We start from the raw sequence: 109,643 nt of genomic DNA, 5'->3' as shown, positions 1-109,643 counted from the left end.
GGGTGGCGCCGACACCGAGGCCGGTGTACCCGGCCGCGTAGGCGAGCCTGCCGTCGAAGGCCGTCCCGAAGAACGCGCAGAAGCGGCTGCACGTGTCGATGACGCCGCCCCAGGAGTTGGTGAAGCGGACGCCTTCGAGCTGCGGGAACGTCTCGAAGAAGTGCCGGGCGAGGGTCTCGAACGTGGCGGGGCGGTTCTCCAGTTCGCGCCGCATCCCGTTGCCGTAGTGGTACACGGCGTCGTAGCCGCCCCACAGGATCCGGTCGTCGGCGGTGAGCCGGTAGTAGTGGAACTGGTTGGCGCTGTCGCCGACGCCCTGCCGGTGCCGCCAGCCGATGGCCGCGCGCTGCGCGGGAGTGAGCGGTTCCGTCATCAGCGCGTAGTCGTACACGGGAACGACGTAGTTGCGCAGCCGCCTCACCAGCGGCGGGAACGCGCCGGTGCCGAGGACGACCCGCCGGGCGGCGACCGCCGCACCGTTGTGGACGGTCAGCCGGAGGCCGCCCCCGCCCGGATTCAGGCCCGTGACGCGGGCGTTCTCGAAGATGCGGACGCCGAGGGAGCGGCACGCGCCGGCGAGCCCCCACGCCAGCTTCGCTGGGTGCACCATCGCGGCCGAGTCCGGGTTCCACAGCCCGGCGCGGTAGGTCGGCGAGTCGACCTCGGCGCGGACGGCGTCCCGGTCGAGGAGGACGGGCTCCCAGCCGAGCCCGGCCGCCGTCTCCGCCGCCTCCGCGAGGCCCGGGACCTGCCATTCCTCGGTGGCGACGTCCATCTCGCCGGTGGGCTCCCACTCGGCGTCGATCCCGTACTTCGCGAGGGTGTCGCCGATGGCGCGGAGGTTGCCGCGGCCGAGGCGTTCGAGGGCCGCCATGTCGTCCGGCCAGCGTCCGGCGCCGTTCTCCAGGCCGTGGGTGAGGCTGGCGGCGCAGAACCCTCCGTTGCGTCCCGACGCGGCGGCGCCGATCCGGCCCGCCTCCAGCACGACCACGTCCAGGGACGGGTCGCGCTCCTTGGCGAGCAGGGCCGTCCACAGGCCGCTGTAGCCGCCGCCGACGACCGCGAGGTCGCACGCCCGCGTCCCCTCCGGCGGCGGACCGGCGGCGGGGCGGGCCCCGTCCTGGAGCCAGAACGGCACGGGCTCGGCCTCGGCGAGCGCCTTCCGGACGTCCATCTCAGCGCGCCGCGCGGATGTTGCGCCGCGCGGCGACGACCGCGATGACGATGCCGACCGCGAAGATGAGCGTCCCCATCACGTTGACCTGCGGCGGCGTTCCCGTCCGGGTCGAGCCGTAGATCCACAGCGGGAACGTGACGGTGGCGCCGCTGGTGAAGTTGGTGATGACGAAGTCGTCGATGGACAGCACGAACGCCAGCAGCGCCCCCGCCAGCACGCCTGGCATGATCATCGGCAGGGTGACGAGGCGGAACCGCGTCCACGGGCCGGCGCCGAGGTCCTGCGCCGCCTCCTCCACCGCCGGGTCGAGGCCGACGACGCGGGCCCGGACGGTGACGGCGACGAACGCGATGGAGAACATCACGTGCGCCACGAGGATCGTCAGGTAGCCGCGCGGCAGGTTGAACGTGACGAACATCGACAGCAGCGACGCGCCCATCACGATCTCCGGGCAGGAGATCGCCATGAACAGCACGAGGTTCGTCGAGCCCTTGCCGCGGAACCGGTACCGGCCGAGCGCGAGGCCCGCGAACGTCCCGAGCACCGTGGTGATCAGCGTGCTGAGCAGCGCGATCGTCAGGGAGTTGACGACCGCGGTGGTGAGGTCGCCCTTGTCGAACAGGTGCCGGTACCACTTGAGCGTGAAGCCCTGCCACTCGAAGTTCTGCTTGCTGCGGGTGTCGTTGAACCCGAACAGGATCATGATCGCGATGGGCAGGATCAGCCAGGCGATCAGCACGAGGGTGTAGGCGTGCAGCCCGGAGACCTTCCGCTTCGGACGGGCCGGGGGCCGCTCCGCCGGGGCCTCGGTGGTGGTGAGGGTCGTCATCGTCCCGCCGCCTCCAGAACGTCCTCGGTGCCGAGGGTCCGCGCGTAGGCGAAGATCCCGACGAGCAGGATCGCCATCAGCGAGAACGACAGCGCCGACGCCATCGGGTAGGCGCTGTTGTTGAAGTACTCGGTCTGGATCACGTTGCCGATCATGGTGTTCTGCGGGCCGCCGAGGACCTCGGCGTTGACGTAGTCCGACGACACCGGCACGAACGTCATGATGACGCCGGCGAAGACGCCGGGCAGCGACAGCGGCAGGATCACCCGCGTGAACGCCTGCAGGCGGCTCGCGTACAGGTCGTAGGCCGCCTCGACCACCCGGTGGTCGATCCGCTCCAGCGCCACGTAGATCGGCAGCACCATGAACGGCAGGAAGTTGTAGGTGAGCCCGGACACGACCGCGACGCCCGTGTCGAGGATGTGGAAGTCGTCGGGGAGGACCGTGCCGCGCAGCGGCCCGAGGATCGGCCCGTTGTCGGTCAGGACCAGCTTCCAGGACACCGTCCGCAGGATGAACGACACGAAGTACGGCAGCAGGATCAGGAAGAGGTACGTCGACTTGTGCCGTCCGCCGCGGAACGCGATCCAGTACGCGGCCGGGTAGGCGATCACGATGCACGCGACCGTCGCCAGGAACCCGTACCAGAGCGACCGGACGAACTTGTCGCCGTAGGTGTCGATCCCGTCGAGGTAGTTCTGCCAGTGGAACGTCTGCCGGAACCCGTCGATGAGGTTCCCCGTCTGCAGCGACAGGGACACCATCAGCACCATCGGGACGAGGAAGAACGCCGCCATCCACAGCCCGCTCGGCAGGATCATGAGGTACGGCGTGAGCCGCCCCCGTCCCCGCGCCATCACGACCCCTTGGAGATGGGCTCGAAGATCTTCTGGTAGTCGGCCTCCTCGGCCTGGGTGAGCCGCCGGTAGTGCCGCAGCTTCGCCAGGTCGTTCTCGGACGGGAAGATCAGCGGGCTGGTGCTCAGCCGGGTCAGGTCCTTCTTGTCCGATCCCGTGGCCTGCGCCGCCTTCTGCTCCAGGATCGCCCGCGTGGACGGGATCGGCGGCATGTAGTTGATGAACTCGGTCAGCGGGGCGTTGTTCTCCGGGACGTACAGCCAGTCCATGAGGGTCAGCGCGTCCACCGGGTTCGCGGCGGTCTTCGGGATGCAGATGTTGTCGGTCCAGATCGTGCCGCCCTCCTCGGGCACCACGAACTTCACGTCCGGGCTGGTGAGGCTGTAGACGTCACCGGACCACGCCATCGTCATCCACACGTCGCCCTTGCTGACGGCGTCGACGTAGTCCTGGCTGTAGTACTTGCGGACGATGCCCTTGTCGCGCTGCTCGCGGAGCTTCGCGGCGGCCTTCTCCCAGTCGGCCTTCGTCGACTTCTCCGGGTCGATGCCGAGCAGGAACATCCCGAAGTTGCCGAGCTCCTGCGAGTCGCCCATCATGCCGACCTTGCCCTTGTACTTCGCGTCGAAGAGCTGGGCGATGCCGGTGATCTCCTCGTCGACGTACTTGGTGTTGTACGCGATGCCCGTCACGCCCGACTCGTACGGGATCGTGTGGGCGTTGCCGGGGTCGTAGGACGGGTTCTTGAACGACGCCCCCGCGTTCTTCTGGAAGTTCGGCAGCTTCGACAGGTCGAGCGGCGCCAAATAGCCGAGCTGGCGGGACTGCTCCAGCTGGATCCCGTTCGTCATGACCATCAGGTCGAAGCCGATGGACTGGCCGGCCGACAGCGGCGCCTGGATCTTGCCGAACCACGGGCCCATCTCCTGGATGACCTCCTTGTAGGTCACCTTGATGCCCGTCTCCTTCTCGAACGCCTTGATCGTCGAGTGGTCGTCCTGCATGTAGCCCGGCCAGTTCGCCCAGTCGAGCCTGCCGTTCTTGGCCTTGCCCGCCCAGTACTGCTGGACGTCGGTCCGGCTGACCTTCTCCTTGCCGCCCTGCCCCTGCACGCCGCAGGCCGACAGGGCGAGGCCCGCGCCGGCCGCGCCCATCAGCCGCAGGACGTCCCGGCGCGCCATGGCGGACCGTGCCAGGCGCGGGCGGGTGAGTCCGCGCAGGAAGGCGGGGTCGATGTTGCTCACTGGGGGGCTCCTATGGCGTAAGAGTGGCGCGGGTCCCACGACAGCCAGACGCTGTCGCCGCGGGCGGCGATGTCGTCGGCGGACGTGGCGTTCTGCAGGAACACGACCACGTCGGCGCCGGCGGACGTGGTGATGTTGTAGTTCGTCGACGTCCCGAGGTACACGACCTCGGTCACGGTGCCGCGGACGCCGCACAGGTCGTCCGCCGGCCGCTCCAGCGCGATGCCGATCTTCTCGGGCCGGACGGTCAGCTCCAGCCGCTCCCCCGCCGCGATCTTCCGGCCGCCGCCGACCGGGACCTCGATCCGCCCGTCCGGGCCGTAGGAGATCACCGCGGCGCCTCCCCCGGCCTCGGTGACCTCCCCGCCCAGCAGGTTGGACGTCCCGATGAACCCGGCCACGAACCGCGTCGCCGGATGCTCGTAGATCTCCCGCGGCGTCCCGAGCTGCTCGACCCGCCCGTCGTTCATGACCGCGATGCGGTCCGACATGGTCAGGGCCTCGCCCTGGTCGTGCGTCACGTACACGAACGTGATGCCGACCTCGCGCTGGATGCGCTTCAGCTCGACCTGCATCGCCTGCCGCAGCTTCAGGTCGAGCGCGCCGAGCGGCTCGTCCAGCAGCAGGGCGCGCGGCCGGTTCACCAGCGCGCGGGCCAGCGCGACCCGCTGCTGCTGGCCGCCGGACAACTCGGCGGGACGGCGCCTCTCCCGTCCCGCCAAGTCGACGATGTCCAGCATGTCCCCGACCCGCGACGTGATGTCCGCCTTCGGGACGCCGCGCCGGCGCAGGCCGAACGCGACGTTCTCGAAGACGCTCATGTGCGGGAACAGCGCGTACGACTGGAACACCATGTTCACGTCGCGCCGGTTGGCGGGCACGTCGGTGACGTCCTGCCCGTGGAGGCTGACCCTGCCCGCCGTCGGCTCCTCGAACCCGGCGATCACCCGCATGGTCGTCGTCTTGCCGCAGCCGGACGGGCCGAGCAGCGAGAAGAACTCGCCCTGCGCGATCTCCAGGTCGATGCCGCGGACCGCGGCCACGGTCTCGCCATGGGCGTGGTACGCCTTCTCCACTCCCGTGAGCTCGATGGCGGGAACTGCGCGACCCGGGTCATCGCGCGCCGGGGCCTGCTGGGTCTCGGTCATGGCGGGGTCTTCCTTCACGGGCTCGTTCGGCGGTGCTCAGCCGCCGATGTAGTGCATGACGTGCTTGACGCGGGTGTAGTCCTCGATGCCGTACATCGACATGTCCTTGCCGTAGCCGGAATGCTTGAAGCCGCCGTGCGGCATCTCCGACACGAACGGGATGTGGGTGTTGACCCACACGGCGCCGAAGTCCAGGGCCTTGCTCATCCGCATGGCGCGACCGTGGTTCTGCGTCCACACGCTCGCGGCGAGGCCGTACTTGACGCCGTTGGCCCACGCGACGGCCTGCTGCTCGTCCGAGAAGCCCTGCACGGTGATGACCGGGCCGAACACCTCGTTCTGCACCAACTCGTCGTCCTGCTTCAGCCCGCCGACGACGGTGGGCGCGAAGAAGTAGCCGCGGTCGCCGACGCGCTCGCCGCCGGTGAGGACCTCCGCGTGGCCGGGCGCCCGCTCGATGAAGCCGCGGATCCGGTCGAGCTGGCCCTCGCTGTTCACCGGCCCGTAGTAGGCGCCGGTGTCGCTCGGCGGGCCGACCGCGGTCCCCTTGGCGGCCTCGACGAGCGCCTCGGTGAACTCTTCCCGCAGCCGTTCGGCGACGAGCACGCGGGTGGCGGCCGTGCAGTCCTGGCCCGCGTTGAAGTACCCGGCCTCGGCGATGCCGGTCGCCGCCGCCGCGACGTCCGCGTCGTCGAACACCACGACGGGCGCCTTGCCGCCGAGTTCCAGGTGGACGCGCTTGAGGTCCTTGGCGGCCGCCGCGGCGACCTCCATGCCGGCCCGCACGCTGCCCGTGATCGACACCATCTGCGGCGTCGGATGCTCCACCAGCGCGCGGCCCGTGTCCCGGTCGCCGCAGATGACGTTGAAGACGCCCGGGGGCAGGAACTCCGCGGCGATCTCGGCCAGCATGAGCGTGCTCGCCGGCGTCGTCTCGGACGGCTTGAGCACGACGGTGTTGCCCGCCGACAGCGCCGGGCCGAACTTCCAGACGGCCATCATCATCGGGTAGTTCCAGGGCGTCACCTGCGCGCACACCCCGATCGGCTCCCGCCGGACCGAGGACGTGTGGTCCGCCATGTACTCGCCGGTCGCCTTGCCTTCGAGAACCCGTGAGGCCCCGGCGAAGAAGCGGAGATTGTCCACCATGGGGGGCATCTCCTCGTCCAGGGTCAGCTGGACCGGCTTGCCGGTGTCGCGGACCTCGGCCCTGACGAGCTCCTCGGCCCGCGCCTCGACCGCGTCCGCGAACCGCAGCATCGCGAGGCTCCGCTCCGCCGGCGTGGCGTCGCGCCAGGCGGGGAACGCGTCGGCCGCCGCGCGGAACGCGGCGTCGACGTCCGCGGCGCCGGACACGGGCGCCTCCGCGTACGTCTCGCCGGTGCTGGGGTCGGCCACCTCCAGCGTCCGCCCGTCCTTGGCGTCCACGTACTCGCCGCCGATAAAGTTGCGCAGCCGCTCGCCGCTCATCCTCAGGTCCCTCCTGGGCAACGCCGCCCGTTGTGTCCTGTTGGCCCGACCCTTACAGAGGTTTCAGCCCAACACAAGTGATTCCGTTGTTACGATCGAATTTCACGACTAATTCACTTGATGCAGACGCCTCACACCCTCGATGCCGCAGCTAGGAGACAGTGATGGAACGCGCACCCCGCGTCCAGCTCGACGAGACCGCGAAGCACATCATCGAGCAGCTCCAGCAGGACGGCCGCCGCTCCTACGCCGCCATCGGCAAGGCCGTCGGCCTGTCGGAGGCCGCCGTCCGCCAGCGCGTCCAGAAGCTCCTCGACACCGGCGTCATGCAGATCGTCGGCGTCACCGACCCGCTCATGCTCGGCTTCTCCCGGCAGATGATGATCGGCGTCAAGTGCGAGGGCGACCTGGAGAAGATCGCCGACGAGCTGGCCGGCCTGCCCGAGATCGACTACGTGGTGATCACCGCAGGCTCGTTCGACATCCTCCTGGAACTCGTCTGCGAGGACGACGAACGCCTGCTCGAACTGCTCGGCCGCATCCGCGCCGTCCCGGGAGTCGTGTCCACGGAAAGCTTCGTCTACCTCAAACTGCGTAAACAGACCTACTCCTGGGGAACGCGCTGAATGCTCCACACAGATTCTCGTTCTCAGTGGGGATGTTCTGGCAACACCTCCCGGCGTACTTTTAGATGCCGTAAGGAAGGAGACCGGCCATGCCCGAGTCGGTCCGCCAGGACCTTCCCGCCACCGAGCACATCGCCTTCCGCACCTCCGCCGACCAGTTCCTCGTGATCCGCGAGGCGGCGGAGCTGATCGGCTGGACGGTCAACGACTACGTCCTGTCCGCCGCCCTGGACCGCGCCGAACGCGACCTGTACGAGCACGCCGCCGCCCAGGAACCGCCCCCCGATCCCACCGCGGCGACCCCCTACGTCGCCCTCGTGACGGCCATGACGAGCTGACCGCCTCACGCGCCGAGCGCACCGGCCAGGCGCTCGGCGTACGCGGCCGCCTCGGCGTCCGACTCGTACTTCTGCCGCGGCCAGAAGAACCCGCGCAGCCCGTCCTTGCGGTTGCGCGGCACGACATGGAGGTGCAGGTGCGGCACACTCTGACTGACCCGGTTGTTCATGGCCACGAACGACCCCGCCGCACCGAGCACCGACTCCATCACGCCCGCGAGCCGCTGCGCATGCCCGAAGAACGGCCCCAAAAGCTCTCCGGGCAAATCCGTGAGCGTTTCGACGTGCACACGCGGGACCAGCAGCGTATGCCCTTTGAACAAAGGCCGCGCGTCAAGAAACCCAAGAGCGTCCGGCACGTCCAACACGACATGCGCACTGCGCTCTCCACGGACAATCTCACAAAACACACAGCCATCACCCATCCCCCTATCCTCCCTCACCCCCACCACCCCAAAAAAGCCCCACCACACCCCCCAAGCCGCCACCCGAACCTCCCCGAACCTGGCCGCCCCCACCCGGGCCGGGCCGCCCCCACCCGGGCCGGGCCGGACCCACCTGGGCCGGGCCGAGCCAGTTCGGGCCGGGCCAGATCCCGGCCGGGCCGGGCCGGGTTCCGGCCGGGCCACGTTCGGGCCGAGCGGTGCGCCACTTCGACAACCGTGTCGACGCGCACCTCGCCGAGGTGCGCCTCGACGACCGCGACCCCCGGGCCGGGCCGGACCAGGTTCGGGCCGGGCCAGGTCCCGGCCGGGCCAGGTCCCGGCCGGGCCGGGCCCTGGCCCTGGCCCTGGGCAGGTTCGGGCCTGGCTCGATCGAGGCGCCCCGGGTAGCGCAGCGGGTCAGGGGCGGTGGCGGGCGGCCGCGATGTAGAGGGCGCCGACTGCCCCGGACCAGAGGAGCAGGCGGAGAGCGACCGCGGGAAAGGCGGAGGTGAAGGCGTCGGGTCCGTCGTGGGCCGCGCGCAGCCACTCGATCATCGGCACGGACAGCCAGGCGAGCGGCCCGATGCCGAGCAGGAGGAGGGCAAGGACCCCGCCCAGGAGCGTGAGCAGGGAGACGCCGGGGTCGGGGATGAGGGCCCGGCTCGTCCAGGCGCCGAGCAGCGTCCCCGGGACGGCGACGAGGACGTTCAGGCCGCAGCCGGCCAGGATCGCCGAGCCGGGAGAGCCCGCCTGGACGGCCTGCGCGAGCGGAATGACCAATGCCAGGAAGCCCAGGCAGAGGTTCGTCGCGTACGCCGCCAGAAGCCCCGCCCAGATGGGAACGGACGGGCGGCGGACGGCGGTGGCCGTCAGTGCGCGCTGCTCGTCCGGCTGCGTATCGAGCAGGGCACGCGCCGCCCAGGCCCACACGGGGAACATGACGGCAGCCACGTCGGCGAACGTCCTGACCGCAAGGTCCGAGGCGTCCGGCCCGCCCGGCCCCTGACCGAGGACCAGGGCCACGAACAGCGCGACGACGATGAACGGCTGCAGGACGCGCAGCGAGCGGACGTAGCCCTCGATCTGGAACCGGACGAGCGCGATCACCGTCCCGGCCTCCGCACCCGGTAGCCGTCCGCGCGCAGCCCGGCCTCCACTGCGTCGGCTTCGTCTCCCGGCACCTCGACCTCCAGGACCGTCCAGTCGGCGGTCCCGGCGGAGGCGAGGCGGGTGACCCCGGCATCGGCCACCCGGAGCCGGGCGATGCCCGGCAGTGCCTCGACGCAGCGCTGGTGATCGCTGACGACCACGGTGGCGCCCCCGTCCGCGAGCTCGGAGATCAGGCCGGGCAGCGCATCGCGGATGGCGGCGTCCAGCCCCGCGAACGGCTCGTCCAGGATCAGGAGCTCCGGGTCGCCCATGAGGGCTTGCGCGAGCCCGACCTTCTGCGCGCTGCCCTTCGAGAGTTCGGGCAGCCGCACATCGAGAAGGTGGTCGAAGCGCAGCCGCTCGGCCCAGGCGCCTACCGCGTCTCCGGGCACCCGCCGTACGGCGGCCATATGCGCCAGGTACGCGCGGACGCTGAAAGGCTGGTCCGCGGGGAACCGCTCGGGCGCGTACCCCACCCGCCCCGGACGGCCCTCGACGACGCCTTCGCGGGGCCTGCGCAGACCGGCGATCACCCGGAGCAGAGTGGACTTCCCCGCGCCGTTGTGCCCCGTCACCTCGGTGACGCTGCCCGCCGCGAAGGACAGCGTGACATCCCTGAACACCCAGGGATCCTTCCGCCGGTAACGGAAGGCGACATGCTCCAGCCGCATGAGACCCACACGCTAGAGCCACCCTCGTAAGGCCCGCGTTAACCGCTCTCCGGACGCGGGGCGGTGTGCCTTTCAGGGGCGGGCCGCAGCCGGAGCGAGGTGGACGGCCGGCGCCGCTGCCGCCGCGGATCAGGCGGCTTGGAGGGTGAGCCAAGTTTCCTCCAAGGGGGTGTTCTGGCGGTTGCAGAAGTAGACGCGTCCCGGGTCGCCCCAGTACCAGCCGAGGCGGGGGTCGGAGTCGAGTTGCAGGAGGAGGCGCCAGTCTTCTGCCGCGCGATGCTCGTCGGGGGTGAGGGCCGGGGGTTTCGGGGAGTCCAGGGTGCGGCCCATGGAGGCGTACAGGCAGTCGGGGCCGACCGGGCGCTGCACGAGGGCCGGCCAGCCGCCCAGCTGGTGCGCGGGCGCGTTGTCGGGCCAGGTGTGCCGCGTCCAGGCGGCGTGGAGCTGCGCGTAGACGGGCAGGATGCCGCTGTAGATCGTCTCCAGCCGCTGGACGGCCGGCTCCTGGGCCGAGGGCATGGACAGGAACGGGGCGGCGCTCAGTGCGGTCTCGGGGTAGGGGGTCGCGCCGGGGGGCGGCGCCGCCGTCTGGAGGGCGCCGGTGAAGACGCGCCAGCCGTCCCGCTGCGCGGCCTCGTCGCCCCAGGGACGCGGGGTGTCGGACGCGTAGTAGAACGCGGCCGTCGCGGAGGCCGGCAGGCCGGGGATCTTGCCGAACGGCGCGAAGCCGGAGAAGTCGATCGCGCCGAGGAAGTCGAGGGGGCGGCCGTTCCACTCCGGCCACGGTTCGTCCGGCGGGAGGAGCGGCGCGCCGCCGAGACGGAGGGGGACCCCGTCACCCGCACACAGCCGCAGCGCCGGCCGCGCCAGGGGCAGCAGGACGGCCGTGACCTCCGGGGCGAGGAAGGCGTCGAGCAGGAGGCGGAGCCGGCGGAACTGCGCGATGAAATAGTCCATGCGCGTAGCGTTACGCGGGCGGGGGGCGGTGCGCAGCGTCCGGGGAAATTGTGGATAACTTCGGGTCAGCGTTCCAGGGCGCCCGCGAGCTGCACCAGGAACCGGTCGACCTCCTGCTCGTCGTACCCGGGCCCCAGCCGGACGACGCGAAAGGCGCACTCCCGTACATCCCGGGCGGTCACCGGCGGGGCGGCGCCGCGCAGGCCGGCGACCACCCGGTCGAGGAACGCGTCCACGTCCCGGACGTCGTAGCCCGAGCGCATCCGGGCGCCGGAGAACCGGGCGTTCTGGATCCAGTTGATCAGCCAGGCCGGCTGCGCGCGCGACCGCCCGGGACGCTCCCCGATCGGCGCCCTGGCCTGGAGCTCCCTGATGCACTCGCGCAGCAGTTCGTCCACCGCGCGGTTGTCGTAGCCGCGCAGGACGACGTCGAAGCGGGTGCCGCGCACCTCGTCCGGCGAGATCGGCGGCCCGCCGTCCAGCGCCTGCGAGACGCGTCGCAGCAGGGCGTCGACCTGGTTTCGGTCATAGCCGCGCAAGACCACCGGCAACCGCGCACCCGTCCTCACCGGTACCGTGCTCCTCCGTCAGCGCCCGCGGGACGCCGGGGGAACGCCCGCGCGGCGCGCTCAGTCCCTGGTGGACGCGGCCAGCTGCCCGCAGGCCCCGTCGATCTCCCTGCCCCGGGTGTCGCGCACCGTGACCGGGACCCCGTGGGCCTCCAGGCGCCGGACGAACTCGCGCTCGTCCTCGGGCCGCGAGGCGGTCCACTTGGAACCCGGCGTCGGATTCAACGGGATCAGATTGACGTGTACGAGATTCCCGCGCAAGAGCCTGCCGAGAAGATCGGCCCGCCAGGCCTGGTCGTTGACGTCCTTGATGAGGGCGTACTCGATCGAGACGCGGCGGCCGCTGCGGTCGGCGTAGGCCCACGCCGCGTCCAGCACCTCGGACACCTTCCACCGGTTGTTGATGGGGACGAGGTCGTCCCGCAGTTCGTCATCGGGCGCGTGCAGGGACACCGCCAACCGGACGGACATGTCCTCCGCCGCGAGCTTCTCGATGGCCGGGACGAGCCCGACCGTCGAAACGGTCACCGAGCGCTGGGAGATCCCCAGCCCGGCGGGCGCGGGATCGGTGATACGGCGTACGGCGCCTATGACGGCCTTGTAGTTGGCCAAGGGCTCGCCCATGCCCATGAAGACGATGTTGGAGACCCGGCCGGGACCGCCCGGGATGCGCCCCCGGGCGAGGGTGCGCGCGCCCGCGGCGACCTGCTCGACTATCTCGGCGGTCGAGAGATTGCGGGTGAGCCCTGCCTGACCGGTCGCGCAGAAGGGGCAGTTCATGCCGCAGCCCGCCTGGGACGAGACGCACATCGTGGCCCGGTCCGGATAGCGCATCAGGACCGACTCGAACAGGACGCCGTCGAACGCCTTCCAGACCGTCTTGAGCGTCGTCCCGCCGTCGCAGTCCAGTTCGCGGACCGGGGTCAGCAGCGACGGCAGCAGCTCGGAGACCAGGCGCTCGCGCACGGCGGCGGGCAGATCGGTCATCTTGCCGGGATCGTCCACCAACCGGGCGAAGTAGTGCCGCGACAGCTGATCGGCGCGGAACGGCTTCTCGCCCAGCTCGGCGACCGCCTCGCGGCGCTCGGCCGGGGTCAGGTCGGCGAGATGCCTCGGCGGCTTGCCACGCCTCGGGGCGGCGAAGACGAGCTTCGCCGGGGTCTTCTTGGGCGCGGCGCCGGTGGGGGCAGGCTGGGTGGTAGACATGGTCCTCCCAGTGTCGCAAACACTGGCCCGTGCATTGTCCGTCTGCGGACGGACGTTGTTCCGCGTGGGACGACATTCCTGCACATGACCTTGTCTGCGACTAAGGTCTCGATCATGTCGGTTTTGCGTAGGGGCGGCGCCTCCTCCAGGGGGGCTGCGGCCAAGGTCGTCCACGCCGCGGCGAGCCCGTACGGCAGTCGGCGGCTCGTCGTCGAGACCGACGACGACGTCACCGTGGCCTACCTGAAGGACGCGCGGGACTCGGTGGTCGGGGCGGCGTGGGTGGCCAACCACAAGAAGGCTCCGCAGGAACTCGACCAGTCCCGGTTGGACGCGGGCCATGCGCCCCTTCTGCCCGAGTCCCATGTGCGCCACCCCTCGGGACGCAAGGCCCTGGACGCGGAAGCCCTGGAAGTCGTGTGGTTCGAGGAAGGCGACGGCGTCGCCGTCCTGGAGGCCGGCGACCCCCTCATCGTGATCCCCGGCTGGTCCGACATGGGACGCGGCATCCCCGGATACGCGCGCGACGCCGCGCTCCAGAGCCCGTTCGCGTTCCCCCTGGACGAGGAGATCGAGGACTTCGGGCCACGCATCGACCAGGCGCGCGAGCACTGGAAGCGATGTCGCGCCGACGGTTCCTGGGCCGAGTTCCAGCAGGCGGTACTCGGCCACCTCCTGCAACGGCTCGGCCCGAGTGGTCACTACTGGCACGACGTAGGACGGCAACTAGCGAACGGCAGGGCCGGCGTGGCCCCGACAGTAGGCGTATCGGAACGTCCCGCAAGGGGGGGCCGCGATTTCACCGTGCTGAGCACGATCGGGATGAGCCGCCAACGCATGCCCACGGTCGAGTTGTACGAAGACGACGTCGCCCCATACGGACGGATCGAACTCGCCGTCGCCAGCACCATCCCCAGCCAGAAGGCCGGAAGCATCTTCCCCTGGCTGGCGCAGTACCCATGGCGGTCGGTCACCTGGTTCGCGCCCGGGGACGTCGTCAAGTGGTACCACGAGGCCCGCACGTTCCCGCTGAGCAGCGGCGAGTCGCCATGGCAAGGCGTCTTGCTCCTGGACGATCCGAGCCGTCTGGCGGGCCCTGAGGCTCCGGCGCTGACCGGGCTCACCCTCAACGGCGACGCCGTCCGCTGGCTGTGGCTCGTGCCCATCACGGGCGAGGAGCACCGCTACGCCAAGAGCGAGGGTTCGGACGCGCTCGTACGCCGCCTCGCCCAGCAGGGCCGTTCCTGGGTCATCTCCTAGGGCCCTGGGGGGCATCGCCTAGGACGCCCCCAGCGGCGTCCTAGCTCGGGAGGAACAGCTCCAGGAGAAGCCACACGACAGGGGCCGTCGCGACCAGGGAGTCGAGGCGGTCCATCACGCCGCCGTGGCCGGGAAGGAGCGTTCCCATGTCCTTGATGCCGAGATCGCGCTTGACCATCGACTCGACGAGGTCGCCGGCCGTCGCGGTGACCACGGCGGCGAGCCCGATGATCACGCCCTGCCAGATCTGCCCGCCGTCCAGCAGCCACCAGACCAGCCACCCGCCGACGGCCATGCACGTGAGCGCCGACCCGGTGACGCCCTCCCAGGTCTTCTTGGGGCTGATCGTGGGCGCCAGCTTGTGCTTGCCCAGGAACGAACCGGCGAAATAGCCGCCGATGTCGCTCGCGACGGTCGTGGCGATGAAGATGACGATGCGGTGGTCGCCGTCGTCCGGGCGCATGAGCAGCGCGACGATCCCGCCCATCAGCACCAGGTAGCCCGCCACGAACGACCCGGCGGCGACGTCCCGCACGTATCCGGCGGCGCCTTCCATCATCCGTGTCATCAGCACGGCCAGCACCGTCAGGGACACCGCGGCCACCGTCGCCGTGGGCCCCCAGACGTAGGCCACGACGGGGGTGCCGACCATTCCCGTCGCGACCGGGATGAACGGGACGCGGATGTCGCGGCTCTTGAACGCCTCGGTCAGCTCGCGCATGCCGAGGAAGAGGAACACGATCATCACGGCCAGGAAGATCTCCTTGACCGTGTAGAGCGACACCAGCACCAGCGCCCCGAGCCCGGCGCCGACACCGACGGCGAGGGGCAGGTTGCGTCCGGTCCTGCTCTCCCGCTTCCCTTCGGAGGCCCTGGAAGCAGCTCCAGGGGACGCGTCGGAAGGCGTCCCGGAAGAGGGTTCTCGGGGCGCTCCAGAAGACGTCACAGCGGTGGCGCCGACGGGCGGCACGTCCGCCGAGGGGGCGTCCTCAGGGGGACCGTCCTGTTCGGAGGGCGAGTCCAATGCTTCTCCGGGGGGCGGGCCGGCCATGTCGACCTCCGGCTCATCCGGGAACCCCGAAGGCTCCCCGGCGTCGTCGAGTTCCATCAGACCTCGAGCAGTTCGGCCTTCTTGTGCTCGAGCAGCTCGTCGATCTGCGCCACGTAGCGGTGCGTCGTGTCGTCGAGTTCCTTCTCGGCACGCCGCACCTCGTCCTCGCCCGCCTCGCCGTCCTTGGCGAGCTTGTCGAGGGCGTCCTTGGCGCGGCGCCGGATGTTGCGGATGGAGACCCGGCTCTCCTCCGCCTTCGTCCCGGCGACCTTGATGAACTCCTTGCGGCGCTCCTCCGACAGCTCGGGGAACACGACCCGGATCACGTTGCCGTCGTTGGTGGGGTTCACGCCGAGGTCGCTGTCGCGGATCGCCCTCTCCACGGCCTGCATCGAGGACTTGTCGAAGACCTGGACGACGACCATCCGCGGCTCCGGCAGCGTGAACGACGCGAGCTGGTTGACCGGCGTCGGCGTGCCGTAGTACTCGGCAGTGATCTTGTTGAACATCGAGGGGTTGACCCGGCCGGTGCGGATGGCCTGGAAGTCCTCCTTGGCGACCGCGACCGCCTTCTCCATCTTCTCCTCGGCTTCGAAGAGGGTCTCGTCGATCACTGTGACTCCCATGTCATCTGGTCGGCCCTGGTCCTGCGGTTGCCCGGCGAGCCGGGCGCCGTCGCGGGCTGCGGTCAGCCCTGTGCCGGACTGACCAGCGTGCCGATCTTCTCACCCCGGACGGCCCGGACGATGTTGCCCTGCCCCATGAGGTCGAAGACCACGATGGGGAGAACGTTGTCCATGCAGAGACTGATGGCCGTGGCGTCCATGACCTTCAGGCCCCGCTGTAGAACTTCACCGTAATCCAAACGGTCGAACTTGACCGCGTCTGGATTCTTTCGTGGATCGGCGTCGTACACACCGTCCACTTGGGTTGCCTTCAGTACCGCCTCTGCGCCGATCTCCAGTGCCCGCTGGGCGGCGGTCGTGTCGGTGGAGAAGAACGGCTGTCCGAGGCCCGCGCCGAAGATGACGACACGGCCCTTCTCAAGGTGCCGCATGGCGCGCCTAGGGATGTAGGGCTCGGCCACCTGGCTCATCGTGATGGCGGTCTGCACGCGGGTGTCCAGACCCAGTTTCTCCAGGAAGTCCTGGAGGGCGAGGCAGTTGATGACGGTGCCGATCATCCCCATGTAGTCGGCGCGGCCGCGGTCCATGCCGCGTTCGGCCATGACGGCGCCGCGGAACATGTTGCCGCCGCCGCAGACGACCGCCACCTGCACGCCGTCCCGGACGGCCTCCGCGATGGCCTCGGCGACATGCTGGACGACCTCGGGATCGATGCCGAGCGGGTCGCGTCCCGCGAAGGCCTCGCCCGAGAGCTTCAGCAGGACCCGCTTCCAGCCGGCGCGCGGCGCGTGGCCCCCGCCGGCCTGCCCGCCGGGCGCCTGCCCGCCGGACGCCGTCCGATCGGACGGGCTCCGATCGGACGACGAGGCCGCCGTCGCGCTAGTGGTCGTCTTGTCCGGCACGTCGGCGGCCTCCTCGTTGCGTTGCGATGTCTCTCGGGTACCCGTCTCCAGAGTGCCCTTACGCCTGCCCGACCTTGAACCGGGCGAAGCGGACGACCTTCACGCCGGCCTCGTCGAGGACCTTGGCGATCGTCTTCTTGTTGTCCTTCACGAACGACTGCTCCACCAGCACGAAGTCGCGGAAGTAGGCGTTGACCCGGCCCTCGACGATCTTGGGGATGGCCTGCTCGGGCTTGCCCTCGTCGCGGGTGAGCTGCTCGGCGAGCGCCCGCTCCTTCTCGACCGCCTCGGCGGGGATCTCCTCGCGGGTGAGGTACTTCGGCGCCATCGCGGCGACCTGCTGCGCGACGTCCTTGGCGACCACGGCGTTCTCGGTGTCCAGCTCGACCAGCACACCGGTGGTCGGCGGCAGCGACGGGTCGGACTTGTGCAGGTAGCTGGCCACGTAGGCGCCCTGGAAGTGGGCGAAGCGGCGCAGCTCCAGCTTCTCGCCGATCTTGGCGCTGTTCTCCTCGATCAGGGCCTGGACGGTCTTGCCCGGCTCGATCTCGGCGGCCAGCAGGCCGGCGGCGTCGGTGGCGCCGCTGCCGGCGGCGAACTCGACGAGGCGCTGGGCCAGCTCGATGAACTGCGCGTTCTTGGCGACGAAGTCGGTCTCGCAGTTGAGCTCGAGGAGCGCCCCGTCGCCGGAGTTCGCAAAGTGCTCGGCGACCAGGCCGTTGGCGGCGGTGCGCTCGGCGCGCTTGCCGACGTCCTTGGCGCCCTTGAGACGCAGCAGCTCCGTCGCCCTCTCGAAGTCGCCGTCCGCCTCGGTGAGGGCGTTCTTCACGGCCATCATGCCGGAGCCGGTCAGGTCGCGTAGCCGCTTGACGTCAGCGGCGGTGAAGTTGGCCATCGCTCTCTTCGCTTCTCTCGTCGTTGATCGTGTGACCCGCGACGGTCCCGGCGGCACCCGTTGCGGGGCCGCCGGGACCGTGGGATCAAGCCTGCTCGGCCTCGGCGGGCTTGGGGGCCTCCGCGGCCTCGGGGGCGGCGGCCTCCGGAGCAGCGGCCTCCGGAGCGGCGGCCTCGGGGGCCTCGGGGGCCTCGGGGGCCTCCGGAGCGGCGGCCTCAGCCGGAGCCTCGGCCTCAGCCGGAGCGGCGGCTTCCGCCGGAGCCTCGGCCTGCGCCGGAGCGTCGGCGGGGGCCTCCTCGGCCGGCTTGTTCTCCAGCAGGTCGCGCTCCCACTCGGCGAGCGGCTCGGCGTTGCCGGTGGGGGCGGCGCCCTCGGCGGGCTTGTCGTCCCCGCCGGTCGCGGCGCCCGCGCGGGCGAGGAGGCCGTCGGCGACGGAGTCGGCCACCACGCGGGTCAGCAGGCTGACGCTGCGGATGGCGTCGTCGTTGCCCGGGACCGGGTAGTCGACCTCGTCGGGGTCGCAGTTGGTGTCGAGGATCGCCACGACCGGGATGCCGAGCTTCTTGGCCTCGTTGACCGCGATGTGCTCCTTCTTGGTGTCCACGATCCAGATGGCGCTCGGAACCTTCGCCATGTCGCGGATGCCGCCGAGGGTGCGCTCGAGCTTGTCCTTCTCGCGGCGCAGGCCGAGCAGCTCCTTCTTGGTCATCCCGGAGCCGGCCACGTCGTCGTAGTTGATCTCCTCCAGCTCCTTGAGCCGGGTGAGCCGCTTGTGGACGGTGGAGAAGTTGGTGAGCATGCCGCCCAGCCAGCGCTGGTTCACGTAGGGCATGCCGACCCGGGCGGCCTGCTCGGCGATGGACTCCTGGGCCTGCTTCTTGGTGCCGACGAACAGGATCGTCCCGCCGTGGGCCACCGTGGCCTTGACGAACTCGAACGCGCGGTCGATGTAGGACAGCGACTGCTGCAGGTCGATGATGTAGATGCCGTTGCGCTCGGTGAGGATGAAGCGCTTCATCTTCGGGTTCCACCGGCGGGTCTGGTGGCCGAAGTGGACGCCGCTCTCAAGGAGCTGCCGCATGGTGACGACGGGTGCCATTGCCCGTGCTCTCCTTCTCTGGCCCTTCCGGGCCGCATTTGGTTGTCTGCCCTGCGCCCGGGTGCCGTCCCACCGCCGCCGAGGCGACGGACCGAGGGACTGCGCCCCACCAAGCCTGCGGTGGCATGCGGACGCGTGAAATCAGCCGCCGTGGAATGTCTCGGGCGGCCGGCCCGTTGCCGGGTCTGAGCCTGTCCGTCCTGGGAGCGGCTTCTCAACGTCCCGCCGTGGCGGGTCGCTGACGGCCTGGCCCTGGCCGGTGTCCTTTCGGGCACGGTTACAGATTATCAGGGAGCCGACGCGTCCGGGCCTCATCGGTTCCGCGCGGTTATCCACAGTTCGCCGACCCCGTCGACGCGGCGCCCGGGACCCGGCAGGCTGCGGAGCATGACGCCGCTCACACTGCTGCTCACCTGCATGATCGCCATCGGCGCACCGGGCCTGGACGCCTGGCGATGGCCGTTAGGCCCGCCCGCTCCGCGGGTTCTGCGCGCCTTCTCGCCGCCGTCCAGCCCGTGGGGCCCCGGGCACCGCGGGGTCGACCTCGCCGGACGTCCCGGGCAGGCCGTCTACGCCGCCGCGCCGGGGCGGGTCTCCTACGCCGCCCGTCTGGCGGGCCGCGGTGTCGTCGCGATCGACCATGGGCCGCTGCGCACGACGTACCTGCCCGTCCAGCCCAGTGTGCGTGCGGGGCGGCGGGTCGCGTCCGGCGCCCGGATCGGCGTCCTGGAGGGCGGCCTGCTCCACTGCCGTGTGCCATGCCTGCATTGGGGGCTGCGGCGCGGCGCCCTCTACCTGGATCCGCTCAACCTCGTCCAGCGCCAGGTACGCCTCCTCCCCCGGTGGCCCGCGCCCTCGGCGTCCGCCAGTCCGGCTCCGGAGCCGCCGCGTCCTCCCCGAATGGCCCTGCGCGACGCCACCACGGCGACGGGCGGAGCACTGACGGGCATGGTGCTGACGCTGACCGTGGCCTTCGCCTGGCGCCGCACCCGCATACGCTTCCGGCTCCACCGCCGGCGGCGTCCGCCCCCGGGCGTGATCAACCTCGCCCAAGAACGCCGCCTGCGCCGCACCCCCTGAGCTGACCGGCTGCCGCCCGCATACCCCGGCACGGGGCCGGGCGGCAGCCTTCGCCCAGGCTCATGCGTTATGGGGCACGGGCACATCGTCATCCGGGCTGGGTGCCGCGCGGGTGAGCCTGGCCGTGGACCTGCTTCAGGCGTTCGGCCGATACGTGGGTGTAGAGCTGGGTGGTCTGAAGGGAGGCGTGGCCGAGGATCTCCTGGACGCTTCGCAGGTCCGCGCCGCCCTCCAGCAGGTGGGTGGCGGCGCTGTGGCGGAGCCCGTGGGGGCTCAGGTCCGGGACTTCGCCGACCTCCGCGATCCGGGCATGGACGATGCGACGTGCGCTCGTCGGGTGAAGGCGCCCCCCGCGAACACCCAGGAAGAGCGCCGGGCCGCTGCCTTCCGTCGCGAGGGAGGGGCGCCCTGCGCGCAGCCAGTCCTCGACGGCGCGGACGGCCGGTTCCCCTACCGGCACGATGCGTTCGCGTCCGCCCTTGCCCAAGACGCGGACCGTCCTGCGTTCGGCGTCCAGGTCGTCGATGTCGAGTCCGCATAGTTCGCTGACGCGGACGCCCGTCCCGTAGAGGGTCTCCAGGACGGCCAGATCGCGGAGCCCGAGGGGACCTTCGGCGTCCATGGTGTCGAGTAGGCGCGCCGCGTCATCTTGGGTGAGGACGCCGGGGAGGTCGCGCTGCCGCTTGGGCGTGCCCAGCAGCAGCCCTGGGTCGTCCTGCAGGGCGCCACCCCTGTGCAGGTGGCGGGTGAACGCGCGGGCTGCGGCGGTGCGCCGGGCCAGGGTCGCGCGGGAGCGGCCGAGCGCGTGCTGGCGTGCGAGCCAGGCCCGCAGCAGCGAGACGTCCAATCCCGCGGGTTCTGTGACGCCGACGACGTCCGCATAGGCGCACAGATCAGCCAGATCCCCCAGATAGGCCCGTAGCGTGTGCGGCGACACGTCGCGTTCGGCGCGGAGATGTCGCCCGAAGTCGGCTACGGCGTCCTCCAGCGCATTGGTCACAGCCGCCACGCTGCGCCAACGTCCCCGCCGGCGCAAGCACCGAGCAGCGGTTTCGGGCGAGTCGCCGCGGATCTTCCGCCGGGTTATCCACAGAACGTCGTTCTATGACCACGCGTCGTCACGCTCGGGCAGCGTCGGAGGCCGGAGGTGACGCACCCATGAAAGCTCACATCAGTCTCGGCCGCAGAGGCGAGGACGCCGCCGTCGACTACCTCGTCGGCCTCGGCTGGACGATCCTCGACCGCAACTGGCGGTGCCGCGAGGGCGAACTCGACATCGTCGCCCATGACGGGCGCGGGCACATCGTCTGCGAGGTGAAGACCCGCCGCTCCGCACGGTTCGGCGACCCGCTCGAAGCGATCACCGCGGACAAGGCGGCCCGGTTACGGCGGCTGGCCTGGCGGTGGGCCGCCGCCCACGGTATCGGCGCGCCGATCCGGGTGGACGTCCTCGGCCTGCTCGGCGACGGCGACGGCTTCGCGATCGATCACCTGCGGGAGGTTTGCTGATGACGCTCGCGAAGACGCGCTCGGTGTCCCTGGTCGGCGTCGACGGTTTCGTCGTGGACGTGGAGGCGGCCATCACCAGCGGAGTCCCCGGCCTGCACCTGGTCGGCCTCCCCGACACGGCGCTCAGCGAGGCCCGCGACCGGGTCCGCGCCGCCGTCTTCAACTCCGGTGAAGACTGGCCCAACCGGCACGTCACGGTGTCGCTGTTCCCGGCGAGCATGCCGAAGAAGGGCTCCACCTTCGATCTGGCGATCGCGGTTTCGCTGCTCGCGGCGGCGGAGGTCGTCTCGCCGCGCAGTTGCGCAGGGCTGGTGCTGATCGGCGAGCTGGGCCTGGACGGCCGCATACGCCCGATCCAAGGCATCCTGCCCGCCGTGCTGGCCGCCGCCAACCGGGGCTGCCGCACCGTCGTGGTGCCCCAGGCGAACGCCGCCGAAGCCGAACTCGTCCCCGGCATGAAGGTCGTGTCCGCCGACACGCTGCGCGGCCTGCTGTGCCTCCTGCGCGACGAGCCGCCGCCCGCCGAGGACGGCGAGGACGACGACTTCGCGCTCCCCGCGGACGGGTACGCCATCCGGCAGCAGGAGATCCCGCCCGATCTGGACCTGGCCGACGTCCGGGGCCAGGCCGAGGCGCGCCGCGCCCTGGAGATCAGCGCGGCGGGCGGGCACCACCTCTTCTTCGCCGGACCGCCGGGCTGCGGGAAGACGATGCTCGCCGAGCGGCTGCCGACGCTGATGCCGCCCCTGGAGCCCGAGACCGCGCTGGAGGTCACCGCGATCCACTCCGTCGCCGGAACCCTCCGGCCGGGCCAGCCGCTGATCACCCAGCCGCCGTTCTACGCCCCGCACCACACCGCGTCGCGGGCGTCGATGGTCGGCGGCGGGTCGGGCCGCGTGCTGCAGCCGGGCGCCGTGTCCCTCGCACACCGGGGGATCCTCTTCCTGGACGAGGCCCCGGAGTTCATGTCGGGGACGCTCGACGCCCTGCGCCAGCCCCTTGAGGAGGGGGAGGTCCGCATCTCCCGCATCGAGGGCATAGCGCACTTCCCCGCGCGGTTCACGCTCGTCCTCGCGGCGAATCCGTGTCCCTGCGCCGCCGCGAAGCAGATCGACTGCTCCTGCGCGCCGGGGGTCCGCCGCAAGTACGCCAGCCGCGTGACCGGCCCGCTCCTCGACCGCATCGACCTCAAGCTGGAGCTGGCGCCGGCCAGCCGCGCCGAACTCCGCTACGACCTGGAGTTCGCCGAGTCCAGCAAGGTGGTGGCCGAACGCGTCCAGCTCGCCAGGGAACGGACGCGCCACCGCCTCGCGGACACTCCGTGGCGTTCCAACTCCGAGGTCCCCGGCCCGGAGCTGCGCAGACGCTTCACGCCGTCCGCCGAAGCGATGCGAGGGGCCGACGAGGCCCTGCAGAGGGGGACGCTGAGTGCGCGCGGTCTCGACCGCATCCTCCGGGTCGCCTGGACCATCGCCGACCTGGCGGGCCACGGCGAGCCGGGCCCGGACGACGTCGGCGGCGCGCTCGCCCTCTGGTCGGCGGGGCGCCAGTGAGCGACGAGAGAACCGCACGCGCCGCCCTCACCGCCATCGCGGAACCCGGCGACGCCTTCCTCAACCGGATCATCGACCACTGCGGTCCGGAGGGCGCCCTCGAAACGGTCCGCACCGGCCGTCCGCCCCATGACCTGGAGGCCACCCCCAAGGAGGTGCGGCGCCTCGAACAGTGGCGGATCCGCCTGATCGCCGCGGAGCCCGACCAGGACATGGCCGTCTGCGCCCGGTTCCGCGGCCGCCTCATCTGCCCGGGAGATCCCGAATGGCCGACGACCCTCGACGACCTCGGCGCGGGACGCCCGTACGCCCTGTGGCTGCGCGGCCCCGGCGACCTGCGCTACTGCTGCCTGCGTTCGGTCGCCATCGTCGGTTCCCGCGCCGCGTCCCCCTACGGCCTGCGCGCCGCCGCCGACTTCGCGTCCGACCTGGCCGACGACGGCTGGACGGTGATCTCCGGCGGCGCCCTCGGGATCGACGCGGCCGCCCACCGCGGCGCGCTGGCCGCCGACGGCCCCACCGTCGCGGTCCTCGCCAACGGGGTGGACGTCCCCTACCCGGCGTCCAACGAGGGGCTGTTCGCCGAGATGGCGCGGCGGTCTCTGCTGGTCAGCGAGTCGCCGCCGGGCACCCATCCGCACCGCCTCCGCTTCCTCGTCCGGAACCGGGTGATCGCGGCCCTCTCCCGGGGCGCGGTCATCGTCGAGGCGGAGGCGCGCAGCGGCGCCCTGAACACCGCCGGCTGGGCGGCCAGGCTCGGCCGCGTGGTCATGGCCGTGCCCGGCCCGATCACCTCCCGCTCCTCGGTCGGCTGCCATCGGCTCCTGCGGGAGGAGGGCGTCACGCTGGTCACCCGGCCGGAGGAGATCATCGAGGCCGTGGGGCGGATCGGCGCCGACCTGGCGCCGCCGCCGAGCACTCCGGTCCTCCCCCGCGACCGTCTGGAACCGGTGACAAGGTCGGTCCTGGAGGCGTTCCCGGCGCGCGGCGCGACCGGCCCCGCACAACTCGCCGTAAAGGCGGGCGTTTCCCTGACCACGGTCAACGCCAAGCTGGGGCTCCTGTCGGCGGCCGGGTTCATCGAGCGCACCTCGTCCGGCTGGCGCCTGACGAAGTCCGGGAAATCTCCCAAGGGCCCGGCCTCGGAGGCCGAACGCGTCCCGCCCCCGTCCGCCCCGCCCGAGGAGCCGAAATGACCCGACGACCGACCCCAGGCGCTGGACGCGGCCGACCGTGCGCAGGCCGCCGCAGCGGGGCGCAGTCGCGGTGACGAGGCAGACAACGCGAACACCGGAACAGGCACGTGGCGCACACCTCCCCCGGGCTCCGTCGGCAAGTGAGGGGTCGGGGGCCGACAACCGCAGTCAGAGATTACGAGGAGGCATCTCGCCGACCGATCTCGCGAGTCAGTCGTCCGAAGGGAGTTCGAAGTCGCTCTTGGCCAGTTCTTCGACGTTCACGTCCTTGAACGTGACGACACGCACGTTCTTGACGAACCGGGCAGGACGGTACATGTCCCAGACCCAGGCGTCCTGCATGGTGACCTCGAAGAAGATCTCGCCGGTGTCGGCGCCGCGCACCTGGAGGTCGACCGAGTTCGTGAGGTAGAAGCGCCGCTCGGTCTCGACGACGTAGCTGAACAGCCCGAGGACGTCCCGGTACTCGCGATAGAGCTGCAGCTCCATCTCGGTCTCGTACTTCTCGAGATCCTCGGCGCTCACGCTCGTGCCCCTTCCGCGCGGCCTTCGCCGGAGACCTCCCCTTCGGTCTCCTCCTCCAAAGCCACATCCCCATTGTTGCGCAAGGCCCGCCCGACGTTGACGTAGGAGAACCGATGCTCTGGACATGGACCGTGCGCGTCGAGCGCCTCGGCGTGCGCACGGGTCACGTAGCCCTTGTGGACGTCGAAGCCGTACTCGGGATACCGCTCGTGGAGGCCCACCATGATCCGGTCCCGGGTGACCTTCGCGACGATGGACGCGGCGGCCACGCAGGCCGCGGCCTGGTCGCCCTTGATCATCGCGAGGCCGGGGACGTCCAGGCCCGGCACCGGGAAGCCGTCGCTCAGCACGTAGGCGGGCCGCCGGTCGAGCGCCGCCAAGGCCCGCCGCATCCCGGTGATGTTGCACCGGTGGAGGCCGATCCGGTCGATGTCGTGGCACGGGATGACGATCGCGCTCCACGCGTACGCGCGTTCGGTGATCTCCGCGTACAGCTCTTCGCGGCGTCCCGGAGTGAGCAGCTTGGAGTCGGCGAGGCCGTCGATCCGGCTGCGTCCGCCTTGCAGGATCACCGCGCCGACCACCAGCGGCCCCGCGCAGGCCCCGCGCCCCGCCTCATCGACACCCGCCACGGGGCTGAACCCGCCGTGCGCCAGGGCTCGCTCATACGCGAACAGCCCCGCGTCCCGGCGTGGGGTGAAGCGGAGTGGACGTCCCTTCATGCTCCGCAGCGTACGTCCCCACCCCCTTGCGCCGCCCCCCGAATGCCCGCCATCACCCACCTTGCCCCACGAGAGGCGCCCTCAAGACCCAAGATTCACATGCCGCAAAGCTTCAAGCTCGACTACACCCGCCCCACATCAAGCACGCCTCCACGACCCGACCGAACGACGCCGGTCACCGAGGACCAGAAGCCCCAACCGTCCACCGAGGGGACGAGGACGTCCCAAGCCACCAGGCGCAGCACCCCACGCCCCACCAGAAAGCAGAACCGCCCTGGCCCACCCCAGAACGGAGACCAAGCCGCGGCGGCCCGAGAACGTGGGACGACGCGTGGCCCGGCGCACGGGCCACTGGGGGTGAGAGCCCGGGCCGCCAGGGCAGGCAGGCGCAGTAGCTGGACGCCGGGCGGCCGCAGCCCTCGGTTGAACTCGTCGATGATCACCAGAAGCAGCCTTCTGCGCGACCAAGCCGCGGCGGCCCGAGAACGTGGGACGACGCGTGGCCCGGCGCACGGGCCACTGGGGGTGAGAGCCCGGGGCGCAGGAGAGGCCGGCGCGGTAGGTGGACACCGGGCGGCGGCAGTCCTCGGTTGAGCTGATCGGTGATCACCGGAAGCGGTTTTTCGCGGGACGAGGCCGCGGCGGCACGAGCGGTTCGAGCACGTGGGACTGCGCGGGTCAGGTGGCTTTCAGGTGGTGGCGGCGGCGGAGGTAGGCGAGGGGGAGGGTGAAGAGGATTCCCATGGCGTACGGGGCGGCGGGGAGGGCGACGGCGGCCGACTTCTCCAGGCCTCGTTGCTTGAAGGTGGCGGGAATCGGGAGGGTGCCCACGCGGTCGAGAGGCCACACGATGACGAAGGCTCGGCCGATGACGCGGTCGATCGGAATGGTGCCGCCGCCGGGGTCGCCGCGGTGCGAGCGGGAGTCGTAGGAGAGTTCACGATGGTCGCCCATGACCCACAGTTGGCCCGGCTTCACGGTGACGTCGAACGGGTCGTTCGACGGCTTGTTCTGCTCGTGCGTGATGGGGTCGGTGAAGACGTACGACTTCTCGTCCAGCGGGACGCCGTTGACGGTGACGCGGCCCTTGGCGTCGCAGCATTTGACGTGGTCGCCGGGGATGCCGATGACGCGCTTGATGTAGTCCTTCTCGTTGGGCGCGACTCCGAACGCGGTGCCGACGGCGCGCAGCGCCTTGGAGACCGGGTTGCCGGGCTCTTCGACCTGGACTTCGGGGTCCCAGGAGTCGAGGCCGTTGAAGACGATCACGTCGCCGCGGGCGATGTCCCGGGTGTGGTAGACGATCTTGTTGACGAGGACGCGGTCGCCGACCTGGAGGGTGTTCTCCATGGAGCCGGACGGGATGTAGAACGCCTGGACCGCGAACGCCTTGATGACGAGTGCCAGCACGACGGCGACGACGATGAGGACGGGGAGCTCTTTCCAGAACGATCCCTGTTTCTTCTTGCCCTTGCCGTCGTCCTCGGAGTCGCCGGCCGTCTCCTCGGCAGAGTCCACGGGCTCCTTCTCTTCGGGCACCGCGCCCTCGGCCTCGGATCGCACGTCTCTCCGATCGTCCTCGTCAGTCATCAGAGCGAAAGCCTAGCGGCGCGGGGCCCCGGGGACGCCGCCCGTGGGCGTGTCGCCGACGCCGGAGCCGGTCGCGTCCGTCCGGAAAGGGCAACGCCCCGGTCACCGTCGCGGGTTCCCGGGGCGTCGTCCATCGGCTCAGTGCTCGCGCTTCTCCTTGATGCGCGCGGCCTTGCCGCGCAGGTTGCGCAGGTAGTAGAGCTTGGCGCGGCGCACGTCGCCGCGGGTGACGACCTCGATCTGGTCGATCGACGGGCTGTTGAGCGGGAACGTCCGCTCGACGCCGACGCTGTAGCTGACCTTCCGGACGGTGAAGGTCTCGCGGGCGCCACCGCCCTGCCGCCGGATCACCACACCCTGGAAGATCTGGATACGGCTACGGTTGCCCTCGGTGACGCGCACGTGCACCTTGAGCGTGTCGCCCGGACGGAAGTCGGGGACGTCGGCGCGCATCGCGGCCTTCTCGATCTCTTGGATCAGGGTATGCATCGCAGCGGTTCCTTGTGGTCGAACGCGGGCGTCGAGAGGCCCCGATGGGACTTTCGTGGGGGCGTCGCGCCGCGGGAAGTGGTCTTCGGGTGCCATGCGCTCTGGACGCACGGACGCTCTAGTCTGCCATACCTTCGCCGTCAACCGGAAAACCGGCCTCGTCCAGGACGGCGCGGTCCCGTTCGTCGAGGTCCTCCGCGGCGAGACGGGCGAGCAGTTCGGGACGGTGCCGGGCCGTCCGGCGGAGCGCCTCGTCACGCCGCCAGCGGGCGATCGCCCCGTGGTGGCCCGACAGGAGAACGTCCGGAACCGGCCGGTCCCGCCAGACGGGCGGCTTGGTGTAGACGGGGCCCTCCAGGAGCGACTCCATGGCCCCGGGGGCGAAGGAGTCGTCCGTGACGGAGGCGGCGTTGCCGAGGACGCCGGGCAGGAGGCGCCCGATCGCCTCGACCATCACCAGGACGGCGACCTCCCCGCCGGCGAGCACGAAGTCGCCCAGGCTCACCTCGTCCACGGGCATTCGCGTGCGGGCCTCCTCGGCCACGCGGGAGTCGATGCCCTCGTAACGTCCGCAGGCGAAGACGAGCCAGGGCTCGGCGGCGTAACGCACCGCGTCCGCCTGCGTGAACGGGCGCCCGCTGGGCGTCGGAATGATCAGCCGCGGTACCGCGCCCGAGCCCGCCCCGACCGATCCGCTCCCCGACGACCCAGCCCGCTCGGAAGACGCGGGCCCGCCGGCCATCGCCAACCCGCCAGGCATCCCGGGATCGTTGCGCGTCCCGGGACCGCCGTGAGACGCGGACTCGCTGGGCATCCCGAACCCGCCAGGCATCGCGAACTCGCTGGGAGACGCGAACCCGCCAGGCATTGCGAACCCTCCGGGAGACGCCGGCCCGCTGGGCATCGCGGACCCGCCGGGTATCGCCGGGGCGCTGGGGGAGGTGGGCCTGTCCCATGGTGTCGCGCCGGGGCGGGGGGCGCCGGGTGATGTGCCGGTGAAGGACGTCGGCTCCCGCCAGGCGTCGCTGGAGGCGCTCCGGTCGTACGGCGCCCTGGACGATCTTGCGCCGTACGGTGCGCCGGATGGGTCGTGTGCCGGGTCGGCCGGTGGGCGGCCGGAGGGCTCGCCGGGCCGGGATCCCGAGGACGACGGGTCGCCGTCCGCGGGCGTGCCGGGCGGCGTTGCCCATGAGGTCGGGTCTGCCGTCGGCGGGCCCGGGGAGGACGGTGCGGCGAAGGCCCCGCCGCCGGTGGGGCCCGGCGGGACGAGGCTGTCGAGGACTTCGCCCCAGGGGCCGGGTTTCATGACCATGCCGGGGCCGCCGCCGTAGGGCGTGTCGTCGACGGTGCGGTGCCGGTCGTGGGTCCAGTCGCGCAGGTCGTGGACGCGGACGTCCAGCAGCCCGGCGCGCCGCGCCTTGCCCAGGAGGGAGATGTCCAGAGCGGCGAAGTACTCGGGAAAGATCGTGATGATGTCGAGTTTCATGATTCGTCGAGCAGTCCGGGAGGCGGGTCGATGACGAGCCGCCCCCCGGGAACGTCCACCTCGGGGACGAGCGCGGCCACGAAGGGCACGAGCCTGTCCCCGCCGGGCCCGCGTACGACCAGGAGGTCCTGGCCGTGGTGCAGTACCTCCGCGACCTCGCCGACGTCGGCGCCGTCCGCGGTGACCACGGTGAGGCCGATCAGCTCTTGGTCGTGGAAGTCGTCCGGGTCGGCGGACGGGGAAATGTCACCGGGGTCGACGACGAGCCACGTGCCGCGCAGAGCCTCGGCGGCGTCGCGGTCGCCGACCCCGGCGAAGCGCACGAGCAGGCGTCCCGAATGCCAGCGGGTCCGCTCGATGGTGAGCGGACCGGCGGCGCCGGGGTCGGTGGCGATCTCCGTGCCCGCGACGAACCGGGAGTCCGGCTCGTCGGTGCGGACATCGATGGTGACCTCACCGCGGATCCCGTGCGGCCGTCCGATCCGTCCCACCACGAGCGGTTCGCTCATCGGGACGCCACTCAGCGGACCTCGTTGACGTCGAGCAGGTCAACGCGCACGTATCGGCCCCCGGAGAGGGCGCTGATCACCGTGCGGAGGGCCTTGGCGGTGCGGCCGCCGCGGCCGATGACCTTCCCGAGGTCCTCGGGGTGGACGCGCACCTCCAGGACCCGGCCGCCCCGCATCCGGCGGGCGCGGACCCGGACGTCGTCCGGGTTCTCCACGATCCCGCGGACCAGGTGCTCGAGCGCTTCTTCGAGCACTGTCAGCCCTCGCTCTTGGCTTCGTCGGTCTCGGCGGCCTTGGCCTCGGACTTCTTAGGCTCGGCCCTCTTCTTGCCGCGGGTCGCGTTGCCGGCGGGCACGTCGTCGCCCAGGGACTCCTTGACCGCGGCTTCGAAGGCGGCCTTCTTGTCGGCCTTGGGCTCGGCGACCTTGAGGGTGCCCTCGGCGCCCGGCTCGCCCTTGAACTTCTGCCAGTCGCCGGTGATCTTCAGCAGGTTGAGGACGGGCTCGGTCGGCTGCGCGCCGACGCCGAGCCAGTACTGCGCGCGCTCGGAGTCGATCTGGATGAGCGACGGCTCCTGCTTGGGCTGGTAGAGCCCGATCTCCTCGATGGCGCGGCCGTCCCGCTTGGTGCGGGCGTCGGCGACGACGATCCGGTACTGCGGGTTCCGGATCTTCCCCAGACGCTTGAGCTTGATCTTGACTGCCACGGGTGTGGTGTACTCCGATTTCATTACTGGGTGGACGGGCCCGCGCCAGGTGGGGAACACCGGCTCGCGGCCGCCCGATGGACTCCGGCCGCGCAGGACGAGAGAGGGCGCCTCGCGATTCCGGGTTTCCAGCCTGTCATTCTGCCAGACGTTCGGTGTAAAGGTGCAATCGCACGAGGCCGTGTCCGCGCATCGTCCGACACGGCCTCCGGCCGCGGCGCCGGGCTTCGCGCCGCGGCCCGCCGCGCGCCCCTGGGCTGCGGGCGGTTACTTCTTCTTGCGGCCCTGGAGCTTGCCGAGGTCGGGCATCTGGAAACCGGGCGGAAGCTGGCCGCCGAGACCGGGCGGAAGGCCGCCCGGACCGCCGCCGGGACCGCCGCCGAGGCCGGGCGGGAGGCCCTGGGGCATGCCGTCGGCCGCGGGCTCCCGGTCCTTGCCGGCGGCGCGCTTGCGCGGGTCGCCGCTGCGCTGCTTGCCCTTCTTGTTCTTCTTGGCCGCCGCCTTCGCCGCCTTCTTGCGTCCGCCCGGCATGCCGGGCAGGCCCATGCCGCCGGCCATCTGGCGCATCATCTTCTGCGCGTCGAAGAACCGGGTGACGAGGCTGCTGACCTCGCCGACGCCGACGCCCGAGCCCGTCGCGATGCGGGCCCGCCGGGAGCCATTGATGATCTTGGGCTGGGCGCGTTCCTGCGGGGTCATCGAGCGGATGATCGCGGCGATCCGGTCGAGGTCCTTGTCGTCGATCTGGCTGATCTGATCGCGGACCTGCCCCATGCCCGGCATCATCCCGAGCAGGTTGCCGATCGGGCCGAGCTTGCGGATCATCATCATCTGCTCGAGGAAGTCCTCGAGCGTGAAGTCCTCGCCCGACGCGAACTTGGTCGACATCTTCTCGGCCTGCTCGGCGTCGAACGCCTGCTCGGCCTGCTCGATCAGGGTGAGGATGTCGCCCATGTCGAGGATCCGGCCCGCCATGCGGTCCGGGTGGAAGACGCTGAAGTCCTCCAGCTTCTCGCCCGTCGAGGCGAACATGATCGGACGTCCGGTGACGTGCCGGACCGACAGCGCCGCGCCGCCGCGCGCGTCGCCGTCCAGCTTGGTGAGGACGACGCCGTCGAAGCCGACGCCGTCCATGAACGCCTGGGCGGTGTTGACCGCGTCCTGCCCGACCATGGCGTCGACGACGAACAGGATGTCGTCGGGCTGGACGGCGTCGCGGATGTCGATGGCCTGCTGCATCATCTCCGTGTCGACGCCGAGCCGGCCCGCGGTGTCGATGACGACGACGTCGTGCAGCGCGTGCCGGGCCTGGTCGAGGGAGCGGCGCGCCACGTCCACCGGGTCGCCGACGCCGCTGCCCGGCTCGGGCGCGAACACCGGCACGCCGGCCCGCTCGCCGACGACCTGGAGCTGCTGGACGGCGTTGGGCCGCTGCAGGTCGGCCGCCACCAGCATCGGCGTGTGGCCCTCCTGCTTCAGCCACCGGGCGAGCTTGCCCGCGAGCGTGGTCTTGCCGGCGCCCTGCAGGCCCGCGAGCATGATCACGGTCGGCGGCGTCTTGGCCAGCCGGATCCGGCGGGTCTCGCCGCCGAGGATCGCGATGAGCTCCTCGTTGACGATCTTGACGACCTGCTGCGCCGGGTTCAGCGCCCCGGAGACCTCCGCGCCCGTCGCGCGCTCCTTGACCCGCGCGATGAAGTCCTTGACGACGGGGAGCGCGACGTCGGCCTCGAGCAGCGCGATCCGGATCTCGCGGGCCGTCGCGTTGATGTCGGCCTCGGAGAGCCGGCCCTTGCTGCGCAGCGACGAGAAGACCGTCGTCAACCGGTCGGAGAGCGTCTCGAACACGTGTCTGGACCGTCCTTGGAAAGCTTCTGGGATCGCCTATCAGCGTATCGGGTCACCGTATTGGTTGCTCCGCCTCGGCGTCAGGCTCTGGAGCGCCTTCCTTCCAGGGGCGATCCGGCGATGGCCGGGCAGCGGCGAGAAGACCGTCGTCAACCGGTCGGAGAGCGTCTCGAACACGCGTCTGGACCGTCCTTGGAAGGCTTCTGGGATCGCTAAATCGCCCTGGCCGCCCGGCGCGATCGCGACGCCGGAGGGGCGCACGGCGGTGGAGGGGCACCGAAGTTCAGCTGAGGGCTTCAAGGATCCGGACCCGGACGGCGTGCAGCGCGGTGGAGTCGCCGAGGGGGCGTCCGCCGTCGTCCACCACGTAGAAGACGTCCACGGCCTCGGCGCCGAGGGTGTCGACCTGGGCGGCGCGAATCTGCAGGCCGCACGCGCCGAGCGTCTGCCCGATCCGCCACAGCAGGCCGGGACGGTCGTGGGCGCGGACCTCGATGACGGTCGCCGTCCGCGAGGCGTCCTCCAGGATCATGACGCGGGGCGGCGGGACCGTGACACCGCGCCGGACCCGGACCGACCGGGCCCGCCGCTCAAGGCGGTCGGCCACGTCGAGGCGCCCGGCGAGCATGCGCCGCAGGTCGGCCTCGAGCCCGGCCGGATCGGGCGGCGTCCCGTAATCGGGCACCGCCGTGAAGTCCAGCACCGCCGTCTCGCCGGTGCTCCTGGCGGGGGGCGCCGGTGTGCGGGCCGCGTGCGGTGGTGGGTGGGGGGCGGAGATCGTGCGGGCGGTCCGGACGGCCAGGCGGTGGAGGGCCAGGACGCCGGCAGCGCGCCAGAGGAGGCCCGGACGGTCGGGGGCGGCGATGGTGATGCGGGAGCCGGCGACGCGGACGGCGGCGCCGTCGTGGCGGGCCAGGGCCAGGTGGGCGGGGTCGAGGACGGGGGGCGGCGGCGGCGTCCCGCCGGACAGGGCGGCGGCGGCGCGGCGGACGAGTTCGGCGACGAGCCCGGCCTTCCAGGTGGTCCAGGCGGCGGGGCCGGTGGCGTTGCCGTCGGCGATCGCGAGGGCGGCGAGGAGGTCGAGGACCTCGCGTTCCCGGCCCGGCACCGCGGAGACCGCGGCGGTGACGGTCTGGACGGTGACGGGGTCGTCGATGTCGCGGCGGGTGGCGGTGTCGGGGAGCAGGAGGTGGTGGCGGACGAGCGTTTCGAGGACTCGCACGTCGTCCTCGGGGAGGCCGAGGCGCCCGGCTATGTCGCGGACGGCGGCGGCGCCCGCGGCGGAGTGGTCGCCGGGCCGCCCCTTGCCGATGTCGTGCAGGAGCGCGCCGATGAGGAGCAGGTCGGGGCGGGCGACCTCGCGGGTGAGGGCGGCGGCGCCGGCGGCGGTCTCGACGAGGTGGCGGTCCACGGTGAAGCGGTGGACGGGGTTGTGCTGCGGCCGGTTGCGGACATGCTCCCAGTCGGGCAGCAGCCGGACGATCAGCCCGGCCTGGTCCAGGGCCTCCCAGACGGCGATGGCGGCGGGACCGGCGCCGAGCAGGGAGATGAGCGCGTCGCGGGCGCCGGCGGGCCACGGCACCGGCGGGAGTCCGGCGTGCTCGGCGAGCCTGGCCACCGTGGCGGGAGCGAGCGGCAGGCCGGCCTGGGCGGCGGCGGCCGCGACGCGCAGGACGAGGCAGGGGTCGCCGAGATCGGCGTTCCGCGCGAGGACGACCTCGCCCTCGTGCTCGACGGCGCCGTCCCCGACGGGGCGCCGCTCGATCCCGCGCCGCCGGCCCTGGCCGGCGGCGGGCAGCGGCGCGGGGTGGACGGACCGGGCCCGGGTGAGCCGGTCGACGCGGCGCCACAGGTTGGAGCCCGCGTAGGTGATCGTGCGCGCCGCCTCCACGATCGAGCGCTGCAGGACGCCGGCGTCCGGCAGGCCCAGGAGGCGCGCGACGGCCTCCTGCTCCTGGAGGACGAGGCGGTCGGCGGAGCGGCCCGTGACCTCGTGCAGCGCGTGCCGCGCGTCGAGGAGCAGGTCGTGGGCGGCCCGCACCCGGCCGTCCGGGGCGGACGCCACCCAGGACGCGGCCACGGCGTGCATCACGTGGACGTCGCGGAGCCCGCCGTGGGCCTCCTTGATGTCGGGTTCGAGGAGGAAGGCGAGTTCGCCCTGGGTTTCCCAGCGTTCCCGGCACATCGCCGACAGTTCGGGCAGCCGCGCGGCGGCGTCGGCGCGCCAGTCGGTGAGGACGGCGGCGCGCAGCTCGTCCACCAGGGTGTGGTCGCCCGCGATGCGGCGCGCGGACAGCAGCCCGAGCGCGGCCTTCATGTCGCCGCGCGCGACGGTCCGGGCCTCGTGGACGGTGCGGACGGAGTGGTCGAGGCGGACCCCGGAGTCCCACAGCGGGTACCAGACCCGGTCGGCGATCTCGGCGACGTCGGCCCTGCCGCGGTGCAGGAGAACGAGGTCGAGGTCGCCGCCGGGGGTCAGCTCCCGGCGGGCGTGGCTGCCGACCGCGACGAGGGCGGCACCCTCCGGTGCGCGCCCGCCGCCCGCCTCCTGGGCGGGGCCCGAGGTCAGCAGGGCGGCGAGGCGGCGGTCCAGGTCGGCGGCCCGCGCGGCCCGCGCCGCCGCGAGGGCCGCACGTGCCGCGCCGGCCGCGCCGGTCTTGTCCGCCGCTCCGGCGCCGCCGGCCGGCGCGGGCACGGGGGCCCGCTCTCCGGCCGGCGGGTCGGCGAGGCTCACCGCATCCCCCTAGAGGGCATCCGGACCGGTCTCGCCGGTGCGGACGCGGACGACGGTGTCGACCGGCACCGCCCACACCTTGCCGTCGCCGATCTTGTCGGTGCGGGCGGCGCGGACGATGACGTCGATGATGTCGTCGGCGTCCTCCGCCTCGACCAGGACCTCGATGCGCACCTTGGGCACCAGGTCGACCTGGTACTCGGCGCCCCGGTAGACCTCGGTGTGCCCCTTCTGCCGTCCGTAGCCGCTGGCCTCGCTGACGGTCATGCCCTTGACCCCGAAGGTCTCCAGGGCCTTCTTGACCTCGTCCAGCTTGAACGGCTTGACGACCGCCGTGATGAGCTTCATCCCTACGCCTCAACCTTCTTCGCGGGGGCCGCGGGCGCCGCCGCGGTCGCCCCGGAGCCGATGCCCGCGCGGATGGTGCCGAAGTCGTAGGCGGTCTCCGCGTGCGCCGTGCTGTCGATGCCGGCGGCCTCGTCGTCCTCGCTGATCCGGAAGCCCATCGTCAGGTCGATGACCTTCGCGATCACGTAGGTCACGACGAAGGAGTAGGCGAGCGTCGCGGCGACGGCGACGGCCTGCTTGCCGAGCAGCGCGAACCCGCCGCCGGCGAGCAGCCCGTCCGCGCCGGCGTCGTTGACGGCGGTGGTGGCCAGGAGCCCGATCAGGAGGGCGCCGACGATGCCGCCGACCATGTGGACGCCGACCACGTCGAGCGAGTCGTCGTAGCCGAGCTTGTACTTGAGCCCGACCGCGAAGGCGCAGACCGCGCCGGCGACCAGGCCGAGGGCGATGGCGCCGAGCGGGGTGATGAACGCGCAGGCCGGGGTGACGGCGACCAGTCCGGCGACGACGCCGGAGGCGATGCCGAGCGTGGTGGACGAGCCGTCCCGCAGCTTCTCGACGACGATCCAGGCGAACGCGGCGGCGCAGGTCGCGACGAGCGTGTTGATGAACGCGACGGCCGCGGTCTCACCGGCCGCCAGCGCGGACCCGGCGTTGAACCCGAACCACCCGAACCACAGCAGTCCGGCGCCGAGCAGGACGAACGGCAGGTTGTGCGGGCGCATCGGCTCCTTCGGCCAGCCCTTGCGCTTGCCGAGGACGAGCACCAGCGCGAGCGCCGCGACACCGGCGTTGATGTGCACGACCGTCCCGCCCGCGAAGTCGAGCGCGCCGAGGTCGAACAGCCAGCCGGCCTTGCCGCCCTCCTCGCCGTCCGACCACCACACCCAGTGCGCGATCGGGAAGTAGACGAACGTGGCCCACACCAGGGTGAACACGACCCAGGCGCCGAACTTGGCACGGTCCGCGACGGCGCCGCTGATCAGCGCGACGGTGATGATGGCGAACGTCGCCTGGAAGGCCACGAACACCAGTTGCGGGATGCCCGTGCCGTCGTCGGCCGTGGCGGCCTTCTCCAGGCCGACGAGCCCCCAGTCGCCGAATCCGCCGATGAACGAGCTGAGCGCGCCGCCGTCGCCGAAGGTGAGGGAGTAGCCGTAGACGACCCACGCCATGCCCACCACGGCGATGCTGACGAAGCTCATCATCATCATGTTGAGCACGCTCTTGGCGCGGCTCATGCCTCCGTAGAAGAAGGCGAGCCCGGGTGTCATCAGCAGGACGAGCGCCGTGCTCGTCAGCATCCAGGCGGTACTACCGCTATCGATCTTCATCTCTGAGAGAGTCCCTCCTCGCCAGGGAACTTCGAACTGCTCAGAGACTCGACCTCGGCGGTTTCGCGCACGGGGCTCCCGCGTTTCGCAGGTGTGAAAACCGGCCCCCGGGTGTTTCGAGGGTGTTACTAAGTCCTCACATGCCGTATTTAACCGATTAGAGGTTCATTTCAGTCGCCCAAAATCGCGTCCACGAAGGCCTCCGGCTCGAACGGGGCGAGGTCGTCCGGCCCCTCCCCCAGCCCGACCAGCTTGACCGGAACGCCCAGCTCCCGCTGAACCTGGACGACGATGCCGCCCTTCGCGGTGCCGTCCAGCTTGGTGAGGACGACGCCCGTGACGTTCACGACCTCCGCGAAGACCCGCGCCTGCTGCATGCCGTTCTGCCCGGTGGTCGCGTCCAGGACCAGGAGGACCTCGTCCACCGCGGCCTGCTTCTCCACGACGCGCTTCACCTTGCCCAGCTCGTCCATCAGCCCGGTCTTGGTGTGCAGCCGCCCCGCCGTGTCGATGATCACCGCGTTGACCTTGGTCTCGATGCCCTGCTTGACCGCGTCGAACGCGACGCTCGCCGGGTCGGCGCCCTCGTCCCTGCGGACGACCTGCGCGCCGACGCGCGTCCCCCACGTCTCCAGCTGGTCGGCCGCGGCGGCGCGGAAGGTGTCGGCGGCGCCGAGCAGCACCGTGTTGCCGTCGCCGACGAGGACGCGGCCGAGCTTGCCGCAGGTCGTGGTCTTGCCGGTGCCGTTGACGCCGACGACCATGAGCACCGCCGGACGGTCGCCGTGCGCCTCGATGCGCAGCGAGCGGTCCAGGTCCGGGCCGATCTGCTTGACCAGCTCCTGCTTGAGCAGGTCGCGGACCTCCTCCGCGCTGCGGGTGCCGAGGACCTGGACGCGGGTCCGCAGGTCGTCGGTGACCTGGCGGGCCACGGCGGCGCCCATGTCCGCGGTGATCAGAGTGTCCTCGATCTCCTCCCAGGCGTCGTCGTCGAGCGTGTCGCGCGACAGCAGGCCGAGCAGGGTCTTGCCGAACGTGTTCTGGGAGCGCGCGAGCCGCGCCCGCAGCCGGACCAGCCGGCCCGCGCCGGGCGGCGGCTTCTCGATCTCCACCGTGGGCCGCGGCGCCGGCACCTCCGCCGGCGGCGCCCGCTCCGCGGTCGGGGCCCCGGCCTCCGCCTCGTCGACGGCGGTCGCGCCACCGGTCCGTTCCGGCTCCCGCTCGACCGGCGGGCGAGGACGTGTACGGCGGGGCCGCAGCAGCGTGATCCCGCCGATGATCAGAGCGACGGCGGCCAGCGCGGCGATGACGATCAGATATTCCATAGCGCCCCCAGTTTTGCATGCTCGCCCAGGGAGCCGTGTTAACCAGGGGGCGGCCCCTGAACCCCGTGGAACGCCGGCGCCGCGATCGTGCGCGGGGCCGGGCTCCGAGCCCGGACGCGGCTCGGCTCAGAGCGCGTCCGGCGACCCGCCCGGCAGCGACGCCCGTTCGGAGGACTCCCATTCGTCGACGTTGCGGAGGAGGGCCTCCAGGTAAGAGCGCAGGTGAGTGCGGTAGACGTCGCTGTAGGTGCGCAGGTAGGCGATCTCGCGTTCCATCGCGCGGCGGTCGTCGTCCGGCTGGGGCGCGGGGCGGGCTGCCGGCGCGGAGCGGACGGCCGCGTCGGCCACGGCGGCGGCCTTGCGGTGGGCGTCCTCCAGGAGGTGTTCGGCGCGTCCCTTGGCGTCGGACAGGATCGCCTCCCGGTGCAGCCGCGCCTCGTGGGCCAGTTCGCGCGTGTAGCGTTCGGCGTCCGCGACGTACAGGTCGGCGGTCTGCTGGGCCTGCGACAGGATCCGGACGGCCTGGAAGTGCGCGTCCTCGGGCGCCATCACGCCGCGCCCGCCGCCCTCGGCCGCCTGGGCGCGCAGCCGGTTCACCTCGTCGGCGAGGGCGGCCTTGTCGCTGAAGATCTGGACGAGCTCGCCCTCGACGTACTGCAGGAAGTTGCGGACCTGCTCCTCGTCGTACCCGCGGCGCCCGAGGGCGGCGCGGGCGAACACCACGGAGTGGAGTTCGCCCGGCGTCAGCCGCGAGCCCGCCGAGACGACGGGAAGGTTCGGGGAGTTCAACGCGCTCACCTCTGTGCGTCGGCGAAGGTTTCCAGGCGGATGCGGTCGCGCGCGACGCCGAGCCGCGCCAGCTGCTCGACGGTGTGCCCGACCATCGCGGACGGCCCGCACACGTAGGCGTCGTGGCCGTCCCAGGGGCCGTGCGCGGCCACGACGTTCGACAGGTCGCCGTGCTCGACGTCGTCCTCGCCCGAGCGGAGCACGGACGAGAAGCCGTGCCCGCCCGGCTCGTCCGACACGGCGGGCACGACGGTGAGCCAGGGGAACCCGCCCGCCAGCTTGGTCAGGTCCTCCAGGTCGTACAGGCCGTCCCGGGTGCGGGCGCCGAAGAACAGGTGCACGCGCGGCGGGACGGGACGGCGCGAGATCTGCTCCAGGATCGCCTTGAGCGGGGCCAGGCCGGTGCTGCCCGCGACGAGCAGCACGTTCCGCGGGGACTCGGCGTCCAGCGTGAGCGTGCCGACGGGGGCGCCCATCCGGACCCGGTCGCCCGTCTCGGTGCCGCGCACCAGCACCGGGCTCACCGGCCCGCCGTCCACCAGCCGGACGTGGAAGTCCACCGAGTGGTCGGGGCGTGGCGCGTTCGCCATCGAGTAGTACCGCCAGTGCCGCAGCCGGGACGGCACCTCCAGCGCGACCGACTGGCCGGGCAGGTAGGGCAGCGGCCGGTCCGGCTGGACGCGCAGGACGGCGATGTCGAACCGGCGCCGCTCGACCGCGACGACCTGGCCGTTCCACCAGGCGGGGCTGTGCAGGGCGTTCTCGTCGGCGGCCTCCAGCATGACCTTGGCGACGAGGCTGTAGGCGGCGTTCCAGTCGCCTTCGACCTCGTCGCTCCAGTCGTCGCCCGTGAAGTGCCGGAGCGTGGCGAGGAGGCTGGCCCCGACGTGCGGGTAGTGCTCGGCGACGATGCCGAACCTGCGGTGGTCGCGGCCGAGCTGCTGGATGAACGGGACGAGGGCGGGCAGGTCGTCGACCTGGGCGACGATGTGCCCGAGGGCGCGCAGCAGCTTGTCGCGCTGGCCGCTCATCCCGATGGGGAACATGTCGCGCAGGTGGGGGTTGCGCACGAACAGGTCGGAGTAGAAGAAGAGGGCGACGGCGTCGCCCTGTCCGGCGACCCGGTCGAAGCTGTCCTTCAGTCGCTGGGCGTCCACGCCGGATCAGGAGACGGGCTCCGCGGCGGCCTCCGCCATGACCTGCGCGACGACGCCGTAGGCGGCCGTCCAGTCGCGTTCGAGCTCCTCGTTCCACGCGGGGCCGCTGAAGTGGGCGAGGGTCGCGAGGAGGGCGGCGCCGACGGGGGCGTAGTGGTCGGCGACGACGCCGAAGCCGTGGTGGCGCCGGCCGAGGTCCCGCAGGAACGGGACGAGGGCGTCCGGATCGTCGACCGACGAGACGATCTGGGAGAGCGCGGCGAGCAGCACCTCGTGCTGTTTGGCCATCGCCGCCGGGAACATGGACCTGAGCTGCGGCGCACGCGCGAAAAGGTCGGCGTAGAAATATTCGGCGACGTCGATGCCGTTCGCGGCGACGAGTGCGAAATTGTCCTTGAGTTTCCGGGCGTCCACGGGCAGCACACCTCTCCGGGTCCTCCGTACCCGGGCGCGAGGCCCGGGTGGGGGAGCCGGAGAACCACGGTGCACATGGGTAGTGGATGCCCTCCGGGCCGCACAAGCCCGCCAGCGTCGCCGCGGCGTCACCGTCGGTACAGGCCGGTCACGGCGCTTCCCCGCCACCGGGGAGAACGCACCGTGATCCGTCGGTTATCGCGCACGGAAAAGATTTCTCTGCTGTCCGAATTGCGGACGGATGAGCGGTGCATCGTTCCAAGGAAACGATGACGGAAATTACGGCCATTTGACATCCGCAACACGCCGGTGACACGGGCCCGCCCGCCTGCCGGGGCGCCGGTCAGCTCAGCCGCTGGCTGACCACCTGGGTGACGCCGTCGCCGCGCATGCTGACGCCGTAGAGGGCGTCGGCGCCCTCCATCGTCCGCTTCTGGTGGGTGATGACGATGAGCTGCGACGACTCGCGCAGCTCCTCGAAGACGGTGATGAGCCGCTGCGTGTTGGTGTCGTCGAGCGCGGCCTCGACCTCGTCCAGGACGTAGAACGGGGACGGGCGCGCCTTGAAGACGGCGACGAGGAAGGCGATGGCGACCAGGGACCGCTCGCCGCCGGACAGCAGCGACAGCCGCTTGACCTTCTTGCCGGGCGGGCGGGCCGCGACCTCGACGCCGGTCGTGAGGATGTCGTCGGGCTCGGTCAGCGAGAGGCTGCCCTCGCCGCCCGGGAACAGCCGGGCGAAGATCCGCTCGAACTCGCGGGCGGTGTCCTCGTAGGCGGCGCCGAACACCTCCTGGACGCGTTCGTCGACCTCCTTGACGAGGCCGAGCAGCTCGCGCTGGGTCTTCTTGAGGTCCTCCAGCTGGGAGGTGAGGAAGGCGTGCCGCTCCTCCAGCGCGGCGAACTCCTCCAGGGCGAGCGGGTTGACCTTGCCGAGCTGGTTGAGCTGCCGCTCGGCGGCCTTGGCGCGCTTCTCCTGGACGGTCCGGTCGTAGGGGACGGGCCGCGCGTCCTCCCCCTTCTCGGGGTCGGGCGGGACGAGCTGGTCGGGCCCGTACTCGGCGACCAGCGACTCGACCTCCAGGCCGTACTCCTCCAGGGCGCGCTGCTCGTACTGCTCCAGCCGGAGCCGCTGCTCGGCCCGCGCGACCTCGTTGCCGTGGACGACGTTGACCAGGCGCTCCAGGGTGGCCGACAGCTCGCGCACCTGCGTGCGGACCACCTTCAGCTCGGCCTCCCGCGCGGTCTTGGCCTGCTCGGCGGCCTCGCGGCGGCGGACCGCGGCGGCGAGGGAGTGCTCGATGCGCTCCAGGGCGGTGCGGGCGCCCCGGTGGACGGCTTTGGCGACCCTGGCCTGCTCCTCGCGGCGGGCGCGGCGCTGGGCGGCGCGGGCGCGCTCCTCGCGTTCGCGGCGGGCGCCGCGCTCCAGGGTGTCGGCGCGGCCGGTGATGGCCTGGACGCGCTCCTCGGCGGTGCGGACCGACAGCCGCGCCTCCATCTCGGCGGAGCGCAGCCCCCGGCAGCGGGCGTCCAGCTCGTCGCGCGCCTCGGTGTCGTGCCCGGCCTCGTCGGCGACCTCGGCGGCCTCCTGCGACTCGGCGAGCCGCATGGCGAGCTCCTCGGCCGCCTGGGTGTCGCGCTCCAGCGACTCCGTCGCCGCGTCGAGCGCCTTGGTGAGCCGCTCCGCCTCGCCGCGCGCGGCACGGAAGTCGGCTTCCAGGCGCGCGGCGCGCTTGGCCTCCTGCGCGGCCTGCGCGTCGGACTCGCGCAAGCGCGCGCGGACGCGGTCAAGCTCGGACTGGGCCCGGTCGACGCTCGACTGGGCCGCGTTGGCCGAAGCCTCGGCGGCCTCCAGCGCCGTCTGGGCGGACTGCTCCCGCTCCGCCGACGCGCCGAGTTCGCCGGCGGCGGCCACGGCCGCCGTCTCGGCGGCGGCGAGGTCCTCGGTGGCCTGGTCCAGGGTCGCGCGCATCTGCAGGAGGCTCTGGCCGCCGGTCGCGCCGCCCTGGGCCCAGTGCGCGCCCACGAGCTGGCCTTCACGGGTCACGGCGCGCAGGGACGGCTCCCGGCGGACGAGCGCGGCGGCGGACGGCACGTCGTCCACGACGGCCACGTCCCGCAGAAGGTGCTCAAGGGCGGGACGCACGACGTCCGGGACGGTCACCGCGTCGCCCGCGTAGTCGACGCCGGGGACGCGCGCCGATGATGCCGCCGCTCCCCCGCCGATAAGCAGCCCGGCGCGCCCGGCGTCCCGGGAGCGGAGCAGCGTCAGCGCGGCCTCGGCGGTGTCCAGGGAGCCGACGGCGATGGCCTCGGCGGCGTTGCCGAGCGCGGCGGCGACGGCCGTCTCGTAGCCGGGACGGACGTTCAGCAGCGACGCGACCGTCCCCAGCACTCCGTCGAGCGAGCCGTCGGCGCCCGCCGACAGCAGGACCTCGCCGCCGTCGGCGGCGCTGGCGAGCGTCAGGTTCAGGGCCTCGATCCGCGCCTGCAGCGCGGTGACCCGCTTCTGCGCGGCCTGGTCGGCGGACCGCGCCGACCCCACGCCCGCCCGCGCCTCCTTCAGGGCGCGGCGCGGACCGTCCACGCCCGCCCGCGCGGCCTCGGCGGCGTCCTTCGCGGTCGCGAGGGCCTCCTGCGCGACCTCGTGCTCGGCGGCGAGCGCCGGGTCCTCGACGACCTCGGCCTCGAACGCCTCGAACTCCACCCGGGCGTCCTCGGCGCGCTGCTCGGCCTCCTCCCGCGCGTCGGCGAGCCGTCCGATCTCGGACCGCCCGGCCTGCGCCTTGCTGCGCACCGCCTCGACCCGGCCGCGCAGCCGGGCCAGCTCCTCGCGGCGGTCGGCGGCCGCGCGCGCGGCGGCCTGCAGGCGGCGCTCCTCGGCGCCGAGCGCCTCCTCGACGCCCGTCCGCTCCTCGACGGCGTCGGCCAGGGCGTCCTGCGCCTCGTCCAGCGCGGCGCGGAGCATCTCCTCCTGCTCGCGGATCTCGGCGGCCTCGCGCTCCATGTCCTCGGGGTCGCGGCCGCGCCGCTCCTCCTCGCGCGCCTCGGCGGCGTTGCGGTGCCGCTCGGCGGCGAGGTCGGCGACGCCCCGCAGCCGCTCCTTCAGCGCCGACAACCGGAACCAGGTGTCCTGGACCTGCGCGAGCCGCGGCGCCTGCTCGGCCTCCTCGGCCTCCAGCACGGCCTCGCGCCGCTGCGCCTCGGCCAGCGCCCGCTCCGTCTCGGCGCGGCGCTCCCGGATCGCGGCCTCGTCGGCGGCCTCCTGCTCCAGCCGCGTGCCGAGCGTGACGAGGTCGTCGGCCAGCAGCCGCAGCCGCGCGTCGCGCAGATCGGCCTGGATCACCGCCGCGCGCCGCGCGATCTCGGCCTGCTTCCCGAGCGGCTTCAGCTGCCGCCGCAGCTCGCCGGTGAGGTCCTGCACGCGGGTGAGGTTGCCCTGCATCGCGTCCAGCTTGCGGAGCGCCTTCTCCTTGCGCTTGCGGTGCTTGAGGACGCCGGCGGCCTCCTCGATCACCGCCCGGCGCCCCTCCGGGCCCGAGTGCAGGACGCGGTCGAGCTGCCCCTGCCCGATGATGACGTGCATCTCGCGGCCGATGCCGGAGTCGGACAGGAGCTCCTGGATGTCCAGCAGCCGGCAGCCGTCGCCGTTGATCGCGTACTCGCTCGACCCGGACCGGAACATCAGCCGGCTGATCGTCACCTCGGTGTAGTCGATCGGCAGCGCCCCGTCGGAGTTGTCGATCGTCAGCACGACCTCGGCGCGCCCGAGCGGCGCCCGGTTCGCCGTCCCGGCGAAGATGACGTCCTCCATCTTGCCGCCGCGCAGCGACTTGGCGCCCTGCTCGCCCATGACCCAGGCCAGCGCGTCCACCACGTTGGACTTGCCCGACCCGTTCGGCCCCACGACCGCGGTGATCCCCGGCTCGAACTTGAGCGTGGTCGAGGACGCGAAGGACTTGAAGCCGCGCAACGTCAAGGTCTTCAGGTACAAACCCTCGCCATCCTCCCTGCTCCACGTCGGTGGGCACCGGCCCGATCGCAACGCTAGAGGCTATCGCGTACCTGCGCCGACGACCGGTGCGCCGCCCGCACGGCCTCCCGCCGGACGTCCGGCGCCCCCTTCGTCCACCGCCGCACCCCGTCAGATGCCACATTTCCAAAGATCGACACAGAACGCCGGGATTCGGCCGACCCGAAACCCGGCGAACCTTTACCGTTCCTTGACGCCCCGGCCGCGAACGCGCGCTCTCGCCGCGCGATCCGGCTACGCGCAGGAATGGCGCCAGAAGACGAGCGCCCCCGGACTCCGGGCCGGCCGTGCGGTGACGCGCGCGGCGCGATCCCGGCAGGTCGGCTCGTCACGTGCAGAGGCCCAGAGTCACCGGTCCGGTGACATCTGGGCCTTGTGTTCTTTATGCTCAGCTCCGCGGAGACCTCGGCGTTGCGATCGCGTGCGAAGCCAGGTTCGAGCCTGCGAGAACCTGATCGCGCAGCGAGCCCCTAGGCGAGCCGGAGCGATGCAGCGATCGCCGCTTTGCCCGTTGAGGGAAGGCGCGCCAGCGCCTGACGCCGAGGGCGAAGCAATGAATAGGTGACAACCCGGCTGATCAGGTCAGCGCGGGTTCGCGGTCCTTCACCGCGAGGGACATCACATCGTCGTCCGGCGCCGTCGCGAGCGCGTCGTTCTCTGCCTGAAGCCGTACGAGTTCGGCTTCCAGATCACGTACGCGCTGCTGCAGGCGCCGCATCTCCGCGACCATCCGGGGGTCGGGACCGCCGACGTGGCCGAGTAGAGCCTTCGCCATGACTAAGGGTCCTCCACGCTGAGTAACCAGCAGGGATCGCGCACGAGAATCAACTGAAGTCGGTGCGCGTATCGTCTAGAGTCGCACCGGCCGGTGTCCTGGTCAAGACGCACATCACAGGCCGGTAACAACCTTCCTCTACTAGTTTAGCAGGTACGAACCGGAACGCCCTACCCGGTCAGCGTTCCAGAAAACCGGCGGCCTCGCCGCGCGGCTCGCTCCAGCGCTCGGCGACCCCCGTGACCTCGCCCGGACGTCCCGCCGCCGCGCCGCCCAGCAGGTCGAGCAGGGCGCGGCACTTCCCGCGCGGCCCCTCCGCGACGACCTCCACGCGGCCGTCGGCCAGGTTCGCCGCGCTGCCGGCCAGGCCGAGTTCCAGGGCCCGCGACCGCACCCACCAGCGGAACCCGACGCCCTGGACGCGTCCGCGCACCCAGGCCGTGAGCCGCACGATCTCCTCGCCGTCCTCGTCGTCCCTCACGTTCCGGAACCTTAGCGGCGCGCCCGGCGGGGGCGCGGCTGGCACACCGGGCAGCTGTAGGACGAGCGGTTCATGAACTCGTCGCGGCGGATCGGCGCGCCGCACCGGCGGCACGGCTCGTCGCGGCGCCCGTAGGCGTCCAGGGAGCGCTCGAAGTAGCCGCTCTCGCCGTTCACGTTGACGTAGAGGCTGTCGAAGGACGTGCCGCCGACCGCGAGGGCGGCGCCCATGACGTCCCGTGCGGCCTCCAGGACGCGCGCGGCCTCCGCCCGCGTCATCGTGTCGGTTGGCCGCGCCCAGTGCAGCCTCGCCCGCCACAGCGCCTCGTCGGCGTAGATGTTGCCGACGCCGCTGATCAGCGACTGGTCGAGCAGGGCGCGCTTGATCCCGGTCCTGCGCCGGCGCAGGGCGCGGAAGAACGCCTCGGCGTCGAACGCGTCCTCCAGCGGGTCGGCGGCGATGTGGGCGATCGGTGCGGGGACGAGCGAACCGGCGTCGAACGCGTCCGGGACGAGGTCGGTGAGCATGAGGTGCCCGAACGTCCGCTGGTCGACGAAGCGCAGGTCGTGGCCGCCGTCCGTGAAGACGGCCCGGACGCGGAGGTGCTTCTCGCGCGCGCGGTCCGGCTCGCCGACGAGCAGCTGCCCGCTCATGCCGAGGTGCGCGAGCACCGCCTCGGACTCGTCGTCGAGGGGCGTCCACAGGTACTTGCCGCGGCGGCGCGGGGCCCGCATCGTGCGGCCGGCGAGGCGCGCGGCGAAGTCGGCCGGGCCCGCCTCGTGGCGGCGCACCGAGCGGGGGTGCAGGACCTCCGCGGACGCGATCGTCCGGCCGGTCGTCCAGCGCTCCAGGCCCCGCCGGACGACCTCGACCTCGGGCAGCTCAGGCACCGGCCTGGGCCGCCTGACCGGCCTCCCGCGCCGGGTCCTCGCCCTGCGCCCCGGCCTCCCGCCGGACGACGATCTCGCGGATCTCGTTCCAGGCGGCCTCGGCGGCGTGCTGCTCGGCCTCCTTCTTGCTGCGGCCCTCGCCCGCCCCGTAGGTCTTCCCGCCGACCCGCACCGACGCGCGGAACGTCTTCTGGTGGTCGGGGCCGCTCTCGGCGACGTGGTACTCGGGGACGCCGAGCTCCTCGACGGCGGTGAGCTCCTGCAGCGAGGTCTTCCAGTCGAGCCCGGCGCCGAGGCCGGCCGACCGGGCGATCAGGCTGTCGAACAGCCGGTGCACGAGGGCGGACGCCTCGTCCAGGCCGCGGTCCAGGTAGACGGCGCCGATCAGCGCCTCCAGGGTGTCGGCCAGTATCGACGCCTTGTCGCGGCCTCCGGTGCCCTCCTCGCCGCGGCCGAGCCGGATGTGGGCGCCGACGCCGAGGCCGCGGGCGACGCCCGCGAGGGCGCGCATGTTGACCACGGCGGCGCGCAGCTTCGCCAGCTGGCCCTCGGGCAGGTCGGGGTGGCCCCGGAACAGGGTGTCGGTGACGACGAGGCCCAGCACCGAGTCGCCGAGGAACTCCAGGCGCTCGTTGGTGGGCAGGCCGCCGTTCTCGTAGGCGTACGAACGGTGCGTCAGCGCCCGTTCGAGCAGGTCGGCGGTCACTTCGACGCCGAGGGCGGCGGTCAGTTCCGCGCGCTCCGGCGCGGGTTCGCTCTTCTTGGCGCTCACGGGCCCTCCTCGCAGGCCGTGCACCGCGCATGGCGCGGTCGCTGATGCGGCGCGCCGGCCGAAGCGGCCGGGACGGCGAGGACGCGCGGCGGGGAGGAGGTCCGCGAAGACGAGGTGCGCGCCGGTCTGCTGATCCCGGCGTGCACCACGGCTCCGGGCGCGCTCTCCGCGCCGGTCACCACGCCGACGTCGCGCGCCGGGGTGGTCGGGGTGGGATGTCCGTCCCGCACCTTGGGGGGCGGGCCGCGCCGTTCGCGCGGGTCCGCCCCCCAGGATGCGGGAAGGTCTCAGGCCGACGGGGCGATGACCTGCCGCCGGTCGTAGGTTCCGCATGTCGCGCACGCGGTGTGCGGCAGCTTGTGGTCGCGGCACGTCGGGCACTCGACCAGGTTGGGCGCCGCGGTCTTCCACTGCGAGCGCCGGTGCCGCGTGTTGCTGCGCGACTTCTTCCGCTTGGGGACGGCCACGTCAGCCCTCCTGCTTTCCTTCTCGTCGGTCGAATGAACCATGGGAGCCGGAGCTCCCGTTCCCCCGTTCGGGGGAGGCCGGCGGGGTGTCGCCGGCGATGTCCCGCAGCGCCGCCCATCTGGGGTCGGCGACGTCGTGGTGGTGCCCCGGCCCGACGTCCGCGAGCCGTGCACCGCAGTCCGGGCAGAGGCCCGGGCAGTCGTCCCGGCACAGCGGGGACAGCGGCAGCGCGAGCAGCACCGCGTCCCGCAGGACCGGTTCGAGGTCGATGAAATCGCCCTCGAGGCGGAGCTCGTCGTCGTCGGCGTTCCCGCCCGAGCGGGTGTCGTCGTAGACGAAGAGCTCCTGGAAGTCCGCCTCGAAGGACGAGGCGATCGGGTCGAGGCAGCGGGAGCACTCCCCCTCCAGGGGGACCGTCGCCGTGCCGGTGACGAGCACCCCCTCCAAGACCGCTTCGAGCCGGAGGTCCAGCTCGATCGCGGCGCCCTCGGGGACGCCCACCATCTCGACGCCGAAGTCCTCCGGTGCCGGCACGGTCAGGCGCTTCTCCCGCGACGACCCGGGTTGCCTGCTCAGCGCTCGGGTGTCGAGCACGAGAGGGGCGTTGGGGTCAAGGCGAGTCAGCGGACTCCTGCTTTCGTGAGGCATGGTGAACAGCGGCCGCCGGTGATGGCCGATGTCCCAGGATACCGCCCCCGGAGCACTGGCCCAACTCGCGGCCCGTCCGGCGGGGCCCGGCGGTCAGTTCTCCTGCTGGAGCCGCCGCACCAGCCGGTCGTGGACGCTGTCGGGGACGAGCCCGGAGATGTCCCCGCCGAACCGCACGACCTCCTTCATCAGGCTGGACGACAGGAACGCGTACTCCGGGTTCGTCGCCATGAAGAGCGTCTCCACGCCGGCGATCCGGTGGTTCATCTGGGCCATCTGCAGCTCGTACTCGTAGTCGCTGACGGCCCGCAGCCCCCGGACGATGACCGGGATGTCCTGCTCCCTGCAGTAGTCGACGGTGAGCCCGTAGAACTTGTCCACCTTGACGTTGCCGTACTCCAGCGTGACCTCGGAGATCATGTCGGCGCGCTCGTCCACGGTGAAGAGGCTCTTCTTGTTCTTGTTGATCAACACCGCGACGACCACCTCGTCGTACAGACGGGAGGCGCGGCTGATGATGTCGAGATGCCCGTTGGTGACGGGGTCGAACGATCCCGGACAGACGACACGGCGCACGACGTGAACCCCTTCGGTCCCGGTTTCTGACCTGCGGCGTGAACGTACCAAATCGCATTCGGCCCGGTTTCACCCGGGCTCGCCGGGACGCCCTCCGCCGCCCGCTCAGCCCGCCAGCGCATCGATGATCTTCGCGGCGATCGGACCCGACTCGATGCCGTAGCCCGGCGCCTCGGTCAGCACCGCGACCGCGTACTTGGGGTCGCTCCGCGGCCCGAAGCCGATGAACCAGCGGTCGTTGTAGGCGGCCCCCTCGACGTCGGCGGTTCCGGTCTTCCCGCCGAGGACGGACGTCCCCTTCAGCGACTTGCCCGTGCCCCTGTCGACGACGGCCTCCATCAGGTCCCGCATCTGCTCCGCCTGGCCGGACGTCAGCGGGCGCGACAGCCGCTTGGGCGAGACGGTGTCCACCGTGGCGCCGCTCGGGGCGCGCAGCTCGTCGACGAGGTGCGGCCGCATGACCTCCCCGTCGTTGAGGACGCCGGCGGCGACCATGGCCATCTGCAGCGGGGTGGCGACCGTGCTGCCCTGCCCGATGGAGCCGAGCGCGCTGAGCGACGGCTGGTCGGTCTCCGGGAACGCGCTGGCGGCGCTCCGCAGGCCGTCGGCGTACTCGATCCGGTCGCCGAACCCGAACCCGCCCGCCGCCTCGTGGACGGCGCCGTTGCCGGGCTCCTCGGCGCCCATGTAGGCGAACGTGGTGTTGCAGGACTGCGCGTACGCCTCGACCAGCGGGATCCGGCCGAGGTCGCAGGAGCCGCCGATGTCGCCCGCGTCGTTGTTGATCGCCCGTCCGGCGCCCGGCGGCTTGTAGCTCCGTCCGGCCAGGACCTCCGCGTCCTCGGTCGCACCGGCCTTGAGCGCCGCGGCGGCGACCACCGTCTTGAACGTGGAGCCGGGCGGGAACAGCTCGCGGGTGGCCTTGTCCAGCAGCGGTTTGAGCCGCTGGTCGTTGAGCCGCTCGAAGGCGTTCACCGCCTTCCGCCGGTCGAGGGTCGACACGGCGTCCGGGTCGTAGGACGGCGTGGACGCCAGCACCAGCACCGCGCCGGTCCGGGCGTCGAGGACCACGGCCGCCGCCCGCCGCGCGCCGCCGGACGCCAGCGCCTCGTAGGCGACGCGCTGCGCCTTGACGTCGACGGTCGACGCGACCGTCCCGCCGGGGACGTGGTTGCCGACGAGCTTGTCGACGAAGTTCGAGGTGGCGAGGCGGTCGTCGGTGCCGTCCAGGAAGTGGTTCCCGGCCTCCTCCAGCCCGGTCTGGGAGAACACGGAGAAGTAGCCGGTGACCGGCGCGAAGGCCGGGCCGTCCCGGTAGTGGCGCTGGTAGCGGCCGTCGTCGAGCCTCTCCGACCAGGCGAGCCGCAGGCCGTCCGCCACGATGGGCCCCCGGTCGATCTTGAAGCGGTCCTCGAACCGGCGGGCGTTGAGCGAGTCGTCGCGGAGGTCCTGCGCCTCGAAGCCCTGGACGTAGGTGATGTTCGCCATCAGCGCGACGGCCATCACCAGGGCCAGGACCCAGGTGCGCCCCAGGGCGCGGTCGATCCCGGGCTTCATGGGCCTGGCATTACCCGATCCGCGGCCGTGTCAACGGCCCTCCGCGCGCCCGTACCAGAAAATCGCCTCGCCGTAGCGCCGGTCGCGCTCCGCCTCGTAGCCGTCGGGCCAGCGCAGCGCGGGGCCGCGCGCGGCGCGCTCCACGACGACCAGCGCGTCGGGCGCGGTCCAGCCCTGGTCGCGCAGGTCGTCCAGGAGGGCGGTGACGGACGCGTCCGCGAGCGCGTACGGCGGGTCGGCGAAGACCAGGTCGTAGGGCTCGGCCGGCTTCCCGCGGACGAGCCGCTCCACCTTGTCCTGGCAGGGGACGGCGCCGGGCAGCCCGAGCGCGTCCGCGTTCTGCCGGATCGCCCTCATCGCGCGCGGATGGGACTCGACGAGCAGGGCGTGCGCCGCGCCCCGGGACAGCGCCTCGAACCCGACCGCTCCCGACCCGGCGTACAGGTCGGCGACGCGCAGCCCGTCCAGCGGGCCGAGGAGGGCGAGGACGGTCGAGAACAGGCCCTCGCGGGCGCGGTCGCCGGTGGGCCTGGTGTCGCGTCCGGGCGGGGTGGCCAGCCGGCGTCCGCCCGCGCTGCCCGCGATGATCCGCGTCACGCCTTCTCCAGGAAGTCGGCCCGGTCCTCGTCGAGGAGGGAGGCCAGGACGGTCGCCAGGCCGGGGTGGTCCGCGAGGCCGGGATCGCCCGCGACGAGCGCCGTCGCCTCCTCGCGGGCGTCGCGGATCACGTCCTCGTCCCGCTGGAGGGTGAGGAGCCGCAGGCTGGACGCGCGACCGGCCTGGGCCGCGCCGAGCACGTCGCCCTCGCGGCGCTGCTCCAGGTCGAGCCGCGACAGCCGGAACCCGTCGGTCGTGGACGCGACGGCGTCGAGCCGCTCGCGGGACCTGCTGCCCGGCTCGGCCTCGGTCACCAGCAGGCAGAGGCCGTGCAGCGAACCGCGTCCGACGCGTCCGCGCAGCTGGTGGAGCTGGGACACGCCGAACCTGTCGGCGTCCATGATGACCATGACGGTGGCGTTGGGGACGTCCACGCCGACCTCGATGACCGTGGTGGCGAGCAGGACGTCCAGGTCGCCTTGGGTGAAGCGGCGCATCACCGCGTCCTTCTCGTCGGGGTGGAGTTTGCCGTGCAGGACGCCGATGCGCAGGCCGGTGAGCAGCTCCTCCAGCTTCGGCAGCACCTCCATGATGCCGAGCGGCGACCTGCGCTCCTCTTCGTCCGCGGCCACGGCGTCGCCTTCGTCGCCCTCCTGCTCGCCGATGCGCGGGCATACGATGTAGATCTGCCGCCCCTTCGCGGACTCCTCCCTGATGCGCTCCCAGATGCGGGCGAAGAACGCGGGCTTCTCGGGCGGCACGACGTGGGTCTGGATCTCCGACCGCCCGGCGGGGAGCTGCCCGAGCACGGACGTCTCCAGGTCGCCGAAGACGGTCATCGCGACCGTGCGCGGGATCGGCGTCGCCGTCATGACCAGCACGTGGGGCCGCCCGCCGCCGACCTTCTCGCGCAGCGCGTCCCGCTGCTCGACGCCGAAGCGGTGCTGCTCGTCGACCACGACGAGGCCGAGTTCGGCGAACTGGACGGTCTCCTGGAGCAGCGCGTGGGTGCCGACGACGATCCCGGCGGCGCCGGACGCGGCGTCCAGCAGCGCCTCCTTGCGCGCCTTCGCGCCCTGCGACCCGGTCAGCAGCGTGACGCGGGTCGCGTGCTCGGCGCCGCCGATCTGCCCGGCCTGGGCGAGGTCGCCGAGCATCCCCGTGATCGACCGGTAGTGCTGCTGCGCGAGGACCTCGGTGGGCGCGAGCAGCGCCGCCTGCCCGCCGCCGTCCACGACCTGCAGCATCGCCCGCAGCGCGACCACCGTCTTGCCCGCGCCGACGTCGCCCTGGAGGAGGCGGTGCATGGGGTGGTCCCTGGCCAGGTCGGCGGCGATCTCGTCGCCGACCTGGCGCTGTCCCTCGGTGAGCTCGAAGGGCAGGCGCGCGTCGAACTCGGCCTGGATGCCCCCGAAGACCGGCGGGCGGGGCTTGGCCGGGAGCGCGGCCGCGGCGAGGCGGCGCTGGGCGAGGGCCGCCTGGACGACGAACGCCTCGTCCCACTTGAGGCGCTTCTTGGCGCGGCCCAGCTCGTCCCAGCTCTTGGGGCGGTGGATGCCCTCGTACGCCTCCCGCAGCCCGATCAGGCCGCGGCGCCCGAGCAGGGCCTCGGGCATCGGGTCGGCGGGAAGGTCCAGCTGGGTCAGGACGGTCTCGACGGACGTGCCGATCGTCTCGATGGGCAGCGCCTTCGTGGACGGGTAGATCGGGATGATCTCGTCCGCCCACTCCTGCGCGGCCTGCTCGGCGCTCCGCTCGTGGACGACCTTGTACTGCGGGTGCGTGAGCTGCCGGACGACGCTCCCGCTGCGCGGCCGGTAGGTGCTGATCTTTCCGGCGAACAGGCCGCGGGTGCCGGGCGACAGGTCCTTCTCTGGCCGGTAGGAGCCCTTGCGGCCGAAGAAGCTGAGCTTGAGCTCCCCGGTGCCGTCGGTGACGGTGATCTCCAGGACGTAGCCGGGATTGCGGGTGAGCGTGCGGCCCTGGACCTTCACGACCTCCGCCATCACCGTGACGTGCTCGCCGTCCTCCAGCCCGCTGAGCTGCGTCAGCTCGCCGCGGTGGGCGTAGCGGCGCGGGTAGTGGTGCAGCAGGTCGCCGACCGTCCGCAGGTCGAGGCCCTTCTCCAGCGCCTTGGCCGTCTTGTCGCCGAGGACATTGCGCAACGGCTCGTCGAGGTTCGCCACGCACCCTTTTCTAGCCCATCGGCACGACGCGAATCACTCGACGCCGATGAGGAGGGGGTACCGCTCCTGCCCGCCGTCGTAGACGCCAGCCTCCACGTCGGGGTGCTCCCGGCGGAGGCGCTCTTCGAGGACGGCGGCCAGACCGGGCGGTGCGTGCGTGCCGGCGACCAGCGTGACGAGCTCGCCGCCGCCGGACAGCATCCGGTCCAGGACGCGGGCCGCCACCTGCGCGAGGTCCGCGCCGATCGTGACGACGTCGCCCTCGATCAGGCCGAGGACGTCGCCCGGCCGGCACAGCCCGACGCTCGTCACCGCCTCCTCCCCGGCGACCTCCAGGTGGCCGAAGCGCGTCGCGCCGGCGGCGCGGGTCATCTCGATCACGTCCTCGCCGAAGCGGCGCAGCGGATCGTGCACCGCCAGCGCCGCGATCCCCTGGACGGACGCCTTCGTCGGCACGACCTCGATCCGCGCGCCGGCGTCCCGCGCGCGCTCTGCGGCGGCCTCGGCGAGCGCCAGGACCTCGGGCTCGTTCGGCAGGACGGTCACCTCGTCGCCCGCCGCGAGGATCGCCTCCGCCAGCACCGCCAGCGGCGGCGCCGCGCCCGGCTCGCGGCGGACGACCCGCGCGCCGCCCTCCTCGAACAGCGCGGCCAGCCCGTCGGCGGCGGTCACGGCGATCACCGCGCGGCCGGTGTGCGGCGCGTGCGGCTCCCCGGTCCCCGGGTGCAGGCAGCCGACGCGGATCCGGTGCGGGCGCCCCGCCGCCATGCCCGCCTCGATCGCGGCCCCGGCGTCGTCCACGTGGACGTGGACGTTCCACAGGCCGTCGCCGCCCACCACGACGAGCGAGTCGCCGAGGCCGTCGAGCCGCTCGCGCAGGGCGTGGACGGCGCCGTCCGGGGCGTCCAGCAGGTACATGACCTCGTAGCCGGGGCCCCGCGGCGCCGGGGGCTCCGGCGCGGGCGCGGACGTCCCGGCGGCGCGGGCGGGCACCTCGTACCGCTCGGGATACTCCTCGGTGACCACGGCGGCCAGGGCGTCGAGGACCACGCAGAGCCCGGCCGCGCCCGCGTCGACCACGCCGCTGCGGGCCAGGACGTCCAGCTGGGCGGTCGTGCGCCGGAGCGCCCGCCGGGCCCCGTCCGCGGCGGACCGGCACGCGTCGGGGAGCCCGGTCCCGGGCGCCGCGCACGCGGCGGCGGCCGCGGCGAGGACGCTGAGGATCGTCCCCTCCACGGGATGCTCGACGGCGCCGCGGGCCAGCCCGGACGCGTGGCCGAGGGCCGCCGCGAACGCCGCGCCGTCCGGCGGCGCGTCCAGCGGGCCGAGGACGTCGGCGAGGCCGCGGAGCACCTGGCTGAGGATCACGCCCGAGTTGCCCCGCGCGCCGAGCAGCGCGCCCTGCGCCAGCGCCCGCCACGTCTCGGCGGGGCCCGCGCCGGCCGGCAGCTCGTCCAGCGCGTCCGCCGCCGCGATGAGGGTCAGGTGCAGGTTGGTGCCGGTGTCGCCGTCCGGGACGGGGAACACGTTGAGCGCGTCGATCTCGCCCCTGGTGCGGCCGAGGGCCTCCGCCGCCAGCCTGCACCACCGCCGCACCGCCGCACCGTCGAGCACCTCGCCCACGAACCCGCTCCCCTGCTCGCTGCCGCCGATGGCGATCCTCCCAGGGTGATTCGCCTACGGGCGGGCTGTCGGCTAGTCTGATCCGTGCGCCTCGTCCGAGGCGCTCATCAGTGAGCACCCATGATGCCCGGCCCGCCCGTCGGCGGCACCGGGCGGCGCTCCGGTCAGAGCATCGACACCACTTGGAGTTTCCCGTGGCTTCCGTCTGCGACGTCTGCGGCAAGGGACCCGGTTTCGGCATGCGCGTCTCCCACTCGCACCGCCGCACCCCGCGCCGCTGGAACCCCAACATCCAGCGCGTGCGCGCCGTCGTGAACGGCAGCACCAAGCGGATCAACGCCTGCACGTCCTGCATCAAGGCGGGCAAGATCGTCAAGCCCACGGTCTGACCCGCACGGACTTCGGTCGGCTCATCGGTGTGCTCCGGTGAGCCGACTTTTGCATGTCCGGGTCAGAAGCCCCGAGGTCAGAGCGCCGGGGTCAGGAGCGCCGGCGCCAGGCGTGGTCGACCGGGCCGATGCCGGCGCCCAGCGGGAAGCCCGCCGCGATCGCGGCGGTCACATAGTCCTTGGCCCGCGCCACCGCCGTGGGGACGTCGTAGCCCAGCGCCAGGTTGGACGCGATGGCGGACGCGAGCGTGCAGCCGGTCCCGTGGGTGTGGCGGTTGTCGTGCCTCGGCGCGGTGAAGCGGTACTCCCGCTCGCCGTCGAACAGCAGGTCGGCGGGCTCGCCCGGAAGGTGCCCGCCCTTGATCAGCACCCACGCCGGGCCGAGCGCCTTCACGGCCTCGGCGGCCTCGCGCAGACCGCCCTCGTCCACGACCTTGACGCCGGTGAGCTGCTCCACCTCGTGCAGGTTCGGCGTGACGACGGTCGCGGCGGGCAGCAGCACCGAGCGGACCGCATCCACGGCGTCCGGGGCGAGCAGCGAGTCGCCGTGCTTGGAGACGCCCACCGGGTCGACGACCGACGGGGCGTCGGAGGCCGCGAGCGCCTCGGCGGCGATCTCGACCAGGACGGTGGACGCCAGCATCCCGGTCTTGAGCGCGTGCACGCCGATGTCGGACAGGACGGAGTCGAGCTGCGCGCGCACCGCCTCGGGCGGCAGCTCCCAGTAGCCCTGCACGCCGAGGGAGTTCTGCGCGGTGACGGCGGCGATGACGCTCATCCCGTGGACGCCGTGGGCGAGCATGGTCTTCAGGTCCGCCTGGATGCCGGCGCCGCCGCCGGAGTCCGAGCCCGCGATGGTGAGCACGAGGGGCGGGGCCTGGGGGGAGGGCGGAGTGCGCGACATGCCGTCCAGCCTATGGCGGTCCGCGCGGGCCGGCGTCCTCAGACCAGGGCGCAGGGCAGCTTGTTCAGGATGCAGGACGACGGCGCGGCCGCGGCGCCGCGCGCGGTGAACACGATCCGGACGGTGTCGCCGGGCGCGATCGCGCTGCGGCCCCTGACGAACGCGAGGCCGCCCGTCCGGACGACGGTGGCGCCGCTGATCGCGGTGACCGACGCGTTCGGGATCTTGAAGGCGAGCGCCCACTTCGCGACGGGCTGCGTGCCCTTGTTCGCGACGGTGGCGGTGGCCTTGAAGCCGCCGGGCGCCTCGGCGGCGACCCGGAAGGCGATGATGAGCCCGTCGGCGCGGGCGGCGCCGCGGCCGGCGCGCTCGCCGGGGCCGCGCTGGGAGACCTGGCTGTCGCGCGGGTTGGTCACCGTGTCGCGGGGGGCGCCGCCGGCGAAGTTGAGCGAGATCTGCTGCGTGCTCAGCGCGTAGGAGACGATCCCCACCGCGATGACGAGCGCGACGATCGGCAGCAGCGGGAGCGGGAGCATCGAGAAGAACTTCGACATGCCGCGCCCGCCCGGCGTTCGCGCGCCCTCGTCCTGCGGCCGGTCGGGGGGCGTCTCGGCGGCGGTGGCGGGAGGCGGGGCCGCGGCGGGAGCGCCGGGGTAGTCGCCCGGATAGTCCCCTGGGAGGGGGGCGTACCGGTACTCGTCGGGCGGGTCGTGCCGGCCGTCGGGTGCGGGCGGCGGACCCGGCCGCGGCCGCTCGTACGACGACACGAACACCCGGTCGTCGGTCGGCCCGGAGAAGGCGTCGTAGGACGGGTCGGCGGGAGCGCCGAAGTACGGACCCCGGGACGCCGTGGCGCCCGATAGGGGTTCGTCGTCCGGTTGCTCATGCCTCGTGTGTCGTCCCATCCCACCTTCTTCGATCACAGGATGTATACCAAACCCGTCCCAAACCTGCCTACCGGATGCGTCAACGCACACGCCTGTACGCGCTCCGTGCACGCCCCGGTTCAGGCCGTTCAGACGGCGAAGTGGTCCCACGCGCCGGAGGGAGGTTCGCGTCCGTCCACGCGCACCCCCGAACCCGCCGTCACGACGCCGATCCGCGACCAGGACGGCGGCGCGGCCCCGGGGAACGTCCCGGCGAACGCGTGGTCCTCGCCGCCGGTGAGCGCGTGCCGCAGGCCGTCCGGGCCGAGGATCTCCGGGACAGGGACGGCCGCGGAGTCGATCTCGATCCGGACGCCGCTGGCGCCCGCGATGTGCCCGAGGTCCTGGACGAGCCCGTCGCTCACGTCCAGCAGCGCGGTGGCCCCGTGGGCCCGCGCCTCGTCCCCGGCCCCGTAGGGCGGTTCCGGACGCCGGTGCGCCGCGATCGTCTCCGCGGGCCCGTCGCGTCCCTCGGTGAGGAGCGCCAGCCCGGCGGAGGCGTACCCGAGCCTGCCCCGGACGGCCACGACGTCGCCCGGACGCGCCCCGGACCGGGTCAGCGGGGCCGCGCCGCCCAGGTCGCCGAGCGCGGTGACCGCGAGCACGATCCGCGGCGCGGACACGACGTCGCCGCCCGCCACCGACGCCCCGGCGGCGCGGCACTCGTCGGCGAACCCGTCGTACAGCCGCTCGGCCCAGTCGGCGGCGGTCTCGGCCGGCGCCGCGAACCCGATCAGCAGGGCGGTCGGCCGGGCGCCCATCGCGACGACGTCGGCCAAATTCTGCGCGGCGGCCTTGCGCCCGATGTCGTAGGGGCCGGACCAGTCGCGGCGGAAGTGCCGCCCCTCCACGAGGAGGTCGGTGGTGGCGACGACGCGCCCGTCCGGGGCGGCGACCACCGCGGCGTCGTCGCCGGGGCCGAGCCGGACGGCCGGGCCCAGCGGCAGCCGCCGCGTCAGCCGGCCGATCAATCCGAACTCGCCCAGCTCCCCGATCGTGCCCATCCGCCGCCCGTTCACCCGTGTTCCGCCTGTTCGGCCCGCGCCGCCGCGGCACCCGGCACCCCGGCACCCCGCGGCGGCGCGTAACACGATACGGTGAACCGTCCGACGGTTGATTCTCCGCATGGGGAGGACGTGATGGTGCAGGCCTACATCCTCATCCAGACCGAAGTCGGTAAGGCCGCCGAGGTGGCGGGCCACATCTCCGGCGTGCCGGGTGTCACCCTGGCGGAGGACGTCACGGGACCCTATGACGTGATCGTCCGAGCGGAGGCGCGCAATGTCGACGAGCTGGGCAAGCTCGTCGTGGCGCAGATCCAGGCGGTCGAAGGCATCACCCGCACCCTCACCTGCCCGATTGTCCACATCTAACGGGCGTTTGCCGGGGGGTCTGGGGGGTCGTCCCCCCAGGCTGGCAGTGCGTTTGCCGGGGGGTCTGGGGGGTCGTCCCCCCAGGCTGGCAGTGCGTTTGCCGGGAGGCCGTCTCTCCAGGTGGAGCGTGCGGCTCGTGGCGCTCGCCGCGGTCGCGGCGGCGGCGGGATGCGGCGGCGGCGCCGTCCAGGTCCCCGTGCCGAGCCCGGACGCGGCGGTCGCCCGGCTGTGCCAGGGCCTGCGGCTGCCCGAGAAGGTGCGCGGGCAGGAGCGCCGCGACGCCTCCCCCGGCTCGCCGCTGACCGCCGCGTGGGGCTCGCCCGCGATCGCGCTGCGCTGCGGCGTGCCCCGGCCGGCCCGGCTCCAGCCGAGGTCCGACCTGGTGACGATCAACGGGCTCGACTGGTTCGGCGTGCCCGCCGACCGCCCGGTCACCTTCACCGCGGTCGGCCGGCAGGCGTACGTCGAGGTGACGGTGCCGCCGAAGTACAACCCGGCCGGGGACGTGCTGATCGAGCTCGGGCCGTCGATCAAGGCGACGATCCCGCCCCAGCCCGAGGGCCGGCTCTGATCACCAGATGGGGACCGGGCTCTCCCCGCGCGGGTAGTAGCCGGGGATCGGCTCGCCGGCGGCGGCCCGGTCGAGGCGCCGCTTCATGCCGTCCGACAGCACGCCCGCCTTCATCATCTCGACGAACACGGACGTGACGTTGCCGAGGTCGAACCAGTCGCGCTGCCACGACCACCGGCGGTTCCCGGCGTACCGGAACCAGGACCCGCCGATGCCGAGCACCTCGTAGGGCGTCCCGTCCGGGCGGACGGCGTCGGCGACCTGCTTCCAGAAGCCGACGACCTCGCCCTTGACCTCGTCGACCAGGATGCTCTGGTACGGGTACGTCCAGCCGTCGAGGCCGCCCATCTCCGAGCCGAGCGCGATGTCGCGGATCTCGTCCCGGCCGACGGCCATGAAGTCCTGGGCGGGGCCGATGTTCCAGCCGTACGTCGCGTCCTCGGTGTAGAGGTCGGCGAGGGGGCGCCAGTCGCCGATCTCCTCGCACCGGCGGTTCTCCGCCAGCCAGTGCTCCACCATCGCGTCGAGTTCTTCTCGGGGGAAGGACGGCATCATGTCTCCAGCAGTCTGAGGGCCTGGGTGGGGCAGTAGCGGACGGCGGCGGTCACCTCGGCGCGGGCGTCCTCGGGCGGTTCGGCGTCGAGGACGCGCACCTTGCCTTTGCGTGGTACCTCGAAGACGCCGGGGGCCTCCAGTTCGCACATGGCGTGGCCCTGGCAGAGGTCAAGGTCGGCCTCGACCCTCATCGGCGCCTCCTGCGGTAGCGGACCGCGCACGGCTGGGCGAGCTGGACGACCATCTTGGAGTGGTCGTTGCGGTAGGTCTCGAGCGGCTGGGCCGGTTCGAACTCCCAGTCCCGCAGCAGCACGGAGAAGATGGCCTTGAGCTGCATCATCGCGAAGTTCGCGCCGACGCAGCGGTGCCGTCCCGCGCCGAACGGGACCCACGTCCACCGGTTGAGGAGGTCCTCCTCGCGGGGCGAGACGTAGCGGCCGGGGTCGAAGGCGTCCGGGTCGGGGAAGTCGGCCTCGATCCGGTTGGAGACGGCGAGGCTGCACCCGACCATCGTCCCGGCGGGGATGCGGTGGCCGAGGACCTCCTGGTCGGACTGCGCGACGCGCAGCAGCAGGATCAGCGGCGGGTGCAGCCGCAGCGCCTCCTTGACCGCCGACTCCAGCCGCGGGATGGCGCGCAGCGCCTGGAACGACACCTCGCTGCCGTCCTCGTACATCGCGTCCAGCTCGCGGACGACGCCGTCCAGCGCGTCGGGGTGGCGGAGCAGCTCGATGAGCGTCCAGGCGGCGGTGCCGGACGTGGTGTGGTGCCCGGCGAACATCATCGAGATGAACATGCCGGTGATCTGGTCGGCGTCGAACTTCAGCGTCCCGTCCGGCTCCCGGACGGACATGAGGACGTCGAGGAGGTCGCGGTCCTCCCTGGGCGGTTTCGGCTCCCGGCCGTCCATGATCCCCTGGACGAGTGCGACGAGCCCCGCCCGCGCCGCGTCGCGCTTGCGGAAGCTCTCGATGTCGGCGTACGGGTCGACGTAGGCGATCGCGTCGGTGCCCTGTTCGAGGTCGTGGTACAGGTCGGCGAACCGGCGGTCGAGCTGCTCGCGGAACTTGCGCCCGATCAGGCACGCGGACGAGGTGTAGATCGTCAGCTCGGCGAAGAAGTCGAGCAGGTCGATCTCGCCCTCGTCGCCCCAGCCGGCCACCATCCGGTCGACCTCGGCGGAGATCGTCGCGGCGTGCCCCTTCATGAACGAGCCCTTGAGCGCCTGGTTGTGCAGGGCCTCGCGGCGCTGCTCGGGGGTCGCGTCGAAGACCACGCCCTCCCCGAAGATCGGCGTCATGAACGGGTACGCCTCGGCCTGGTCGAGCACCTCGTCCGGCGCGCGGAAGAAGAACTCGTTGGCCTCGGCGCCGGACAGCAGCACGACGCGGCGTCCCGCGAGCCGGAACTCGCCGACGTCGCCGCACTCCTCCCGGACGCGGCGCATCAGCCCGATCGGGTCGCTGCGCAGCTCCTCCAGGTGGTCGGGCCCGCCCGACACCGGCCGCGGCTCCACCAAAGCGGTCATGATTCCTCCAGGGGGGCTTCGGGCTGTACTTCGACGAGCCGGAGATGGGCGCCGCGCGGGGTCGCGACGACCGCGGAGACGGCGGCGGCGACGTCGGACGGGCGCAGGAAGTACGGGTGGCGGGCGCGGCCCCATTTCACCCAGTCCTCCAGGACCGCGCCGGTCGTCTCGGCGTCCCAGGTCATGCCCATGCCGGTCGCGGTGGGGCCGGGCCGGACGATGGACGCGCGCACGCCCGTCCCCTCCAGCTCCATCTGCATGGTGCGCGCCATGCCCTCCACGCCGTTCTTGGCCGCGATGTAGGCGCCCGTCCAGGAGCGCGGCTCGGGGACGGTGTCGGAGGAGATGAACACGATGTCGCCGCGCCGCCGCGCCACCATCGGCGGGACGAAGTGCGACACGAGCCGGTGCGCGCCCACGAGGTGGACCTGCACCTGCGCGAGGAACTCCTCCGTGCCCAGTTCGTGGACGCGTCCGGCGGACAGGTCGCCCGCGCCGGAGACGACGACCTCGACCGGGCCGAGCGCGTCGGCGGCCGCGGCCGCGAACGCCTTGACGGAGTCGGCGTCGGTGACGTCCAGCGGGTGGGCGAGCGCCTCTCCCCCGCCGGCCCGGATCGTCGCGGCCAGCTCCTCGCACTTGTCGGCGCGCCGGGCGCCGAGCGCGACCGGGTGCCCGGCCAGCGCCAGCGCCGTCGCCGTCGCCGCGCCGATCCCGGAGGACGCGCCGGCCACCACGGCGGGGCGCCGCTCGGGATGGGGGTCGAATCTGGGCATGTCTAGCTCTCCTTCCGCGCCCGGCCCGCAACGCGCACGGGCAGGGCCGCGAAACCGCGGACGTTCACCGAATGCACCCGCTCGGCGCCCGCGAAGTCGACCTCGTAGGACGCGACGGTGCGGACGAACTCGGCCAGCGCGATGCGGGCCTCCAGCCGGGCCAGGTTCGCGCCGAGGCAGAAGTGCCGCCCGCCGCCGAAGCTGACGGACTGCGAGGTGTCGCGGTCGAGGTCGTAGGCGTCCCCGTCCGCGAAGACGCGCGGGTCGCGGTTGGCCGAGCCGACCAGCAGCAGCACCCGGTCGCCCTCGGACACGCGCCGCCCGTGCAGCTCGACGTCCCGCAGGACCCGCCGGGCCAGCATCTGGCTGGAGGTGTCGTAGCGGAGCGTCTCCTCCACCCAGTCGTCCACCCGCGCCGGGTCGCGGAGCGGCTTCGCGGCCTGGGCGGGGTTGCGCGCGCCCCAGTACAGGGCGTTGGCGAGCAGCTTGGTCGTGGTCTCGTTCCCGGCGACGACCATGAGGAACAGGAACGCGATGATCTCGTTGTCGTCGAGCCGGTCGCCGTCGATCTCCGCGTCCAGCAGCGCCGAGGTCAGGTCGCCGGTCGGCCTGCGGCGGCGCTCGGCGACCATGTCCTGGTAGTAGCCGGCGAGGGTGAGCGCCGCGTCCATCCCGGCGGGCGGGACGTCGTTGAGGCCCTCCTCCCGGTGGACGACGGTGTCCGCGAGGCGGCGCACCTCCACCCGGTCGGCCTCGGGGACGCCCATCATCTCGGAGATGACGTCCATGGGCAGCAGGCCCGCGAAGTCGGCGACGAAGTCGAACTCGCCCTTCTCCAGGGCGGGCTCCAGGTGGCGCAGGGTCAGGGCCCGGATTCCGTCCGCCATCTCCTTGACGCGCCGCGGCGTGAAGCCCTTGGACACCAGTGCGCGCATCCGCGTGTGGCGCGGCGGGTCGAGCGCGAGGAACGACATCGTCCGGGGGGCGTGCGGGCCCCAGGCGCTCGGCTCCACCGAGACGCCGTAGGAGTTGGAGAAGGTCGTGTGGTCCCGGAAGGCCGCCGCGACGTCGGCGTGCCGGGACAGCGCCCAGAAGCCGATCTCGTCGTTGCGGTACAGGGGCGCCTCCTCGCGGAGGCGCGCGTAGACGGGGTAGGGGTCCTCATGGACGGCGTAGTCGAACGGGCTGTAGGAGACCTGCGCGGCAGGGTCCACGGCCGTCACCTCACTCGGCGGGTTCGGGCAGGATGAGCTCGGCCATCTCGGCGAGCCGGTCGGCCATGCGGGCGTAGGACGTGTAGCCCATGCCCGCGTGTACCAGCGCGCCGGTGTAGGCCAGTTCCAGCGCGCCGACGGTCCTCGGGTCGTCGTGGTCGCGGAGGGCGGCCTCCAGCCGCTCGCGGATCGCGACGCCGATCCGCACCCGCAGCTCGCGGACGTCCGGGTCGGTGCCGAGCAGCGCGGTGGTGCACGCCGCCGCGAGCTCCGGCTCGTCCGAGACCAGCAGCGCGATCTCGCGCAGCACCTCCACCACGCGCTCCAGCAGGGTGCCGTCCGCCTCCACCGGGGGCAGCGCGCTGAGCCGCCGCCAGAACACCTCGGTGATCAGGTGGTTCTTGGACGCGAAGTAGGTGTAGGCGGTCGCGGGCGCGACCCCGGCGCGTTTGGCCACGTTGCGGACGGTCAGCCCCTCGTAGCCGCTCTCGCCGACCTCCGCCACGGCGGCGTCGGTCAGCCGCCGCACCGTGTCGGCCTGCCGCTCGGTGAGGCGGCGGCGCGTGGGTTCGGTCGTCAGCTGCTCTTTACCGGACACGTGTCCAGACATTAGTTCAGGAGATGCCCGTTGGCAACAACGGCGGCGGTGTGGGGCGGGCGGGATTCGAACCCGCTCAGCGCGAGGCACCTGCTTTACAGGCAGGCCCGACTCTCCGGGCGTCGGCGCCGCCCCCTGCGCGGGACCGGCCCGCGCTCCGTACCTCCGGAGGGATTCGAACCCCCAGCGCACAGCACCTCATGCTGCCGTCTCTGCCGTTGGACTACGGAGGCGTGCGGCTCCCGGGATTCGAACCCGGAGCGTCCACTTCCTGAAAGTGGCCCCTCTGCCGTTGGGGTAGAGCCGCGTGGGTGGCGAGGAAGGCGTCACTCGCGGCGGCTCGGCCGGGGCCTCGTTACGAGGCGGGATACCGGCCGGGGCGGGCGTGCGACGCCGGACGCAGTCGCAGTCGATACTGCTCGAAAGCCATGGCCGGTCCTCCTCTCAACCGTCGTGGACGGGGTGGCGTGCTCCACGGTGCCATCGGCGGCGCGCGGCGCGCAACGTGTTTTCCGGCGGCCGGGTTTCATCCGGCGGCCGGGGCTCGTCCGGCGGTCAGGTCTCGTCGGGCGGTCAGGGCTCGTCGGGCAGGGACCAGCCGAAGGCGACCAGCGCCCAGAACGCGACCATGATCCAGCCGAGCGCGATCCCGGTCACCGCGAGTCCGAGCCCGCGCTCGCCGGAGCGCCGCACCCGCACCCACGCCAGGTGCCCGGCGATGATCGCGGGGATGGACGGCAGCCCGCACGTGACCAGCCCCACCGCCCCCATGGACACCGCGTAGATCGCGAGGCTGTTGACCGGCGGCCTGCCGGGCGCGGCCGGGTGGACGTGGGCCGTGCCGGGCGGGCGGGCGGCGTGCGGCTGCTGCGTCGGGTACCCGCTGTAGCCGCCCGGCCGGCCGTACGCGGCCGGGCGGGCGGCGATCGCGTCGGCGTACCGGTTCCAGGACTCCGCCTCGGCCGTGCGCCCCTGCCCGGTCAGCAGCACCGCGAGGTTGCGCATCGCCGCCGGGTCGCCCGCCTGCGCGGCCTGCCGGTACTGGCGCTCGACCAGCGCCTCCGCCTCCCCCGCGGCGAGCCCCGGCGCGGGCCCCGCCACGGGCCCCGGTACGGGCGGCCGCGCGTCCGGTGCGGACGGCTGCGCGCCCGGCACCGGCGGGCGGGCGGCGCCGGGCGCCCGGGTGGGCCGGTGCCGGACGTCGCCGGAGATGAGCCGGTCGAGGAGCGCCTGCGCGGACGGGCGCGTCGCCGGGTCCTTGGCCAGCGCGTCCTGGACGGTGCGGAGCAGCGGGCCGTCCAGCCCGCCGAGGTCCGGTTCGCCGCTCATGATCTGGTGGATGACCGCCGGCAGCGAGTTGCCGCCGAAGCACGATCCGCCGCGCGCCGCGAACGCGACGGTCGCGCCCCACGCGAACACGTCCGACGCGGGGGTCGCGCCGCGCCCGTCCAGCTGCTCGGGGGCCATGAACGCGGGCGTGCCGACGATGCCGCCGGTCGCGGTGAGCCGCGTCCCGTCCTGGGACCGGGCGATGCCGAAGTCGATGACACGCGGCCCGAACGTGGACAGCAGCACGTTGGCGGGCTTCAGGTCGCGGTGCACGACGCCCGCGTCGTGGATGGCGGTCAGCGCCGTCGCGATGCCGACCGCGACGGCCTCCAGGTCGGCGCCGCGCAGCGGCCCGTCCTTCGCCACGGCGGCGTCGAGGCTCGGGCCGTTGACGAACTCGGTCACCAGGTACGGCGGAGCGGCGGCGGGGTCGGCGTCCAGGACCGGCGCCGTGCAGAACGCCCGGACGCGCTGCGCCGCCGCGACCTCCGCCTCGAACCGCGCGAGGTAGCGCCGGTCGGCGGCGAACTCCCGCCTGATGACCTTGATGGCGACCTTGCGCCCGGACGCGTCGAGCCCCGCGTACACGGTGCCCATCCCGCCCTCGCCGAGCCGGTCCACGACCCGGTAGGGGCCGATGCGTTCCGGCAGGCCAGGGTGCGCCACGGGATGTCCCCCTCAAGACGTGGTTCGGCACTCCAAGCCTGTCACATTCCCGACATCTGTTCTCTCTTAAGGAAGTGGCCGAATTCGCCGGATCAGACCTTGCGTCCGGCGGTGCCCTGAACTGTAGTCTGGACAAGTGTCCAGAACTACCGATCGCTTGCTTCTGCTGGACGGGCGGCTCGTCCCCGGGACGGGCGGCGCCGCCTTCGAGACGATCAATCCCGCGACCGAGGAGGTGCTCGGCACCGCCGCCGACGCCACCGCCGCCGACATGGACCGCGCGATCGGCGCCGCCCGCCGCGCGTTCGACGAGACCGCGTGGGCCACGGACCGCGCCTTCCGCGCGCGCTGCCTGCGGCAGCTCCGGGAGGGGCTGCGGCGCCGCGCCGACGAGCTGCGCGAACTCACGATCAAGGAGGTGGGCGCGCCGCGGTTCCTGACGTTCGGGGCGCAGCTGGACGCGCCCGTCGACGATCTCGGGTGGTTCGCCGACCTCGTCGAGTCCTACGAGTGGGAGCGGGATCTCGGCCGGGCCGAGCCGATGGGGATGCCCAGCCACCGGCGGGTCTCCCGGGAGGCGGCCGGCGTCGTCGGCGCCATCACCCCGTGGAACTTCCCGCACCAGATCAACCTGGCCAAACTCGGCCCGGCGCTGGCGGCGGGGAACACGGTGGTGCTGAAGCCGGCGCCCGACACGCCCTGGTGCGCGGCGGTGCTCGGCGAGGTCATCGCCGAGGACACCGACATCCCGCCGGGCGTCGTCAACGTGGTGACGTCGTCCGATCACGCGCTCGGCGCCCAGCTCGCGCAGGACCCGCGCGTCGACCTGGTGTCGTTCACCGGGTCCACGGAGACGGGCCGGAACGTGATGGCCGGCGCGGCCGGGACGCTGAAGCGCGTCTTCCTGGAACTGGGCGGGAAGTCCCCGTTCATCGTGCTGGACGACGCCGACCTGCGGGCCGCGTGCTCGTACGCGGCGTTCTCCGGGATCGCGCACGCCGGGCAGGGGTGCGCGATCACGACCCGCATCCTCGTCCCCCGGGACAGGTACGCGGAGGCCGCCGAGATCACGGCGGGCACGCTGGCGAAGCTCGGCGTGGGCGATCCCGCCGACGACCGGACGATCTGCGGCCCCGTCATCTCGGCGCGGCAGCGCGAGCGCGTCGAGGGCTACCTGGAGCTGGCCGTCGAGGAGGGCGGCGCGTTCGCGTGCGGCGGCGGGCGCCCGGAGGGCCGCGACAAGGGCTTCTGGATCGAGCCGACGCTGATCACCGGGCTGACGAACGACGCCCGCGCGGCGCGCGAGGAGATCTTCGGCCCGGTGCTGGTCCTGCTGCCGCACGACGGCGACGACGACGCGGTGCGGATCGCGAACGACTCCCCGTACGGGCTGTCGGGCGCGGTGCACGGCGGCGACGCGGAGCGGGCGCGCGGGGTCGCGCGGCGGCTGCGCGCCGGGACGGTCAGCGTGAACGGCGGCGTCTGGTACGGCGCCGACGTCCCGTTCGGCGGCTACAAGCAGTCGGGCATCGGCCGCGAGATGGGCGTGGCCGGGTTCGAGGAGTACCTGGAGACCAAGGCGATCGCGGAGGGCGCATGAGGTTCGAGGGAAAGGTCGCGGTCGTCACCGGGGCCGCGCAGGGCATCGGCGAGGCGTACGCGCGAGCACTGGCTGCCGAGGGCGCGCACGTGGTCGTCGCCGACGTGGACGAGCGCGGGCAGGGCGTGGCCGACGAGGTCAAGGGCCTGTTCGTCCGGACGGACGTCTCCGACCCCGCGTCGGTCGAGGCCATGGCCGCGGCCGCGAAGGAGCGGTTCGGCGGCATCGACCATCTCGTCAACAACGCCGCCATCTTCGGGACGATGAAGCTCGACTTCCTCTTCACCGTCGACTGGGACTACTACAAGAAGTTCATGTCCGTGAACATGGACGGCGCGCTGCTGTGCGCGCGTGCCTGCTACCCGCACATGCAGGAGCGCGGCGGCGGTTCCATCGTGAACCAGTCGTCCACGGCGGCCTGGCAGTACTCCGGCTTCTACGGGCTGGCCAAGGTCGGCGTCAACGGGCTCACGCAGCAGCTCGCGCACGAGCTGGGCAGCATGAACATCCGCGTGAACGCGATCGCGCCAGGCCCGATCGACACCGAGGCCAACCGCACGGTCGTGCCGGGGAACATGTCGCAGAAGATCGTCCGGGACAGGATGGCGCTCAAGCGCATGGGGTCCCCAGAGGACCTCGTCGGCGCGTGCCTGTTCCTGCTGTCGGACGACGCCGCGTGGATCACCGGCCAGATCGTCAACGTGGACGGCGGCGAGGTGTTCCGCTCATGACGGTGGGGTTCATCGGGCTCGGCCAGATGGGCGCGCCCATGGCCGGGCATCTGGCCGGCGAGGGCCTGGTCGTGTACGACGCGCGAGCGGAGGCGATGGCGCCGCTGGTGAAGGCGGGCGCGCGGGCGGCGCGGAGCGTCGCCGAGGTCGCCGCGCACGCCGACCTCGTCTCGATCATGGTGCGGGACGACGACCAGGTGAACGAGGTCGGGGACGAGGTGCTCGCCAGCGCCCGTCCGGGCACGGTCCTCGCGGTCCACTCGACGATCCGCGCGAGGACGGCCGAGGACCTCGCGACGCGGGCCCGGCGGTACCGGATCGAGGTCGTGGACGCGCCGGTCAGCGGCGGGTTCATGGGCGCGAGCGCGGGCAGCCTCGCGGTGATGGTCGGCGGGACGGACGAGGCGTTCGAGCGCTGCCGGGAGCCGTTCGGCGCCTGGGCTGAGCTCGTCCTGCACATGGGACCGGTCGGCGCGGGCACCCGCACGAAGCTGGCCCGCAACATGCTGCACTTCATCTCGTTCACGGCCGCCGCCGAGGCGCAGCGGCTGGCCGAGGCGTCGGGGGTGTCGCTGCGGAAGCTCGGCCGGGTCGTCCGGCACACCGACGCGATCACCGGCGGGGCCGGTTCGATCATGCTCCGCCCGACGACCGCGCCGCTGGAGCCGGGCGACGACCTGTACGGCATCCTGTGCCACACCCGGGACCTCGGCGAGAAGGACCTGTCCCTCGCCCTGGAGCTGGCGGACGAGCTGGGCGTGGACGTACCGCTCGCCCGGATCGCCCGCGACCGCTTCGGCCCCGGCCTCGGCCTCGGCCCGGCGAAGGGAGAAGCCGATGGATGAGCGAGGCGAGGCGGAGGCCCCGGCGGGTCCTTCCCCCACGGGCGCCGGGAACGAGCGGCGCGAGCGCGGGCTGGAGATGATGCGGCAGGTCTACGGCTGGGACATCGAGGACGCCCCGGGCGAGTTCTTCGGCATCACCGTCGACCATCTCTTCGGCGACATCTGGACGCGTCCGGGCATCAGCATGCGCGACCGGCGCCTGCTGCTCATCGGCGTGCTGGCCGGTCAGGGGCTCAACGACGTCCTCGACATCCAGATCCCGGCGGCGCTGGCCAACGGGGAGCTGTCGCCGGAGGAGCTGCGCGAGATCGGCATCTTCCTGACCCACTACGTCGGCTGGCCGCTCGGCTCCCGGCTGAGCGTCCAGATCGACACGCTGATCGCCAAGCACGAGAAGCGGAAGAAGCGGGACGGATAGGCAACCGGGCGGCCGGTGCGAGCGTCCAACGTCCATGCGTGGTCGTATCTTCGCACCGGCCGCGACGGTGCTGCTGCTCGCCGGCGCCGCCGGGTGCACCGGAACGTCCGGGTCCGCCGCCCGGCCGAGCGCGGCGCCGGCGGCGCGCCTCGTCGCCTACGGCGGCTGCGACGCGCTCCTCCAGGACCTGCGCGGCGCCACGGCCGACAGGGTCGGCCCGACCGGGCTGGACGACATGCCGCCCATGCCCGGAGACGGCATGTGGGCGCTCGAGAAGGGCCGCCTGCCCGCCGAGGCCGCCGGACCGCAGCGGCACTCCACGACGAACTCCCACGAGCCGGGCGCGGACGAGCCCGACTCCGTGAAGACCGACGGCCGCCGGATCGTGACGGTCGCCGGGCAGCGCCTGCGGGTCATCGACCCGGCCACACGCAAGATCACGCACACGCTGAAGCTGCCGGGCTCCGGCCGGTTCGACCACGACGAACTGCTCCTCAGCGGCGACCGCGCACTCGTGCTGACGGACCGCACGCCCCCGCTGCCCGCCCGGCGCGAGCCGCCGCCGGGCTACACGGGCCGCGCCATGCGGCTCACGCTGGTCGACCTCTCCGCCGCCCCGAGGATCGTCGCCACGATGACGTCCGACGCCCAGTACCTGGACGCGCGGCAGAGCGGCTCGACGGCGCGCGTCGTGGTGCGCTCCGAGCCGAAGATCGACTTCCCCGGCGGGACGGACTCCGGGGACGCGACCGAGGAGAACCGGGTGGAGGTCTGGAAGGCCCCGCTCGACGCCTGGCTCCCGGCGTTCCGGCTGGACGGCGGCACGTCGTACCGCACGCCCTGCGACCAGGTCAGCCGCCCGGCCTCGATCAAGGGCTCGTCCATGCTGACCGTGCTGACCTTCGACCTGGGCAAGGGCCTCGGCGACCCGCAGGCGATCGCGGTCACCGCCGACGGCTCCACGGTCTACGGCAACGGAAAGAGCCTGTACGTCACCGGCATGCCCCCGCAGGTGTTCAGGTGGTCGGCCAAGAACCCGCCCAGGGCGCTCACCGACATCTACAAGTTCGACCTGAGCGGCGGCGGACGTCCCCGCTACGCCGCGTCGGGGTCCGTCAACGGGTTCCTGCTCGACCAGTACTCCATGTCCGAGCACGACGGAATCCTGCGCCTGGCCACGACCACCGACCGGAACGGCGCCGAGTCCCAGAGCTCGGTCCACGCCCTGGCCCAGCACGGCGCCCGCCTCGACCAGATCGGACGGATCGACGGGCTCGGCAAGGGCGAGCGCATCCACTCCGTCCGGTTCATCGGCCCGAAGGGCTACGTGGTGACGTTCCGGCGGACCGACCCGCTGTACGCGCTCGACCTGGCGGACCCGCGCCGCCCCCGCCTGACCGGCGAACTGAAGATCACCGGCTACTCCGCCTACCTGCACCCCACGGCGGACGGCAGGCTCCTCGGCGTCGGCCGGGACGCCGACACGTCCGGCCGCACGACCGGCCTCCAGGTCTCGCTCTTCGACGTGTCCGGCACGCCCCGCCGCGTCGGCGCGTACACGCTGCCCGGGGCGACGTCCCAGGTGGAGTTCGACCCGCACGCGTTCCTGTATCGGCCCGAGACCGGCCTCACCGTCGTCCCGGCCGGGCGCGCGGACGGCACGGCCGCCGAGGCCCTCGCCCTCAAGGTCACCGGGACGTCCATCAGCCGGGTCGGCACCGTCCGGCAGCCGGAAGGCGGCATCGTCCGCTCGCTCGTCGTCGGCGGCACCCTCTGGACGTTCTCCGGCGACGGCGCGTACGCCGCCGACGCGTCCACCCTTGAGAAGGCCGCCTGGCTGCCCTACCGCTAGCGCAGCCCGGTCGAGCGCTTCAGCGCCGTCTGGATGAGCCGGTCGACCAGCGCCGGGTAGTCCAGCCCGGTCGCCGCCCACATCTGCGGGAACGCCGACGCCGGGGTGAAACCGGGCATGGTGTTGATCTCGTTGAGGATCCAGCGCCCGTCCGGCGTGTGGAAGAAGTCCACGCGGGCGAGGCCCTCGCAGTCGAGCGCCTCGAACGCCTGCACGGCGACGCGGCGGACCTCCTCGATCGCGGCGGCCGGCAGGTCCGGCGGGATCGCCATCCGGGTGGAGCCGTCGAGGTACTTGGTCTCGAAGTCGTAGAAGTCGTGCTCGCCCGCCATCAGCACCTCGGCGGGCAGGCTGGCCACGGCCGGGCCGTCGTCCTCGCCCTGCAGCACGCCGCACTCGACCTCACGGCCCTCGACGGCGGCCTCCACGACGACCTTCGGGTCGTGCTCGCGGGCGGCCTCGACCGCCGCCTCCAGCGCGGCCTCGTCGGCGACGCGGGTGATGCCCATGCTCGACCCGGCGCGGGCCGGCTTGACGAACACCGGGGCGCCGTCCGCGAGGCCCAGCTCCTTGATCTCGTCGATCTTGCGCTTGCGCTCGCGCCGCCACTCCCGGTCGCCGACCAGGACGTACGGGCCGACGGGCAGGCCGCGCGCCTGCCAGACGAGCTTCATGTAGCCCTTGTCCATGCCGACGGCGCTGGCCAGCACCCCGGCGCCGACGTACCGGACGCCCGCGAGGTCGAGCAGCCCCTGGATGGTGCCGTCCTCGCCGTAGGGTCCGTGCAGGAGCGGCAGGACGACGTCGACCTCCGCGAGCGTCTCCGGGATCTCGCCCGGCCGGACGACCAGCAGCCCGCGGCCGTCGGGGTCGAACGGCAGCGCGAGGGCGCTGCCCGCGCCGGTCACCTCGGGCAGCCGGCCGTCCTCGATGGCGAGGCTCAGATCCGCGGGCGGGAGCACCCAGCGCCCGTCGCGGGCGATGCCGACCGGCACCACCTCGTACCGGTCCCGGTCGATGGCGGCCATGACGGCGCCCGCGGTGACGCAGGAGATCGCGTGCTCGGAGCTGCGCCCGCCGAAGACCACGGCCACGCGGATCTTAGAAACCTGGGACATGACGTCCGACCCTACCTGTGATCAGTCCGGCTCGGCCACGGGCGTTCCGGGCGCGGCCCGCATCGCCGGCGCCCCCCGTCACACCCCGTACCGCTCGGGCTTCGGGGAGCGCGAGATCAGCGAGACGGCCGCCTCCTTGATCGGCATGCCGTGGTGCAGGACGGCGGTGACCGCCTCCGCGATCGGCATCTCCACGCTGTGCTTGCGGGCCAGCTCCAGCACCGCCTCGGACGACTTGACGCCCTCGGCGGTCTGCTTGGTGACGGCGATGACCTGGTCGAGGGTCATGCCGCGGCCGAGGTTCTCGCCGAACGTCCGGTTCCGCGACAGCGGCGACATGCACGTCCCGACGAGGTCGCCCATGCCGGCGAGCCCGGCGAAGGTGTGCTCGTCGGCGCCGAGCGCCGCGCCCAGCCGGGCGATCTCGGCGAGCCCGCGCGTCATCAGCACCGCCTGGGTGCTCGCGCCGAAGCCGAGCCCGACCGCCATGCCCACGCACAGCGCCACGATGTTCTTCACCGCGCCGCCGAGCTCGCAGCCGACCACGTCGGTGGAGGTGTAGACGCGGAAGTACGGGGTCATGGTCGCGGCCTGGAGGCGGCGCGCGACGGCCTCGTCCACACAGGCGGCGACCGCGGCGCCGGGCTCCCCGCTCGCGATCTCGCGGGCCAGGTTGGGGCCGCAGAACACGCCGACGCGCTCCTCGGGGACGTCGGCGACCTCGCGGATCACCTCCGACATCCGCCGGGTGGTGCCCATCTCGACGCCCTTCATCAGGCTGACGAGCACCGCGTGCGGCGGCAGGTGCGGCACCCAGCCGCCGAGGTTGCCCCGCAGGGTCTGCGCCGGGACGGCCAGCGCGACGAAGTCGGCGCCCTCCAGCGCCTCCGCCGGGTCCAGCGTGGCGCGGACGCCGTCCGGCAGCGTGACGCCGGGCAGGTAGTCGGGGTTCTCGTGCCGCTCGTTGACCGCCTCGACGATCTCGGGGCGGCGGCCCCACAGGACGACCTCGCCGCCGGCGTCGTGCAGCAGCTTGGTGAACGTCGTCCCCCAGGATCCGGCGCCCATCACCGCGGTGCGGAAGGTCACGAGTCGGCCGCCTTCCGCTCCGCGGCGGCCCCGGTCTCCGGCGCGGACGGCGGCGCCGGCTCGGGGACCGCGGCCCGGACCGCGTCGGCCGCGCGGCGGCGCTCCTCCAGGACCTTGTGGTGGTCGTAGCGCTCCGCGGGCGGTTCCGCGCCGCGCAGCTCACCGAGGAGCCCGGCGATCGCGGTCATGATGTCGTCGGTGGCGGCGCGCAGCGTCTCCTTGCCGAGCGGCAGCCCCGCGTAGCGGGACAGGTCCACGGGCGGCCCGGCGATCACTCTCATCGTCTTGCGGGGCAGCGGGTGGAACCCCTTCTTCAGGCTCCCCGCGAGGCCCTTCTGCTCGCCCTTCTTGTACGGCATCAGCTCGTGCGCGCCCCAGCTCGCCACGGGGACGACCTTGGCGCCCGTCTTCAGCGCCATGCGGGCGACGCCCGTCTGGCCGGTCATGGGCCACAGCTCGGGGTCACGGGTGCAGCTGCCCTCCGGGTAGAACATGAGGCATTCGCCGTCCACGAGCGCCTTCTCGGCGTCCTCCAGTGCGGAGGCCGCGTCGGCGCGGTCGCGGTGGACGGGGATCTGCCCGGTGCCGCGCAGGACGGCGCCGATGAACCGCACGTCGAACAGCGTGGACTTGGCCAGGTAGACGGGGTACCGGCCCGCCCCGTGGACGAAGTGGGCGAGCGCGAGGGGGTCGGACTCGGAGATGTGGTTGGCGGCGATGATGACGCCGCCCTCCCCGGGTACGTTGCCCCGGCCCCGCCAGTCCCGCTTCAGGAGCCCGAACAGCAGCGGGCGCAGGACGACGATCGTGAGCTTCCGCCAGCCCGGCGAGTACCGGTGGCTCATGCCCGTCCCCTCCTCATTACGTCCCCTCCTCGGTTCATCCCCCGGATGAACGTGGGGTGTCATCAAGTGTCGCGGTTCCGTGCGCATAGTGTCGAGTTGCCATGTCTACTGCAGCGCGGTCCACCGCATCGCACGGGGCGTCCCGCCCCCGCTGGTCGCTCGTCGTCCCCGTCAAGGTGCTCGCCAGGGCCAAGACGCGCATGTCCGCGGCCGCGGGCCCGCACCGGGAGGCGCTCGCGCTCGCGGTGGCGGCCGACACGGTCGCCGCGGCGCTGCGCTGCGACCGGGTCCGCGACGTGATCGTAGTCACCGACGATCCCCTTCCGGCGGCCGACCTCGCCGCCCTCGGCGCCCGGGTGGTGCCCGACGTCCCGGACGCCGGGCTGAACCCGGCGCTGGTCTACGGCGCCGGCCGGGGCCGCGCGCTCGCCCCGGACGCGGGGGTGGGCGCGCTGTCGGCAGACCTGCCCGCTCTGCGGCCGGACGAACTCGCCCGCGTCCTCGACGCCGCCGCGGCCGCGCCCGAGGCGTTCGTGCCGGACGCGGCCGGCGTCGGCACGACGCTCTACACGGCCCGTCCGGGCGTCCCGTTCGCGCCCGCGTTCGGCGGCGGCTCCCGCGCCGCGCACCGCGCCCGGGGCGCCGCGGAGATCCTGCTCCCCGGCACCGACAGCGTCCGCCGGGACGTCGACACCCCGGACGACCTCCGCGCCGCCCTCGCCCTCGGCACCGGCCCCCGCACCGCCGAGGTCGCGGCCCGGCTGCCGTCGTTGGCCTAGAGTTCCGGTCATGCAGGCGACGGTGAAGGCGTTCGACGCGCAGACCCGGGCGGGGAGCGTGCTGCTCGACGACGGGACGGAGCTGCCGTTCGACGCGGAGGCGTTCGCGGCGGGCGGGCTGCGGCTGCTGCGGTTCGGCCAGCGGGTGAACCTCGCGATGGACGGCGGCCGCGTCGCGGTGGTGACCCTCTCGACGTTCCCGCTGCCGCCGTGACGCGACAGCGCCCGGGACCGTTGGCACGGTCCCGGGCGCTGTCGCGCGGTGAGGCTACTTCTTGCCTGCCACCAGGTTCTTGAAGTCGGCGCCGGCCTTGAACTTCGGCACGGACGTCGCGGGAACCTCGATGGTCTTGCCCGTTGCGGGGTTGCGGGCCGTACGGGCAGGCCGGTCGGCCTTCTCGAACGAACCGAACCCGGTGATCGCGACCTTGTCGCCCTTGGCGACGGCGGTCTGGATCGCCTCCAGGATGGCGTCGACGGCCTCGGCTGCGGCCTTCTTGCTGCCCAGCCGGTCCGAGATCGCGTCGACCAGCTCACGCTTGTTCATGGGTTACTCCTCTAGTTCCCCCCTTGCCCGAACGAAACTAAGGGACCCTCAGCATGGACACAATCACCTGCACGCAATAGTTGGCGTGTCGCTGGCGTTTTTGTCGCCCTCGCCCCCGTCTCGCCGGGTGACCGGACTGGATCCGGCCACTGCGCACGCTAACCGACGTCGGGCCCGTCGCGGAAATCGGCGAGGAACGCGTCCAGCCTGCGGGCGGCCAGTCCGGCGTCCCGTTTCGCCAGATCGGTGATCGCCAGCAGGTGCCGGATGAGCCGCTGCCGGGTCTCCGGCGGAAGGGGCGCGACGGCTTGATGAGCGTCACGCAACTGGCGTGCGAGCAGCGTCAACGCGGGGTCGTCCCACTCCGGACCGGCCCACGGGACGGCAGTCAATTCCATTCCCCCAAACGGTCGGCGTGCATGGCACTACAGGAATTGTCCCTGGTGCCCATGCGGCCCGTCCCGCCCGGGGGTGTCCTCAGCGTGTCGGGGTGCGCCCCGTTACCGGAGCGCACCTCCGTCACATGCCCGATCGGCGCCGGCGCGTCAGACCGTCGTCGGCAGCCAGGACCGGCGGGATTTCTCGAATTCGCCGACGGCGTCGGCGTGGCGGAGGGTGAGGCCGATGTCGTCCAGGCCCTCCATGAGCCGCCAGCGGGTGTAGTCGTCGATCTCGAAGGACGCGGCCTCGCCGGCGTAGCGGACCTCGCGCGCCTCCAGGTCGACGGTGATCTCCAGGGCGGGGTCTTCCTCGACCCTGGCCTGGAGGTCCGCGACCTGCTCGCCGGTCAGGATGACGGGGAGCAGGCCCATCTTGGTGGAGTTGTTGCGGAAGATGTCGCCGAAGCGCGGCGCGATGATGGCGCGGAACCCGTACTGCTGAAGGGCCCACACGGCGTGCTCGCGGGACGAGCCGGTGCCGAAGTCGGGCCCGGCGACCAGGATGCGGGCGCCCTCGTACCGGGGCTGGTTCAGGACGAACTCCGGGTCCTCGCGCCAGCCGGAGAACAGGCCCTTGTCGAACCCGGTGCGGCTGACCTGCTTCAGCCAGACGGCCGGGATGATCTGGTCGGTGTCGACGTTGCTGCGGCGCAGCGGGACCGCGCGCCCGGTGAAGGTGGTGAACGCTTCCATCTCGGTTCCTTAGAGGTCTGCGGGCGCGGACAGGCGGCCGGTGACGGCGGTCGCGGCGGCGACGGCGGGCGACACCAGGTGGGTGCGGCCGCCCGGTCCCTGGCGTCCCTCGAAGTTGCGGTTGGACGTGGAGGCGCTGCGCTCGCCGGGCGCGAGCTTGTCGGGGTTCATCGCCAGGCACATGGAGCAGCCGGCCTCCCGCCACTCGGCGCCGGACGCGGCGATGACCGCGTCGAGGCCCTCCTCCTCGGCCTGCTTCTTGACGTTCATGGAGCCCGGCACGACCAGCATGCGGACGCCGTCGGCGACCTTGCGGCCGCGCAGCACGCCGGCGACGGCGCGGAGGTCCTCGATGCGTCCGTTGGTGCAGGAGCCGACGAAGACGGTGTCGACCCGGATGTCGCGCAGCGGCGTCCCGGCGGTGAGGCCCATGTACTCCAGGGCGCGCTCGGCGGACTGCCGCGCCACCGGGTCGCCGTAGGACGCGGGGTCCGGCACGGACTCGCCGAGCGGCAGGCCCTGGCCGGGGTTGGTGCCCCAGGTGACGAACGGGGTCAGCTCGGCCGCGTCGATCACGACCTCCTTGTCGAAGACCGCGTCGTCGTCGGTGCGCAGGGACGTCCAGTACTCGACGGCGGCGTCCCAGTCCGCGCCCCGCGGGGCGTGGGGGCGGCCCTTGAGGTACTCGAAGGTCGTCTCGTCCGGCGCGATCATCCCGGCGCGGGCGCCGGCCTCGATGGACATGTTGCAGACCGTCATGCGGCCTTCCATCGACAGGGAGCGGATCGCCTCGCCGCGGTACTCGATGACGTGGCCCTGGCCGCCGCCGGTGCCGATCCGGGCGATGACCGCGAGGATGAGGTCCTTGGCGGTGACGCCGCCGGGCAGCTCGCCCTCGATCGTGACGGCCATCGTCTTCGGCTGGGTCTGCGGCAGCGTCTGGGTCGCGAGGACGTGCTCGACCTCGCTGGTGCCGATGCCGAAGGCGAGGGCGCCGAACGCGCCGTGCGTGGAGGTGTGCGAGTCGCCGCACACGACGGTCATGCCGGGCTGGGTCAGGCCGAGCTGCGGGCCCATGACGTGCACGATGCCCTGGCCGTCGTCGCCCATCGGGTGCAGCCGGACCCCGAACTCGGAGCAGTTCTTGCGCAGCGTCTCGACCTGGGTGCGCGACACCGGGTCGGCGATGGGCTTGAGCAGGTCCGTGGTCGGGACGTTGTGGTCCTCGGTGGCGATCGTCAGGTCGGGGCGGCGGACCGGGCGGCCGGCCATGCGCAGCCCGTCGAACGCCTGCGGGCTGGTGACCTCGTGGACGAGGTGCAGGTCGATGTAGAGGAGGTCAGGCTCACCCTCGGCGCGTCGTACGACGTGCGCGTCGTAGACCTTCTCGGCCAGTGTTCGGCCCATCACTCCCACCTCACCTGTACTGATCGTCGGCGTCCCGGGCCGGTCGCCCGTGCCGCCGTGGTCTCCGTCACCCTGACTTGCATCTCATATTACGAGACGGCAATATCAAGACATGGACAACTCTAGCGGAGTCGGCGTACTTGACAAAGCCGTTCTCGTTCTGAACGCGCTGGAGGCCGGCCCGGCCTCGCTCGCCCAGCTCGTCCAGACGACCGGGCTCGCCCGCCCCACGGCCCACCGGCTGGCCGTCGCGCTGGAGCACCACCGCCTCGTGCACCGCGACACGCAGGGGCGCTTCATCCTCGGGCCGCGGCTCGCCGAGCTGGCCGTCGCGGCCGGCGAGGACCGGCTGCTCGCGATCGCCCAGCCCATTCTGGCCCAGTTGCGCGACCTCACCGGCGAGAGCGCCTCGCTGTTCCGCCGCCAGGGGGACGTCCGGGTCTGCGTGGCCGCCGCCGAGCGGACCAGCGGCCTGCGCGACACCATCCCGGTCGGCGCCGCGCTCCCGATGACGGCGGGCTCGGCCGCGCAGATCCTGCTCGCCTGGGAGGAGCCCGACCGGCTGCACCGGGGGCTGCGCAACGCCAAGTTCGAGGCGACGACGCTCGCGTCCGTCCGGCGGCGGGGCTGGGCGCAGAGCGTCGGCGAGCGCGAGCAGGGCGTCGGGTCGGTGTCCGCGCCCATACGTGGCGCCGGCGGCCGGGTGATCGCCGCCGTGTCCGTGTCCGGCCCGCTCGAACGGCTCACCCGCTCCCCCGGCCGCCTGCACGCGCCCCCGGTGGCCGCCGCCGCCGAGAAGATCTCCGAGGGGATGCGCCGCACCGCCTCCTGATCCCCCGCCCCCTGATCCCCCGCACCGCGCGAACCAGCACAACTCGGACACGCATTGGATAGTGCCAGTATCCAATCCCGCGACCTGGATACCGTTGACTCCCGGTAAAGGGGGTTCGACGGTGCAGATCTCCGAGCTCAGCGATCGGAGCGGGCTGACGGTCCAGACGATCAAGTTCTACATCCGGGAGGGCCTGCTCCCGAAGGGCTCGGCGGTCACCGCGACCCGCTCGGAGTACGACGGCCGCCATCTGGAGCGGCTGCGGCTGATCAACGCGCTGCGCGAGGTCGGCGACCTGCCGGTGGCGGCGATCCAGCAGATCATCGCGGCCGTCGAGGACGACGGGGTCGGCCTGCACGAGCTGTTCGCCGCCACCCGGCACGCGATCGGCCCGCACGTCGCCGCCCCGCACGACCCGCACTGGCGCGCCGCCCGCGAGGACGTGGACGCCCTCGTCCGCGAACTGGGCTGGACCGTCGGCCCCGACGCCCCCGCCCGCGACCTGCTCGCGCACACGTTCGTCGCGCTGCGCCGCCTCGGCTTCCCCATCACCCTCAAGGACCTGCGGCCCTACGTGAAGGCCGCGACCGAGGTCGGCGAGCACGAGATCGGCCGGGTCGCCGAGGGCGCGCCCCGCGGCCGGACGGCCCATGCGCTGCTCGTCTCCACCGTCCTCTACGAGCAGGTCCTCACGGCGCTGCACCGGCTGGCCCAGGAGGACGCCTCCGCCCGCCGCTTCGGCGCCCGCTGACCCGCACCCCCACCTGGTATTTCCAAGATAATCAGTCGGAATTGATATTCACGGCCCGGAAATTAGAGCATGCAGTTTCTCGCCTAACATGAATGGCGATGACCTCGACACGTGAACCGCGCTCCCGCGGCGGCGGATGGGCCGGCCGCCTGCTCGCCGAGGGCAGCGACCCCGACCCGCGCTTCAGCCTCGCCAACGAGCGCACGTTCCTCGCCTGGATCCGGACGGCGCTGGCACTGATCGCGGGCGGCATCGGCGTCGCGCTCGCCGGCGACTACGTCGAGCCGCTGCTGCGGCACGGCCTCGCGGTCGCCTTCGCCGCGACCGGCGCGCTCGTCGCCGCGTTCGCGTTCCGCCGCTGGCTGCGCACCGAGCGCGCCCTCCGCCGGGACGAGACGCTCCCGCCGCCCGCGCTCGCGCCGGTCATGGCCTACGGCATCGCGGTCGCCGCGATCGTCCTGCTGGTCGCCGTCCTGGTCACCCAGTGAAACTCTGGGACCGGGGAGCGCAGCCGGAGCGGACCGCGCTCGCCTGGTCGCGCACCACCCTGGCCCTCATCGTCGCGGGGCTGCTGTGCGTGCGGCTCGCGCCCGCGGCGCCGGGCGCGGCCGCCGCCGCGGCCGTCGTCTGCGGCGGCGCCGCCCTGCTGGTCCGCCGCACCCGGGTGAGCCTGCGCCTGCGGCGGCACCGGCTGCCCGCCGGCCTCGGCGCGGCCGACCCGGCCTCCGTGCTCCTCATGACGGGCCTGGCGCTGCTGCTGGCCCTGGTGGCGCTCCTCTTCGCCCTCGGCTGACCCCCCGACCCATGCGCGGTGCGCATGGCTCCCGTGCGGGATCTTCACTGGTGTCATGCCATAAGGGCGCCTAACGTCGATTCCGTTATGACACGAATCGCTTTTCCCGGACCGGGACGCATGGGTTCCTCACCGACATGGACCTTCGCCGCGAGTACGGGGCCGTCCGGAGCCGGTACTTCACCGGCGCCCCGCCGACCAGCACGACGGTCGAGGTGTCCCGGCTGTTCCACCCGGACGCGCTGATCGAGGTCGAGGGCGTCGCCGCCGTCCCGTAGCGGCTAGCCGCGCAGTTCTCCGGCCGCGTCCCGCAGGTCCGCCAGGAACGCGGTGACGGCCGGGGACCTGCGCGCGTGCCGTCCCACCGCCGCGTAGACGGCGCGCCGGGGACGGCCGGACGCCACCGCGCGCAGCGCGACGCCCTCCCGCGCCAGCGCGGACTCGGCGAGCGCGGGCACGAGCGTGACGCCGAACCCCTCGGCGCAGACGTCCTCCAGGGCCGCGACCTGCCGCGAGACCGCCGACTGCGTGTACCCCTCGGCGGTGGCGGCGGCGGTGAACGAGCCGAGGTCCGCGACGGCGACGAACGTCCGCAGCAGCACCGGATCGAGAGCCTCAGCACGCATCCCACGAAGGATACGGGGCCACCACGATCCCGAGGTGATCGATCGGCTTGGTACCCTTATGTCCTCACCCTCCGTCATTCTCGCAGGTCTGCGCCGAGGTCGCCCATGTCCGAGAGCCGTCCGTTCGTCAGTCTCGCGACCGACTTCGGCGCCGCCTACACCTCCGTCTGCGCCGGCGTCGTGTACACGATCGCGCCGGCGGCGAACGTGCTCGTGCTGAGCGACGAGATCACCCCGTTCGGCGTGCGCGAGGGCGCGATGCTGCTGCGCCAGGCGCTCCCGTACCTGCCGGCCGGTGTGCACACCGGCATCGTCGATCCGGGCGTCGGCACGCCCCGGCTGCCCGTCGCGATCGAGACCGGACGCGGCGACGTGCTCGTCGGGCCCGACAACGGGCTGCTCGTCCCGGCCGCGGAGAAGCTGGGCGGCGTCGTCCGGGCGCACGCCCTGGAGAACCCCGCGTACCGGCTGCCGGACGTGTCGACCTCCTTCCACGGCCGCGACGTCTTCTCCCCCGCCGCAGCGCACCTCGCGAACGGCGTCGACGTCGCCGACCTCGGCGCGCCGGTCGAGCCGCTGCCGCTGGACGTCCCCGCCCCGGTGGCGGGCGAGGGCGAACTGACCGTCCCCGTCCTCTACACCGACCGCTTCGGCAGCCTGGTCCTCGGCGCCGAGCGCGCCGACCTGGCCGCCGCGTTCGGCGAGCCGGCGCCCGGAACGCCGCTGGACGTCACCTGGACCGCTCCACGACCCGGCTCGGCGCGCGTCACGTTCGAGGAGACCTTCGGCGCCGTCGCCCTCGGCGAGCCGCTGCTGTGGATCGACTCGTCCGGCTGGCTGGGCCTCGCCGTCAACCAGGGCTCGGCCACCGCCGTCCTCGGCCTCGCGGGCGCGGCGGCCCTCACGCTGCGCCCCGCCCCGTCCCGCTCCTGACCAAGAAAGATCGCTGGAGGCACCCCTTGAACCGCCGCCCCCTGTCGGCCGTCCTCGCCGGACTGGCCGCCCTCGCCCTCGCCGGCACCGCCTGCGCCCCGCAGGAGGACGACACCGCCGCCGCGTCCAAGAGCCCCGCGTCCTGCACGAAGGACCGGCTCCCCCTGAAGACGCCCGGCAAGCTCACGGTCGCCACCGACAAGCCCGCGTTCGAGCCGTGGTTCAAGGACGACGACCCGGAGAACGGGCAGGGTTTCGAGAGCGCCGTCGCCTACGCGGTCGCGGACAGGCTGGGCTTCACCAAGGAGGAGGTGACCTGGACGGTCGAGTCGTTCGAGTCGTCCTACGCGCCTGGAGCGAAGAAGTTCGACTTCGACATCAACCAGGTCTCGGTCACCCCGGCCCGCGAGAAGGCCGTGACGTTCAGCGCCGGCTACTACGACGTCCAGCAGGGCGTGGTGGCGCTGAAGGGCACCAAGTACGCGGACGCGACGAGCATCGCCGAGCTGAAGGGCGCGAAGATCGCCGTGCAGGTCGGCACGACCTCCTACCAGGCGGTGCAGAACCAGCTCAAGCCGGACGGCGCGCCGAAGGTCTTCAACAACCAGATCGACGCCGTCAACGCGCTGAAGAACAAGCAGGCCGACGTCCTGCTCGTCGACCTGCCGACCGCCTTCTACGTGACCGCGGCCCAGGTCGAGGACTCCAAGATCGTCGGGCAGCTGCCGCAGACGCAGGGCGGCGAGACCGAGCACTTCGGGCTGCTGCTGGAGAAGGGCAGCCCGCTGGCCGGCTGCCTCGACAAGGCGGTCGGCGAGCTGAAGTCGTCCGGTGAGCTGGCCAAGATCCAGGAACAGTGGCTGACGACGTCGGCCGGCGCGCCCGTCCTGAAGTGACCGTCCCCGAGAACGCCGCGTCCGGGGACACCTGGGTCAAGAGCGCGCGGCAGCTCGACCGGGAGCGGCGGCGCCGCCGCGCGGGCGTACGGTCGACGTCCCTCGCGACGGCGTCGACCCTGCTGTTCGCGGTCGTCGTCGCGGCGGTCGTGGTGTCCTCACCCGGCTGGCAACGGGTGCACGAGACGTTCTTCGACTGGGACGAGTTCGCCGGCGCGTTCCCGGACGTGCTGCACGGCTTCTGGCTCAACGTCCGGATCTTCCTGATCGCCGAGCCGGTCGTCCTGGTCGTCGGGCTGCTGGTGGCGCTCGCCCGCGGGCTGCGCAACCCGCTGTTCTTCCCGCTGCGGGCGCTGGCCGTCGCCTACACCGACGTGTTCCGCGGCATCCCGACGATCCTGCTGGTGTACCTGGTCGGGTTCGGGCTGCCCGCGCTGCAGCTCCAGGGCGTCCCCGGCAGCCCGGCCGTGCTCGGCGGGTTCGCGCTGGTCCTCTCCTACGGCGCGTACGTCGCGGAGGTGTTCCGCGCGGGCATCGACTCGATCCACCCGAGCCAGCAGGCCGCCGCCAGGTCGCTCGGCCTGACCAGGACGCAGAGCCTGCGCTTCGTCGTCCTCCCGCAGGCGGTGCGCCGGGTCGTCCCGCCGCTGCTGAACGACTTCGCGTCCCTGCAGAAGGACACCGCGCTCGTCGCCGTCCTCGGCCCGCTGGAGGCGCTCCGCCAGGCGCAGATCCATTCGGCCGACACCTTCAACTACACGCCGTTCCTGGCCTCGGCCGTGCTGTTCATCGCGCTGACGGTGCCGATGGCCCGGTTCACCGACCATCTCGCGGCCCGCGCCGGGCGGCGCCGCGCCCCCGGAGGCGGCATATGAGCGAACCGCTGCTGCGCGTCGACGGCGTGTGGAAGACCTACCACGCGCAGCCGGTGCTGCGCGGCGTCGACCTGGACGTCGCGCAGCACGAGGTCGTCTGCCTGATCGGCGCGTCCGGCTCCGGCAAGTCGACGCTGCTGCGCTGCGTGAACGTGCTGGAAACGGTCGACGACGGCGCGATCTTCCTGGACGGCGCGGACATCACCGACCCGGCCGCCGATCCCGACGACGTCCGCAAGCGCATCGGGATGGTGTTCCAGTCCTACAACCTGTTCCCGCACATGTCGGTGCTGGACAACATCACCCTCGCCCCGGTGCGCGTGCACAAGCGGCGGCGCGCCGAGGCCGAGAAGGACGCCCGGGAACTGCTGGAGCGGTTCGGGCTCGCGGACAAGGCCGCCGAGTACCCCGACCGGCTGTCCGGCGGGCAGCAGCAGCGCGTGGCGATCGTCCGGGCGATGGCCGGGCGGCCGAGCCTCCTCCTGCTGGACGAGGTGACGTCCGCGCTGGATCCCGAGCTGGTCACCGAGGTCATGGACATCATCCGCGAGCTGAAGGACTCCGGCATGACGATGGTCCTCGCGACGCACGAGATGGGGTTCGCCCGCGACATCGCCGACACCGTGTGCTTCCTGCACGACGGCGTCCTGCTGGAGCGCGGGACCGCCGAGCAGATCTTCACCGAGCCCGCCGAGCCCCGGACCCGCGAGTTCCTGCGCCGCGTCCTGGAGTCCCGCCGCCTGTAGGAGACTGATCGGCATGGCAGACCTCGACGTGGTCGCGTGGGTCCAGGTGTCGGGCGGCCGGATGCTCGCCGTCCGGTCGCGCGGGCGCGATCTCCTCTACCTCCCCGGCGGCAAGCGCGAGCCCGGCGAGGACGACTGGTCGGCGCTGTCCCGCGAGGTCCGCGAGGAGCTGGACCTGGAGCTCGACCGGACGTCCTTCCGCGAGCTGGGCGTCGTCCGCGCGGCCGCCCACGACCAGCCCGACTTCACCCACGTGCGCATGGCCTGCTTCACCGCGGGCTACGCGGGCACGATGGCGGCGGCCGGCGAGGTGGACGAGTACGTCTACGTGGGCGCGTCCGACCGCCACCTCCTCGCCCCGGCGGCCGGGGCCGCCCTGGACCTGGCGGACGAACAGGGCCTCCTCCGCTGAGCCTCCGGGATCTCGTCCGCGAGCCCGACGGCCTGGTGGAAATGCGCGCCCCGCGCGCGCCCGCCTGAGCGCGGCGTCAGGACACGGCGAGCGCGATGCCGCTGCCGATTCCCAGCGCGACGGAGAAGGCGGCGGCCACGACGGCGACGCCCGTGGCGCCGGGCGCGGGGCGGAGCGGGCGGTCCGGTCGTCCGAACAGCGGGACGATCCAGCGCAGGTAGTAGAAGACGCTCGCGACCGAGTTCACGGCGGCGGCGACGGCGAGCCAGAGGTAGCCGCCGTCCAGCGCCGCGCCGAACATCAGGACCTTCCCGACGAACACGGCGGTCGGCGGTGTGCCGACGAAGCCGAGCAGGCAGACGACCAGCGACAGCCCGAGCAGCGGGGAGCGCCGCATCAGCCCGGCGTACCCGGCGAGGTCGTCGCGTCCGGCCGCGAGGACGACCGCGAACGCGCCCAGGTTCGTCACCGCGTAGGCCGCGACGTAGTACAGCAGCGCGGGCTCGGCCAGGGCGCTGCGTCCCGCCATCGCGACCGGGACGAGCAGGTAGCCCGCCTGGCTGACGGTCGAGTAGGCGAGCAGCCGCCGCACGTTGTCCTGCCCGAAGGCGGCGAGGTTCCCGAGCGTCATCGTGGCCGCCGCGATCACGGCCACGAGCGCGGGCCAGGACGTCCCGGACGGCAGCGCATCGGCGCCGAACCGGTAGAGGGCGGCGAACGCCCCGATCTTCGGGACGGTGGTGACGAACGCGGCGATGGCGGGCGGGGCGCCCTCGGTGACGTCCGGAACCCAGTAGTGCCCGGGGACGGCGCCCGCCTTGAACAGCAGCCCGGCGAGCAGCGCGACGACGCCGGCGGCGACCGCCGCCTCCGGGGCGCCCGCGAGCCCGGCGCGCAGCGCCGGGTACGCGGTGCCGCGCCCCACCCCGGACAGCAGCGTCACCCCGGCGAGCATGAACACGCCGAGCAGCGCGCCCATCAGGTAGTACTTCAGCGCGGCCTCGGTGCCGGGCGCGTCCTTGCCGAACCCGGCGAGGGCGTAGGCGGGGATGCTCGCCAGCAGGTAGGCCGCCACCAGGACGAGCAGGTCGGCCGAGGCGCCGAGCACGATCGCCCCGAGCGCCGACAGCAGGATCAGGACGTAGTGCTCGCTCTCCCGGGGATGGCCGCGCACCCGCCCGGCCGCCAGGACCAGCACGCCCAGGGCCGCGCCCAGCACGGTGATCCGGGTGACGTGCGTGATCGGGTCGAGGAGGAACGCGTCGAACACCGCCAGGTCGGCGCGGGTCGCGGCCACGCCGGCGGCGGCCAGCCCGGCGGCGAGCCCCGCCGCGCAGACGGCCGCGACCCGCCACTGCCGGTCGCGGGGCAGGAAGAGCCCGTTGACGAGGCCGAGCACGGCGGCGATCAGCACGCACAGCTCGGGGGCGAGGTCGGCGGGGTTCTCGTTCATCACCGTCCCACGTCACCGTCCCACGAGCGCGACGACGGCGGCCGACAGCGGCTCGATCGTGTCGAGCAGGCCGCGCGGCGCGACGCCGACGAGCAGCGACAGGACCAGCAGGGGGGCGAGCGCGGCCAGTTCGGGCCGCCGCACGTCGGTGACCCGCGCGGTCAGCTCGCCGGGCGGCCCGAGCACGGCCCGGTGCAGGACGCGCAGGAACAGCGCCGCCGTGATCAGGATCCCGGTGATGGCGAGCGCGCCGGTCGCGGCGGCCGCCGCCGTGCCGCTCCCGATCGTCCCGGCGAAGATCTGGAACTCGGCGATGAACCCGGACAGGCCGGGCAGCCCGAGCGAGGCGAACGCGGCGGCCCCGAACAGCCCGGCGAACACGGGCGCGCCGCGCGCGATGCCGCCGAACCGGCCGAGGTCGTAGCTCCCGGCCCGGTCGTGCAGGACCCCGCACAGCAGGAACAGGGCCCCGGTGACGAGCCCGTGGCTGACCATCTGCGTGACCGCGCCGGTCACCGCGAGCCGCCGCGCGCCCGCGTCGCCGGACGCGTACCCGGCCGCGCCCAGCGCGAGGACGATGTAGCCCATGTGGTTCACCGACGTGTACGCGACGAGCCGCTTGACGTCGTCCTGCGCGAGCGCGACCAGCGCCCCGTACAGGACGCCGACGAGCCCGACGATCAGGAAGACGAGCGCGTAGCGGCGCCACGCGTCCGGGAGCATCGGCATGGCGATCCGGACGAGCCCGTACGTGCCCATCTTCAGCATGACCCCGGCGAGGATCGCCGACCCCGCGGCGGGCGCGTCGGTGTGCGCGGGCGGCAGCCAGGTGTGGAACGGCACGACCGGGGTCTTGATGCCGAGGCCGATCCCGACGGCGAGGAGCGTCAGCCCCGCCAGGCCGCCGCTGAGCGGCGGGTCGCGGGTCAGCTCCACCATGTCGAACGTGTGGGGGTCGGCGCCGAGGTAGAGGCCGATGAAGCCCAGCAGCAGGATCAGCGAGCCCAGGAACGTGTAGAGGAAGAACTTCAGCGCCGACCGCGCCCTGCCGCCGTGGCCCCACAGCAGGATCACGAAGTACATGCCGACGATCGACAGGTCGAAGAAGACGAAGAACAGCAGCAGGTCGAGGGCGGCGAACAGCCCCAGGCACACGGTCTCCAGGAAGAGGAACAGGACCGCGAACGCCCGCGCCCGGCGCGTCCGCCCCAGCGAGTACACCGCGCACGCCGCGAACAGCACGGCGGTGAGGGCGAGGAGCGGCAGCGACAGGCCGTCCACGCCGACGTGGTAGCCGGCCCGGACGGACGGGATCCACCGCGCGTTCGTCTCGAAGGACGTCCCGGCGGACGTCCCGTGGGAGACCCACATCCAGGCGACGAGGACGACCTCGGCGAGGCTGACGCCGATCCACGTCCACGGCACCGCGCGGCGCGGGACGGCCGGCACGGCGACCGCGGCCGCCACCGCGACCGGCAGGAAGATCACCAGGGTCAGCATCGGCTCACCCGGCCAGGACGGCGACGACGACGAGCACCGCGAGCACCACCGCGGCCTGGGCGTAGTACATGTGGACCTGCCCGGTCTGCGGACGGCGGGCCAGCGCGGCGAGGGCCCGCGCGGCGCGGGCGACCAGGCCGGTCAGGTCGTCCACGCGGATCTCGACACGGCGTCCGGTCAGGCCCGCCGCCCGCCGGCCGCCTCGTGCGACGCCCCGGACGGCGCCGTCCACGACCCGGTCGTCGAACCGGGCCAGTGCCCGCGCGACCGCGAACGCCGGACGCACCACCGCGGCGTCGGCGGCCCGCTCCAGGTACAGCCACTCCGCCGCCCATCCGGGCGCGGGGAGCCGGCGGGCGTATCCGACCGCAGCGACCGTCGTCACCGCCAGCAGTCCGGAGAGGGCGAGCGTCCAGATCTCCGGCCCGTTCTCGTGCGGCGCCCCGAGCAGCCGCCGCCACGCGCCGGCCACTCCCGGAAGCGCAAGCACGCCGAGCACCGCCGCCGCGACGGCCAGCACGACCAGCGGGACCTGCCCCAGCGCGGGCACCCGGACGGGCTCCCCCTCCGCCGGGCCGAACACCGCGAACAGCGCCTTCGCCGCGTAGGCCGCCGAGAGCACCGACGCCGCGAGGCCCACCGCGAGCAGTCCGGGCGGCAGGCCGGCGAGGACCGCGTCCTTCGTCGCCCACAGCGACAGCGGCGGGACGCCCGCCAGCGCGACCGCCCCCACCCCGAACGCGGCCCCGACGACCTGGTGCCGCCGCGCCGCGCCGCGCAGCTCGTCCAGCCGCCGGGTCCCGAGGGCGCTCAGCCAGGCGCCCGCGCACAGGAACAGCAGGCTCTTCACCGCCGCGTGCGCGACCAGCTGCGCCGTCCCGGCGGCCACCGAGCCCGCGCCGGCCCCGAGCACCATGAAGCCGATCTGCGCGCACGTCGACGCGGCGAGGAGCTGCTTGAGGTCCCGCTGGGCGACGGCGACGGCCCCGAGGACGAGGGCGGTGACCGCGCCCGCCCAGGAGACGAGCGCGTCCGCCCAGCCGGTCGCCGCCAGCAGCGGGTGGACGCGCATCAGCAGGTACGCGCCGGCCGCGACCATCGTCGCCGAGTGCAGCAGGGCCGACACCGGGCTCGGGCCCGCCATGGCCCGCGCCAGCCAGAACGAGAACGGGAGCTGCGCCGACTTGCCCAGCGCGGACACCACGACCCCGGCCGCGATCAGGTCCCGCCAGGGGGCGTCCGCGTGCGCGAGCGCGTCGAGCCGCAGCGAATGGGCCCCGGCGACCGCGAAGCCCGCGGCCGCGTACAGCCCCATGTCGGCGGCCCGGGTCGTCAGGAACGCGACGTCCGCCGACCGGACCCGCTCCGCGTCCGGCCACGCGTAGCCGATGAGCGCGTACGACATCGCGCCCATGACCTCCCAGCCCATCAGCAGCATGAACAGGTCCGTCGCGGTGACCGTGACGGCCATCGCCGCCGCGAACAGCAGCATCAGCCCGTGGAAGCGGGGGCCGTACCGCTCCGCCGCCGCGAAGGCGAGCACCGCCGCGAGGACGACGGCCAGGGTCACCAGCAGCACGGCGGACAGTCCGTCCACCGCGAGGCCGCCCGGCCGGAGGCTCATCCGCGCAGCTCTCCCGCGTCGTCGGTCATGTCGACGTCCCGGGCCCGGAACAGCGCGGTGACCACCGCGAAGCCCATCGCCATCTCCAGCGCCATCACGGTGATCGCGACGAGGACGAGGACCTGCCCGTCCGGCATCCCGGGCGACACCCAGTGCCAGAACCCGGCCGCCGCGACCACCACCCCGTTGACCATCAGTTCGAGCCCCATCATCAGCATCACGATCGACTGCTGGGACAGGGCCCCGAACAGCCCGACGCAGAACAGCGCGGCGGCGAGCAGCAGGAACGTCTCAAGCGTCACGGTCGTACCGCCCCCGGTGCGTGGCCAGCACCACGGTCGCGATCATGGTGGCCAGGATCGCGATCCCGATCACCATCATGACCAGCATCTTCGGCCCCATGATCGACTCGCCGAGCGCGAACGTCGGATCCCGGGGCGGACGTCCCGCCCGCGCCGGCCACGGGACCGCGAAGATCCCGGCCGCCAGCGCCGCGAAGAGGCCCGCGGAGATGCCGAGCGCGCCGCGCTTGTTGTGCAGCATCGACATCGGCATCAGCCCGGCCGGGTTCATCATGTACATGACCATGAAGACGGCCATCACCAGCATCTCCATGATCATCATCAGGATCACCAGCACGCCCAGGTAGCGCAGGTCGACGAGCAGCAGCTCCGCGCCCACGCACAGGAAGGACGCGAGCAGCGAGAACGTCGCCCGCGCCATCGAGTCCACGACGAAGACCGCGATGCCGGACCCGACCGCCGCGGCGGCGAGCACCCAGAACGCGGCGTCCTCCACGATTCGCCTCCCTCAGACGACGACGATCCCGACGACGAGCATCTGCAGCAGCGCGGCCGGGATCAGCACCGTCCACGCCGCCGCCATGGCCCGGTTCATGCGCAGCACCGGCACGCGTCCCCGTGTCCACACGAGCAGGGCCAGGACGGCGCACGTCTTCACCAGCGACCACAGCCATCCCGGCAGCAGCGGTCCCGCCCCGCCGCCGAGGAACAGCGGGACGGCGACGGCCGCCGCCACCGCGAGCAGCCCGTACCGCCCGGCCAGGAAGACGAGCCGGTCCGGCCCGGACAGCTCGGCCATCGCTCCCCCGGCCAGGTCGCCGCCCACCGGATGGCCGAACGGGCCCCAGAACGCCATCGCCGACGCCGAGACCAGGTAGACGGCGAACGCGACCGGCATCCAGACCGCGAACCACAGCCCGTCCTGCGCCGCCGCGATGACCCGCAGGTCGAGCGAGTGCGCGCCCAGCGCGGCGGTGATGAGCGCGAACATGTGCGGCAGCTCGTAGGCGAGGCCCTGCGCGAGGAACCGGTACCCGCCGACCAGCGCGTACGCGGAGTTGACGCCCCAGCCCGCCAGCCACACCGAGCCCCAGGCCACGACCTCCATCGCGTTGAACCAGACGACGCCGACGCTCGCCGGCACGGCGACGCGGTCGCCGAACGGCACCACCAGCGCGGCGAGCGCCGCCGCCACCGGCAGCGAGACCGCCCCGGTGCGCACCAGCAGGCGGTCCGCGCGCGCCGTGGTCCGGCGCTGCATGGTCAGCAGCCGGACGGCCTCCTGGAACGGCGCGGCGGGACGTCCCGCGAGCGCACCGCTCAGCGTCGCCGCGGCGACCGCCAGCACCCCGAGGACCACGACCTCAACCATCGACGGCGCCGAGGTCCGGGTCGAGGCTCGCCACGATCAGCCGCGCCTCGGCCAGCTCGGCCCCCGCCAGCAGCGACGGCAGCGCCTCCAGCGACTCCCGCGCGGGCGCGCGCCGCGTCCCGTCCGCCCCCTCGATCTCCCGGAGCCACCCCTCGACCCGCTCCCGCACGTCGCCGACGCCGCGCGTCATCCACCGCAGCGCGGGCGACCGCCGGACCCGCCGGGCGAACGCCCCGAACCGCGCGCCCGCCGCACCGTCCAGGGCCTCATCGCGCAGCACCGCGGCGCGCTCCCCCGCGACGTCCCACCCGGCGACGCGCAGGAACCGCGCGAGGCTGTCGAGCCGGGCCGCCACCCGCCGCTCGTCCGTCCAGAAGGTCCGCTCCGCGCGGTCGACGGCGATGGCCTCCGCGGCCTGGACGACGTCCCCCTGCAACGTCAGATCGACGCGCAGCCCGGCGGGCCAGTACGGCAGGACCGGACCCAGCGGCACATGCAGGACGTCCAGCCGCAGCCCGTCGCGGTCGTCGGCCCGGTCGGCCATGCCGGCGTCCAGGCGCAGCGGAGGCCGCTCGCCGCCGGACGCGCCGTCGAGCCCCCGGGTCCGCGGCTCCGGCATGTCCCGCCACACGGTCTCGATCGCGTCCGCCAGCGCCGGCCCCGGATTCCCGCAGACGACGAGCGTCCCCGTCTCCGCGGGCGACAGCGCGGGACGCCACCGGCGCCGCCGCAGCTCGGCCTCGACCGCGAGCCGGTCCCGCGTCCCGTCCGCCGCGGACACGACGAGCGGGCGCGGGTCGCGCCTCAGGACCACCGCAGCGCCCCCTCCCGCCACGCGTAGAGGACGCCGACCAGCAGCAACGCCAGGAAGGCGAACATCTCCACGACGGCCTTCACGCCCACCGACGCGACGACGAGCGCCCACGGGTACATGAAGACCATCTCCATGTCGAACGCGAGGAACACCAGCGACACCGCGTACCAGCGCACGTGGAAGCGCGACAGCGCGTGCTCGGCCGGACGCGCCCCCGACAGGTACGGCCCGGCCTCGAACGCCCGCGGCGCGACCGCGAACGACACCGCGTAGACGGCCGCGATGACCGCCGCCACCAGCCCCAGCACCGACAGGACGACGGCGTACGGCGGCATCGCGGCTCCCGGTGGACGGCTAGTAGTCCGCCTTTACCTGATCGGGGCGGCCGTGAAACATCGCCCCGGGCCTTCCGGCCCCTACGCCTTCCGCTCCCGGTCGGCGGCCGCGGCGGCGAGGATCATCTCGTCCACGACCCAGCGGGCCCGCGGCGACAGGTCGACGAGGGCGCGCAGCACCTCCGGGCGGATGACGCCCTGCTCCACGTCCCGGCGCAGTGCCTTGATCGTGAGGTCGTCCCCGATCGGCTCGGACTCGCCGGCGAACCCGAAGAACCCGATCGGCACCCCGAAGAACGTGGCGAGCGCGGTCAGCGTCTTGAGCTGCGGGTTCTCCTGCCGCCCGGTGCGCAGCTTCCAGACGGTGGTGGACGAGATGTCCTCGCCGGTGGCGCCCGCGATGGCGGCGGCCGTCTCCACGTTGTTGCGCGGCGGCCCCGCGTCCGCGGGCCACAGGTTCTGGATCAGCCACTCCACCTTCTCGGCCAGCGACGCCCCCGGCGAGATCCCGTCCGCGTGCTCGCGCATCATGCCCCTCCCCATGTCAGTGATTTTAGTTGACCACACCCGTGCTCGTCAGCCAAGGACACGCGGCCGGGAAGGACCGGAGAGGGAGGCGCCGTCTGGTCCTCAAGCGGGTGGCGCCTCCCCCGCTGCGGCGAACTTTGCCAAGAATCGTTGCAAAGGGTCTTTGCAACTTCTAGCGTCGGCGGCATGAAGGAACAGCCGGTCCCGGAGGTGATCACCGATCCGCGGCGGGTGCGGCTTCTCGCGCACCCGCTGCGGCAGCGGATCGCCGAGATCATGCGGCGCGGACCCGTCTCGTCCACCACCCTCGCCCGCGAACTCGGCGAGAGCACCGGCTCGACGAGCTACCACCTGCGGCAGCTCGCCAAGCACGGGTTCGTCGAGGAGGTCCCGGAGCTCGCGCGCGGGCGGGAGCGCTGGTGGCGGGCGGTCCCCGGCGACCGGCGGCTGCCGCCCCACGGCGAGCAGTCGGCGCAGATGCGGGAGGCCGTGGCGGAGCTGGCCCGCCTCGAGTTCGCCAACGGGCTCGACGGGCTCACCCGCTACCTGCGCGAACGCGACGGCCTCGGCCCCTGGGCGGACGCGCTGCTCTTCTCGTTCTCCACCGTCACGCTGACGCCGGACCAGGTGCGTCCCTTCTTCGAGGAGTACATCGCGCTCCTCTACCGCTACAAGCGCGCCGACGACGACCCGCCGCCGGACGCGCGCACCCTCCACGCCAGGTTCCTGGCGTTCCCGGAGGTCTAGGGCCCGGGCCGGCGAGTTGCCCCTCGCCGGCCCGGGCGGGCGGAAGCCCGCATCACCACGCCGCACCGCGGCGTGTTCGCACGCGACACGAACCCCCGACGAAAGGAGAGCACTCCATGCTGCTCTCGCGCAAACGCATGCTGAAATGGGCGGTCCTGCTGCTCTGGGTCGTCATCGCGATCCTGGCGGCGCCGGCGGCCGGACGGCTCTCGGACGTCGTCCAGGCGAAGTCGTCCGCCGAACTCCCCCGGGGCGCCCAGTCCACGCGGGTGGACGAGCTGGCGTCCCGCTTCCCCGGCGGCGAGCGGGCGCCCGGGATCATCGCCTACGCCCGGACGTCGGGCATCACCCCGGCCGACCGGGCGAAGGCCGAGGCCGACCGCCGCGCCCTCGCCCCGCTCGCCGCGGGGACGATCGCCGCGCCCGTCCCGTCCGGCGACGGCAGGGCCCTCATGCTGGCCGTGCCGCTGAAGGACGACGACACGCTCGGCGACAAGGCCGGGAAGCTGCGCGACCGGTCCCGCGCGGACGTGCCGCCGGGCCTCGACGTGCGGCTGACCGGCCCGGCGGGCGCCGCGCTGGACGTCGGGGACGCCTTCGAGAAGGTCGACAAGCCCGTCCTGATCGCCACGGTCGTCCTGGTGGCCCTCGTCCTGCTGCTCACCTACCGGAGCCCGGTCCTGTGGCTGCTGCCGGTCGTGAACGCGGCGATCGCGCTCCAGGTGACGGGCGCCGTCGTGTACCTGCTCGGCGAGCACGCCGGCCTCTACGTCGCGGACGGGACGTCCACCATCCTCAACGCGCTCGTCTTCGGCGTCTCCACCGACTACGCGCTGCTCCTCCTCGCCCGCTACCGGGAGGAGCTCCGCCGCCACCCCGACCGGCACGACGCGATGCGGATCGCGCTGCGCCGCGCCGCGGCCCCGGTCTGCGCGTCCGCCGCGACGGTCGCCCTGGGCCTGCTCTGCCTCCTCGCCGCCGACATGGGCTTCAACTACGCGCTCGGCCCGATCGGCGCGATCGGCGTCCTCGTCGGCCTGGTCGTCGTGATGTCGCTGCTGCCCGCCCTCCTCGTGATCCTCGGCCGGTGGGTCTTCTGGCCGCGCGTCCCCCGCTGCGGCGACGCCCCGCCCGCGCGCGGGGCGTGGGACCGCGCCGGCCACCGGATCGCGGCGCACCCGCGCCTGGTCTGGATCGGCGGCCTGGCCGTCCTGGGCGCGCTCGCCTCCGCCTGCCTCGGCATCAGCACGGGCCTGGACCGCGCCCACTTCCTCACCAGCACGCCGAGCTCCGCCGTCGGCGAGCAGCTGCTGGCGCGGCACTATCCCGGCGGCCAGGGCCGTCCGCTCCAGGTGGTCACCGGGAAGCCGGCGTCGGTGACGACCGCCCTCCAGCGGGCCCCCGGAGTAGCGCGCGTCGGAAACGCCCAGCGGTCGGCGGACGGCCGCCTGACCAAATTGGACGTGGTCCTGACCTCGCCTCCGGACAGCGACGAGGCGAAGAAGACCGTCCGCGCGCTCCGCGAGGCCGTCCCGGACGCCCTGTTCGGCGCGAGCACCGCCGGGGAGGTCGACCTGGCCGACGCCCAGGCCCACGACCGGCGGGTGGTGATCCCCCTCGTCCTCGGCGTCGTCCTGCTCGTCCTGGTCGTGCTGCTCCGGGCGCTGGTCGCCCCGCTCCTGGTGATCGGCACGGTCGTCGCGTCGTACTTCGCCGCCCTGGGCGCCGCCTGGCTGCTGTTCCGGTACGCCTTCGGCTTCCCCGCCCTCGACATCCAGGTCGCCCTGATGGGGTTCCTGTTCATGGTCGCGCTGGGGGTGGACTACAACCTGTTCCTCGTCTCCCGCATCCGGGAGGAGGCGGCCCGCTCGGGCCATCGGGCCGGGGTCCTACGCGGCCTGGGCGTCACCGGGGGCGTCATCTCCAGCGCGGGCCTCGTCCTCGCCGCCACGTTCGGCGTCCTCGGCGCCATGCCGGTCACGATGATGGTGCAGATAGGCGTCCTGGTCTCCCTGGGAGTCCTCCTGGACACCTTCTTCGTCCGCTCGGTCATCGTCCCCGCCCTGGCCCTCGACGCGGGCCGCCGTTTCTGGTGGCCGTCCCCGGCGCCGGCGCGCGGCCGCCGCGTCCGGCTAGAGGACGGCGACGCCGCTGAAGTGGGGGACCTCGGGTTCACTCCACGGTGAGGGGTCGGGACGCCACCGCGAGCACGACACCACGCCCGGCTCCAGCAGCCGGGCGCCGTCGAACAGCGCCTCGATCTCCTCGGGGGACCGGGCGCGGATCGGCGTCCCGCCGCGCTCCATCACCTCCCGCACCGCCCGGCGCATCGCCTCGCCGTCCAGTTCGTCGGTCGTGGCGTCGCAGGTGTGGGAGATGACCAGGTGGCTGCCGGGGGCCAGCCTGCGGAGCAGGTCCGCGACGAGCCGCCGGGCCTCGCCGTCGTCCAGGATGTGGTTCAGCACGCCCAGCAGCATGAGCGCGACCGGACGCTCGAAGTCGAGGGTGCCGGCGGCCGCTTCGAGGACCGCCGGCGTGTCCCGGATGTCGGCCTGGACGTAGTCGCACGCGCCTTCGGGGCGGCTCGTCAGCAGGGCGCGCGCGTGGGCGAGCACCAGCGGGTCGTTGTCGACGTAGACGATCCGGCTGTCCGGCGCGAGGCGCTGGGCGACCTCGTGGGTGTTGTCGACGGTGGGGAGCCCGGTGCCGAGGTCGAGGAACTGCCGGACGCCCTGGGCGACCAGGAAGCGCACGGCGCGCCCGAGGAAGGCCCGGTCCTGTTTGGCCGAGACGGCGATCCCGGGCAGGACGCGCAGGACGGCGTCGCCCGCCTCCCGGTCCACCGCGTAGTTCTCCTTGCCGCCGAGCCAGTAGTCCCAGATGCGGGCCGAATGCGGCACGCTCGTGTCGATCTCGGATCCGGGCGTCTCCGGCATGTGCTGGCTCCCTCGGGCGACGATGATCGTCCTCATCATTCACCAGCGACCGGGCCGGGATCCGCCTTGTGCCGGATCAATTGCCGCCGCCTTCCGGCGCCCGGCGATTCGTCTGCGTGGGGACGCCCGACGTCCGGCGACCGCGCCGATCGGGGACGGCGGCGCGGCGGGTGAGGGGTTCCGCGGCGATCAGGGCGGACAGCAGGACGGGGCCCAGCGCGAGGCTGAACAGCACGTCGGTGAGCCAGTGCTCGTCCGCGACCGTGAGCGCCGCCGCCGCGACGCAGCCGGTCGCGAGCGAGATGCCGCGGCGCCGGCGCGCGGACAGCCGGACGGAGGGGAACGCGGCGACCAGCAGTTCGAGGACGACCCAGACGAGCACGAACGCGTTGAGGGTGTGGCCGGACGGATACGCGGCCCCGCCCGTGAACAGGAGGTCGGCGTCACCGTACGGATACGTCCGGGGGATCACCGCCTTCAGCCCGGCCTGCGCCAGCGACAGTCCGAACACGATGGCCGCGCTCATCACCACGTAGCGGGGCGAACGCGTCCGTATGGCGGCTATGACGGCCAGCGGGGCGATGACCGCCACCAGGTCGCCGCGCTGGCCGAGCTTGGTCGCCAGGTGGACGGCGGTGAGGGGCCCGTCCCGGACGTGCGCGTCGCAGTACTCGTGGACGATCCAGTCGAGGTGCCTGAGCGGGCCGCCGGTGAGGACGTCCGCGGTGACCAGCACCATGGCCGCGACGAGCAGCGCGCATCGGCCCTTCGATCCCCACCGCACGGACGGAGCATTCCCCCCGTGCCGCGTTCGCCCACATCAGGCGCAGGGATCATTTGGAGCCGCCGCGAAACCCGGAACGCAAAAAAGAACCGCGGAGCGCCGTGATGGCGTTCCGCGGTTCGCAGGTACCCCCGAGCGGATTCGAACCGCCGTTACCGCCTTGAGAGGGCGGCGTCCTAGGCCACTAGACGACGGGGGCCGGACCATGCACCCGGGTGATCTCCCACCCGGACGTCGCCCAGCCTACCGGACCGGACCCCCCACCTCGAACCGGTTTCGACCACCCCGCACCCGGCCGGACGTTCGACGGCTTTACGGCAGCGCTCATCAAAAAAGGAAACGTGGACTTCGCAGGAAAAACCCTCTGCGCGTACGCCCCGGCCACCGGTTCGGGCGAAGCCCGAACACCGGGGGTTCCAGGGGGTCGCCCCCCTGGGAAGACACCGCGGGCCCCGGCGAAGGTGCGAAAGGCACCGAGCAGGCCGGCCCGCCACGTACCCCCGAGCGGATTCGAACCGCCGTTACCGCCTTGAGAGGGCGGCGTCCTAGGCCACTAGACGACGGGGGCGTGGTCCGCCTGAGCGGACGCAGCTGGGGTACCAGGACTCGAACCTAGACTAAGTGAACCAGAATCACTCGTGCTGCCGATTACACCATACCCCAGTGAGGTACGGGCTTCCGTGCCGTTTCCGACCCGGTCGCTCGCGCCTCGATGAGAATACAGGACCTTGGGACAACGACCAAAACGATTGCGGGGAACGGCGGTTAGCGGGTGAAGTCGGGCGGGCCGATGTGCTCGCGTCCCCACTCGACGAGGGGCCGCAGGCGCCGCCAGGACGTCCGGACCCGCGCGACCACCTGGCCGGGGTCCTCCATCCACGGGTCGGCGGGCCATCCGGTCCGGGCGTAGAGGGAGCGGTGCCGCAGGAGTTCGAGGCGCGGGTGGTCGGCGGCCGTGCCGCGGGGGCGCGTCTTGAGCCGGTCGCCGGCGATCTCCATGCCGGCGGAGCGGAGGTCGTCCACGATGGCCTGGAGTTCGCCGCCGCCGGTGTCGGAGCCTGCGGCCTCGCGGTAGCGGCGCAACTGTTCGGGAGTGGGCGCGTACATGCCGCCGGCGACCATGAGGCCGTCCGCGTCGACCTGGAGGTAGAAGCCCTCGCCCGTGTGGCCGCCCTGGTGGGTCTTGTAGGGCGACTTGTCCTTGCTGAAGCGGACGTCGCGGTACGGCCGGAAGAGCTTGACCGCGCCGAACTCCTCTTCGAGTTCGGCGCACAGCTCGGTCAGGGGCTCGCGCACATGGCGTTCGTACGTCTTCTTGTGGGACGTCCAGTAGGACTTGCTGTTGTCGCCCTGCAAGCCCTCGTAGAACGAGAACGCCTCGTCGGTGAAGCCGCCGAACGCCACGGCTCAGTCCCGCTCGATGACGCGGTTGGCGAGAGTGCCGATGCCCTCGATGGTGACGGTCACCTCGTCCCCGATCTGCAGCGGGCCGACGCCTGCGGGGGTGCCGGTGAGGATGACGTCGCCGGGCAGCAGCGTCATGACCTGGCTGACGTACTCGACGAGCTCCGGGACGCCGTGCAGCAGCAGGGACGTGCGGGCGTCCTGGCGGACCTCGCCGTTGACGGCCGTGGAGATCGCCAGGTCGGCGGGGTCGGCCTCGGTCTCGATCCACGGGCCGATCGGGCAGAACGTGTCGAAGCCCTTGGCCCGCGTCCACTGCCCGTCCTTCGCCTGGAGGTCGCGGGCGGTGACGTCGTTGGCGCAGGTGTAGCCGAGGATGACCTCGGCGGCGCGGGAAGCGGGCACCTCGCGGCACATGCGGCCGATGACGACGGCCAGCTCGCCCTCGTGGTCGACTCGCTCGGACAGCTTCCGCGGGTAGGCGATCGCCTCGCCGGGGCCGATCACGGCGGTGGACGGCTTGGCGAAGAGCACCGGCTCGGCGGGCGGCGCGTCCCCGCCCATCTCGCGGACGTGGTCGGCGTAGTTCTTCCCGATCGCGATGATCTTGCTGGGCAGGATCGGCGCGAGCAGCCGGACGTCGGCGAGCGGGAACCGCTGCCCGGTGAACGTCAGCTCACCGAACGGGTGGGCCGCGATGGCGGCGACGGTGTTCTCCTCCACCACGCCGAAGGACATGCCTTCGTCGGTGGAGAACCTGGCGATACGCATGTCCGGAAGCCTAGTACTCCGGTCAGAACCCGCACGCCTTGCCGTTGAGCTCGCAGCCCTTCGGGGTGGACGCGGGTCCCGAGGCGCCGAACTGGACGTCCCAGGTGCCGCCCGGCGGGATGGCGGGCGCCCCGTCCAGGTTCTTGATCTCGGCCTTCGCGCCGCCGTGCACGAGCCGCGCGCCCCAGATGTTCTTCACGTCCGCGCCGGGCGTGCGGAACGTCAGCTTCCACGCCTTCATGGGACGGTCGGTCCGGTTGGTGATGACCAGCTTGCCCTCGAAGTACCCCTCGTCCTGCTGGACGAGCTGATACGTGATCCCCTTGCCCTCGACGAGCGGGCCGATCGGGGCGGTGGTCGCGGGCGGCGGCATGCCGGGCTGCTGGACGGGCGGCTGACCGGCCGCGGGCGGCGTCGCGGGCGGCGTCGCCGGCGCCTCGCTCGGCGAGGGGGCGCCGGGCGGGGTCGGCTCGTCCGTCGGTCCCCCGGCCGGGGCGGACGCTGCGGCCGGCGGGGACGCCGCGGTCTTCCCCTCGCCGTCCGAGCCGCCGCCGGTGAGCAGCAGGGCCACGACCGCGGCGCCGGCGAGGAGGGCCACCGCGGCGACCGCCGCGATGAGGATCACCGGCAGCCTGGACCGCGAGGCCGGCGCTCCCCCGGACGGCATCGCGGACGGCATCGCGGACGGCGCCGCCGGCGCGGTCGCGTCGGGCTGCGGCCCCGTCCCGAGGCCGCCGGAGGGCATGGCGAAGGGAGCCCCGGGGCCGCCCGCCCCGGGAGAGGTCGACTCGTGCCCGGCGCCGAACTGCTCCGTCCAGGGCGCTTCTCCGACGACCGGCGCGGGGGCGGGGGCGGGTACCGGTTCGGGTCGCTCGGCCGCCGCGGGGGCGGGCGCCTGCTCGGCTGCCTGCTCCGGCTCCAGCTCCGGTATCGCGCCCTGCCCGAACGCCGCCGCCTCCGCCGGGGGCGGAACGTGCTCCTCAAGCCGGATGTCGGTGACGGTCGCGGACGCGTTCTCCGGCGCCGGCGCATCGTGGAGGGTGACGTCGGGAGCGTCTTCCGGGTCGTCCTCCGGATCGTCGGCCGGAAGGTCGTGGAACGTCACGTCCGGGTCGTCGACCGGGTCGTCCTCGGGGTCGTCCACTGGATCGTCGACCGGGACGTCCTGGAGTGTCGCGTCCGCGAGGTCGTCCACGGGCTCGTCGACGAGGGTCGCGTCGGCCCCCGTCTCCGGACCCGGCGCGGCGGACCGGCCGGGAACGCGGAACTCGGCGGTCGTCTTGTGGTCCGGGGGCACGTACCCGGGCTCCTCGCCGCTCAACTCGTCCACCCTCCGCTGTCGTCGAACTCATGGACTCCGACGACGGACGAACCGGTTCGGTTCACGCCGAACCGGGAGGTGTCCGAAAGGCGTCACCCGGCGGGCGCCGGCTCCAGCCCGCGGCGGGCCGCCTGCCGCAGCTGCCGGTTGAGCATGTCGGTGATGAGCTCGATCGCGTCGGGGGTGGTGGCGTCGTGGGCGCCGCTCAGCCAGCGGGTGGCCTCGGCCAGCAGGTCCTCGGCCGATTCGCCGGCCGGCCCGGCGTCGGCCATCCGCCCCAGCACGGCGCCGAGGCGCAGCGCGGCGTCGGCGCGCCCGGACTCGGCGGCCCGCCGGTACCAGTCGGCCGCCTGGTCGAGGTCGTCCTCGCGCTCGTACATCTCCCCCAGGCCGAAGGCGACGTCCGCCCAGGTCCCGTCCGTAGGACGTCCAAGGTCCTCGGGAGTCCAGGGTCGAACGGGCATACGATCACTCCGGCTGGTCGGTTCGGTGGAGGACGGCGAGCGGGCATGCCGCGCAGGCCGTGCGGATCCTTATAGTGGACGCTTCACTCAAAATCCGCCACCGCTTTAGCCTGGTTTGACGAATTTTCTGCGTAGCCGTACCGATACTGGCGGAAACACCCTCGTTCTTTCGAACGAGCGGTTCAGTCCGCCACGGGGTAGCCGAGGACGAGCGCGTCCTGGAAACCGTCGTGCCCCGCGGCGCAGGACCGCAGCGGGACCGGCGCGCCCGCCGCGCCGCGCTCCAGCAGTCCGGGGACGGAGCGGGGGTCGGGCAGCACCTCGGCTCCGAGCTGCACGGGGTCGCGCAGCACCGTCCGCACACCGGGCTCCCCCGAGACGAACCCGCCGAGGACGAACCCCTCGGACTCGTTCCACACGAGGGCCCGGAGCCCGAGGACGAAGGTCGCGTCCCGGGGGTCGCACGGGTCGAGCCAGACGTCCGAGAGCGGCGCACCGCGTTCCTGCAGCGCGTCGCCGACGCGGGTGATGTAGCCGCGGGTGGCGTCGACGAAGGGGTCCGAGTGAGGCAGGGGTCGAAGGCGGTCGATCACTGGTACATCCCTCTCTTCGGTCTCTTTACGAAGTATGAGGGAAGTTGATCCCGAATGTCCCGTTTCTGAGGGAGAAATCTGGCTGAAGGCAGCCTAAACAGCCCCTTTCGCCACATTCCTCCCTTCCGTCTCTTCGGCCGTCCGCCGTCAGCCCACCCGGGTCGAGGCGAACTGAGGGACGGCCCGCGCGACCGGCCGCGCGGCCGGTTGCGCGGCGAACTGCGGGACGAGCTGCGAGGCGAGCCAGGGACCGACGACCACGGCGCACGCCCCGGCGGAGCAGAACGCCGTCAGCCGCGCCGGCGCGCCCGCCCGCCGGCCCAGCTCGACGCTGATCACCAGGACCGTGGCCCCGGTGACCACCGCCCGCACGGCTCCGGCCCACGGCTCGCGCGCGACGGCGAGTTCCGGAACCGGCGTCAGCCGCAGGAGGGGAACGGCCGCGGCACTCGGCTCGTCCGCCGCGACCGGCCCTCCCAGGGCGCTCAGCCCGGCCCGCTCGAACGTGATCGGCTGCTCCGGCGCGCTCGGCGCCGCGTCCATCCGGTCTTCCACCTCGAACCCTCCTCAGGTCAGCGGCCTGCTCCGCGGCGACCGGAGATCATGTGCGCGGCCTGTTCAGGCCCCGGACGGTGACCAGCGCCGGCCAGGGGCCGGTCTCCACCGGCGCGGGCGGCTCGCTGCGGAGGTCCACGTTCTTCGTCCGGTGGCCGAGGGCCAGGACGTAGAGCGCCAGGGTCAGGAAGAGCGCCACGGGCACGAGCACCCACAGCATGATCATCGCGGTCATCAGAACCTCCTCCGGGGTTCGCGATATCCCTTACATCCAGCACATCCTGCTGCTAACGTTGTCGGAGTTTTCAGCTAGTAAGCTTGTCCCAACAAGTCGCTCGCTGAAGGTGTACCCTTTTTTGGGATTGCAAACACGTTGAACGGGAAGTACTTGGTGAGAAGTCCGGTTCTGCGCAATGTCCCGCTCATCCGGCGGGCGGCGCGGTTCCGGGGGGACGCCGGGAAGGGAGCGGGAACCGATGGCTCGCACAACGCCTCTCCGCTGGCGCGACATCGCCGATGACCTGCGTCAGCGCATCGAATCGGGAGACCTCGCCTCTGCGGACGGCACGTCCGGCCGACGGCCGCTGCCTCCCGAGAAGGACTTGGAGCGGCACTACCGCGCGTCCCGCAACACCGTCCGGGACGCGCTCGCCTGGCTCCGGCAGCAGGGGTACGTCGTCTCCGAACAGGGCAAGGGGACCTTCGTCGTACCCCAGCCCGACATCGTCCACGTCACGCTCCGCGCGGTCGAGCTCGGGCTCGCGCCCGGCGTCGTGTCGGAGGAGTGGTACAACCGCGACGCCGCCGTCCCCGCGGACTGGAACGCGTCGGTGTCGCAGGTGAAGGTGGAGGTGCAGGAGGGCACCAAGGTCATCGCCCGCTACCTGCAGATGAAGACCGGCTCGGAGTTCATCTCCCGCCACCAGGAGATCTTCCTCGACGACAAGCCCTGGGTTCTGCAGACCTCCTTCTACCCGCTGGAGTTCGCCACCGCCGGCGCGTCCCGCCTGCTGCTCCCGCGCGACATCCCCGAGGGGGCCGTGGCCTACCTGGGCAAGACGCTCGGCTACCGCGAGGTGGGCTTCCACGACGAGATCAAGGCCCGCGTCCCGGACGAGAACGAGAAGCGGTTCTTCAGCCTCGGCGACTCCGCGGCGAGCATCGTCTTCGAGACCGTCCGGACCGCCTACTCCGCCGACGGCAAGGCGTTCCGCGTCACCGTCACGGTCTGGCCCGCCGACCGCACCCGGCTGCACTACAACGACGGCGACGTACCCGCCGCCGTCCTCAGAACGCCCGGGCTGGCGTCCACCGACGCCGCGCCGGACGAATCCCCGCCGGACGACGACGCCGGCACCGGATAGCCGGCCGCCGCCCGATCACGGCGGCCGTCACGCATTCGTCCATACGCCCCCCTTCCCGACCGGACGGGAGCCGCCGCGCTCTCGCGACCCGGCCGGGAGGCGGGGGCCTCGTTCTTCACGGAGCCAGGAGCACGTGGACACAGACACCGGGGCCCGTCAACGCAGCCGGGCCGCCCACCCCAGCTACCGCATCCGCCCCGCCCGGCCGGACGAACTCGACGTCGTCCTCGGGCTCATCGACCACGCGGCCGCATGGCTGCGGGCGGAGAAGGCGACGACGCAGTGGGCCGCTCCCTGGCCCAGCCCGGACGGCCGGTTGAAACGGGTCAACGAGGCCCTGATCACCGGGGAGACCTGGCTCCTGTTCGACGCGGAACGCCCGATCGGAACCGTCTCCATCAAGACGATGGGCCAGGAGGAGCTCTGGACGGCGCAGGAACGCGAGACCGAGGCCGTCTACCTGCACCGCCTCGTCATCCACCGCGACTACAAGGGCAAGGGCCTGGGCGCCGAGCTGATCGACTGGGCCGGGCGCGCGGGCGCGGCCTGCCAGGAGCGCGCGGAGCTGATCCGCATCGACGTCTGGACCGACAACACGGCGCTCCACGCCTACTACCTCGGCCTGGGCTTCGAGAAGGTCGCCACCCGCGAGACCAGCGACCGGACTCCGTCGGGCGCCCTGTTCCAGAGACCTCTCGACCTCGTGCGCACGGCCGGCACGCGACGCATCGTCGAGGCGGCCCCCCACGCTTGAGGACCCCCATGGCGGCCAGGACGCCGAGGCACATCGAGATCGCGCTGGACATCCGGGCCCCAGATCGAGGACGGGACTCTCGCGCCCAGCGGGGCCGGTGGTCGTGGTCGGCGGGGCTGTGCGGGGCGGGGTCAGACGAAGCGGACGAGCATCAGGTCGCTGTCGGGGGCTTCGCGCCAGTAGAAGGCGCCGGGGTCGCGGGACATGCCTTCGATCTCGCCGGCGATGATCAGCGCGCGGTTGATGCAGTCGGTCTTGTTGTAGCCGGTCTGCTCCTGGAGGAGCTGGAGCGCCTGGACGGCCTTGCCGGTGAGGTTGACCGTGACGCGCTCGCTCTGCGGGACGGCGTCGGCGCGGCGGCCGGGGTCCTCCGCGTCCGCGGGTCCGCCCGAGGCCGCGGAGGCTGCTCGAGAGTTCGTCATGAGCGCTCACTCCAATCCGGGGCGCGCAGCCCGGCGTGCGTTCCGGCGCCGGGGCCGGATACCCCCGCCGGTCAGGCGACCATACAGCTCTCCGTCAGCAGATTCATGCCCCGCGTACAGCATGTACGTGAGAGGTTCCCCGCTTCGACGAGGAGAAACCTCGAAAACTTCGCGGGTTGCCTGCTAGTGACAGAATAGTCACTGTCTTTCATGCGGGCTTCGCATGGTTTTCAACTGCATTTCAGTCTAGTCTCTCTACTGGGAGACGTGGGGACGTAACCGACGCCGAGGAGCCGGTGGCACTACGCCGAGCCTCCCCGGGGGAAGGAACACTCCGTGGGATTGAACCGTTGGGCGGCCCGGTCGCGGGGGCGAGCGGCCGCGCAGGCCGGGCCGGGCCTGGTGAACGCGAAGATCATGACCCCGGCGACGCTCGGGGCGGTGGTGCTGGGGTACGCGCTGGACGGTTCGGCGACGGCCGCGATCGGCGGCGTCCTGATGTTCCTGACGTTTCCCGCGGTCGCGGTCACCAACGCGGTCGTCCAGTACCTGAAGGCCGACACGTTGCAGGTGACGTCCGGGCCGCCCGCGCTGCCGCCCGTTCCGCCCGCGCCGTCCGCCGCGCTGCCCGCAGTGGCGCCGGCGTCCGGCGCGGCCGTGCCGCGCGAGACCGCGACGTTCTGGGAGGCGCTGACGCCCGCGGAGCAGCGCGACCTGCTCTCGCGCGCCCGCACGCACCTGTACCGGAAGGAGGACGTCCTGTGCCGGGAGGGCGGGCCCGCCTGCGAGGTCGTCGTGATCTTGTCCGGCTGGACGCGGGTGTGGGTACGGGAGGGCGCCGAGCAGCGGATCATCGCGTTCCGCGGCGCCGGGGAACTGGTCGGCGAGCGGGCCGCGCTCGTGGTCCGGGACCGGTCCGCCACCGTGACGGCGGAGAGCGACGTCCGGGCCCTGCGCGTCGACGCCCCCGGGTTCGGCGCGTTCCTGGACGCCAACCCGCGCGTGCGGGCCGTCCTGGAGCAGCAGGTCTACCGGCGGCAGACCGAGAAGCACGACTTCCAGGACGTCCAGGACGTCCGGGGCAACTGCTCGATCCTCATCACCGACATCACCGAGTTCAGCTCGCCGGCGCGCACCGACGCCGACCGCCAGTACGTCCTGGACGCCATGTACGACCTGATGGGCGAGGCGTTCACCGCGTCCGGCCTCGACTTCGGCCGCCTCTACCAGGAGGACCGCGGGGACGGCGCGCTCGTCATCGTCCCGCCGGCCACCCCGACCGACAAGGTCGTCGACCCGATGCTCGCGCACCTGGCGGCGGAGCTGCGGCGGCACAACCGGCGCGCCTCCGAGGCCACCCGGCTCCAGCTCCGCGCCGCGCTGCACGTCGGCCCCGTGCGGCGCGGGCCGAACGGCGTGGCCGGCGGCTCCATCATCACCGCGCGGCGGATGGTGGACGCGCCCGCGGTGAAGCGCCGCGCCGCCGAGACCGGCGCCGACCTGGCGTTCGTCACGTCCGACCACGTGTTCGACACGGTGATCGCGTCCGCCCCCGGCCTGGTCGACCCGAACCGCTACTCCCGGGTCAGGGTCAGGGTGAAGGAGGCGTCGCTGTCGGCGTGGCTCATGCTGGAGGGCGGCGGATCCCGGCTCCGCGCGGTCTAGCGGACGAGGTCCTGGTAGTCGGGGTGCCTCTGGATCCACTTCTTGATGAACGGGCACAGCGGGACGACCGAGAGCCCCTTGCCGCGGAGGTCGTCCAGCACGCCGCGGGCGAGCGCGCTCCCGACGCCCTTGCCCTCGAACGCGGAGTCGACCTCGGTGTGGACGAGGACGACGGCGCCCTCGGCCGGTTCGTACTCGACGAACCCGGCGAGGTCGCCGTCCAGCCTGATCTCGTAGCGGCTCTTCCCGGCGTTGTCGGTGATCTCTGTGCTCATGCCCCCGATAATGCCCGACCTGCCCGGGACATTCCCCGGCGGCCGCACCGGCGCCGTCAGCCCGCCTCGTGGCCAGCGCGGAGCAGGCAGTAGGTGACGGCCTCCTCCAGCGCCTGCCAGGACGCGGCGATGACGTTGTCCTCGACGCCGACCGTGCCCCACTCGCGCTCGCCGTCGCCGGACTCGATCAGCACCCGCGTCCGCGCGTCGGTGCCGTGCGCGCCCTCCAGGATGCGGACCTTGTAGTCGACCAGCTCCAGCCGCGCCAGCTCCGGGTAGAGGCGGCCGAGCGCGAGGCGCAGCGCGTTGTCGAGGGCGTTGACGGGTCCGTTGCCCTCGCCGGTCGCGATGATCCGCTCGCCCTTGGCGTGCAGCTTGACGGTGGCCTCGCTGACCATGGAGCCGTCCGGGCGGCGCTCCACGATCGACCGCCACGACTCGACCTCGAAGTGCCGCTGCCGGACGCCGGTCAGCTCCTCGCGCAGCAGCAGCTCGAACGAGGCGTCCGCGGCCTCGAAGGTGTAGCCGGTGGACTCCAGGTCCTTGACCTTGGCGACGACGGCCTTGGCCTTCTCGCCGGACAGGTCGTAGCCCAGCTCGCGGCCCTTCAGCTCGACGGACGCGCGCCCGGCCATGCTCGACACCAGCATCCGCATGTCGTTGCCGACGGCGGCCGGGTCGATGTGCTGGTACAGGTCCGGGTCGATCTTGACGGCGGAGGCGTGCAGCCCGGCCTTGTGCGCGAACGCGGACACGCCCACGTACGGCTGCTGCGAGCTGGGCGCGACGTTGGTGACCTCGGACACGGCGTGCGCGATCCGGGTCATCTCGGCGAGCTGCGCGTCCGACACGAGGCTCATGCCCCGCTTGAGCTGCAGGTTGCCGACGACCGTGAACAGGTTGGCGTTGCCGCTGCGCTCGCCGTACCCGTTCGCGCAGCCCTGCACGTGGGTGGCGCCGGCCTTCACCGCGGCGAGCGTGTTCGCGACCGCGCAGCCGGAGTCGTCGTGGCAGTGGATGCCGACGCGGACGCCGTAGCCGACGACCTCGTCGACGACCTCGGCCAGCTCGTCCGGCAGCATGCCGCCGTTGGTGTCGCAGAGCGCGACGACGTCCGCGCCCGCCTCGGCGGCGGTGCGGACGGCCTCCAGCGCGTACGCGCGGTTGGCCCGGTGGCCGTCGAAGAAGTGCTCGGCGTCCAGGAAGACTCGTTGGCCCTCCGCACGCAGGTGGGAGACCGTGTCGCGGATCATCGCGAGGTTCTCCTCGAGACTGGTGCGGAGGGCCAGCTCGACGTGCCTGTCGTGACTCTTGGCGACCAGGGTCACGACGGACGCGCCGGATTCGCGCAGCGCGGCGACCTGGGGATCGTCGGCCGCCTTCACCCCGGCCCGGCGGGTCGCGCCGAACGCGGTGAGCCGCGCGTGCCTCAGGTCGAGCTCTGTTCGAGCCCGCCTGAAGAACTCGGTGTCCTTGGGGTTGGCGCCCGGCCAGCCGCCCTCGATGAAGCCGACGCCCAGGTCGTCGAGGTGCCGCGCGATGGCGAGCTTGTCGGGCACCGAGAGGTTGAGCCCCTCCTGCTGCGACCCGTCGCGCAGGGTGGTGTCGTAGACGTGGAACTCGTCGCCTTGCATAGGTGAGCACCCCCAGAGGGATCAGCGCCAGGGCACAAAAAAGACCCCTCACGGACGTGAGAGGTCTGCGCGCCGGCGGTGTCCCGTTAGCTGCCGGCGCGCCAGCCGATAATGACGAGGCTGTGGCGCATGATGTTCTCAGTCTGCCACACGATTCCCATGCCCGGGACACCCGTCTCAGATCATGAGACGGGCCCGGCCCCGGCGCGTCTCCCGCCGGGGCCCGCGAACGCGCAGGTCAGACGAGTTTGTGGACCCACCCGTAGGGGTCGGGACGGGTGCCGTACTGAATGCCGACCAGCTCCTGGCGGAGCCGCATCGAGATCTCGCCGGGCTCGCCGTCGCCGATCGTCCACTCCCGGTCCCGGCCCTTCACCCGGCCGACCGGGCTGATGATCGCGGCGGTGCCGCAGCCGAACACCTCGGTGATCTCGCCGGACTCGCAGCCCGCCTGCCACTCGTCGATGCTGATCTTGCCCTCCTCGGCGGGGACGCCGAGGTCGGGGGCCAGCTTGAGCATCGAGTCGCGGGTGACGCCGGCGAGCAGCGTGCCGGTGAGCGCGGGGGTGAGCAGGCGGGCCCCCGTGCCGGTGCCGTAGACGAACATGAGGTTCATCGAGCCGACCTCCTCGACCCAGCGGTGCTCCACCGCGTCGAGCCAGACGACCTGGTCGCAGCCCTGCTGGACGGCCTCGGCCTGCCCGGCGAAGGACGCCGCGTAGTTGCCGCCGAACTTGGCCTCGCCCGTCCCGCCGGGGGCGGCGCGGGTGTAGTCCTGCGAGAGCCACACCGAGACGGGCTTGATGCCGCGCGGGTAGTACAGCCCGGACGGCGACGCGATGACCATGAACAGGAACTCGTTCGCCGGGCTGTTGACGCCGAGCGCGCGGGTCGTGGCGATCATGAACGGGCGCAGGTAGAGGCTGTGCCCCTCGGCGTCGGGGACCCACTGCTTGTCGGTGCGGACGAGCAGCTCGATCGCGTCGACGAACAGCTGCTCGGGGATCTCCGGCATCGCCATCCGCCGCGCCGACCGGTTCATCCGGGCCGCGTTCATGAACGGCCGGAAGGTGACGACCGAGCCGTCCGGCTGCCGGTAGGCCTTCAGGCCCTCGAAGAGCTCCTGGGCGTAGTGGAACACCTGCGAGGCCGGGTCCATCGGGATCGGCCCGTACGGTTCGAGCTTCGCGTCGTGCCAGCCGCGCTCCGCCGAGTACCTGATCGTGATCATGTGGTCGGTGAAGTGCCGGCCGAAGCCGGGATCGGCCATGACCGCCGCGCGCTCGCCGGCGCTCGCGGGCCGCTCGGTGCGCGTGATCTCGAACTCAAGGGTGTCGCTCATCGCGGTTCGTCCTCTCGCGGATCGCCGGGCGGCCCCATCGCCGCTGTGGCGTCTCTAGTCCCTATTGTCGTACTTCGTCTAGACCTGCTCCTCCACGCGCGGCGCATACGGAGAACCGGGCGCGCCGCGTGGGCACGCCCGGTCCGGCCGGACAGGCGGCGTGCCCTATCCGGATACTCGCTTGGCGATCGCGTCGCCGATCTGGGAC

The 109,643-nt window shown here is 72.7% G+C and carries 117 protein-coding genes, 6 tRNA genes and 3 pseudogenes (2 of these 126 cut by a window edge); 32 read left to right on the top strand and 94 right to left on the bottom strand.

Going from position 1 to position 109,643, the window contains the following annotated elements; all coding sequences use genetic code 11:
* The 6 genes in view from ACA511_RS32895 to ACA511_RS32870 are tightly spaced (at most 36 nt apart) and all read right to left on the bottom strand, a layout consistent with a single transcriptional unit that may run on beyond the window.
* Window positions 1-1,174: the 5' portion of an NAD(P)/FAD-dependent oxidoreductase gene (locus ACA511_RS32895; protein WP_375028578.1), read on the bottom strand. The gene continues 239 nt to the left of window position 1, outside the view; the window shows 1,174 of its 1,413 coding nt (coding positions 1-1,174); the start codon lies at window positions 1,172-1,174; its stop codon lies off the left edge, out of view.
* A gap of 1 nt (window position 1,175) precedes the next feature.
* Window positions 1,176-2,006: an ABC transporter permease gene (locus ACA511_RS32890; protein ID WP_375028577.1), complete on the bottom strand. Its 831-nt coding sequence runs from the start codon at window positions 2,004-2,006 to the stop codon at window positions 1,176-1,178.
* Window positions 2,003-2,863 (bottom strand): ABC transporter permease, encoded by an 861-nt coding sequence (locus ACA511_RS32885; protein WP_375028576.1) that lies wholly within the window; start codon window positions 2,861-2,863, stop codon window positions 2,003-2,005. The genes ACA511_RS32890 and ACA511_RS32885 overlap by 4 nt, the downstream gene beginning before the upstream one ends.
* Entirely contained in the window at window positions 2,863-4,107 is a 1,245-nt protein-coding gene (locus ACA511_RS32880; protein ID WP_375028575.1) for a spermidine/putrescine ABC transporter substrate-binding protein, read from the bottom strand. The genes ACA511_RS32885 and ACA511_RS32880 overlap by 1 nt, the downstream gene beginning before the upstream one ends.
* Window positions 4,104-5,255 carry an ABC transporter ATP-binding protein gene (locus ACA511_RS32875; RefSeq protein ID WP_375028574.1) on the bottom strand — a complete coding sequence of 384 codons (1,152 nt, stop codon included), beginning with the start codon at window positions 5,253-5,255 and terminating at the stop codon, window positions 4,104-4,106. The genes ACA511_RS32880 and ACA511_RS32875 overlap by 4 nt, the downstream gene beginning before the upstream one ends.
* A 36-nt stretch (window positions 5,256-5,291) precedes the next feature.
* Complete coding sequence (locus tag ACA511_RS32870; protein ID WP_375028573.1) at window positions 5,292-6,725, bottom strand: aminobutyraldehyde dehydrogenase; 1,434 nt, start codon at window positions 6,723-6,725, stop codon at window positions 5,292-5,294.
* Window positions 6,726-6,889: 164 nt separating this feature from the next.
* Between ACA511_RS32870 and ACA511_RS32865 the strand changes: the two genes are divergently transcribed.
* Both ACA511_RS32865 and ACA511_RS32860 read left to right on the top strand, forming a co-directional pair.
* On the top strand, window positions 6,890-7,351 hold the full coding sequence (locus ACA511_RS32865) for an Lrp/AsnC family transcriptional regulator (protein ID WP_375028572.1): 462 nt from the start codon (window positions 6,890-6,892) through the stop codon (window positions 7,349-7,351).
* 89 nt (window positions 7,352-7,440) lie between these two features.
* Entirely contained in the window at window positions 7,441-7,689 is a 249-nt protein-coding gene (locus ACA511_RS32860; protein WP_375028571.1) for a DUF1778 domain-containing protein, read from the top strand.
* A 5-nt stretch (window positions 7,690-7,694) separates the two neighbouring features.
* Here ACA511_RS32860 and ACA511_RS32855 read toward each other — a convergent pair whose 3' ends face one another.
* The 6 genes from ACA511_RS32855 to rlmN form a co-directional block, all read right to left on the bottom strand.
* On the bottom strand, window positions 7,695-8,114 hold the full coding sequence (locus ACA511_RS32855; protein WP_375028570.1) for an HIT family protein: 420 nt from the start codon (window positions 8,112-8,114) through the stop codon (window positions 7,695-7,697).
* A 417-nt stretch (window positions 8,115-8,531) separates the two neighbouring features.
* Window positions 8,532-9,221: a hypothetical protein gene (locus ACA511_RS32850; protein ID WP_375028569.1), complete on the bottom strand. Its 690-nt coding sequence runs from the start codon at window positions 9,219-9,221 to the stop codon at window positions 8,532-8,534.
* Entirely contained in the window at window positions 9,218-9,886 is a 669-nt protein-coding gene (locus tag ACA511_RS32845) for an ATP-binding cassette domain-containing protein (RefSeq protein ID WP_375028568.1), read from the bottom strand. The genes ACA511_RS32850 and ACA511_RS32845 overlap by 4 nt, the downstream gene beginning before the upstream one ends.
* Window positions 9,887-10,063: 177 nt before the next feature.
* Window positions 10,064-10,891 carry a DUF1963 domain-containing protein gene (locus ACA511_RS32840; RefSeq protein WP_375028567.1) on the bottom strand — a complete coding sequence of 276 codons (828 nt, stop codon included), beginning with the start codon at window positions 10,889-10,891 and terminating at the stop codon, window positions 10,064-10,066.
* Between the two features lie 65 nt (window positions 10,892-10,956).
* On the bottom strand, window positions 10,957-11,460 hold the full coding sequence (locus tag ACA511_RS32835; RefSeq protein WP_375028566.1) for a DivIVA domain-containing protein: 504 nt from the start codon (window positions 11,458-11,460) through the stop codon (window positions 10,957-10,959).
* Between the two features lie 60 nt (window positions 11,461-11,520).
* Window positions 11,521-12,666 carry a 23S rRNA (adenine(2503)-C(2))-methyltransferase RlmN gene (gene rlmN / locus ACA511_RS32830; RefSeq protein WP_375028565.1) on the bottom strand — a complete coding sequence of 382 codons (1,146 nt, stop codon included), beginning with the start codon at window positions 12,664-12,666 and terminating at the stop codon, window positions 11,521-11,523.
* Window positions 12,667-12,780: 114 nt separating this feature from the next.
* On the opposite strand from rlmN, the gene ACA511_RS32825 reads away from it, so the two are divergent.
* Complete coding sequence (locus tag ACA511_RS32825) at window positions 12,781-13,926, top strand: suppressor of fused domain protein (protein ID WP_375028564.1); 1,146 nt, start codon at window positions 12,781-12,783, stop codon at window positions 13,924-13,926.
* Window positions 13,927-13,966: 40 nt separating this feature from the next.
* On the opposite strand, the gene ACA511_RS32820 is transcribed toward ACA511_RS32825, so the two are convergent.
* The 5 genes from ACA511_RS32820 to rpsB form a co-directional block, all read right to left on the bottom strand.
* On the bottom strand, window positions 13,967-15,034 hold the full coding sequence (locus tag ACA511_RS32820; protein WP_375028562.1) for a phosphatidate cytidylyltransferase: 1,068 nt from the start codon (window positions 15,032-15,034) through the stop codon (window positions 13,967-13,969).
* The gene (gene frr, locus ACA511_RS32815; RefSeq protein WP_375028560.1) at window positions 15,034-15,591 is read right to left on the bottom strand and encodes a ribosome recycling factor; all 558 of its coding nucleotides are present in this window, start codon (window positions 15,589-15,591) and stop codon (window positions 15,034-15,036) included. The genes ACA511_RS32820 and frr overlap by 1 nt, the downstream gene beginning before the upstream one ends.
* 74 nt (window positions 15,592-15,665) lie before the next feature.
* Window positions 15,666-16,364: a UMP kinase gene (pyrH, locus tag ACA511_RS32810; RefSeq protein ID WP_375028734.1), complete on the bottom strand. Its 699-nt coding sequence runs from the start codon at window positions 16,362-16,364 to the stop codon at window positions 15,666-15,668.
* Window positions 16,365-16,563: 199 nt separating this feature from the next.
* A complete protein-coding gene (tsf, locus tag ACA511_RS32805) occupies window positions 16,564-17,400 on the bottom strand; it encodes a translation elongation factor Ts (protein ID WP_375028559.1) in 837 nt (278 codons plus the stop codon).
* A gap of 85 nt (window positions 17,401-17,485) precedes the next feature.
* Complete coding sequence (rpsB, locus tag ACA511_RS32800; RefSeq protein WP_375028558.1) at window positions 17,486-18,499, bottom strand: 30S ribosomal protein S2; 1,014 nt, start codon at window positions 18,497-18,499, stop codon at window positions 17,486-17,488.
* 387 nt (window positions 18,500-18,886) lie between these two features.
* On the opposite strand from rpsB, the gene ACA511_RS32795 reads away from it, so the two are divergent.
* Window positions 18,887-19,579 (top strand): murein hydrolase activator EnvC family protein, encoded by a 693-nt coding sequence (locus ACA511_RS32795; protein WP_375028557.1) that lies wholly within the window; start codon window positions 18,887-18,889, stop codon window positions 19,577-19,579.
* A gap of 88 nt (window positions 19,580-19,667) precedes the next feature.
* On the opposite strand, the gene ACA511_RS32790 is transcribed toward ACA511_RS32795, so the two are convergent.
* Complete coding sequence (locus ACA511_RS32790) at window positions 19,668-20,579, bottom strand: tyrosine recombinase XerC (RefSeq protein WP_375028556.1); 912 nt, start codon at window positions 20,577-20,579, stop codon at window positions 19,668-19,670.
* Window positions 20,580-20,737: 158 nt separating this feature from the next.
* Here ACA511_RS32790 and ACA511_RS32785 point away from each other — a divergent pair, with 158 nt between their 5' ends.
* The 3 genes from ACA511_RS32785 to dprA are packed head-to-tail and all read left to right on the top strand — an operon-like array spanning window position 20,738 to window position 23,837.
* On the top strand, window positions 20,738-21,088 hold the full coding sequence (locus tag ACA511_RS32785; protein ID WP_375028555.1) for a YraN family protein: 351 nt from the start codon (window positions 20,738-20,740) through the stop codon (window positions 21,086-21,088).
* Window positions 21,088-22,641, top strand: a complete 1,554-nt coding sequence (locus tag ACA511_RS32780; protein ID WP_375028554.1) for a YifB family Mg chelatase-like AAA ATPase — start codon at window positions 21,088-21,090, stop codon at window positions 22,639-22,641. Before ACA511_RS32785 ends, ACA511_RS32780 begins: the two co-directional genes overlap by 1 nt.
* Complete coding sequence (gene dprA, locus ACA511_RS32775; protein ID WP_375028553.1) at window positions 22,638-23,837, top strand: DNA-processing protein DprA; 1,200 nt, start codon at window positions 22,638-22,640, stop codon at window positions 23,835-23,837. The genes ACA511_RS32780 and dprA overlap by 4 nt, the downstream gene beginning before the upstream one ends.
* A 210-nt stretch (window positions 23,838-24,047) precedes the next feature.
* Here dprA and ACA511_RS32770 read toward each other — a convergent pair whose 3' ends face one another.
* From ACA511_RS32770 to ACA511_RS32630, 29 genes and pseudogenes are all read right to left on the bottom strand, one after another.
* Window positions 24,048-24,362 (bottom strand): DUF2469 domain-containing protein, encoded by a 315-nt coding sequence (locus ACA511_RS32770; RefSeq protein WP_375028551.1) that lies wholly within the window; start codon window positions 24,360-24,362, stop codon window positions 24,048-24,050.
* Entirely contained in the window at window positions 24,359-25,084 is a 726-nt protein-coding gene (locus tag ACA511_RS32765; RefSeq protein WP_375028550.1) for a ribonuclease HII, read from the bottom strand. Before ACA511_RS32765 ends, ACA511_RS32770 begins: the two co-directional genes overlap by 4 nt.
* Window positions 25,085-25,762: 678 nt before the next feature.
* Window positions 25,763-26,647 carry a signal peptidase I gene (gene lepB, locus ACA511_RS32760; protein WP_375028549.1) on the bottom strand — a complete coding sequence of 295 codons (885 nt, stop codon included), beginning with the start codon at window positions 26,645-26,647 and terminating at the stop codon, window positions 25,763-25,765.
* Between the two features lie 165 nt (window positions 26,648-26,812).
* Complete coding sequence (gene rplS, locus ACA511_RS32755; protein ID WP_375028548.1) at window positions 26,813-27,163, bottom strand: 50S ribosomal protein L19; 351 nt, start codon at window positions 27,161-27,163, stop codon at window positions 26,813-26,815.
* Between the two features lie 118 nt (window positions 27,164-27,281).
* Window positions 27,282-27,941, bottom strand: a pseudogene (locus tag ACA511_RS32750) (tRNA (guanine(37)-N(1))-methyltransferase); the annotation flags it as partial.
* Window positions 27,942-28,493: 552 nt separating this feature from the next.
* A pseudogene (locus ACA511_RS32745) lies at window positions 28,494-28,649 on the bottom strand (tRNA (guanosine(37)-N1)-methyltransferase TrmD); the annotation flags it as partial.
* Window positions 28,646-29,158, bottom strand: a complete 513-nt coding sequence (gene rimM / locus ACA511_RS32740) for a ribosome maturation factor RimM (protein ID WP_375028547.1) — start codon at window positions 29,156-29,158, stop codon at window positions 28,646-28,648. The gene rimM and the pseudogene ACA511_RS32745, both read right to left, overlap by 4 nt.
* 11 nt (window positions 29,159-29,169) lie before the next feature.
* Window positions 29,170-29,412 (bottom strand): RNA-binding protein, encoded by a 243-nt coding sequence (locus tag ACA511_RS32735; RefSeq protein WP_375028546.1) that lies wholly within the window; start codon window positions 29,410-29,412, stop codon window positions 29,170-29,172.
* Between the two features lie 2 nt (window positions 29,413-29,414).
* On the bottom strand, window positions 29,415-29,864 hold the full coding sequence (rpsP, locus tag ACA511_RS32730) for a 30S ribosomal protein S16 (protein WP_375028545.1): 450 nt from the start codon (window positions 29,862-29,864) through the stop codon (window positions 29,415-29,417).
* A gap of 267 nt (window positions 29,865-30,131) precedes the next feature.
* Window positions 30,132-31,712, bottom strand: a complete 1,581-nt coding sequence (ffh, locus tag ACA511_RS32725) for a signal recognition particle protein (protein ID WP_375028544.1) — start codon at window positions 31,710-31,712, stop codon at window positions 30,132-30,134.
* A gap of 283 nt (window positions 31,713-31,995) precedes the next feature.
* Window positions 31,996-34,446 (bottom strand): [protein-PII] uridylyltransferase, encoded by a 2,451-nt coding sequence (locus ACA511_RS32720; protein WP_375028543.1) that lies wholly within the window; start codon window positions 34,444-34,446, stop codon window positions 31,996-31,998.
* A 9-nt stretch (window positions 34,447-34,455) separates the two neighbouring features.
* The gene (locus tag ACA511_RS32715; RefSeq protein ID WP_375028542.1) at window positions 34,456-34,794 is read right to left on the bottom strand and encodes a P-II family nitrogen regulator; all 339 of its coding nucleotides are present in this window, start codon (window positions 34,792-34,794) and stop codon (window positions 34,456-34,458) included.
* A 2-nt stretch (window positions 34,795-34,796) separates the two neighbouring features.
* On the bottom strand, window positions 34,797-36,128 hold the full coding sequence (locus ACA511_RS32710) for an ammonium transporter (RefSeq protein ID WP_375028541.1): 1,332 nt from the start codon (window positions 36,126-36,128) through the stop codon (window positions 34,797-34,799).
* A gap of 170 nt (window positions 36,129-36,298) precedes the next feature.
* A complete protein-coding gene (gene ftsY / locus ACA511_RS32705) occupies window positions 36,299-37,453 on the bottom strand; it encodes a signal recognition particle-docking protein FtsY (protein WP_375028540.1) in 1,155 nt (384 codons plus the stop codon).
* Window positions 37,454-37,579: 126 nt separating this feature from the next.
* A complete protein-coding gene (locus ACA511_RS32700; protein ID WP_375028539.1) occupies window positions 37,580-38,242 on the bottom strand; it encodes a DivIVA domain-containing protein in 663 nt (220 codons plus the stop codon).
* Window positions 38,243-38,247: 5 nt separating this feature from the next.
* Entirely contained in the window at window positions 38,248-39,399 is a 1,152-nt protein-coding gene (locus tag ACA511_RS32695; protein ID WP_375028538.1) for a globin domain-containing protein, read from the bottom strand.
* A 6-nt stretch (window positions 39,400-39,405) separates the two neighbouring features.
* Entirely contained in the window at window positions 39,406-39,813 is a 408-nt protein-coding gene (locus ACA511_RS32690) for a globin domain-containing protein (protein WP_375028537.1), read from the bottom strand.
* Between the two features lie 343 nt (window positions 39,814-40,156).
* A complete protein-coding gene (gene smc / locus ACA511_RS32685) occupies window positions 40,157-43,807 on the bottom strand; it encodes a chromosome segregation protein SMC (RefSeq protein WP_375028536.1) in 3,651 nt (1,216 codons plus the stop codon).
* Between the two features lie 616 nt (window positions 43,808-44,423).
* Complete coding sequence (locus ACA511_RS32680) at window positions 44,424-44,621, bottom strand: hypothetical protein (RefSeq protein WP_083946295.1); 198 nt, start codon at window positions 44,619-44,621, stop codon at window positions 44,424-44,426.
* 178 nt (window positions 44,622-44,799) lie between these two features.
* Entirely contained in the window at window positions 44,800-45,102 is a 303-nt protein-coding gene (locus ACA511_RS32675; protein ID WP_375028535.1) for an acylphosphatase, read from the bottom strand.
* A gap of 11 nt (window positions 45,103-45,113) precedes the next feature.
* Window positions 45,114-45,992, bottom strand: coding sequence for a bifunctional DNA-formamidopyrimidine glycosylase/DNA-(apurinic or apyrimidinic site) lyase (gene mutM, locus ACA511_RS32670; RefSeq protein ID WP_375028534.1), 879 nt, complete (start codon window positions 45,990-45,992; stop codon window positions 45,114-45,116).
* Entirely contained in the window at window positions 45,985-46,764 is a 780-nt protein-coding gene (gene rnc, locus ACA511_RS32665) for a ribonuclease III (protein WP_375028533.1), read from the bottom strand. Before rnc ends, mutM begins: the two co-directional genes overlap by 8 nt.
* Before the next feature lie 287 nt (window positions 46,765-47,051).
* Window positions 47,052-47,231 (bottom strand): 50S ribosomal protein L32, encoded by a 180-nt coding sequence (rpmF, locus tag ACA511_RS32660; protein ID WP_067632153.1) that lies wholly within the window; start codon window positions 47,229-47,231, stop codon window positions 47,052-47,054.
* Window position 47,232: 1 nt separating this feature from the next.
* Window positions 47,233-47,880 carry a DUF177 domain-containing protein gene (locus tag ACA511_RS32655; protein WP_375028532.1) on the bottom strand — a complete coding sequence of 216 codons (648 nt, stop codon included), beginning with the start codon at window positions 47,878-47,880 and terminating at the stop codon, window positions 47,233-47,235.
* 93 nt (window positions 47,881-47,973) lie between these two features.
* Window positions 47,974-48,456 carry a pantetheine-phosphate adenylyltransferase gene (gene coaD / locus ACA511_RS32650; RefSeq protein WP_375028531.1) on the bottom strand — a complete coding sequence of 161 codons (483 nt, stop codon included), beginning with the start codon at window positions 48,454-48,456 and terminating at the stop codon, window positions 47,974-47,976.
* Window positions 48,457-48,561: 105 nt separating this feature from the next.
* Complete coding sequence (locus ACA511_RS32645; RefSeq protein WP_375028530.1) at window positions 48,562-50,013, bottom strand: penicillin-binding transpeptidase domain-containing protein; 1,452 nt, start codon at window positions 50,011-50,013, stop codon at window positions 48,562-48,564.
* Window positions 50,014-50,043: 30 nt separating this feature from the next.
* Window positions 50,044-50,610: a 16S rRNA (guanine(966)-N(2))-methyltransferase RsmD gene (gene rsmD / locus ACA511_RS32640; RefSeq protein WP_375028529.1), complete on the bottom strand. Its 567-nt coding sequence runs from the start codon at window positions 50,608-50,610 to the stop codon at window positions 50,044-50,046.
* The gene (recG, locus tag ACA511_RS32635; RefSeq protein WP_375028528.1) at window positions 50,607-52,796 is read right to left on the bottom strand and encodes an ATP-dependent DNA helicase RecG; all 2,190 of its coding nucleotides are present in this window, start codon (window positions 52,794-52,796) and stop codon (window positions 50,607-50,609) included. The genes rsmD and recG overlap by 4 nt, the downstream gene beginning before the upstream one ends.
* Window positions 52,797-52,829: 33 nt before the next feature.
* Window positions 52,830-54,419, bottom strand: coding sequence for a DAK2 domain-containing protein (locus tag ACA511_RS32630; RefSeq protein WP_375028527.1), 1,590 nt, complete (start codon window positions 54,417-54,419; stop codon window positions 52,830-52,832).
* A gap of 194 nt (window positions 54,420-54,613) precedes the next feature.
* Here ACA511_RS32630 and rpmB point away from each other — a divergent pair, with 194 nt between their 5' ends.
* Window positions 54,614-54,808 (top strand): 50S ribosomal protein L28, encoded by a 195-nt coding sequence (gene rpmB / locus ACA511_RS32625; RefSeq protein WP_067632165.1) that lies wholly within the window; start codon window positions 54,614-54,616, stop codon window positions 54,806-54,808.
* A gap of 91 nt (window positions 54,809-54,899) precedes the next feature.
* Here the strand turns inward: rpmB and thiD are convergent, their stop codons facing one another.
* The 3 genes from thiD to ACA511_RS32610 form a co-directional block, all read right to left on the bottom strand.
* Window positions 54,900-55,712 carry a bifunctional hydroxymethylpyrimidine kinase/phosphomethylpyrimidine kinase gene (gene thiD / locus ACA511_RS32620; RefSeq protein WP_375028526.1) on the bottom strand — a complete coding sequence of 271 codons (813 nt, stop codon included), beginning with the start codon at window positions 55,710-55,712 and terminating at the stop codon, window positions 54,900-54,902.
* Between the two features lie 38 nt (window positions 55,713-55,750).
* Window positions 55,751-56,617: a cellulose binding domain-containing protein gene (locus tag ACA511_RS32615; RefSeq protein ID WP_375028525.1), complete on the bottom strand. Its 867-nt coding sequence runs from the start codon at window positions 56,615-56,617 to the stop codon at window positions 55,751-55,753.
* 110 nt (window positions 56,618-56,727) lie between these two features.
* Window positions 56,728-57,642, bottom strand: a complete 915-nt coding sequence (locus tag ACA511_RS32610) for a thiamine-phosphate kinase (protein ID WP_375028733.1) — start codon at window positions 57,640-57,642, stop codon at window positions 56,728-56,730.
* Between the two features lie 135 nt (window positions 57,643-57,777).
* Between ACA511_RS32610 and ACA511_RS32605 the strand changes: the two genes are divergently transcribed.
* A complete protein-coding gene (locus ACA511_RS32605) occupies window positions 57,778-58,011 on the top strand; it encodes an Lrp/AsnC family transcriptional regulator (protein WP_375028524.1) in 234 nt (77 codons plus the stop codon).
* A gap of 127 nt (window positions 58,012-58,138) precedes the next feature.
* Window positions 58,139-58,582 carry a DUF3515 domain-containing protein gene (locus ACA511_RS32600; protein WP_375028523.1) on the top strand — a complete coding sequence of 148 codons (444 nt, stop codon included), beginning with the start codon at window positions 58,139-58,141 and terminating at the stop codon, window positions 58,580-58,582.
* Here ACA511_RS32600 and ACA511_RS32595 read toward each other — a convergent pair whose 3' ends face one another.
* The 10 genes from ACA511_RS32595 to ACA511_RS32550 form a co-directional block, all read right to left on the bottom strand.
* Complete coding sequence (locus tag ACA511_RS32595) at window positions 58,583-59,134, bottom strand: nuclear transport factor 2 family protein (protein WP_375028522.1); 552 nt, start codon at window positions 59,132-59,134, stop codon at window positions 58,583-58,585.
* Entirely contained in the window at window positions 59,134-59,328 is a 195-nt protein-coding gene (locus ACA511_RS32590; RefSeq protein WP_375028521.1) for a ferredoxin, read from the bottom strand. The genes ACA511_RS32595 and ACA511_RS32590 overlap by 1 nt, the downstream gene beginning before the upstream one ends.
* Entirely contained in the window at window positions 59,325-60,665 is a 1,341-nt protein-coding gene (locus tag ACA511_RS32585) for a cytochrome P450 (RefSeq protein WP_375028520.1), read from the bottom strand. Before ACA511_RS32585 ends, ACA511_RS32590 begins: the two co-directional genes overlap by 4 nt.
* A complete protein-coding gene (locus tag ACA511_RS32580) occupies window positions 60,662-61,441 on the bottom strand; it encodes an SDR family oxidoreductase (RefSeq protein ID WP_375028519.1) in 780 nt (259 codons plus the stop codon). The genes ACA511_RS32585 and ACA511_RS32580 overlap by 4 nt, the downstream gene beginning before the upstream one ends.
* 2 nt (window positions 61,442-61,443) lie before the next feature.
* Window positions 61,444-62,655 (bottom strand): cytochrome P450, encoded by a 1,212-nt coding sequence (locus tag ACA511_RS32575; RefSeq protein ID WP_375028518.1) that lies wholly within the window; start codon window positions 62,653-62,655, stop codon window positions 61,444-61,446.
* Between the two features lie 10 nt (window positions 62,656-62,665).
* Entirely contained in the window at window positions 62,666-63,253 is a 588-nt protein-coding gene (locus ACA511_RS32570) for a TetR/AcrR family transcriptional regulator (protein ID WP_375028517.1), read from the bottom strand.
* Window positions 63,254-63,304: 51 nt separating this feature from the next.
* A tRNA-Tyr gene (locus tag ACA511_RS32565) sits at window positions 63,305-63,388 on the bottom strand.
* A 25-nt stretch (window positions 63,389-63,413) separates the two neighbouring features.
* Window positions 63,414-63,486 (bottom strand) — tRNA-Leu (locus ACA511_RS32560).
* A 1-nt stretch (window position 63,487) separates the two neighbouring features.
* Window positions 63,488-63,560: transfer RNA gene (locus ACA511_RS32555), tRNA-Leu, on the bottom strand.
* 266 nt (window positions 63,561-63,826) lie between these two features.
* A complete protein-coding gene (locus ACA511_RS32550) occupies window positions 63,827-65,248 on the bottom strand; it encodes a protein kinase (protein WP_375028516.1) in 1,422 nt (473 codons plus the stop codon).
* Between the two features lie 136 nt (window positions 65,249-65,384).
* Between ACA511_RS32550 and ACA511_RS32545 the strand changes: the two genes are divergently transcribed.
* From ACA511_RS32545 to ACA511_RS32525, 5 genes are read left to right on the top strand one after another with little or no spacing between them, the layout of a single operon-like run.
* Window positions 65,385-66,848, top strand: coding sequence for an aldehyde dehydrogenase (locus ACA511_RS32545; RefSeq protein ID WP_375028515.1), 1,464 nt, complete (start codon window positions 65,385-65,387; stop codon window positions 66,846-66,848).
* Window positions 66,845-67,579, top strand: coding sequence for an SDR family oxidoreductase (locus tag ACA511_RS32540; RefSeq protein ID WP_375028514.1), 735 nt, complete (start codon window positions 66,845-66,847; stop codon window positions 67,577-67,579). The genes ACA511_RS32545 and ACA511_RS32540 overlap by 4 nt, the downstream gene beginning before the upstream one ends.
* Window positions 67,576-68,424 carry an NAD(P)-dependent oxidoreductase gene (locus tag ACA511_RS32535; RefSeq protein ID WP_375028513.1) on the top strand — a complete coding sequence of 283 codons (849 nt, stop codon included), beginning with the start codon at window positions 67,576-67,578 and terminating at the stop codon, window positions 68,422-68,424. Before ACA511_RS32540 ends, ACA511_RS32535 begins: the two co-directional genes overlap by 4 nt.
* Complete coding sequence (locus tag ACA511_RS32530) at window positions 68,417-68,842, top strand: carboxymuconolactone decarboxylase family protein (RefSeq protein ID WP_375028512.1); 426 nt, start codon at window positions 68,417-68,419, stop codon at window positions 68,840-68,842. The genes ACA511_RS32535 and ACA511_RS32530 overlap by 8 nt, the downstream gene beginning before the upstream one ends.
* A 34-nt stretch (window positions 68,843-68,876) precedes the next feature.
* Window positions 68,877-70,694, top strand: coding sequence for a beta-propeller domain-containing protein (locus tag ACA511_RS32525; protein WP_375028511.1), 1,818 nt, complete (start codon window positions 68,877-68,879; stop codon window positions 70,692-70,694).
* On the opposite strand, the gene ACA511_RS32520 is transcribed toward ACA511_RS32525, so the two are convergent.
* From ACA511_RS32520 to ACA511_RS32510, 3 genes are all read right to left on the bottom strand, one after another.
* Window positions 70,691-71,812: a D-alanine--D-alanine ligase family protein gene (locus ACA511_RS32520; protein WP_375028510.1), complete on the bottom strand. Its 1,122-nt coding sequence runs from the start codon at window positions 71,810-71,812 to the stop codon at window positions 70,691-70,693. The two genes, ACA511_RS32525 and ACA511_RS32520, sit on opposite strands and share 4 nt — an antisense overlap.
* 78 nt (window positions 71,813-71,890) lie before the next feature.
* On the bottom strand, window positions 71,891-72,880 hold the full coding sequence (locus ACA511_RS32515; protein WP_375028732.1) for an NAD(P)H-dependent glycerol-3-phosphate dehydrogenase: 990 nt from the start codon (window positions 72,878-72,880) through the stop codon (window positions 71,891-71,893).
* Between the two features lie 17 nt (window positions 72,881-72,897).
* Window positions 72,898-73,746, bottom strand: coding sequence for a lysophospholipid acyltransferase family protein (locus ACA511_RS32510; RefSeq protein ID WP_375028509.1), 849 nt, complete (start codon window positions 73,744-73,746; stop codon window positions 72,898-72,900).
* Window positions 73,747-73,847: 101 nt separating this feature from the next.
* Here ACA511_RS32510 and cofC point away from each other — a divergent pair, with 101 nt between their 5' ends.
* Together cofC and ACA511_RS32500 are read left to right on the top strand one after the other, a co-directional pair.
* Window positions 73,848-74,525 (top strand): 2-phospho-L-lactate guanylyltransferase, encoded by a 678-nt coding sequence (gene cofC, locus ACA511_RS32505; RefSeq protein ID WP_375028508.1) that lies wholly within the window; start codon window positions 73,848-73,850, stop codon window positions 74,523-74,525.
* Window positions 74,526-74,535: 10 nt separating this feature from the next.
* Window positions 74,536-74,739, top strand: coding sequence for a hypothetical protein (locus ACA511_RS32500; RefSeq protein WP_375028507.1), 204 nt, complete (start codon window positions 74,536-74,538; stop codon window positions 74,737-74,739).
* A 54-nt stretch (window positions 74,740-74,793) separates the two neighbouring features.
* On the opposite strand, the gene ACA511_RS32495 is transcribed toward ACA511_RS32500, so the two are convergent.
* The 4 genes from ACA511_RS32495 to leuC form a co-directional block, all read right to left on the bottom strand.
* On the bottom strand, window positions 74,794-75,072 hold the full coding sequence (locus tag ACA511_RS32495) for an HU family DNA-binding protein (protein ID WP_026403810.1): 279 nt from the start codon (window positions 75,070-75,072) through the stop codon (window positions 74,794-74,796).
* A gap of 158 nt (window positions 75,073-75,230) precedes the next feature.
* Window positions 75,231-75,470: a hypothetical protein gene (locus ACA511_RS32490; protein ID WP_375028506.1), complete on the bottom strand. Its 240-nt coding sequence runs from the start codon at window positions 75,468-75,470 to the stop codon at window positions 75,231-75,233.
* 147 nt (window positions 75,471-75,617) lie between these two features.
* The gene (leuD, locus tag ACA511_RS32485; protein WP_375028505.1) at window positions 75,618-76,205 is read right to left on the bottom strand and encodes a 3-isopropylmalate dehydratase small subunit; all 588 of its coding nucleotides are present in this window, start codon (window positions 76,203-76,205) and stop codon (window positions 75,618-75,620) included.
* A gap of 9 nt (window positions 76,206-76,214) precedes the next feature.
* Complete coding sequence (gene leuC, locus ACA511_RS32480; RefSeq protein ID WP_375028504.1) at window positions 76,215-77,612, bottom strand: 3-isopropylmalate dehydratase large subunit; 1,398 nt, start codon at window positions 77,610-77,612, stop codon at window positions 76,215-76,217.
* Between the two features lie 112 nt (window positions 77,613-77,724).
* On the opposite strand from leuC, the gene ACA511_RS32475 reads away from it, so the two are divergent.
* The 5 genes and pseudogenes from ACA511_RS32475 to ACA511_RS32455 form a co-directional block, all read left to right on the top strand.
* Window positions 77,725-78,444 (top strand): IclR family transcriptional regulator, encoded by a 720-nt coding sequence (locus ACA511_RS32475; RefSeq protein WP_375028503.1) that lies wholly within the window; start codon window positions 77,725-77,727, stop codon window positions 78,442-78,444.
* A 121-nt stretch (window positions 78,445-78,565) separates the two neighbouring features.
* Entirely contained in the window at window positions 78,566-79,195 is a 630-nt protein-coding gene (locus tag ACA511_RS32470; protein WP_375028502.1) for a MerR family transcriptional regulator, read from the top strand.
* 98 nt (window positions 79,196-79,293) lie between these two features.
* Window positions 79,294-79,683 (top strand): YidH family protein, encoded by a 390-nt coding sequence (locus ACA511_RS32465; protein ID WP_375028501.1) that lies wholly within the window; start codon window positions 79,294-79,296, stop codon window positions 79,681-79,683.
* Window positions 79,680-79,988: a DUF202 domain-containing protein gene (locus ACA511_RS32460; RefSeq protein WP_375028500.1), complete on the top strand. Its 309-nt coding sequence runs from the start codon at window positions 79,680-79,682 to the stop codon at window positions 79,986-79,988. Before ACA511_RS32465 ends, ACA511_RS32460 begins: the two co-directional genes overlap by 4 nt.
* Window positions 79,989-80,116: 128 nt before the next feature.
* Window positions 80,117-80,266 (top strand): annotated as a pseudogene (locus ACA511_RS32455) (RidA family protein); the annotation flags it as partial.
* Between the two features lie 3 nt (window positions 80,267-80,269).
* On the opposite strand, the gene ACA511_RS32450 reads toward ACA511_RS32455, so the two are convergent.
* On the bottom strand, window positions 80,270-80,614 hold the full coding sequence (locus tag ACA511_RS32450; RefSeq protein ID WP_375028499.1) for a LysR family transcriptional regulator: 345 nt from the start codon (window positions 80,612-80,614) through the stop codon (window positions 80,270-80,272).
* Between the two features lie 105 nt (window positions 80,615-80,719).
* On the opposite strand from ACA511_RS32450, the gene ACA511_RS32445 reads away from it, so the two are divergent.
* The 5 genes from ACA511_RS32445 to ACA511_RS32425 are packed head-to-tail and all read left to right on the top strand — an operon-like array spanning window position 80,720 to window position 84,476.
* Window positions 80,720-81,547 carry an S-adenosyl-l-methionine hydroxide adenosyltransferase family protein gene (locus tag ACA511_RS32445; protein ID WP_375028498.1) on the top strand — a complete coding sequence of 276 codons (828 nt, stop codon included), beginning with the start codon at window positions 80,720-80,722 and terminating at the stop codon, window positions 81,545-81,547.
* A gap of 26 nt (window positions 81,548-81,573) precedes the next feature.
* Window positions 81,574-82,443, top strand: coding sequence for an ABC transporter substrate-binding protein (locus ACA511_RS32440; RefSeq protein ID WP_375028497.1), 870 nt, complete (start codon window positions 81,574-81,576; stop codon window positions 82,441-82,443).
* The gene (locus ACA511_RS32435) at window positions 82,404-83,318 is read left to right on the top strand and encodes an amino acid ABC transporter permease (RefSeq protein ID WP_375028496.1); all 915 of its coding nucleotides are present in this window, start codon (window positions 82,404-82,406) and stop codon (window positions 83,316-83,318) included. Before ACA511_RS32440 ends, ACA511_RS32435 begins: the two co-directional genes overlap by 40 nt.
* Window positions 83,315-84,064: an amino acid ABC transporter ATP-binding protein gene (locus ACA511_RS32430; RefSeq protein WP_375028495.1), complete on the top strand. Its 750-nt coding sequence runs from the start codon at window positions 83,315-83,317 to the stop codon at window positions 84,062-84,064. Before ACA511_RS32435 ends, ACA511_RS32430 begins: the two co-directional genes overlap by 4 nt.
* Before the next feature lie 13 nt (window positions 84,065-84,077).
* A complete protein-coding gene (locus tag ACA511_RS32425) occupies window positions 84,078-84,476 on the top strand; it encodes an NUDIX domain-containing protein (RefSeq protein ID WP_375028494.1) in 399 nt (132 codons plus the stop codon).
* A 76-nt stretch (window positions 84,477-84,552) separates the two neighbouring features.
* Here ACA511_RS32425 and ACA511_RS32420 read toward each other — a convergent pair whose 3' ends face one another.
* The 9 genes from ACA511_RS32420 to ACA511_RS32380 all read right to left on the bottom strand — a co-directional run bounded on the left by ACA511_RS32420 (window position 84,553) and on the right by ACA511_RS32380 (window position 92,419).
* Window positions 84,553-85,929 (bottom strand): NADH-quinone oxidoreductase subunit N, encoded by a 1,377-nt coding sequence (locus ACA511_RS32420; protein WP_375028493.1) that lies wholly within the window; start codon window positions 85,927-85,929, stop codon window positions 84,553-84,555.
* A gap of 12 nt (window positions 85,930-85,941) precedes the next feature.
* Window positions 85,942-87,429 carry a NuoM family protein gene (locus ACA511_RS32415; protein WP_375028492.1) on the bottom strand — a complete coding sequence of 496 codons (1,488 nt, stop codon included), beginning with the start codon at window positions 87,427-87,429 and terminating at the stop codon, window positions 85,942-85,944.
* A gap of 4 nt (window positions 87,430-87,433) precedes the next feature.
* The gene (locus tag ACA511_RS32410; RefSeq protein WP_375028491.1) at window positions 87,434-89,053 is read right to left on the bottom strand and encodes an NADH-quinone oxidoreductase subunit L; all 1,620 of its coding nucleotides are present in this window, start codon (window positions 89,051-89,053) and stop codon (window positions 87,434-87,436) included.
* Entirely contained in the window at window positions 89,050-89,355 is a 306-nt protein-coding gene (gene nuoK / locus ACA511_RS32405; RefSeq protein ID WP_375028490.1) for an NADH-quinone oxidoreductase subunit NuoK, read from the bottom strand. The genes ACA511_RS32410 and nuoK overlap by 4 nt, the downstream gene beginning before the upstream one ends.
* Window positions 89,345-89,851, bottom strand: coding sequence for an NADH-quinone oxidoreductase subunit J (locus ACA511_RS32400; RefSeq protein ID WP_375028489.1), 507 nt, complete (start codon window positions 89,849-89,851; stop codon window positions 89,345-89,347). The genes nuoK and ACA511_RS32400 overlap by 11 nt, the downstream gene beginning before the upstream one ends.
* A 12-nt stretch (window positions 89,852-89,863) precedes the next feature.
* Window positions 89,864-90,727, bottom strand: a complete 864-nt coding sequence (locus ACA511_RS32395) for an NADH-quinone oxidoreductase subunit H (protein WP_375028488.1) — start codon at window positions 90,725-90,727, stop codon at window positions 89,864-89,866.
* Window positions 90,720-91,541: a hypothetical protein gene (locus ACA511_RS32390; RefSeq protein WP_375028487.1), complete on the bottom strand. Its 822-nt coding sequence runs from the start codon at window positions 91,539-91,541 to the stop codon at window positions 90,720-90,722. Before ACA511_RS32390 ends, ACA511_RS32395 begins: the two co-directional genes overlap by 8 nt.
* Window positions 91,532-91,876 (bottom strand): NADH-quinone oxidoreductase subunit A, encoded by a 345-nt coding sequence (locus tag ACA511_RS32385; RefSeq protein WP_375028486.1) that lies wholly within the window; start codon window positions 91,874-91,876, stop codon window positions 91,532-91,534. The genes ACA511_RS32390 and ACA511_RS32385 overlap by 10 nt, the downstream gene beginning before the upstream one ends.
* A gap of 81 nt (window positions 91,877-91,957) precedes the next feature.
* Window positions 91,958-92,419: a hypothetical protein gene (locus ACA511_RS32380; protein ID WP_375028485.1), complete on the bottom strand. Its 462-nt coding sequence runs from the start codon at window positions 92,417-92,419 to the stop codon at window positions 91,958-91,960.
* A gap of 171 nt (window positions 92,420-92,590) precedes the next feature.
* On the opposite strand from ACA511_RS32380, the gene ACA511_RS32375 reads away from it, so the two are divergent.
* Window positions 92,591-93,151, top strand: a complete 561-nt coding sequence (locus tag ACA511_RS32375; RefSeq protein WP_375028484.1) for an ArsR/SmtB family transcription factor — start codon at window positions 92,591-92,593, stop codon at window positions 93,149-93,151.
* A gap of 116 nt (window positions 93,152-93,267) precedes the next feature.
* Entirely contained in the window at window positions 93,268-95,337 is a 2,070-nt protein-coding gene (locus ACA511_RS32370; RefSeq protein WP_375028483.1) for an MMPL family transporter, read from the top strand.
* On the opposite strand, the gene ACA511_RS32365 is transcribed toward ACA511_RS32370, so the two are convergent.
* The 12 genes from ACA511_RS32365 to ACA511_RS32310 form a co-directional block, all read right to left on the bottom strand.
* The gene (locus tag ACA511_RS32365; RefSeq protein WP_375028482.1) at window positions 95,284-96,087 is read right to left on the bottom strand and encodes an SAM-dependent methyltransferase; all 804 of its coding nucleotides are present in this window, start codon (window positions 96,085-96,087) and stop codon (window positions 95,284-95,286) included. The two genes, ACA511_RS32370 and ACA511_RS32365, sit on opposite strands and share 54 nt — an antisense overlap.
* Window positions 96,088-96,163: 76 nt before the next feature.
* Complete coding sequence (locus ACA511_RS32360) at window positions 96,164-96,871, bottom strand: phosphatase PAP2 family protein (protein WP_375028481.1); 708 nt, start codon at window positions 96,869-96,871, stop codon at window positions 96,164-96,166.
* Window positions 96,872-96,997: 126 nt separating this feature from the next.
* Window positions 96,998-97,070 (bottom strand) — tRNA-Glu (locus ACA511_RS32355).
* 296 nt (window positions 97,071-97,366) lie between these two features.
* A tRNA-Glu gene (locus ACA511_RS32350) sits at window positions 97,367-97,439 on the bottom strand.
* A gap of 23 nt (window positions 97,440-97,462) precedes the next feature.
* Window positions 97,463-97,534: transfer RNA gene (locus ACA511_RS32345), tRNA-Gln, on the bottom strand.
* A 102-nt stretch (window positions 97,535-97,636) separates the two neighbouring features.
* Window positions 97,637-98,275, bottom strand: a complete 639-nt coding sequence (locus tag ACA511_RS32340) for a DUF2461 domain-containing protein (RefSeq protein WP_375028480.1) — start codon at window positions 98,273-98,275, stop codon at window positions 97,637-97,639.
* Between the two features lie 3 nt (window positions 98,276-98,278).
* Entirely contained in the window at window positions 98,279-99,046 is a 768-nt protein-coding gene (locus ACA511_RS32335) for a fumarylacetoacetate hydrolase family protein (RefSeq protein WP_375028479.1), read from the bottom strand.
* A gap of 22 nt (window positions 99,047-99,068) precedes the next feature.
* A complete protein-coding gene (locus ACA511_RS32330; protein ID WP_375028478.1) occupies window positions 99,069-100,367 on the bottom strand; it encodes a cellulose binding domain-containing protein in 1,299 nt (432 codons plus the stop codon).
* Window positions 100,368-100,459: 92 nt separating this feature from the next.
* Window positions 100,460-100,831, bottom strand: a complete 372-nt coding sequence (locus tag ACA511_RS32325; protein WP_375028477.1) for a hypothetical protein — start codon at window positions 100,829-100,831, stop codon at window positions 100,460-100,462.
* A 182-nt stretch (window positions 100,832-101,013) separates the two neighbouring features.
* Window positions 101,014-101,424, bottom strand: coding sequence for a DUF6292 family protein (locus tag ACA511_RS32320; protein WP_375028476.1), 411 nt, complete (start codon window positions 101,422-101,424; stop codon window positions 101,014-101,016).
* A gap of 147 nt (window positions 101,425-101,571) precedes the next feature.
* Window positions 101,572-101,979: a hypothetical protein gene (locus ACA511_RS32315; RefSeq protein WP_375028475.1), complete on the bottom strand. Its 408-nt coding sequence runs from the start codon at window positions 101,977-101,979 to the stop codon at window positions 101,572-101,574.
* 46 nt (window positions 101,980-102,025) lie between these two features.
* Complete coding sequence (locus tag ACA511_RS32310) at window positions 102,026-102,214, bottom strand: hypothetical protein (RefSeq protein WP_375028474.1); 189 nt, start codon at window positions 102,212-102,214, stop codon at window positions 102,026-102,028.
* A 241-nt stretch (window positions 102,215-102,455) separates the two neighbouring features.
* On the opposite strand from ACA511_RS32310, the gene ACA511_RS32305 reads away from it, so the two are divergent.
* Both ACA511_RS32305 and ACA511_RS32300 read left to right on the top strand, forming a co-directional pair.
* Complete coding sequence (locus tag ACA511_RS32305) at window positions 102,456-103,343, top strand: GntR family transcriptional regulator (RefSeq protein ID WP_375028473.1); 888 nt, start codon at window positions 102,456-102,458, stop codon at window positions 103,341-103,343.
* Window positions 103,344-103,476: 133 nt separating this feature from the next.
* Complete coding sequence (locus tag ACA511_RS32300) at window positions 103,477-104,097, top strand: GNAT family N-acetyltransferase (RefSeq protein WP_375028472.1); 621 nt, start codon at window positions 103,477-103,479, stop codon at window positions 104,095-104,097.
* A 131-nt stretch (window positions 104,098-104,228) separates the two neighbouring features.
* Here the strand turns inward: ACA511_RS32300 and ACA511_RS32295 are convergent, their stop codons facing one another.
* Window positions 104,229-104,519, bottom strand: a complete 291-nt coding sequence (locus ACA511_RS32295; RefSeq protein WP_375028471.1) for a hypothetical protein — start codon at window positions 104,517-104,519, stop codon at window positions 104,229-104,231.
* A gap of 336 nt (window positions 104,520-104,855) precedes the next feature.
* Between ACA511_RS32295 and ACA511_RS32290 the strand changes: the two genes are divergently transcribed.
* A complete protein-coding gene (locus ACA511_RS32290) occupies window positions 104,856-106,184 on the top strand; it encodes a Crp/Fnr family transcriptional regulator (RefSeq protein ID WP_375028470.1) in 1,329 nt (442 codons plus the stop codon).
* Here ACA511_RS32290 and ACA511_RS32285 read toward each other — a convergent pair.
* From ACA511_RS32285 to ACA511_RS32270, 4 genes are all read right to left on the bottom strand, one after another.
* A complete protein-coding gene (locus ACA511_RS32285; protein ID WP_375028469.1) occupies window positions 106,181-106,459 on the bottom strand; it encodes a GNAT family N-acetyltransferase in 279 nt (92 codons plus the stop codon). The genes ACA511_RS32290 and ACA511_RS32285 overlap by 4 nt on opposite strands.
* Window positions 106,460-106,515: 56 nt before the next feature.
* The gene (cimA, locus tag ACA511_RS32280) at window positions 106,516-108,093 is read right to left on the bottom strand and encodes a citramalate synthase (RefSeq protein ID WP_375028468.1); all 1,578 of its coding nucleotides are present in this window, start codon (window positions 108,091-108,093) and stop codon (window positions 106,516-106,518) included.
* Between the two features lie 238 nt (window positions 108,094-108,331).
* The gene (locus ACA511_RS32275) at window positions 108,332-109,435 is read right to left on the bottom strand and encodes a branched-chain amino acid aminotransferase (RefSeq protein WP_375028467.1); all 1,104 of its coding nucleotides are present in this window, start codon (window positions 109,433-109,435) and stop codon (window positions 108,332-108,334) included.
* A gap of 165 nt (window positions 109,436-109,600) precedes the next feature.
* On the bottom strand, window positions 109,601-109,643 hold the end of the coding sequence (locus ACA511_RS32270) for a 3-isopropylmalate dehydrogenase (RefSeq protein WP_375028466.1). It continues 1,007 nt past the right edge of the window; only the last 43 of its 1,050 coding nucleotides appear in the window; its start codon lies off the right edge, out of view; its stop codon occupies window positions 109,601-109,603.

Origin of the sequence: Actinomadura sp. GTD37, assembly GCF_041951365.1 — a bacterium.
In the GTDB taxonomy this organism is placed as follows: domain Bacteria; phylum Actinomycetota; class Actinomycetes; order Streptosporangiales; family Streptosporangiaceae; genus Spirillospora.
This window is presented reverse-complemented; position numbering and strand designations above follow the sequence as displayed.

What these genes read in the sequence shown, in the direction of transcription:
- ACA511_RS32295 (WP_375028471.1), bottom strand. Translation starts at nt 104,519, where the DNA reads ATGACGAACTCTCGAGCAGCCTCCGCGGCCTCGGGCGGACCCGCGGAC.
- ACA511_RS32885 (WP_375028576.1), bottom strand. Translation starts at nt 2,863, where the DNA reads ATGGCGCGGGGACGGGGGCGGCTCACGCCGTACCTCATGATCCTGCCG.
- leuC (WP_375028504.1), bottom strand. Translation starts at nt 77,612, where the DNA reads ATGGGCCGAACACTGGCCGAGAAGGTCTACGACGCGCACGTCGTACGA.
- cofC (WP_375028508.1), top strand. Translation starts at nt 73,848, where the DNA reads ATGTCTACTGCAGCGCGGTCCACCGCATCGCACGGGGCGTCCCGCCCC.
- ACA511_RS32715 (WP_375028542.1), bottom strand. Translation starts at nt 34,794, where the DNA reads ATGAAGCTCATCACGGCGGTCGTCAAGCCGTTCAAGCTGGACGAGGTC.
- rimM (WP_375028547.1), bottom strand. Translation starts at nt 29,158, where the DNA reads ATGAGCGAACCGCTCGTGGTGGGACGGATCGGACGGCCGCACGGGATC.
- ACA511_RS32785 (WP_375028555.1), top strand. Translation starts at nt 20,738, where the DNA reads ATGAAAGCTCACATCAGTCTCGGCCGCAGAGGCGAGGACGCCGCCGTC.
- ACA511_RS32645 (WP_375028530.1), bottom strand. Translation starts at nt 50,013, where the DNA reads ATGAAGCCCGGGATCGACCGCGCCCTGGGGCGCACCTGGGTCCTGGCC.
- rpsB (WP_375028558.1), bottom strand. Translation starts at nt 18,499, where the DNA reads ATGGCACCCGTCGTCACCATGCGGCAGCTCCTTGAGAGCGGCGTCCAC.
- ACA511_RS32820 (WP_375028562.1), bottom strand. Translation starts at nt 15,034, where the DNA reads ATGGAACTCGACGACGCCGGGGAGCCTTCGGGGTTCCCGGATGAGCCG.
- ACA511_RS32425 (WP_375028494.1), top strand. Translation starts at nt 84,078, where the DNA reads ATGGCAGACCTCGACGTGGTCGCGTGGGTCCAGGTGTCGGGCGGCCGG.
- ACA511_RS32490 (WP_375028506.1), bottom strand. Translation starts at nt 75,470, where the DNA reads ATGGAATTGACTGCCGTCCCGTGGGCCGGTCCGGAGTGGGACGACCCC.
- ACA511_RS32585 (WP_375028520.1), bottom strand. Translation starts at nt 60,665, where the DNA reads ATGACCGCTTTGGTGGAGCCGCGGCCGGTGTCGGGCGGGCCCGACCAC.
- ACA511_RS32335 (WP_375028479.1), bottom strand. Translation starts at nt 99,046, where the DNA reads ATGCGTATCGCCAGGTTCTCCACCGACGAAGGCATGTCCTTCGGCGTG.
- ACA511_RS32465 (WP_375028501.1), top strand. Translation starts at nt 79,294, where the DNA reads ATGACCTCGACACGTGAACCGCGCTCCCGCGGCGGCGGATGGGCCGGC.
- ACA511_RS32445 (WP_375028498.1), top strand. Translation starts at nt 80,720, where the DNA reads ATGTCCGAGAGCCGTCCGTTCGTCAGTCTCGCGACCGACTTCGGCGCC.
- rplS (WP_375028548.1), bottom strand. Translation starts at nt 27,163, where the DNA reads ATGCATACCCTGATCCAAGAGATCGAGAAGGCCGCGATGCGCGCCGAC.
- rlmN (WP_375028565.1), bottom strand. Translation starts at nt 12,666, where the DNA reads ATGTCTACCACCCAGCCTGCCCCCACCGGCGCCGCGCCCAAGAAGACC.
- ACA511_RS32370 (WP_375028483.1), top strand. Translation starts at nt 93,268, where the DNA reads ATGCTGCTCTCGCGCAAACGCATGCTGAAATGGGCGGTCCTGCTGCTC.
- ACA511_RS32430 (WP_375028495.1), top strand. Translation starts at nt 83,315, where the DNA reads ATGAGCGAACCGCTGCTGCGCGTCGACGGCGTGTGGAAGACCTACCAC.
- ACA511_RS32450 (WP_375028499.1), bottom strand. Translation starts at nt 80,614, where the DNA reads ATGCGTGCTGAGGCTCTCGATCCGGTGCTGCTGCGGACGTTCGTCGCC.
- ACA511_RS32365 (WP_375028482.1), bottom strand. Translation starts at nt 96,087, where the DNA reads ATGCCGGAGACGCCCGGATCCGAGATCGACACGAGCGTGCCGCATTCG.
- ACA511_RS32610 (WP_375028733.1), bottom strand. Translation starts at nt 57,642, where the DNA reads ATGGGCACGATCGGGGAGCTGGGCGAGTTCGGATTGATCGGCCGGCTG.
- ACA511_RS32595 (WP_375028522.1), bottom strand. Translation starts at nt 59,134, where the DNA reads ATGCCGTCCTTCCCCCGAGAAGAACTCGACGCGATGGTGGAGCACTGG.
- ACA511_RS32615 (WP_375028525.1), bottom strand. Translation starts at nt 56,617, where the DNA reads ATGGGACGACACACGAGGCATGAGCAACCGGACGACGAACCCCTATCG.
- ACA511_RS32655 (WP_375028532.1), bottom strand. Translation starts at nt 47,880, where the DNA reads ATGCCTCACGAAAGCAGGAGTCCGCTGACTCGCCTTGACCCCAACGCC.
- ACA511_RS32870 (WP_375028573.1), bottom strand. Translation starts at nt 6,725, where the DNA reads ATGAGCGGCGAGCGGCTGCGCAACTTTATCGGCGGCGAGTACGTGGAC.
- ACA511_RS32840 (WP_375028567.1), bottom strand. Translation starts at nt 10,891, where the DNA reads ATGGACTATTTCATCGCGCAGTTCCGCCGGCTCCGCCTCCTGCTCGAC.
- ACA511_RS32495 (WP_026403810.1), bottom strand. Translation starts at nt 75,072, where the DNA reads ATGAACAAGCGTGAGCTGGTCGACGCGATCTCGGACCGGCTGGGCAGC.
- ACA511_RS32855 (WP_375028570.1), bottom strand. Translation starts at nt 8,114, where the DNA reads ATGGGTGATGGCTGTGTGTTTTGTGAGATTGTCCGTGGAGAGCGCAGT.
- ACA511_RS32525 (WP_375028511.1), top strand. Translation starts at nt 68,877, where the DNA reads ATGCGTGGTCGTATCTTCGCACCGGCCGCGACGGTGCTGCTGCTCGCC.
- tsf (WP_375028559.1), bottom strand. Translation starts at nt 17,400, where the DNA reads ATGGCCAACTTCACCGCCGCTGACGTCAAGCGGCTACGCGACCTGACC.
- ACA511_RS32530 (WP_375028512.1), top strand. Translation starts at nt 68,417, where the DNA reads ATGGATGAGCGAGGCGAGGCGGAGGCCCCGGCGGGTCCTTCCCCCACG.
- ACA511_RS32375 (WP_375028484.1), top strand. Translation starts at nt 92,591, where the DNA reads ATGAAGGAACAGCCGGTCCCGGAGGTGATCACCGATCCGCGGCGGGTG.
- ACA511_RS32275 (WP_375028467.1), bottom strand. Translation starts at nt 109,435, where the DNA reads ATGAGCGACACCCTTGAGTTCGAGATCACGCGCACCGAGCGGCCCGCG.
- ACA511_RS32285 (WP_375028469.1), bottom strand. Translation starts at nt 106,459, where the DNA reads ATGAGCACAGAGATCACCGACAACGCCGGGAAGAGCCGCTACGAGATC.
- leuD (WP_375028505.1), bottom strand. Translation starts at nt 76,205, where the DNA reads ATGGAAGCGTTCACCACCTTCACCGGGCGCGCGGTCCCGCTGCGCCGC.
- ACA511_RS32535 (WP_375028513.1), top strand. Translation starts at nt 67,576, where the DNA reads ATGACGGTGGGGTTCATCGGGCTCGGCCAGATGGGCGCGCCCATGGCC.
- ACA511_RS32890 (WP_375028577.1), bottom strand. Translation starts at nt 2,006, where the DNA reads ATGACGACCCTCACCACCACCGAGGCCCCGGCGGAGCGGCCCCCGGCC.
- cimA (WP_375028468.1), bottom strand. Translation starts at nt 108,093, where the DNA reads ATGCAAGGCGACGAGTTCCACGTCTACGACACCACCCTGCGCGACGGG.
- ACA511_RS32605 (WP_375028524.1), top strand. Translation starts at nt 57,778, where the DNA reads ATGGTGCAGGCCTACATCCTCATCCAGACCGAAGTCGGTAAGGCCGCC.
- ACA511_RS32395 (WP_375028488.1), bottom strand. Translation starts at nt 90,727, where the DNA reads ATGGTTGAGGTCGTGGTCCTCGGGGTGCTGGCGGTCGCCGCGGCGACG.
- ACA511_RS32865 (WP_375028572.1), top strand. Translation starts at nt 6,890, where the DNA reads ATGGAACGCGCACCCCGCGTCCAGCTCGACGAGACCGCGAAGCACATC.
- ACA511_RS32475 (WP_375028503.1), top strand. Translation starts at nt 77,725, where the DNA reads ATGGACAACTCTAGCGGAGTCGGCGTACTTGACAAAGCCGTTCTCGTT.
- ACA511_RS32520 (WP_375028510.1), bottom strand. Translation starts at nt 71,812, where the DNA reads ATGTCCCAGGTTTCTAAGATCCGCGTGGCCGTGGTCTTCGGCGGGCGC.
- ACA511_RS32515 (WP_375028732.1), bottom strand. Translation starts at nt 72,880, where the DNA reads ATGGGCGCCGGATCCTGGGGGACGACGTTCACCAAGCTGCTGCACGAC.
- ACA511_RS32500 (WP_375028507.1), top strand. Translation starts at nt 74,536, where the DNA reads ATGCAGGCGACGGTGAAGGCGTTCGACGCGCAGACCCGGGCGGGGAGC.
- ACA511_RS32380 (WP_375028485.1), bottom strand. Translation starts at nt 92,419, where the DNA reads ATGGGGAGGGGCATGATGCGCGAGCACGCGGACGGGATCTCGCCGGGG.
- ACA511_RS32385 (WP_375028486.1), bottom strand. Translation starts at nt 91,876, where the DNA reads ATGCCGCCGTACGCCGTCGTCCTGTCGGTGCTGGGGCTGGTGGCGGCG.
- ACA511_RS32680 (WP_083946295.1), bottom strand. Translation starts at nt 44,621, where the DNA reads ATGGCGAAGGCTCTACTCGGCCACGTCGGCGGTCCCGACCCCCGGATG.
- ACA511_RS32415 (WP_375028492.1), bottom strand. Translation starts at nt 87,429, where the DNA reads ATGCTGACCCTGGTGATCTTCCTGCCGGTCGCGGTGGCGGCCGCGGTC.
- ftsY (WP_375028540.1), bottom strand. Translation starts at nt 37,453, where the DNA reads ATGGAATATCTGATCGTCATCGCCGCGCTGGCCGCCGTCGCTCTGATC.
- ACA511_RS32540 (WP_375028514.1), top strand. Translation starts at nt 66,845, where the DNA reads ATGAGGTTCGAGGGAAAGGTCGCGGTCGTCACCGGGGCCGCGCAGGGC.
- ACA511_RS32825 (WP_375028564.1), top strand. Translation starts at nt 12,781, where the DNA reads ATGTCGGTTTTGCGTAGGGGCGGCGCCTCCTCCAGGGGGGCTGCGGCC.
- ACA511_RS32590 (WP_375028521.1), bottom strand. Translation starts at nt 59,328, where the DNA reads ATGAGGGTCGAGGCCGACCTTGACCTCTGCCAGGGCCACGCCATGTGC.
- ACA511_RS32710 (WP_375028541.1), bottom strand. Translation starts at nt 36,128, where the DNA reads ATGAAGATCGATAGCGGTAGTACCGCCTGGATGCTGACGAGCACGGCG.
- ACA511_RS32420 (WP_375028493.1), bottom strand. Translation starts at nt 85,929, where the DNA reads ATGAACGAGAACCCCGCCGACCTCGCCCCCGAGCTGTGCGTGCTGATC.
- thiD (WP_375028526.1), bottom strand. Translation starts at nt 55,712, where the DNA reads ATGTCGCGCACTCCGCCCTCCCCCCAGGCCCCGCCCCTCGTGCTCACC.
- ACA511_RS32510 (WP_375028509.1), bottom strand. Translation starts at nt 73,746, where the DNA reads ATGAGCCACCGGTACTCGCCGGGCTGGCGGAAGCTCACGATCGTCGTC.
- ACA511_RS32325 (WP_375028477.1), bottom strand. Translation starts at nt 100,831, where the DNA reads ATGCCCGTTCGACCCTGGACTCCCGAGGACCTTGGACGTCCTACGGAC.
- ACA511_RS32580 (WP_375028519.1), bottom strand. Translation starts at nt 61,441, where the DNA reads ATGCCCAGATTCGACCCCCATCCCGAGCGGCGCCCCGCCGTGGTGGCC.
- ACA511_RS32860 (WP_375028571.1), top strand. Translation starts at nt 7,441, where the DNA reads ATGCCCGAGTCGGTCCGCCAGGACCTTCCCGCCACCGAGCACATCGCC.
- ACA511_RS32765 (WP_375028550.1), bottom strand. Translation starts at nt 25,084, where the DNA reads ATGAAGGGACGTCCACTCCGCTTCACCCCACGCCGGGACGCGGGGCTG.
- ACA511_RS32305 (WP_375028473.1), top strand. Translation starts at nt 102,456, where the DNA reads ATGGCTCGCACAACGCCTCTCCGCTGGCGCGACATCGCCGATGACCTG.
- ACA511_RS32875 (WP_375028574.1), bottom strand. Translation starts at nt 5,255, where the DNA reads ATGACCGAGACCCAGCAGGCCCCGGCGCGCGATGACCCGGGTCGCGCA.
- ACA511_RS32410 (WP_375028491.1), bottom strand. Translation starts at nt 89,053, where the DNA reads ATGAGCCTCCGGCCGGGCGGCCTCGCGGTGGACGGACTGTCCGCCGTG.
- ACA511_RS32780 (WP_375028554.1), top strand. Translation starts at nt 21,088, where the DNA reads ATGACGCTCGCGAAGACGCGCTCGGTGTCCCTGGTCGGCGTCGACGGT.
- ACA511_RS32795 (WP_375028557.1), top strand. Translation starts at nt 18,887, where the DNA reads ATGACGCCGCTCACACTGCTGCTCACCTGCATGATCGCCATCGGCGCA.
- ACA511_RS32310 (WP_375028474.1), bottom strand. Translation starts at nt 102,214, where the DNA reads ATGACCGCGATGATCATGCTGTGGGTGCTCGTGCCCGTGGCGCTCTTC.